Below are 112,427 nucleotides of genomic sequence, written 5' to 3'. Positions count from 1 at the left end.
GTAGCAATGGACTTGTTGGAAAAAATATCATCAATGGGAGCAATCTTGAGTTCAAATGTTGCAAATATGACTACTGAAGAAACTGAAAAATACAGAAAATTTCTTCAAGAAGAACTAAAAAAGATTGATGCAAAAGATGTTGAAAAGAAAGGCAAAGAGATCAAAATCGACTAAATTTTAGAATTCACAATCTATAGCGATCAATTATTTCAAAGAATTATGATACTGAGGTAGAAGAGAATCAAAAATAGCATATGTCGCCATAATGTAAAATTTTTTGATATTAAGAAATTGTAAAAAACTCATGGGTACAAAAGACAATAGTAAATTAGATAGTTGTTTAAAATCATAAATAATTCAGAAAAAAAGTAAATTTATGAAAAATTTACGTAGTATGCTAAAATCTAACAAGCCTTTGATTATTCCTGGAGTTTATGATGCAATTGGTGCAAAAATTGCAGAGAAGGTTGGATTTGATGCAATGTTTCAAACAGGATATGGTACATCAGCTACTCTCTTTGGAATGCCAGATTATGGATTCATAGGTGCAACAGAAACAGTTGACAATGCAAGGAGAATTTGTAGAGCAGTTAAAGTTCCTGTAATAGTAGATTCAGACACAGGTTATGGAAATGCACTAAGTGTGTGGAAGCTTGTAAAAGAATTAGAATCTGCAGGGGCATCAGGAATTTTTCTAGAAGATCAAAGATGGCCAAAAAGATGCGGACACATGCAAGGAAAAGAAGTTGTGTCACAAGAAGAATATACTGAAAAGCTTGGTGCAGCAATTGATGCAAGAGAAAGTAAAGATTTCATAATTGTTGCAAGAACAGATGCAAGAGCAACAGAAGGACTGGATGCAGCAATAGAAAGAGGATTACAAAATAAAAAAACAGGTGCAGATGCAGTATTTGTTGAAGCACCAAGATCAATTGAAGAGATGAAACAGATTGGAAAGTCAATTAAGGCACCACTAGTTGCAAACATGATTGAAGGAGGAGCAACTCCAATAAGTTCAGCACAAGACTTGCACAAAATGGGATTCAAAATAATTTTGTACCCGTTATCAGTATTGTTTGCAAATACTTTTGCCACAATGAACATACTTCAAGAATTAAAGAAAACAGGAACGACTTCCAAATACAAAAACAAAGTAGTTAATTTTGATCAATTCAATGATCTTGTAGAACTTTCAAAATTCAGGAAGATGGAAAAGAAGTACGGATTTTCAAAAAGAGAATAAAATAAAAAATTACAAGTAAAGTCAGTTATGCCTGATTTCTCTTTACTTCAATTTCTATTGTTGAAACGTTTCTTGTTCTACCGTCTTGTGACTCTAAAGATTCGGAGCCGATTTTGATTTCTCCGATAGAGTATCCTGCATTTTCTGTTTTTCTTGCAATGATTTGAGCTACATCCACAGCACGTCCAATGCTGAGTCCTCTAGCTTTGATGTTGACGGATGGTATGTTTGCCAATTGAATTAATGTTGATGTAACATATGCCATCAATGGCTTTTTACCAATGAATATGGTGTCTCTTGCTTCGGTCGACATGGAAAATTTGGTATTTAAGGATAATTTAAAGCTAAAAGTGTTTTTTCTAGTCTAAACAAATTTTTTTGAAAGATTTGAACTAATATTAACTAGAAAACAGGATTTTATTTAGAATTTGGAAAATATTGTAAAAGTTCTAGAATCTGGAAGTAGTGAAGAAAAAATCAAAATTTTAGAAACACTAGATAAAACAGACAGTCCAGAAATTTTAGAAAAAATCATTTCAAAATTAGATGATGATGATATCAAAGTACGAGGAGAAGCATTTAGCTCACTTGTATTAAATAAAAATAAAATTTCAGATTTTTTAATTCAAAATTTGAATTCAACAAGTAAGAATATCAGAGGTTTTGTCGCACTAGCATTAGCTAACAGAAATGAAACTGATGCGATTCCCAACATAACAAAACTTGCGAAAGATGAACGTTCTATGGTAAGATCATGTGCAATTGGTGCACTAAATCATCTAAAAGCTAAAGTAGCAAAAGAAATTTTTCTAGAATCAGTTTTAGATACAAATGTAGAAGTAAGAAAAAGTGCAGTACATGCAATAATTAATCTAAAATTTTCAATTTCTGAAGAAAGAATCAAAGAAATTTCAAAAGATGCAGATTCTGAATTATTGAAAATGCTTTCAAAATTAAAAAAGTAAAAGTGGACCGGAAGGGATTTGAACCCTTGATCCGATGCATGCCATGCACCTATCCTACCAGACTAGACGACCGGCCCATATTCAGAATTCTGAATCACTAACATTTTTCAAATTGGTTATTAACGTTTAGCGGTCAAACACAAAATCGATGTATGAAATTAACACAATATATTTAACCGTCAATATTATGATTGAATCGTTATGGTAGTAGATAACAAAGCAACAATCACATATGTTCAGTTATTAAAAGAAGATCTCGTAATTATTAGATTAGTTCCAAAAGAAGGTCCAGTTCCAGAGTACAAAGCTGGTCAATTTATCACACTTGGATTACCAAATCCTGTTGAAGGCGGAAAAATTGTAAGAAGGGCATACTCAATTGCATCACATCCAGAAAATAGGGAATATGTTGAACTTGTAATCAGATGGGTAAGAAAACCACTTCCAGGAAGACTAACTACACAATTGTTTAATGCAAAAGAAGGAGATGAGATTCTCTGGTTAAAACCAACAGGACGAGCATTGTTAATCAATGAAGAACTTCCAAATGGAGAAAAAGACAACAGAAGAATCATCTGTATTGGTGGCGGAACTGGTCTTGCACCTTTTGTGAGTTTTGCACAGCATCTACATGATTCAGGAGACAAACGAGAGATTGTGGTATTACATGGTGCCAGTTATGTAGATGAATTAAGCTATAAGGATCTGTTAACTGAATTAGAAAATGAGAGTATTAGAAGAGGAAAAGATGAATGGAATTTTAAATACAGAGCAGCAATAAGTAGACCTCAAGAATGGTTCAATAGATCATGGGCAGGTCAAGTAGGCAGAGTTGAAACATTCCTAAGACCAAGAGATAATGGAATGTCACCATTAGAAGAATTGATTGGAGATAAGATTACTAAAGAAAATACAATATTCTATGTATGTGGTTGGCAAGGTACAATTGATGGTGTCATGGACTTCTTAAAACCAAAAGGCTTTGTTACCGAACATGACAAACGTGAAGACGGAAGTTTTGAAGTCAAGTACGAATCATACGGATAGAATTTTTAAAAAAATCAATCATTGAAATATGAGATTTGTTTAGTGAATCTAATTGATTACTGCACTATATCTTGCACATCTCAATCCTGTTACAAAAGCTCATGTAGAAATTATTGAGGAATTAAAAAAAGATGCAGATGTTGTGAAGGTAATGCCGGTAGTTTTCAAAAATAATGAAAAAGAGATTAACAGTAAGAGTTTTCCATTTAGTTTTGAAGTTAGAAAGAAAATGCTAGAATCAGAATTTGGAGATTCTATTGAGATTACTGAAGATTATGCATTTTTTGCCCCATTCAAAAAATACATTCCTCCATTACTATCCCCAAAGTCATGGAAATTAAGAAAACAAGTGTTAAGAGGAGTAAAGGGAGATTATTTTTCCTATACGGGTGACAAAGCAGAAGGATTAATGTTAAAAATTTACAGACTAAATCCAAAGATAGGGGAGAGAAAATCTCTTTCAGCCTCATCTGTAAAAGAAAAATTGTATGATGCAGTATCTGGAAACAATACATCATGGAAAGATGATGTGACTGAAAATGTTGCAAAAATTATTGAAGAGAATTGGAAAACAGTAGAAGAATTTGCAAATGTTGAAGATACAACTAGAAGAGTTGCAGGAATGAAATTTCCTAAAGAAGGATGGTCAACAGATTAATTTGATTGAATTTTTAGATCTAATTTATCTTCTATAATATGAGTTATAGTTGAAACTTCATATGGTTTATGAATTACAGCATTTGGTTGTAATTTTTCTAGAATGGCTTCACTTTCAGATGAAGTATCAGCTGTTACCATTACTACTTTAGCGGATGGATCAATTTTTCTAATATTTTCTAGGGCATACAATCCATCAAAATCAGGCATCATAATATCTAGAAATACAATATCAGGTCTTTGTGATTCAAAAGAGTCTACAGCTTCTTTGCCATTGACAACTTTAGATAATATAGTGACATTATTTAGTTCAAGGATTTCTGAAAATAATTCTAGGTTTGCCTCATCATCTTCTGCAACAATTGCAGTTATTGCCATGAAATGAAAAGAGAATAGTCTTTTTAAAACATTGTTGGTGAGAGAAAGCGAAGTGAAAATTCCAATAATTTTAGCAGTAATAGTGGTTGGAATTATTTCAGTTGCAGCGGTTTTTTCTTTAGAATCAGGTGAAATGACAAATTCTGATGAAATAACAGTTCAAGACGATACCATTTTGCAGGATTTGCCACTTGAATTTGATGAAACAATCACGATTGGAACAATTCATAGAGATTCAGTAAAAATGACAAAAAGATATCAGCCATTAGCAGATTATGTGGCTGAAAAACTAAGTGATGAGAATACCACATACAAGGGAGTTGTGAGAATTATTGGAACCGAAGAAGGGATGATAAACAGTGTAATCAATAAAGAAATGGACATTTTCTTTGATAGTCCTCTAATTGGAATGAAAGTAGCAGAACAAGCTGACATGAATCCATTGTTGTTGTCATGGAAAGAAGGGTATAGAGAATACCACTCTGTATTCATAGTGCCAATAGAATCAGAGATTACTTTTGATGATCTGAATGGAAAAACCATTGTTTTTGAGGATACAGAATCTACATCTGGGTATTTGTTGCCACTAACGCACCTTCAAAATGCAGGTTATGTGGCAGATGCCTCATCAGAAAACATCACACCTGTATTTAGCTTAGATGATGAAAATACTCCAATATGGCTTCTAGAAGGCAGAGGGGATGTTGGTGCCACATCTAATTTAGATTTTGAAGACATACCAACCAACATTAAAGAAAAAGTAAAAGTGATTGAAAAAACTGGTTCCATACCTAGACAGATGGTTTTTGTTGGAAATCATATTGAAGATCAAGAAAATCTGAAAACAATCTTGTTGGAAATGAATGAAACTCCTGAAGCACTTGAGATTCTTGGAAAAATTTCACGCACATCACAATTTTCTGAAATAGATTTGGAAAAAGATCTAGAACAAGTTAGAAAAATATTGGAATCATTGAGATAAAATGAAGTTAACTCAAAGGATTATACTAATAACAATTTTACCATTAATAATTTCTACATCAGTTTCAGCGGCAATCATTTCAGAAATAGCAAGTGATCAGTATTTTGAACTAACAATATCAAAAGTTCAATCATTAAGTAAATTGACTGAAAGTGAAATGCGAAATCCAATGCATCAATTAGATTTTGATGCATTAAATGAGATAGTAGATAACTTGGAGGGAGATGAAAATATTCAGCAAGTTTTAGTCCTGTTTCCTGATGGACGTTTACTAACGGATGGAACTGATAACGATTACAATTATGGGACAACTTTTGAGGATAAATTTATTCAAAATGCAATAACAAGTAATGAAGAGGCAGTAACGATTGATAATAACATAATTCGTGTATCAAATTCAATAGTTCTTAATGAGAAAATTGGGATTTTGGTAATAGATTATTCAACAAATAGTATTGAAAAAAGTATTCAAGAAACAATTACTGAAATTATTGTAGTAGCAGGAATAATTATCGGAATATCTATTTTTGTTGCAGTATATCTTAGTCGTTCAATTAGCAATCCAATTCTAATAATTAAAGAAAAAATAGATAGTATTTCAAAAGGAGATTTACAAAAACAAGAAATTAAATCAAAAATTCCCGAAATCAATGAGCTTTATGATGAAATTATCAACATGGGAGAAAAAATTGAGAAATATCAAAATGAATTAGTAAAAACAGAGAGACTCACCACTATCGGGGAAATGTCTGCAAGAATTACACATGATTTGAGAAATCCGTTAACTACAATAAAAAATGCAGTAGCAGTTATGAAAATGAAAAATCCTGAAAAAATTAAAGAAAATCAACAATATTTTGACATGATACAAGATGGAGTAACTCGAATGAACCATCAAATTGACGAAGTGCTGGCATTTGTTAAAGCAAAAGAACCTGAAAGGAACTTTGTGGAATTTTCTGAAATATCAAATAATGTATTAAATACAATCTCAATACCAGAAAATATCAAAATATCAATTTCAGAAAGTAATGAAAAAATTTGGTGTGATAAAATTCAATTACAAAATGTTTTGATCAATATGATCTCAAATTCAGTTCAAGCTATTGGAAAAAATCAAGGTGAGATAATAATTGATTATAAAATAGAGGGAGAATTCGACAAAATTACAGTAAAAGACAATGGAACTGGAATACCAGAAAATTTACTGGACGCAGTATTTGAGCCACTTTACACTACAAAACAAGACGGCACAGGTCTAGGGCTAGTTAGTTGTAAAAATGCTGTTGAGGCTCATAATGGCAAAATTTACGCTCAAAATTTAGATGAAGGAGGGGCAATTTTTACAATTTTGCTACCTAAAATTAAAGAGACAAAATAAATTGAAAATAGATTAATACGCATCCAGCAAAAAATTTTCTATGAAACTTCCACTTTCAAAATATGTTTGGTTTGATGGAAAATATGTTCTAACAGAAAAAGCACAAGTTCCAATCACAACACATGCAATACATTATGGAACATCTATCTTTGAGGGAATTAGAGCATATTGGAATGGAAAAAATCTTCATGTGTTTAGATTAGATGAACATGTAAAACGATTTAGAAGATCAGGACAGTTTTACAATATTTCATTAAACTTTTCAGACAAAGAAATTACAGAAGCAATAATTGGAATATGCAAAAAAAATAAAATCAAAAAATCATGTTATATTAGACCATTTTATTTTGTAGGAGATTACGGAATAAATCTTCACGTTACTGAAAAAGCTCCAACAAATGTTGCAATGTTTACGTTTCCTTTTGGGGATTTATTTAACAAGAATGGTATCTCTGCAGGAATTGTCTCATGGAGAAAATTCTCAGACATGTCAACTCCGCCTCAAGCAAAGATGGGTGGAAATTATCTAAATTCAATCATTGCAACACAAGAAGCAAAAAGAAACGGAGTAGATGAAGCAATATTACTTGATCATAACGGAAATGTAAGTGAAGCACCTGGTGAGAATATCTTTATTGTTAGAGAGGGTCAGATGGCAACACCATCATTAGCATCAGCTGCACTAGAAGGAATTACTCGCGATGCAGTTATTAAAATTGCAAGAGATCTGGATATTGAAATAGTTGAAAGAGACATTACACGTAGTGAGCTTGCAATGTCTGATGAGGTATTTTTAACAGGAACTGCAGCTGAGATCACACCCATAATTTCACTTGATGGAAAGAAAGTCAGTAATGGCAAACCTGGAGACATTACAAAGAAGATGATGGAAGAATATACAGACATTGTAATGAACAAAAATGACGACTATTCTCATTGGTTAACTGCGGTGTATTAGATGAAAATTGTTCAGATTGGTACCGGAGGATGGGGCAAGAATCATGCTAGAATATTATCAGAATTAGGAGTGCTAAGTGCGATTTGTGATGCAGACACACAACGCAGTAAAGAATTTGGAGAAAAATATTCTGTCAATCACTATGAATCTCTTGAAAATATGATTTCATCTGAAGAATTTGATGGTGCATTTGTCATTACACCAACATCCACACATGCAGAAATTGCAAAAAAATTACTTGAGGCAAAAAAACATGTCTTTGTTGAAAAGCCTCTCACATACAAAACTGAAGAAGGTGAAGAACTTGCAAGACTTGCAGATAAAAACAGAGTAATTCTAACCTGCGGATATATTGAGAGATTTAATCCTGCAGTAGGAATTGTAAAAAATCTTGTTAAAGAAAAAAAATATGGGGATTTGATTATGCTTGAATTTCATAGAGAAAACAGAATGCCACTTCACATTAAAGATGTAGGAATAATCTATGATACTTCAGTACACGATATTGATACTGCAAATTGGTTGTTTGATGAAATGCCAAACGTTGTATTTGCAAGATCAGGACAAATCAAACATGAACATGAAGATTTTGCAACAATCATGCTAGGATACAAAGATAACAAAGTTGCAATTATTACATCAAATTGGATTACTCCAAAAAGAATTAGAAAATTTCATGCAATTTGTAATGATGCAAGAATTTCATCAGATTTTATCACACAAGAAATCAAAGTAGAAAAACAAGAAGAAATAGAAAATATAGAAAATGAAAAACAAGAACCCTTACTATTAGAAATTCAAAGTTTTCTTAATGCTGTTGAAGGCAAAGATGAACATATTGTAAAAGCACAACAAGCAGTAAATGTTTCAAAGATTGCTGAAGCTGCACTTTTATCTAGTCAGAAAGGAGTTCCAATATACTTAGATCTAAAATGAACAAAACTATGACGGACATACTAGCATGTCCAATTGACAAGAATCACCCTTTAGAATTGTTTGAGATAAATGAAAAAAGTGACATTGTTTCAGAAGGGGTTTTGTTTTGTCCAAAATGCACTAGATTTTATCCTATAATTGAAGAAATTCCAATTATGCTTCCTGATGAATTACGTGATAAAAAACAAGAAATGGAATTTTTAGAAAATTTCAAAGATAAATTACCTGAAAAAATTATTACAAAGGCAAAACCATGGCACTTATAGAAAATGGTTACAAATTTTATTTCAGATAAAGCAAAAATTGGACAAAACGTATCAATTTGGCATTTCAGTTATGTTGGAGACAATGTGGAGATTGGAGACAATGTCAAAATCGGATCTCTGGTTCACATAGATTACGATGTAAAGATTGGAGACAATACAAAGATTGAAGGTTCAGCTTACATTCCACCACTCTCAAGAATTGGTAAAAATGCATTCATTGGACCAGCTGCTGTTTTAACAAATGATCCTTATCCAATGTGTGATAAAATGATTGGAGTTACAATAGAAGATGGTGCAATAATTGGAGCACGTGCAGTGTTAAAAGCTGGAGTGACTGTTGGAAAAAACAGTGTTGTTGCAATGGGATCAGTTGTAACCAGAGATGTTCCTGAGAATGTTGTTGTAATGGGTTCACCAGCTACAATTAGAAAAACTAGAGAAGAGTACGATAAAAAACAAAAAGAATGGTTAGAAAGTTAAGATTTTATCTCTTTTCTGAAAATCCAATTCTTCATCTTAGTTAGAATCAAAATCCATGCAATAATCAAAATCATCGCAATTCCAACTTTTATTCCCGATGCAATCATCCAATTGAATTCTCCAAATTGTTGAATTGTGAAGGGACCTAAAACAACTACCATAATTCCACCACCAATTAGAATTAAAATCCACATTGCAAACAAAAATCCATAAATTCCAGCCTTCAAAGAGAAACCCCCATCATGAATGCGGTGATTACAGCCAAAATTCCTGAAAATACAGCCAGTTTAAAGATTGCAAATCCCACTTGCTTTTCAGACATAGGTCCTCCTGCAAGAATTAATCTCACCAAAGTAACAGGGGCTGTTTTATCATCAGTTGCTTTTAATTTGAAACCTTCAGTATGTTCTACAGGTTTTCCTTTGACTTGCCTGTGTTCTACTATTTTCTTTACGCTTGAGAGGAACAAAAATGAGTTAATTACTGCAGGAAGTAATGCAACTGCTGCAATAATTTCTACACCTCCCACAATTGCTATAGAGCCATACATTGCACCCAAAGTTAAAGCCCCAGAGTCACCTGGGAAAATTTTACTTGGTATCTTATGATATTTGTAAAATGCTAATGAAACAAATCCCAGAGGTAAACTAACAATTGCAATTTCATAGTTTTGTATTATGAATAAACAAATAGACAACGAAAAACTTGCTATCACCATAAATCCACTTGCAACTCCATTTAAAACATCAATAGAGTTGATTGTGTTTCCAGTAATTGGAATCATTAGAATAATCAATCCAATATAGAGAACAGGAATTTGTACATCTCCAAATAATGGAAATGCCAAATCAGTTTCATATGCACCAAATACAATTATTGGAATTGCAGCGATAGCAAGCGCTACAGGTTTAAACCACCCTCCCATAACTTTTCTATCATCAACATATCCTATTGCAAATGCAGCACTAGTTGTAATGACAATTGCAATAATTTCATTTAGTTGTAAAAATGCATACAAAACAATTTCTGAAACTATTATTCCCAAAATTATTGATGGTCCACCAGGTCTTACAACCATAACGTTTTCCTTTTTGTTCATATCTTTTACTGCCATGTTTCTTTTTTCTAAAAATCTGATTAGTGGAGGCGTAGTAACAAAAACAACAAAAAATGCAATAATACATGAAACAATTGCTGGAATAACTAAATTAATCAATATCTAACCCTTCGTAACTCTGTCTTGATGTTATCCGCAATGGTTGAACCAATTTTATCTATTTCTGCCAATTTATTCACAGGAATTTTTGCCAGATCATCAAGATTTTTGATTCCATGTTTGAATAGAATTCTTGCTCGCACTCTACCTATTCCTTTGACCCTAACTAGATCAAGTAATTCTTCTCTAATGCCATAAGATATTCGTCTGCGTAAATCGCCTAATTCTTCAAGCAAATCTGCCCGTTCAACATGTTTTGCAATCTCTCTTAGGCAGTAACAAAGCCAATTCCCAGTTTCAGTCATTCTATGCATATCACCAGACTCAATTCCAAGGCTATCAGAGAGGTTTAATTCTGTAGATTCAGTAATCCATGACTGAAGGGCCAAAAGACTTCTAGAGCAATCATACTCTGAAATTGGTTCTAAGAGTTCTGACGAATTGTTTTCTATCATAAGACTTGCTGTTTCATAGTCTTTTTGCCTTAGAGAGAATTTTGGGAAAAATTCTTCACAATTTGAAATTAAATGCAGGAATCCAAATGTGTGTTTTCTTTCTTCAGACACATTTTCAAGTGCATCCCTAAAGTAAGTAGCTGTAAGTGGATCAATGTATAGCATTGAAGTTTTTTTACCAAATTCAGTTGCAGCATATCTTTCACCTTTTTTGACAATCAAATACTGACTAGAAAGAAAGCGTAAGGAAATATCAATTGCAAATTTTACAGTTGCTTTACGAGATTGCATACCACCAAGCGTTTGCAAAAAGAATTCTAGAATATCTTCTTTTTTAATTCCAGGATTTGTTACAATAACACTAAGCAAGTGTGTTCTTAATGATTTGTCATCAGTAATTTTAGATTCAATGGGTTCAGGTTCCCCATGAATGTAATAGTCAATTAAATCATCAGTATTTCCATTACCAACAATAATTGATTCTCCATGATTATCATATTGTGGTCGTCCTGCTCTTCCACAAAGCTGTTTGTATTCTAGAATACTAATTGGTCTATTTGCACCAACCTTTGCATTGTATCTATTTACATTAGAAATTACAACTCTTCTTGCAGGTAAATTAACTCCTGCAGCTAAAGTTGGAGTAGATGATAGCAATTTGATAGTCCCATTTCTAAATTCTGTTTCTATTATTTCTCGACAGTTTTGATTTAATCCGGCATGATGAAATGCAACTCCTTTTTTTACCAGAAGAGCCAATGTTTTTACCAATTCTGTATGTTCATTTTCAGATAGGATTTTTTTTGAAGTTTTTTCTAATTGAGATATTTCTTTTTTCTCCAAGATTTGAGATATTGCATCTGCAGCTTTTGTTGCAAGAGATTTTGAGCGGGTTCTGGTTTCAGCAAAAACTAGTGATTGTCCGCCATCTTTGACCGATTGCACGCCTAAATCAATAGGAGTTCCACGTATACTACGCTCAACTTCAAATACAGTGCCATCAGCCATAGTTACTTCACCTGCATCACATACTCCTTCTGAAAGTGGTACAGGTCTCCAAGAATTTTCTACTAAAACACATTCAAGCCAATCTGCAATTTCATCAGAATTTGTAATGGTTGCACTAAGACCAACGATTTGAGGTTTTGTTTCCAAGAGCTTGAGTTGAGTTAAGATCATCTCCAATGTTGGACCTCTACTTTCATCACCAATTAGATGAACTTCATCTGCAATTACTAAACCAATTTCATCAATCCATTCAGCGCCATGTCGTATTATAGAATCCATTTTTTCATTAGTCAAAATCAAAATGCTATTTTTTTCTAGATTTTTTTCAATATTTTCAAAATCACCAGTAGATATTCCAACTTTGGTTTTATTTCCCAATCCAACTTTTTCTAATTTTTTAAATTCTGAGAATTTTTCAGCAGCCAAAGCTCTCAAAGGACTGAGATAGATCACTTTGCCTTTATTTTTTGAAATGTAACTCATCATTGCAAGCATTGCAATCAAAGTTTTTCCACTTGCAGTTGGAGCAGATACCAGTATATTTTTTCCGTCAAGTAATCCAGATTTTACGCTATCAGCTTGTGGTGGATATAATTTTTCAAATCCTTGTGATTTTAAAAATTCAATTGCAGATTCTGGAAGTTCTAGTTTTTCTATTTTCATACTCGGTTATAATGACCGGGTTTTGATTCATAAATAGATGCTTCTCTGAGCATTCTTCTAATGTAATTTCTTGCTTCTTCCTCAGTGAATTTTTCACTCTTTTCAAGTTCTTTAACAAATGCTTTTTCTTCAACAGGAATCTTGTTGTCACCTTCTAATCCTTTGAGAATATCCATGAATAACTGCATTTTAGAGACTTCGCTTCTAGGTTTTCCTTGTAGAACACCAAGATCGACTTTTCCAGTATTAACATCAACACCAGCATCTTGAAGCATGCTTTGAATCAGGAATATTGCACGCTCAGCGTCCTCTTCTTCTACCTTATCTTTCATGAGTAGTCTTGCTCGAGCAGTTGAAAGTCTGATAATACCCTCAAGTTGTCTAGGAGTAACTGTAATCATTTCCTCAGATTCAACGTTTCTCATTTCTAGATAATAATCAAGAATTTTTTGTTCTGCCTCTTTTGTTAGATCTGGAGTACCTCGTTTAGCATATGAGAGATATTTTGTAAGTAAATCAACATCAACTACAGATTTTTTATCAGTTCCTTGAGGAGTGTGTAATTCTATAATGTGTCTTGCAATTTGTTCATCACGTTCTTTGGTTGGAATGTCCCTAACTACAAAGATCAAATCAAATCTTGTCAAAAGAGGAATTGGTAAATTGACATTTTCAGTGATGTTTTTGAATGGATCATATTTTCCATACATAGGGTTTGCTGCAGCTAAAATAGATGTTCTTGCGTTTAATGTTGCAACGATACCACCTTTTGCAATACTTGCAGACTGTTGTTCCATGACTTCGTGCAATGCACTTCTATCCTCAGGTTTCATCTTATCGAATTCATCTATACTTACAAGACCTTGATCACCAAGTACAACTGCACCAGCTTCTAGCATCATAATTCCTGTTTTGTCTCTTACAACTGCAGCAGTGAGTCCTGCTGCAGTTGAACCTCTACCAGAAGTATACAAACCACGTGGAGCTATTCTAGAACAAAATTTTAGCATCTCACTTTTTGCAGTACCAGGGTCACCAACAAGAAATACGTTAATGTCTCCTCTAATTTTACTGCCATCACCTAATGGTCTTTGATTAGAACCTACAATTAGTAACAAAATGGCTTCTTTGATTAATGATTGTCCTTGGATGTGTGGAGCAAATGAATCAATTAATCTTTGATAAACATCAGGACTAGCAGCTAATGCTTTAATCATTTTTTCTTCTTCAGGAGAAATTTCTTCTCTTTCAATTTTTCTTGAAGTTTTTGAACCACGTCCACCCAAAAATTCAATGTTATTTCCTTCAATTCTCAGTCTATACAGTCCACTATGACCACGAGTGACACCGGTAACAGACTCTTGTTCTACTCTAACTACCCCTGTAAGGACAATTCTGTCTCCAGGCCTAGCATTATCTACTAAATCCTGTCTAACAGTCACATCAATATAGTGAGGGAGTTGTCCAGGAGGCAGATCTTCAGGAAGTTCTTGTAATCTCATTATCTGAAAATCAATGAATTTACTTGCTTCAGGTTTTAAATCAAAATCTCTTTGTTTACAATTTGGATTATCACAAACAACTGGAACCTTTACATCCATTCCTTTAATCTGAATCACTTTAGTCTGATGTTCATCAGGACAAACAAAGATCAACTCTTTTGCAAGAGGTTTTACTTCAGAAGCTCTAACTACCATTCCGGAAACACTTGTAATGGTTCCAATAGTTTCAGCATTAATTTGTCTAAGACTTCGTTCAGAAGGATAATTGACTAACCTAACACGAACTTCATCTTTAATTTTTTCAGCATAATCAGGGAATCTTGTTTGTAACGCTTCTTTTATTGCTCTTGAGAATGCATCAAATATTCTATCAGGATTTTCTGAGAATATAGATATGATTTCAGGTTCAACAATAAGATCATTGTAATCAACGATAATGTATTTTGAATTCTTTGGCATCATCTCATCAATTTCTTGTACATACTTGTATTCACCATTAGCATCTTTGAATCTAGTCAAGAACTCTTTTACTTTGTCAGATAACGCTGAATCAGTAAACGTACTAGTTTGAGCACTACTCATCTTGTTCACCTTTTATTTGATTTTCAAATTCTATACTATTTTCATAGATGGTTTTGTAAAAAACAACTTCTTCAACAGTTAGTTTGTTGTACAAATCTGAATTTAGTTTTATAGAGTCAGCTAACTTTACTAACTTTCCTCTCCTCATTCTAAATAATTCCAACATCATACTTTCGACTTTATCAAAATCATCTCTGTTCAATTCTTTCATAGATTCCTTTAGTTTAATGTAAAAGTGAGAATCAAGTGTAGATATTTGATATTCTCCAACCATTTTTTCTTTTGATAATGCTTGTTTGAGTTCAGTAATCATATCAGGAGAGTCAAGAACTCCCAAATTATTGTCTGCTAAGATTTTGCCTACCCACTGAGGCATGTTGTTTACCTCACCTTGTTTTCCTTCAGCCTTGAGACCAGCCACATTGAATTTGTAGTCTTGGTTAACTGTAACTTTAGCATCCTTTAGGCGGTATCCAATCGAATGTACTTTTTCTACTTTATCTATTTCCATTAGAGATCACTGATCATCTTGAAGATCCTCAAGTTTCGGATCGATCAATTCTTTTTACAATTTGGTGAGATCAATTGATCTAAATTAACTTGAGCCTGATCGCACACAAGTTTACGAATAATTTTGATTTGAATAATGGGGGATGATACAATAACCAATTCGGATTTATTAGTGGGAATTGCTTCCATGTACTCATATGGCTGCAACTGGAATGTGGGTAGAAAAATATCGACCAATGAAACTTTCTGAAGTAGTTAATCAAACAGAAATTATTGGAAGTCTTGAAGCTTTAATCAAAGATCCTACAGATATGCCTCACCTATTATTTTCTGGATCAGCTGGTGTTGGAAAAACAACAACTGCATTATGTATCTCCAGACAGATTTTAGGGGATTATGCTAAGGATTACACCTTAGAACTAAACGCATCTGATGAAAGAGGAATTGGAATGGTCAGAGAAAAGGTGAAAAAGTTTTCAAGATATGCAGGCATGGCAGATGTTCCATTCAAAATTATAATTTTAGATGAAGCTGATGAAATGACTTCTGATGCTCAAACAGCACTTAGAAGAATTATTGAAGATACTGCAAAAATATGTAGATTTATCTTGATTGCAAACAACATCTCAAAAATTATTGATCCTATTCAGAGTAGATGTGCTACTTTCAAATTTACGGCAGTTCCTGAAGAAGATGTCATAAAAAGACTAGAAGAGATTGCCAAAAAAGAAAAGGTAAAGGCAGACAAAAAGGGGTTAAAGGCAATTTATGATTATTCTGAAGGGGATTTGAGACATGCAATAAATCTCATGCAAGCTACTGCAAGTTTAGGTTCAATTTCAGAAGATAACGTAAAAGCATCTGCTGGATTGACAAAAACTACAGATGTAGATGAAGTTCTAAAAATTGCATTATCAGGAAAAGTTCCAGAGGCCAGAGAAAAGATGATTGAATTAATCAAAGTTTATGGAATGTCAGAATCAGATTTTTTGAAATATTTGAATTCCGCAGTCTTCAAATCAAAACATGACAAGTTATCAGATATTTTAGAAATTATTGCAAAATATGATTATAGAATTTTAGTTGGTTCAAATTCTGAAATCCAACTATCTGCAATGCTTGCAGAACTTGCCAAAGTAGAAAATTAAAAACGCAGAGAGAGGGATTTGAACCCCCGTATGCTTGCGCACACAGGCTCTCAAGGCCCGCGCCCTACCGAGCTAGGCGACCTCTGCAAAAAATTATGGATTATAGACATTAAAATTTGTTGAGTCTGTATTGAATTTGTAAAAATAAGAAAAAAGAAAAAATTTCTTTAATCGTGTGCGTGTGGATTTACAGAGCTTGATTCCATTTTTACATAAGAGCCATCAGCTTTTTCGTGATACTCTTGGTAAGATGGTTCAATCAAGATTGCGTGTGTTGGACATGCTTCTTGGCAAGCCATACATTGTGTACAATCGTGTTCTCTGATTGGTTGTGATTTATCTGTATAATCTAGACGTTCATCTTGTTCAGTTAAACCAGTTCCGTCAAAAGTTGCACCATTGACATCTTTTGCTGGGATATCTTTTTCAGTTCTATACCATTGGAAGGTTTGAACAGGACAGACACTCATACAAGAACCTGCTGCAACACAAGAATCCCAGTCAACTGCTACAGTTGTACCGTGAATTCCAAGAGGAACTTGTTCTTCTCCTCTTGCTTCATATGCTGCTTTGACATCATCGTTTGAAAATGCCTCACCATCAGTTCTGCCGCTACCCCAGATGAAGTGTTTATTTTCACCATCTGAGTGCAATGTCTTTCCAGTGACTTCTAGATTTTCAACAAATTTCTCATCTATTGGCATGAAATATTTTATTTTAAAATATTATTTAAAGCTAGATAAAATTAGTCGTGACTAAACTAGAATAGATCGACAAAAATCAACAAAAATAAAAATTCTAAAAATAATTTTAGATTCTACAGGGTTTTTGCAGCACTTTCATGTTTTTCAACATTTGATTGATCTACTTTGATTGCTTGTGGAGGACAAACAGAAACACATGCCATACACCATATACAATCATGTTCTCTAATTGGATCTGCCTTGTCAGTCATGTCTTTTCTTTCATCTTTGACAGAACTTCCAGTTCCCTCAAAAGTTTGACCAACTACATCTTTTGCAGGAATATCTTTTTCAGTTCTATACCACTGAAAAACTTGAACAGGACATGCTTCAATACATGCACCATCTGCAACACAAGAATCCCAATCAACTGCAACCATTGTTCCGCTTACGCCAAGAGGAACTTGTTCTTCTCCTCTTGCTTCATATGCTGCTTTTACATCAGCATCTGAAAATGCTTCAGCATCTGATCTTCCAGGACCCCACATAATGTGAAAGTGTCCTTCTCCATCTGAAATTTTTCCTAATGGTTTTAGTCCTTCAGGGAAATTTTCTGCTATTGGCATGATGTGAGTTTCTCTCAGTTATTATTTAAAGCTAGACTAGTTAAATTCTATAATTCTACTCATGAATAGATCCCTTACGTTCATAACGCTGTACGATCAATTTTGTGGATATGGATATTATCAAATTTGATGTGTATCGTGGTCCAAACATTGGAGTTTACATTAGTGTTAACGATAATACAATTTTACTTCCAATGGGATTTGCAAAAACCAAAGCAGAGAAACTGGCAAAATATCTTGGAGTAAACTATCTTTTCACATCAATTGCAAACACCAGATTAATTGGAGCATTGTGTATAATGAATAACAAAGGGATTTTGTTACCAAAAACGGCATATCAAAATGAATTTGATTTTCTCAAAAAAGAATTGGATTTAGAAGTAGGTGTGTTAGATTCAAAATTAACAGCATTAGGAAATGTAATTTGTGCTAATGATAAAGGAGCTGTGGTATCACCATGGTTGTCAAAAGAAGATTGTCAAACCATATCAGATGTATTAGGTGTTGAAACGATTCAGAAGAAAATTGCGGGTTTCAATCAAACAGGAGTCGTAATGGTAGCAAACAATTCAGGAGCTGCTATCCATCCAGAAGCAGATGAGGAAGATATGAAGACATTTTCCAATTTATTAGGCGTAAAAATAGAACAAAGTTCCATCAATAATGGAATTCCATATGTATCATCAGGCATTCTAGCCAACAATAATTGCATCATAGTGGGGTCATTAACTACAGGTCCAGAGATCATGATGTTAACTAGAGCTTTTCTAAATTAAGAACAGAATTAGGATCTTCGGTTAATTTTTCTAGAGAGATAGTACCTTCTTTTCCATCTTTCATGTCATGCAAGACAACATTTCCATTTTCAAGTTCTTGAGGTCCAACAATTATAGAGTATCTAGCAGTTCCAGCATTATCCATCTGTTTTTTTAGATTACGTCCTGCAAGATCAATATCAGCAGGAATGTTGTTTAACCGCAATAATGATGTGATGGAGTGAGCAACTTTTTGCATCTCTTCATTGATGTAAACAACTGCAACTCTATTTTGTAAAATTTCAGGAATTATTTTTTGTTCTTGCATTGTAAGAATAATTCTCTCAACTCCACCTGCAACACCAGTAGCACCAATATCATCTCTTCCAAATGCTTTTGTTAATGTATCATATCTTCCCCCACCAGCTAATGCACCAAGTTTTGAATTTTTATCAAAAACTTCAAAGACCATTCCAGAATAATAATCCAACCCACGGACTATACCAAAATTAATTCGAACGTTGGAAACTCCTCTATTTTCTAATGAATCAAAAAGTTGTTTTAATTCATCCCATGATTCTAGTTGTGTAGTATCAAAAATTTTTTCAACTTCAGAAATTGTACCCTTTACTTGAGAGAATTCTAGAATTTTTTCAAGTTTGGCAGTGTCGTATCCTTTTTTAGTAAATTCAGTCAAGATTTCATCTTTTGATTTTTTAGCAATTTTGTCTATTGCTCTTAGAATATCTGTTACTTTGTCAGAATCTGTTATGTCAAATATTTTGTTAATGTATGATTCAACAAGATTTCGGTGATTAATGTCAATTACAATATCCTTAAGCAACAAAGAATCAAACAATCGTGAGGTTAATTCAATAATTTCAGCCTCAGATTCTAAAGTTTTCTTGCCATAAACTTCAACATCCCATTGATGAAAATATCGATATCTTCCTTTTTGAGGTTCATCATATCGAAATACTCCTCCAAATGCAGAAATTTTTGCAGGAAGTTTCATTGATTTTTGAGCAGTTGCATATCTTGTCAAACCCATTGTAAAATCAAAACGCAAAGCAACCTCACGATCACCTTTATCTTTGAAATAATAGATTTCGTCTCTTATTGCAGGACCAGATTTGGTTTCAAGTGTAGATAAGGATTCTAAAACAGAGGGTTCCATGAATGAAAAGCCATACAAATTAGATAATTTTTTGAAATGATTTCTTACATGTTCAATGTTTGAATTTTCATTAGCCTCAAAGTCTTTCATACCTCTTGGAAGTTCCATGATGATTATTTGATAAGGTGTTATGATTTAGATATTTCTTTACTGTAAAATCAGATAAATATCTCGAAAATTTATGAAAAGTATGGCAAAAACCATTAGTTGTAAAGATGCAGGCAAAGATTGCGGATGGTCAGCATCAGCAGATACTGAAGAAGAATTGATGACAATAGTTACAGAGCATGTCTTAGCAGAACATAAAGAAATTGAACTTAACGCAGAAAGTATTTCTGGCATAAAGTCACTAATTAAAGAAAGCTAGTTGACATAAATATGCAGAACTAGGCAGTTTTCAATTTTTTTAAAATAATGAACGATTGATTAGTAATTTCTTTTATGTAATTATTCCATTAAAAATCATGTTTACACAAGAAGATACAGAATTTATTGAAAAATTGGCAAAATGGGCCGAATTAATTGGAGTAAATTTAGACAGGGATTTTGAACAAGTCTAAATTTGACTAGTTGCAAGTCCCATTGCCTCTCCAAAATAATATCCAGATAAAATGGTTCCAGTAGACCAAATACAAGAACCTGCAAATGTATACAAAATGAATTTTGGGATTTTCATTTTAAGTAATCCTGCAGGAACTGAAATCATTTCACGCATAACAGGAACCATTCTTCCAAGGAAGACAGCCTTATCACCATATTTTTCAAACCAATCCTCAACACGAACTAATTTTTTTTCAGATATTCTAAAGTGTTTTAGATAACGCAGTAAAACGGCTCTACCAAGTTTTAGGGCTATAAAGTAAATCGAAGAGGTTCCTATCGTAGCACCAGTTGCACCAAGAATTATCATAGGTATTATACCAATAAGAGGAATTCCTTGTTGGGAAGCTAGAAAGCCAGCTGTTGGAAAAACTGCCAAAGTAGGAATTGGAGGAACTATAGTTTCAACTAAAGCTGCCAAAAAAATACCCTCATAGAGATGATTCCCTAAAAATTCTGTAATAAATACAAGAAATGAATCAAATGGTTCCATTTGATTCTGAAAATAAAATCGTATTAAATTACTTTACGAGTAAAAAATAGAATTAGAAATTATTTTATGACTAGAAGTTGGGAGAGAATTATGCCAAGAGTTTCACATTTTGATATTCCATCAGACAATCCAGAAAGAACTCAAAAATTCTACAAAGAAGTTTTTGATTGGAAATTTGAAAAGTGGGACGGACCAATAGATTATTGGGTAATCAACACAGGTTCTGAAGAAAAACCTGGAATTAATGGAGGATTGTCAAAGAGAATTCCGGGGCAAATAGGCATAACAAATACAATTACGGTTCCATCAATTGATGAATTTTCAAAGAAAATTGTTGAGAAAGGTGGACAGATAATTGTTCCAAAAATGGCAATTCCTAAAGTGGGATGGTTTGCACAGTGTACAGATACGGAAATGAATGCATTTGGAATCATCGAGATGGATGATAAAGCAAAGTAACACCAACTAGATTAATAATTAGAAAGAGGTCAAAACATACAATTGAGTTACAAGTTTGTAGACCATGCAACAGATGCAATCATTGAAGTTACAGCAAAAGATCTTCAAGAAGCATTTTCAGTAACAGCTGATGCTGTAATTAATTTAACACTTGATCAAGACAAAGTAGAAGAGAAAGAACAAAGAAAATTTGTTGCAGAAGGAAAAGACTTGAGATATTTGTTATTTAGTTGGTTAGAAGAAATTCCTTTTTTGTTAATTACAGAAGGATTTGCAATTAAAAGAATAGAATTTGATATAACTCAAAACCAAGATTATAAAATAAATGCAACAGCATATGGTGAACCGCTTGATTTTAAAAAACACAATTTCAAAGTGGAAATAAAGGCTCCAACATTTTATGACATGGAAATCAAACAAAATGGAGGGGTGTTTATGAGATTTTTGCTTGATTTGTAATTTTTGTGAAGATTTCTTTGCAAATCTCTAGAAGAAATTATACGTGTTTTTTAAAAGGCTAAAAGACAAAGGAGTTTTGTGAATACAAAATTAGGAATATTTGCAGTATTTTCATTATCTTTACTTATGCTAACGCCTGCTTATGCTAGTGTTACATCATTTTCATTAGATAGGAGTTTTTACACAATAGATGAGACTTTCACTTTCAGTGGAGAGCAAGAAGGAAAAGAAACAGTATACATTATAATTCGCGATTCAAGTGGGAATTTTAAAGGAATGCTATCTGATCCAGCACCTGGTCAGGGTGAATTTTCTGTGATACCAAGGCCAGTAGAAAATTTCTTTTCTAGTCAAGGAATATACAATGCAACAGCATTCACAGATAGTCAAAAAGAAGAAGAAGGTCTCACAATAAAAATTGAATATGATGGAAAGAAAATTTTTGAGATGCCTGATTTTGTTTTGGAATTAAAACCTATTTCGGACAAAGAAATTGATGAATTAAAGACTGTTTCATTTACTGTTAGTATTACAGACAGTTCTGTTGAAGATGAAGTATATAGTTTAGAAAAAAATCCACCTAGTGGAGCAACAATTGATTCAAGTACAGGGAAATTTGTATGGACTCCATCAGGATCTCATGGGAATAATCCAGGAGCAGAATACACTTTTGATATTGTTGTAACAAGAGGCAGTCAAACAGATAGACAAACAGTTACGATTACAGTCAATGAACCTGTTGCAGTAAATCCTGAACCAAAAGAAACAACAGAAACTGTACCTGAGCCAAAAGAAGCTGTACCTGAGCCAAAAGAAGCTGTACCTGAGCCAAAAGAATTAGAGATTCCTGCACCATTTGTAGATGAAACAAAAGATCCTCAAAGTTACGTAGACAGATACAATGATGAAGAAGGTTACAAAAAGTGGTTTGATGACAATTATTCAGAATATTCTTCAATTTATCAGGCTGTAGGACTAGAAGAACCTCTAGAGATTCCTGCACCATTTGTAGATGAAACAAAAGATCCTCAAAGTTACGTAGACAGATACAATGATGAAGAAGGTTACAAAAAGTGGTTTGATGACAATTATTCAGAATATTCTTCAATTTATCAGGCTGTAGGACTAGAAGAACCAAAGGTCTTGGCACCATTTGTTGATCCTAATCTAGATCCACAGTACTATGTAGAGAGATACAATAATGAAATCACATACAAAGATTGGTTTGATAAAACATATCCTGAAATGACAATTTTTGAAGCAGTGGGATTAGGTGAACCGAAAATTGTTGAAAAAGAATTTGGAGAATGTGGTGTAGGAACAAATCTAGTAAATGGAGAATGTACAGTTATTCCAATAGAAAGTAATGATGGGGGCGGTTGCCTAATTGCAACTGCAGCATATGGTTCTGAGATGGCACCACAAGTTCAACTCTTAAGAGAAATTCGTGATAATCAATTAATGAATACTGAGTCAGGAATGTCATTTATGACTGGATTTAACCAAATTTACTATTCATTCTCACCATACATTGCAGATATGCAAAGAGAAAATCCAATGTTCAAAGAAGCAATAAAGATTGGAATTACACCATTATTATCATCATTGTCTGTAATGAAATATGCAGAATCAGAATCACAAGTTCTTGGATATGGAGTTGGAGTGATATTGATGAATATTGGAATTTATTTTGCAGTACCAGCAATGTTGTTTTTTGGAATAAAAAAAGTAAGACGAGTTAGGTTTTAATCATAATACTTTTTGATAATCAACATGGGAAAGTTAAGTAGAAATCTTCGAATTTGTGGAGATTGTGGAATTGCATACACTTCAGTTAGTTTTACAAAATATATCGATCAATGTCCTATTTGCAAATCAAGAAGATATGAAGCAATTCCTGTAAAATCAGCAGATGAATAATCTTTCAATATAGATTTTTTAGTAAAAGAGGTTTGGATAACACATTGTCTGAAGATCCAGAAATTGAAAAAATCAAACAAAGAAAATTAGAAGAAATGTTAAAACAGCAAAACCAGCCTAAAGTTGAGCCTGGAATTATTGATTTGAATGATTCAAATTTTGATCAGACAATTTTGGCTGAAAATCCAACTTTAGTAGATTTTTGGGCAGAGTGGTGTGGACCATGTAAAATGATGCACCCAGTATTTGAGAGTCTATCAAAAAAATATCCCAAAGTAAAATTTGCAAGAGTTAATGTTGACAATAATCAAAATATTGCAATGAAATATGCAGTACAATCCATTCCAACATTTATCATGTTCAAATCAGGACAAATTGTAGATAAGATGATGGGTGCAGTAGGAGCTCCTGGAATCAATATGATTTGTCAGAAACATTCTCAATAAAATTAGTAAGCATAAGCTGCTTCTTTCTTTCTTTGAATTTCTACTATTTCATTTAGTACTTCTTGTTCTTCAGTACTTAGTTTATGCATGAATTTGTTTAGTAATTGTTTTGCTTCATGAGATGGAGGAAATGTGTAAAACACTTCTTCTTCAAAAATTTGTCTTCCAATGGTTACATCTTGAACTGAACATGCAACTTCATCACCTGTTTTAGCTGAAGTTACTGTTTTTTTATCATGTTGAAGTTGGTGGATGTTTCCAATTCTTCGTCCATCAGAATTCATAAATGGAATTTTGTGTTTTAGTGTTCCAACATCTATTCTAATTCCAAAAACTGCAGGATTGTTATTTCTAAACACCATTCCTTTAAGAAAAGTAAACTTGGAAACAGGTGTTAATTCAGAAAATATTGCATCCTCTTGATGTGCGGTATCTTCTTCAACCCAAGCATTATAGTTATCAATTAAACTATAGATTACTTTGTCTTCAAAGATTTTGATGTGACTAATTTCTGATTCTTCTTTTGCATCAGGTAAAACCTTGACATTAAATGCTAAAACAATTCCCAAATGTCTGTCCTTTTCTTTTATTGCTTTAGCTTCAATTACATCACGTCTATTTACAGGACCAATATCGGCTTTAGCTACTGGTACTTGTGATCGTCGTAGCATCTCAACAATAGCTTCAAGTGAACCAATGGTATCACATTTTAGAATAATTCCATTAGTTTCAGTATCTACAAACATGGATTTCATCTCAGATTCTATGAGATTGGTGTATTTTGTAACCTCATCATCATTTCTTGCAACATAGAGAGTACTTCCCGGAAGAACTCCTTCTAGTTCAGGGGATGCAATCTTTAATCCGGCTGCGGCATCTACCTGAGGGGTTGGTTTGAATTTATCACGAGGATCACGCATTTCATCAAGAGCTTTTGGCAACAACAATGCTTTTGGTTTTGTGACAATTACACCATCACGTTTTGCAACAACTATACTGTCTTCTTTTTTGATTGAACCATCAATTAGTATAATATTTGCAGTTTGACCTAATCCAACTTCATCTTTTACTTCTAAAACAATTCCACGGGGATCTTTTTCTTCTTGACTTAGTCTTTTTTGGAGATATTGTTGAGTTAACCCCACTAAAACGCTAAGTAATTCTGGAATTCCAACACCAGAACGTGCAGAGATTGGAACGATTGCAATTTCAGATTTAAAGTCCTTTACACGATAAAATGCTTCAGATTGGTATCCTAATACAGAAAGTGTGCCAACTACATCATAGATTTTTTGATCAAGATCAGCTTGAATAGATGCATCTTGTTCTTTGATTGCTTGTGAAATAAAGGATGTTTCAGATTTTCTCCATCCAGAAATTTGGTCACATTTGTTCAAAGCTACAACAAAAGGAACTTTTCTACTTTGTAAAATTTTCAAACTTTCGTTTGTTTGTGGTTGAAATCCACGATTAACATCAACTACTAAAACTGCAATATCAGCAGCAGAACCTCCACGAGAACGAAGATTTGTAAAGACTTCGTGTCCTGGTGTGTCAATAACTAAAATTCCGGGAACTTTGTTTTCTGATTGTTCTAGTTTCTTGTATAAAGGACCACAGGTTTCTTTGATTGTTTCAGTAGGTAGAAAGCTAGCACCGATATGTTGTGTGATTCCTCCAGCTTCTCTACCTTGAACACCTGTTCCACGAATTCTATCTAAAAGTGATGTTTTGCCAGAGTCTACGTGACCAAGAACTGCCACTATGGGCTGACGAATTTGCAAATCAGATCACTCAAATGCTACCCTCGATTCGTGATCAAAACTTTCTTGTGAATCTGATGCGTGAATAATATTTTCACTAAATCCTAATCCAAAGTCACCTCTAATAGAACCAGGTGCTGCTTCAAAGGATTTTGTTGCTCCAATCATTATTCTAGTAGTTGCAATTGCATTATTGCCTTCAATAATTGCTGCAACTACAGGTCCTGATGTGATAAATGATGTCAGTTCACCAAAAAATGGTTTGTCTTTATGAACACCATAGAAGTTTTCTGCTTGTTCTTGTGTAAATGTAAACATCTTTAATTTCAAAATTTTGAATCCCTTTCTTTCAAATCTAGAGATAACTTCGCCAACTAGATTTCTAGCTACTGCATCTGGCTTTACAATGAATAATGATTTTTCAGTCAATTTTACTTCTTTCTAATTCCGCCTTTGACGTATTTCTTTGTCCACTTGAATTTTCTTGGGTCACGTTTTAGTTCTAGTGCATTCTTTTTGCATTTTGCAGAACAAAACCACAAGACAGTTCCATCATTTTTTGCAAGCATCGTACCAGAACCCTTTGCAACTGGTCTGTTACAGAAATTACATGGTTTAACTAAAAGACTCATTCAATTCACCTATTTGATCTTCTTTGCTTCTCTCTCTGTTTCTCTTAGCATTAGAATTTCTCCCAATCTAACAGAACCTTTGACGTTTCTTGTAAGAATTCTACCTTTATCTTTTCCAGTAAGAACTTTAACTCTAACTTGAATTACTTCACCAGCAATACCAGTTCGTCCAACAATTTGAATAATTTCAGAGTGAACTACTTCATCAGTTGTAGCGCTCATTGATCAGTCTTTCCACCTTTAATTTTAGCAATTGATGAGACAACTTGGTCTACAATATGTTGTGCGTCACCAGCATCCAAAATTGCTGCAGCGGCAGAAGTAATGTCAATACCTAATGATTTGCCTAATTCTTGTTTGCTTGGAACAAATGCAAATGCTGCTCCTTGTTCCTCACACAGAATTGGAAGATGTGCAACTACCTCAGGAGGTTCTACATCTTCAGCAATGACAATTAATTTGCTAGTACCACGTTCGATTGCCTTGGTTGCTTCGTTAGTTCCCTTCTTGACTTTACCGCTAGTAGAAGCTACTCTTACGGCCTCCAAGATTGGATTTACGAGGTCCTCTGGCGTCTCAAATTTAACATAATATGCTTTTCCCATACTTCGTCACCCTAAGGTTCATTCTCCATTCCCTACATCCTTTGGTTTGGTTTTAAAAGTGTTATCTGGAGATGATTGTCTTAACTTTTTGGAGATATTCAGACATTAAATCGTCTAATTTTTCTTGACTTTGAGCTTCTGCATATACTCTAACAATTGGTTCTGTTCCACTAGGTCGGATCATAACCCAATTTCTTGGATCTATGTTGATTTTGATGCCATCAGTAGTATCAGAATTTGGGAATTCATCTTTTAGTGTAGAAATTAGTTTTGGTACATTTTCTGGAGAACATGAAACCTTGTCTTTTGTAGTAAAAGATGGTGGAAGATTGGAGATTTCATCAGATAATGAATTTGAAGATGCAGTTAGTAGATCAAGCATTAATGCCAAAGTCATACAGCCATCTCTTACCTGGTTATGTTTTCCAAACATAAAGCCACCATTTTCTTCAAAACCAATTAGAGCATCAGTTGGGACCATTTTTCTTGAAACTTCAACACTTCCAACTTTTGTACGAATTACTTTGGAATCAAATTCTTCTGCTAAAACTTCAATATTAGAACCAGAATTCAAACAAGTAACAACTAAGGAATTTGGATTATTTGTTAAGATATGTTTTGTTAACAAGAGTGCAGATTTATCACCAGTCAAAATATTTCCTTTGTTGTCACAGAAAATACTTCGATCGCCGTCACCGTCAAATGCTATTCCTAAATCAGCATTGTTTTGAATAACAGTTTTTGATAATTCTGAAAGATTTTGAGGTGTGGGTTCTGAACCACGTCCTGGAAATGCGCCATCAATATTTTCATTTACAAGAAAAGTTTCACAATTGACAAGTTTACAAAAATTAGGTGCTGTAACTGCCTGAGCACCATTTCCAAGATCTAAAACAACCTTGAAATGTTTTGATTCTATGAGTTTAGAATTAACTTGCGATGCAATTCCATTTAGATAAACATCAATTGCACGTTCTTCTGTTTTAGTAATTCCCCAATTTGTAGCACTTTTGATCCAATTTTTTTGAAGGTAAATATCCTCAATAACTATTTCATCTTCACGAGAGATTTCCACTCCATCATTTGCAGCAGGTTTGATTCCATTGTATTGTGGGGGGTTGTGAGATGCAGTAATCATGATGCCTCCAGAGTATCCTAATTTCTTTACTGCAAATTCAAGACAAGGTGTTGGAACAATTCCTGCAACATTACAATCAATGCCTATAGAGTTTAGAGCAGAAGTTACAACTTTACAGATTGTAGGACTAGAATCTCTACCATCATATCCTATCAATATTGGTCCTTTTTTGAAATAAGTTCCAATTGCCAAAGTCATATCATGGATAAATTCCAGTGTAAAATCTTCACCAAAGACACCACGAATTCCATTGGTGCCAAAAAATTTTGCCATGATGTAATTCAATAATAGATAAATTTGTGTTTAATGGCAAGTCCGTTGCGGGAGTCGCCCAGCCTGGTCAAAGGCGTAGGGCTTAGGACCCTATCTCTTAGGAGTTCGTGGGTTCAAATCCCACCTCCCGCACCACAATAATTTCTGTGAATGATTAATAATGAGAAAATCTTCAAAAAACAAAGTCATGAAAAAGACAGTAGTTGGAATAACAGTTGTTGGTAAAGATAGAGAAGGTATTGTAGCTTCATTTACAAATTTTGCATTCTCAAAAGGAGGAAACATTGAGAAAGTAAATCAGAATGTAATCAAGGGCCTTTTTGGAATGTATCTAGAAGTTTCTTTTGCAAAAGCAGTTAATGTAAAAAAATTTGATGCAGAAATTCAAACTTTGGCTAAAAAAGAAAAGATGGATGTAAGTACTCATCATGAAACAAATTCGCAAAAAAATATTGCAGTTTTTGTGACAAAAGAACCATTATGTCTACAAACAATTCTTGCAAAATCAAAATCACTAAAAGGAAAAATCTCAGTAATTATAGGTACTGAAAAGACACTTGAATCATTAGCAAAGAAAGCAAAGATTCCATTTGTTGCAGTTGAAGAGAAGAATCAACAAAAGGCAGAAGAAAAAATTATTCAGATTTGTAAAAAATACAATATTGATTTGATCTCACTTGCAAGATACATGAGAATTCTTAGTCCTAACTTTGTTTGGAGATATCCAAATAGAATTATCAACATACATCCATCATTATTGCCAGCATTTCCTGGTGCACTAGCATATGCACAAGCTTATGAAAGAGGTACAAAGATTGTAGGAGTTACATCCCATTACGTAACTGAAAACTTGGATCAAGGACCAATAATTTTCCAAGATTCTTTCAAAGTAGATCCAAATGATACTTTAGAGAAAATAAAATCAAAGGGGCAAAAATTAGAGGCAGATACATTATTCAAAGCAATGAAAATGCATTTAGAAAACAAACTAGATGTTCGTTGGAGAAAGGTTCACATCAAATCAAAGTGAATCAGATGACAGACATTAAAGCACAATTTGATCCCAATCTTAGAAAATCAATTAAAAGAAAAAGGCAAGTTGCAGTCATTCCAATAGGCTCAATAGAACAACATGGACCACATCTTCCTATTTCAACAGATACAGATATTGTTACAGCAGTATCTGAGAAAATTTGTGAAAAAAATGGATACCTATTACTTCCAACTTTGTCTTATGGAGTATCATTTGAGCACGCTCCATTTTTCAATCTTAGCATCAGAAAAACCACATTAGAGACAGTGTTAACTGACATATGCGTGTCGCTTTTGGAAAACAAGATCAAAACAGTTTTCATAATTAATGGACATCATGGAAATCAAAATTCAATAAAAAATATTGATGTCAAATTGAAGAAAATCTCAAAAAATAGACTCGAGGTATTTCCATTTTCATATTGGCATTATATGGGTAGAGATTTTGATCATGCAGGATTTGTTGAGACATCATTAATGTTAGCAGTTTCAAAAAATGTAAAAATGAAATTAGCAAAAAAAGGCCTCATAACTGAAAAAATGACAAAACAAGAAATTAAAAAAGTTGTAAAATTAGCAACCAAATCATTTCCAAAAGCTACCAAAAATGGGGTATGGGGAGATCCTACAAAAGCTTCAAAAAAAGATGGACAGGAAATATTAGCTGAAATCGTAAGAAATCTTGGAAAAAAGTGTCAAACTTGCCTCACTGGGCATAGCTCATAGTTTCACCAATGAAATTTTAATATAATCCCTCAACATCAAAGCCAATAAGTGAAATAGATGTCCGTTGATATGGCAGTAAAAGTACTGGATGAGAGTATCAATCAAATTGTATTGATAAAACTCAAAGGAAACAAAACCATTAGAGGTAATTTACTCGGTTTTGACCAACACATGAACCTGCTACTTGATTCTTCAGAGGAAATTCCTGCTGAAGGCGAGGCAAAAGGCCTTGGTTCCATTGTAGTTAGAGGAGACAATGTAGTTATGATTTCTCCTCCACCAGCACAAAATTAGGTGATATGGAATGGTAAAAGGTACAACTTCTATGGGTGGTTTTACAAAGAAAAAAGTTCACATCAGATGCAGAAGATGTGGAAAGAACTCACTTCACAAACGTCATCACCAATGTGCAAGTTGTGGATTCCCAGAGGCCAAAAGAAGAAAATATTCCTGGATTAAATGGTATACATAGATGCAAGAAATTGCCCTTATTCTTAGTTCATTAGCCGGTGTAGCTACAGCTGCTGCTGTACGAAAAATGCCAAGAGACAAAAATCAATTACTTAGTCTTGGTGCTAGTTCACACATCAAAAGTCAGATTAACTCATTAAAAATTGAAAAAGATATTCTAACAAAAACAATCTCAAGACTATACCAAGCAGATTCAGAATTTTCAAAAATTCAAAAAGACAAGTTGTTACTAAAGTATCAGCATCAATTAGGAATTGTTCTAGCAAAATTAGAAAAACTTGAACAAGCAAGTAAACATCCAGACTTGGGTCCAGTAGGAGATGGTTTGATCACATTAATGGATCAAAAGTTATCAAAACTAGATGATAGATTGTATGAACTATCATCAAAAATGACAACTACAAAAGTTGAAGCACCAAAAGTAAAGGAACCAGAAGTCAAAAAAGGAACAAAACAATCAACATCAATTAAGAACACATTCAATTTTGAAAAGCCAAAAGAAACAGAACCAGTTACAATTCCTGCAACAAAATCACGACAGTCATTTGAATTAACTACTTTAACAAATATTTCAAGAAAAGAACCAAAATTCCCATTATTTGAAAAAGAAGAAAAACCAATTCAAAAGTCAATGCCGCAACCAAAACCAATTCAAACTGAATTAATCAAGCCAAAAGAGGAAATTGTCAAAGAAATTGTTCAACCAAAACCAAAAGTTGAAGACAAAATTGAGATAATTCAGGAAGTTACATCAATTCCTGAGCCTAAAGTAGAACCAAAACCAGACATTAACAAAGAAGTTGCCAAAATTACAGAACATAAAGCACTTCCAGAACCAGAAGTACAAAAACCAGAACCAACATCAGCAGATGATGTTGATGATGACATGGATGATTTAGATAAAATTAAAGGCGACATCATGAAAGTTCTATCAAAGCTTGATCAAGCAGAGGTAGAGTAATTGTCATACGATGGTGCCATCACGGCATTATCAAATAATGCATTAAAATTTGTAAAAGATGATTATGTTGTTGGTTTAGGTAGTGGAAGAGCAGCTACTGTACTTGTTAAATCACTTGGAAAATTAATCAAACTAAAAAATTACAACATCAAAGGAGTTCCAACATCATTACAAATCAAACTAATTGCAGAAAAAGTTGGAATTCCGTTGATAGAAGCTGATCAAGTAGAACATATTGATGTAGTATTTGATGGTGCAGATCAAATTGATTCTCAAAAATTTGTAATCAAAGGAGGTGGAGGAGCTTTACTTAGAGAGAATATTTTGTTCAGTCTTGCAAAAAAAGTTGTAGTAATGGCAGACAAAACAAAATTTGTAAAAAACTTTACAAGAACTGTTCCAGTAGAAGTACATCCACTTGCAAGAAATTCTGTATCAAAATCTATGAAGAAATTAGGAGGCAAAGCAGAATTGCGTTCACTTGATAGAGGTTATCCATTTTTTACAGAAAATGGAAACATTATCTTAGATTGTGATTTTGGAACAATAAAAAATCCAAAGGCATTGACACAAAAAATCAAAGCAACTACTGGTGTCTTAGAATCAGGAATTTTCCTCAGAAAGCCAGATGTAATCTATAGAGCAAAAACTGGCGAAAAATTCGATATTTTATAGATGAAATTCTTAAATTCAAAAATCACGTATATTATGCGTGGCAACAAGTGAGGATCTCAGAAATGATATTCTAAAGGCTACAGAAGAACAGCAAAGACTAATGGAATTGAGAAAACCATTCCTAGGCTCAAAAAATAATGAAGACCAGATGAATGCATTCAGAATTACCACTCAAATCATGAAATACGAGGATTTCATAAGAGATACAGAAAGACAATTAAGAACTATGAAGTAGTCTACGATACAAACTGAAATCTATCTTCTTTGTATCCTTCCTGCAATTTTCCTTTTATTGGAATTTTATTTCCACAAAACTTGCAACAGTTGTTTTTATCAAGATTCCATTCTCTAATACTAAAGCCATAGCGATTTACAACAACATTATTGCATTCAGAACAATACGTGTGCTCCCATTTGTGTCCAGGAACATTTCCTAAATACACATACTTTAGTCCAACTTCTTTTGCAATTTGATAATGTTTTTCCAATGTTTCTACAGGAGTACTTGGATATTCCATCATTTTGTAATCGGGATGAAATCGTAGAAAATGAATTGGCATCTCTGGTCCAAACTCATCGAGAATAAAGTTTGAAAGTTTTTTTGCATGTTCTAGATCATCACCAACTTTAGGGACAATCAGATCAGTAATTTCGATATGAATATTGGTTTTATCTCGAATTTCTAACAAAGTATCAAAGATAGGTTGAGGATCTGGAACTCCAATAAACTTTCGAGTAAATTCTTTTTCTGCACTTCCTTTGAAATCAACGGTTATCCCATCAAGAAATTGATTCATCATTGAAACTGATTCAGTAGTATCATATCCATTTGAAACAAAGACATTAAACAATCCTTTTTTTCTTGCAGCAACACCACAATCTTTTGCAAATTCAATAAAGATGGAAGGTTCATTGTATGTATATGCAATTCCATGAGCACCATACTTGATTGCAGTATCAACAACTTGATCAGGAGTCATATCAATTCCTTGAATTTCTCGTCTCTGACTGATGTCAGAATTTTGACAATATCTGCAAAGCCAATTACATCCAGTTGTAGCAATTGAATAGACTTTACTTCCAGGATAATAGTGGATTAATGGTTTTTTTTCAATTGGATCAACATGACCAGAAATTACTTTTCCATAGGCATAAAGTTGTAATTTTCCATCTTCATTTCCACGAATTCCACATAAACCAATTTGTCCTTTACCAATTTCGCAATATCGTGCACATGCAGTACACTTGACTTTATCATCTGCAAGTTTTTCGTATAATTCAGCTTCTTTGCCGAGAATTGCAGTCACGCTTTTTATGTCTATTTTACATATTTAACAAGTATGACAAATTTTCAATTTTTAGATTCAGATGGAATAGAATTAGTTAAGATGGCAAGAAAAGTTGTAATTGAATTTTTAAAAAATAATTCTAAAATTATTGATTCAGAATTTGATTCAAAATTTAATTTTAGTTCAGGGGTTTTTGTTACAATAAACAAAGAAAATGATCTAAGAGGGTGTATTGGATATCCAACTCCAGTAAAGAAATTATGTGATGGGTTAGTTGATGCTGCAATTTCAGCTGCTACAAAAGATCCAAGATTTACTCCAGTAACTATTGATGAATTAGACAAGATAACATTTGAAGTAACTGTTCTTACACCTCCTGAAGAAATCAAAGTAGAAGAATATTCAGAGTATCTATCAGAAATCAAAGTTGGTAGAGATGGATTAATTGTGGAAAATAGTTTTTCATCAGGATTGTTATTGCCACAAGTTCCCACAGAATATGGATGGAATGAAAAAGAATTCTTAGAATATACATGTCAAAAAGCAGGATTAAACAAAGATGCATGGAAAGAAAAATCAACAACAATTTTAAAATTTCAAGGAGTTATTTTCAAAGAAGAAAAACCCAATGGGAATATTCTTAGAGAATCACCTAATGGTCTTTTATAAAATAATGTAGATGATAACCTATGATTAGAAAACCAGTTGTTGCCGGTCAATTTTACCCTGGAACAAAAAATGAACTTGAAGAAATGATTAATTCTTGTATTCAGCACAAATTTGGACCTGGCAATCAAATACAAAATAATGAAGGAATTTACGGAGTAATTTCACCTCATGCAGGCTATGTTTATTCGGGACCTACGGCATGTTATTCTTACAAGGCAATTTCGTCTAAAAATCCGGAACTAGTAATCATTCTTGGACCTAATCATTTTGGAGTTGGAAAAGATGTTGCTACAATGGTTAATGCTCAATGGGAAACACCACTAGGATTGGTAGATGTGGATTCAGAGGCTGCAAAAGAGATAGCAAATAATTCAAAATACATAGAGATTGATGAGTTTTCTCATTCAAGAGATCATAGTCTAGAAGTTCAAATTCCTATGTTGCAATCAATCTTTTCTGAAAAATTCAAAATCCTTCCAATAATTTTACGCGATCAAAGTTTAGAAATGGCAAAAGATGTGGGAAATGCAGTAGCACAAATTGCAAAATCAAGAAATACAATGATTGTTGCATCATCTGATTTTACACATTATGAAGAAAATTCTTTTGCACATTCTCAAGATAAAGCATTGATTGAGCCAATATTAGAAATGGATGTTGAAAAATTCTATAGTGTTTTAATGGAAAAAAGAGTAACTGCATGTGGTTATGGAGCTATGGCATCAGTGATGATTGCATGTAAAAATTTAGGTGCGGTTAAAGGAGAATTACTAAGTTACACTACAAGTGGAGATGTTATGGGAGATACATCATCTGTTGTTGGGTATGGTGCGATTAAATTTATTTAAAATTATTTAGGAATTGCTCGTGGAACAAGTTTCCCATGACCAAGTTTTCCAATAACTTCAAAGTCTTCAGCAATTAATTCTCCTCGTACTATTGTTTTAACAGGCCAGCCTTTCAAATTTCTACCTTCATAAACGATGTAATCTGAAAACCCACCAAATAATTCAGATGTTACTTTCTTTTCTTTTTTCAGATCAATCATAGTAACATCAGCATCAGAATTCTTTTCAAGAGTACCTTTTTGAGGATACATTCCAAATATTTGTGCGGCATTTTGGCTTGTAAAGCGCACAAATTGCTCTAAAGTAATTTTATTCTGGTTTACTCCATCATTGAGTACAATAGGAAGTACAGTTCCTATTCCTGGAAATCCAGCTAATGCAGACCATACATCATCTCCACCCAATTTGAGTTTGAGTTGATTTGCAACATGATCAGTGCCTATAGTATCAATTTGATTTGAAGAAAGTGCACCCCATACTGCTTGTCGGTCAGTTTCTGTTCGTATTGGAGGCATTACTTTAGCAAGATAGCCATTTTGTTTTTCATAAGATAATGTCAAATAGTGAGGACATGTTTCGACAAAAATCTTTGTTCCTAGTTTTTTTTCTTCTTGAATTTGTTTTAGAGCTTGTTCTGAACCAATATGAACAAAATAGATAACACAATCATAATCGCGTCCAAACTTTGAAACAGTTTTGATGGCTTTTGCTTCAAATTCAGGGGAACGACTTTCAGACCATGCAGACAATCCATCTTGGTTTTTCTCTCGTGCAGTTTGAATTCCACATCCACAGGATTCATAATCTTCTGCATGAACCAAAACAGGACATCCAAGAGAAGCTGCAGTTTTTACAGTCTGCTCAACAATCTCATCAGTTACATCAACGTTAGCTGCAACAAGTTTAGAAGAATTTGGTGGCATATCCATGTAAACATGACCAATTTCGCCGCCAAGATTCATGTAAATTTTGAATGAGGTAATTCCTTTTTTCACACAGTAATCCATTTCATTAATTTGTTGAGGAGTAAAAACAGATGCATGTATTGCATAGTCAACATAATGATTTTGAGATGCAGCATCTAATTGATCTTGGAGTGAATTAGAAAATGGGTCTCCCAATCTAAGCATCCTCATCATAGTTGTAACACCACCAATTGCAGCAGCATGAGATTCTGTCTTTGCTGCCTCGTTGATTGGAGAATAAACACCATAGTGAACATGTGTATCAATTGGACCAGGAACAGAAATCAGTCCATTTCCATTGATTTTGTTATCACATGCAGGAACATCATTTGTGAGGCTAACTACTTTTCCATCATCAATTACGATGTTTTTATCCACCATTCCTTGCGGGAGTATAACGTGTGAATCAACAATTACAGCATCATAAGTCATTTGAAAATTTTATTGCCTGCAGTCTATTAATGCCTTGAGATAGTCAATCTCTTCAAATATATTTATTCAAAAACCAGATACGATAACAATAGACATGGCAGAAGATGTATGTGATTTTTGTAAAGGAGTTGGCTCTAGTGGTTCAAATGTATGTGTATATTGTAATGGTACAGGAGAATGGAATCAAGCTGCACAAGCATATCTGAAAAATCATATCTGTCAATGCATAGTAATGGATAGAAAATTTTGTCCGGTTTGCAACAAACCATGTCATCATGACACATCACTTAATCCAAAACAAAAAATTGATCCAGGATATGGCGGAATGTCAGAAAAAGAAGTTACAGTGATGACATAAGCATCAAGGATTTATCTTCTCAACAAAATATTTTCCATCAACAGTTCTACATTGTCGTGGATGAGATTCCATTACAAGATTACCTGCAGAAATACAGTCTTCAAAACTATCAATTAAAGAAAATTGTTTTTTAATTGATTCAAAAATAGTGATTTTTGGGATTTCACAAGAAGCAGTAATGCAATTGAAGGTTTCAAATTCATTTACTAACGGAATAAAGAATATCACTACAACAAATACTGAAATAATACAGAGTATAGTTATCACTAGATTTTTGATCACTAATTGCTTTGAATAGCAGAACAAATATCGGTTATGATTAATTTGTAAAAGACAAAGTAGAATATTAAGAAATTACCAAAAAAGATTTAGTAAAAAGTGATTCTTTTTGACTCTGATTTTTTAACAAAGACATGATAGTAGGATATTCATTGAGTCAGAGACATCTCGCGGTGTTAGCTGGGGGCCTAAAAGCTCACATAAACTAGTTAATACAATTACAGAGTCTCCATAGCAAAGGAGACTGCTTTTTTCTCTGGAGATTAATCTTTAGCCAGTTTGGATCCTAAAGTAATTAATATTCCAAAAATCGAAGCAGAGTATGTCATTTGGTGAAGTTGATACACTAAACATGCTCTTTGACAAACTGCAAAGTTTGTTTGATGAATCACAAGGATACTATGAATCATTTCTAGATACCAACAATATGTACAAAAAAGGTCAGATTAGTGACAAAGAATTCTTTCAAAAATTAGGAGATTATACAGTAGCATATTCTGCATTAGAATTTCTAGCAATCAAAGTAATCTTTGAATTAAAAAAATCAATTGGTTCAGGTTCTGGAAATACACAATCACCGGGTTTGATGCCAGGTATGGGACAACCAGGAATGATGGCAGGAGGAATGCCAGGTGGTATGCCATCAAGAGCAGGAACTGCACAAAATCCAGTTGGTGGAGGTCCACCAGGAATTGTATCTGCACAAGAAGCTTTCAATGATGTTGGCACATTACCATCACCAGATCCTGCATTAATGCCAAGACAAACTGCACCTCAAAGTAATGGAAATGGATGTTCATCATGTGGTGCAGAGTTAAGACCAAATGCAAAATTCTGCACAAAGTGCGGAGCTAAAGCATAAAATTAGAAATTAAAAATTAGATTATTCTTGAGTTGTTCCACATTCTGGACAAAACTTTGCGGTTGCTGAAAGACTAGTACCACATTCTGAGCAAAACTTTCCATCAGTTTTTTGTTCAGTGTAAGCATTTCCCATCAAGCCTGAGCTTTTGACTGCACCAGATGGTTCATACTTGTCGTCATCAATCAAAACAGGTTCAAAGTCTTGTTCTGTTAGAAAAGTCATCATTCTTGGAATACCTTTTCCGTCATTGTTTGGATCTGGAACAGAGTCACCTAACCAAAACGCAAATCTCATCAAAGTTAGTTCTGGAGTGGAAAAGGCCAGAGTGTGTTTTGACATGTATTCTTGTGCTGCTTTTTTGCCATCAAATACTTCCATGAAGATAATATTTCGTGTTTATGTATAATAGTTTCTGGAAAAGTGGACCGGGAGGGAATCGAACCCTCGACATCCTCGTTGCGAACGAGGCATTATACCCCTAAACCACCGGCCCCTAAACTACTCTTGGAGTTGTGTTTTTATTCATTTATCAAATTTTGTTTGATTAAACAAAAAATTAGAAATTGTTAGAAAAATACGGAATTAAATGTAAAAATAAGAAAAATATGTTTTTTGAGAATTTATGCCAGGGCTCTGTCAATCATATTTTTGTATGATTCTTTAGAAGCAGCACCTACTTGCTGGCTAACTATCTCACCTTTGTTTAGGAGAATTAAGGTTGGAATACTAAAGACATTGTATTTTGATGCCAATTCATTAGCCTCATCAACATTAACCTTGACAAATTTTACTTTGCCATCATAGTCACTTGCCAGTTCTTCAACTACTGGACCTACCATTCTACATGGACCACACCATTCGGCCCAAAAGTCAACAAATACAGGGAGGTCAGAGTTTATCACATCAACTTCCCAAGACTTTGCATCTGAAATTTGTGTAATTCCCATTGTACTGGTAATTTGTTATTCGTACCTAAAAACGTTCACCAGAATTTACACCATATTTTTTGGTGGAAAATAGATTCTGATATATACTTAAATGACGTTTTGATAAATCCCAGTTATGAGTTCAGAACTTAGAATTAAAAAATTAAGAGGTTCTGGCGGCTATGTAATGGCCCGTGTAACAGATGAACAACAAATGAAAGGTAATCTTGGTGGTCCAGATCTGTTTTTGGCACCAATTGGTAGATTAGATGCTGATAAAATTTCTAAACATTTTTGCAACACTTGTGAAAAAGAGTTTGAAGGAGCTCCAAAAATTGAATTTGAAAATCCAAATGAAGAAGTTGCAGAAAATTTAATTCTTGCAGAAAGAGGACAATACATTTGCAATACATGTGAAGCATCAATTGCAGAATACAGAGAATTCAAAAAACAAGACGAAGCAGGAGATGTTGGAAATGCAAAACCATTAGAACCACAGACAGAAGTTGCTCCACAAGTTGAAACGCCACAAGAACCAACAGTAGAAAGTGTTCCACAACCTGTTGAAGAACCTCAAGTACAATCTACACAAGAAACAGCAACTCAGCCAAGTCCTGCAACATCAGTAAGTTCAATCGAAGGCAGAGCAGTATATGATGAAAATGCCAACAAAATTGGAATTGCAAAACAAGTTGGAATTGATTCAACACAATCAATGGTTCTAGTAATTACTCAAAATGACGGAAGTGAAGGCAGTATCCCATGGAAAAGTATCAAAAAAGTGGGCGAAGTCATCTTATTGGGAAATCCAGAAGAGAGTGCACCTCTAGGAAAATGTTCAAGTTGTGGATTTGTAAATAAAGAGGGTTCAAAATTCTGTGAAGAATGTGGAACACCACTTCAATAGCCAGTAAATTTAATCAAGGGTACTAAAGGCGATTATGTAATTGGGAAAAAAGTCTATTTCAAAAGGAGTTATCAAAGATATTATTATTGTTGCCGTTGGTGTTTTGGTAATTTGGATTGGTCTTCAAATTGCATTTGGAACGCCTAATCCATTTTATGTGGTTGCAAGTGGAAGTATGATTCCAGCTTTAGAAGTTTATGATGTCTTGATGGTTTCAGGACATGAGCCGTTTAATGAGTTAGAAGTGGGAGACATTATCGTGTTTGATCGTCCTTCTGATCATAATAGAGTAATTGTGCATAGAGTTGCGTCAATCTTAGATGAAGATCCTCGAACAATTAGAACAAAAGGAGATGCAAATCCAGCTTCAATTCCAGGTACAGACTTTCCAATTACTGAAGAAGAATACATTGGAAAAGTAGCATATACACTTCCACAAGTAGGATATGTTACACAATTACTAAAACCACCAATCAACTATGTCATAATTGCAATTGTAATTGGAATAATGATATTCAAACAATTTGCAAAAAGAAAAGAGGAAAAAGAATTACCATTTGAAGATCCAATGGATTCAGAAAATCCTGACACAATTGAAGAATTGTCAGACATTGACAAGATTGAGGAGGACACAGAGTATTCAGAATCTACTGAATTAAACAATGTTGAAAAAAATGACGAATCGACTGAGACAAAATCAGACGATCCTACAGAACATAGTGAAGAATCTAAAGAAGAAAAGAAAGAGTAGTTGTTTATTTCAGGCAAACAGGTTCACATTATGCCTAAACAACACAAGATCGTCCTGTTTGCTTGGTAGTATAATTACGTGAAAATTACTAAAAAAGGATCCTAAGTATTGTTAAGTTTCAAAAGAGTAGAATTGTTTATGAATTGGTAAAAAATCAGAGTACAGAATCTTTTGTCTTGAAAACTCGCTTAAAGTATTCAGATGACTCTTTAGGCTCTTCAACATCATTTGTGATTCCTGCTAGATTCTTTGCAAGGTTCTTTTTGTATCCAACTTGCATTTGTCTCTGAATTTGTATTCTTTGGGCCTGTGGAGAACCTGCGCCATGCATGGATTCAGTAAGATATCCAACTGCATTTCTGCCCAAGGTCATGTTTTCAATTAATCTAAGAATTCTCATTCTGTTTTCCACATCAACACCTTTTCGGCCTGCAAGGTATTTTTTGAGTAATGGTCCTGCTTCAGGATGTCTAAAGTCTTTTTCAGATGGTAGAGTAACTACTAATCCTCCTGCAATATCTTGAGCTAATCTGCTAATCTCATATGGGAATCTAGTAACATTATGTTTGCAAACTTGTGCAAGCATATCATCATTAAGATATACACCAGATTTCATCTTTTGTCCTTGATGTGAAGATGCAATACCTGCTGCAAATATTGTTTCATTAAGATGAGTCATCTCAATGATTTTGTCTTTGATATGTGAAACTTTAGGAACTCCGTTATAGTCTGCAATTGTTGCAGCAGCTCCAATTAAAACATCTCCAAGTCCTGTTTTGCAAACATAGCTGCGTCTATGATAACATGTAAAACGTTCTACAAGCATTGATGCAAACTCATATTCACCATGCATGAAGACCTTATCCCATGGGATGAATACTCTATCTAAGATGATTAATGCTTCTTGTCCACCAAATTTTGCATTACCATCATCAATATCACCTTCTTCCATGCTTCGAGTGTCACACGATTGTCTACCGTAAATGTAAGTGACACCTTTTGCATCTGCAGGAATTGCACCAACAATGGCCCAATCCTTGTCAGATTCTGTTAATCTAATGGTTGGCATCAAAATTATCCAGTGAGAGTTTATACAACCAGTTTGATGTGCTTTAGCACCAGAAACGTAGACTCCTTTTTCATCAGTATCAACAATTCTTGTAAACAAGTCAGGGTCATCTTGTTCTGAAGGTCCTTTGCTTCTATCTCCTTTTGGATCAGTCATAGCACCTCCAATTACAAGATTTTCTTGTTGTACCATTTTAACAAATTCTAAGAATCTTTTATGATAATCAGTTCCATGTTTCTCGTCAATTTCAAAAGTTGTAGAATGCAAAGAATTCATTGCATCCATTCCAACACATCTTTGGAAACATGTTCCAGTATTTTGACCTAATTTTCTTTGCATCTTGTTTTGTAAAACAAGGTCTTCAGCACTTTCTGCAATATGTAAAAATCGATTTACCTTTAGTCCAGTAATTGACGAATCAGCAGAAGCTAATGCTTCTTCACGTAATGCAAGATCATAAGTTTCGGCAACGGCATTAATGGAAGGTCTAATCATTGGGTGGTCTACAGGCTCTTTGACTAATTCTCCAAAAAGGTAAACTTTGAGATCACGTCCTCTAAGACTTTCAATATAGTCATCACCACTTCTAATTGTCTTTAGGACATTAGCCATGTAACAATAATCATCTTCATGTTGTATAAATATTCTAAATTTGTACGCGTAGAAATTTACGAATAAACTGCGATCAAAGACCTATTCGGACATCTAAAATTCTGCAACCCTTACCTTTTTCCATGACAAGTACAGGATTCATGTCCAATTCTTTGATCTCTTTAAAGTCAGAAACTAGTTGAGATAATCTCTGAATACACTCAGAGAGTTTTACAATATCAGATGGTTTCTCACCTCGAACTCCTTGTAGTAGTTTTTGAGTTTTAATTGATGCAATCATATCATCAGCTTCCTTATCAGTTACTGGAGCAAGTTTGAATGTTACATCCTTGAGAACCTCTACGTATATTCCACCCATACCAAGCATAATTACTGGACCAAATCCAGGTTCTAATTTGGAGCCTATGATCAATTCTTTTCCACCTTTGACCATCTCGACAATCAAAACACCCTTTATCTCGGCTTTCTTGTTGTACTTTTTAGCATTCTTTACAATAGTTTTGAAAGCATCTTTTACTTCAGCATCATTTGTTAAATTGACTTTAACACCACCTGCATCAGATTTGTGAATAATTTGAGGAGATGCAATTTTCATTACAACTGGATAACCAATCTTTTTTGCAGCCTTTACAGCTTCTGCTTCATTCTTAGCAAGTGTACTTTTAGGAAGTGGCAAACCATATGCTTTGAGAACTTCTTGTCCTTCTTCTTCTAAGAGATTTGGTCTTTTTTCTTTTTTAACTTGATCAAATATTTTTTTGGCCTTTGCTTTGTTTACTTTGAATTTGGTAATTTTACCAGGAGAAGATTTAACCCAATCAGAGAATCTAATCATAGCAGCAAGAGTTCGGATAGCACCTTCTGCATAAGTATAATATGGAACATTTCCGTCAGCTAAGATTTCTCTATTAGTAACTCCTTCATCTAATCCCATTAAACTTGCAAGCATGGTTTTTTTGTATTTTTTTGACATCTCAACAATAACCTCTGCAAGTTTATCATAATTCAGCGTACCAGAAGGTGTACACATTGAGATAACAGAACCAACTTTTGGATGTTTTAAGACACGGTCCAAAACATTATGGAATCTATTAAAATCAGCATCACCAACAATATCAACAGGATTTCTAGAACTCCCCCAAGGAGGAATTACTTCATCAATTTTCTTTCTTATACTTGTAATATCTGCCATTTTGATTTTTGCCTTTGAACATGCATCTGTAGAAATGATTGCAGGTCCACCAGCATTTGATACAATTACTAAATCACCATTAGATGGTAAAGGTTGTTTTGAGAATGCTGTTGCATAATCAAATAGTTCTTCCATAGTATCAACTCGGATTGCACCAGATTGTTTCAGTAATGCATCATAGATTTCATCTGAACCCATTAAGGCTCCAGTATGAGACATTGCGGCTTTTGCACCTTCAGGACTGCGTCCAGATTTAAGAACTAGAACAGGTTTTTTGAGTTTTTTAGTAATATTTTTACAAACTTTGAGGAATTCTTGGCCATCACCCATATCTTCAAGATACATTACAATAACCTCTGTTTGTTTGTGATTTGCAAGAATTTTTAGAACGTCGACTTCACTCATTACAGCTTTGTTTCCAAGACTAACAACAGCTGAGAATCCAATTCCTTGTGCACTAGCATCTTCAACTAGTGCAGCACAAATTGCTCCGCTTTGTGAAACAAGTGCAATTTTTCCAGACTTTGGTGTAACTTTAAGAAAAGTAGAATTCATCATTGTTTTTGAATCAAGATTCATGACACCAAGGCAATTAGGTCCAACAACTTGCATGTTGTATTTTTTTGCAATGTCTATGACTTGTTGTTCTCTTTTCGCTCCTTCTTCATCTACTTCTTTGAAACCAGCTGTTATGATAATTACGCCTTTGATTTTCTTCTTTCCACATTCTTCTAAAACAGGAGTAACAAGTGTATTTTTGATAACAATAACTGCAAGATCAATTGATTTTGGAACATCTAAAACACTCTTGTATGCTTTTTTGTAAAATACAGTGTCTCTTGTAGGACTAATAGGGTATACTGTTCCCTTGAAACCATTCATAATATTTGATGTAATAGTAGCACCAACACTTCCTCTCTTATCAGATGCACCAATTACTGCAATTGATTTTGGTGATAAAATAGGAGAATCAGTCATGGATAAGTTGGATCTAAGGATTTTGTATAATAAAGTTATTCATGGAAATTACTGATCTCTAAAATTTAGCTTCCCAGCATTTTTCCTGCCAGATTTTCTTTTCGAGGTACCCAAACAAGGGATAACTTTGAAAATTTTCCAATTATACTCCAAGCTTCTCTTGCCAGATCACGTAATTGTTCATTATTTATTGCAAATTCATGATTTAGTTGATTTACAGTATTTTTTGAATCACTGTAAATTGTAATTTCATCATCAGAATCAACAAATTTGTTTAATGCAGAAATTATTGCCAGATATTCAGCCTGGTTATTGGTAATTTCAGGTTTTTTTTCATAAAATGATTCCCCTGTTTCTTTTACAAAATAACCATATCCACCGTTTGAACCTCCTGAACCATCAACAAAAATACTAATTCCCATCTTTGTACAACCTCGTTATCTTTACACTTAGATTTACAACTATCATGTAAATGATAGTAGATATTCCTTGAGATATAATTGATGCCAAGTAGGGATCATAATTAATTGTAAGTAGATAATATTGTAATGCCCATCTTGCAATTGTATAGATGATCTCTGCAATTCCCAAGGAAGCAATTAATTTTTTTAAATCATGTTTTAATTTTATAGTATCAGTTTCTCCATTTTCTAAACGGTATTTCTTTCGGTTATCAAGATAGAATAGTCCACTAAAAACAGAAAAGTAAATGGCATAATCAGCAATAGTTGTATAAGTTGTATTCAGATAGTCAGCTTGATCAGATAAAATTTGTGCGATAACTGCAGAAATTGTTATTGATGCAGCAAAAGCAATTAGAATATTCTTGTTAAGTTTTAGATATTCTTGCAGCATGTGTTTTGACAGATTTTGTTACAATTAAACTAAGATTAGTCCAAAGTGATTTTTAAGAATATTATCAATCCTACCAACTCAGCAACACCAACTCCTAACATGTATGGGAATATTTCATTAGAAAATAGATGTTCCATTGAGAAATAAGCCATTGCACCAACAACATTATGCAAAAACAACATAGCTGCAACAACAATCATTCCAAGTGGGAGTTGAGCTCTTGTTTTTCCATACATATTTCCAAATATTGCAATCAAAATTCCCAATATCCCCATATTGATAATTGAGACAATTGACAAAATCAGAGATGTAGGCTCCATTTAGAGAAAAACACCTCTTGAGCTTTTATTTACTTTTATCCAATTTTTCCTCAATTTTATCAAATGTCTCCATATTTACTTCAAGAAAGGTAGAAATGAAAAACATAATTCCATATTTTTCACCTGTTTTTGTAATCAAATTATTTTTCTCAAGAACTTTGATATGATGCTGAATCGCTTTGTAATCTAGACCTAGCTCATTTGCCAATTGGTTAGTGTTTAGTGGGTTTTCTTTTAATTTTGAAATAATTTTTAATCTAGTCAGTCCTCCTCGAGAACCAGCAAAAATGAACCAGAGTAATCGTTTTGCATCAGGATCATTTGCCATAATGAATGCAAAATCTTCTCGCCTACCACTAAAAGGTATTTTGTGTTAAGTTAACCAAAGTATAAAAAACATAATTGTCCAAAAATAGCTGAAATAAAAATGATGTTAAATTATGATGCACCACTATACAGACCTCCTTCAGAAGCAAGGTCATTAATTTTTCAAGTCACGTTAGGTTGTTCATTTAACGAATGTTCATTTTGTGATATGTACAGATCAAAAGAATATTCTGAAAGACCATGGGATGAAGTAAAATCAGAAATTGATATGATGGCAAAATATTTGCCAGATACCAGAAGAGTTTTTCTTGCAGATGGAGATGCATTAAATCTTGACTCTGAATACATGATAAAAATTGTAAAATACATTAGAGAGAAGTTCTCAAAGATTGAAAGAATTTCTTGTTATGCAATGCCCATGAATATTCTAAAGAAAACTTCTGAGGAATTAAAGAAGATGAATGAAGCAGGTCTTGACATGTTTTATTTGGGAATTGAGAGTGGTTCAGATATTGTTTTAAAAAAAGTAACAAAAGGAGCAATTGGAAAAACTATCATTAAATCAGTCAACAAAGCAAAAGATGCAGGTTATGTTATGTCATGTATGGTGATTTTAGGTTTGGGAGGTAGAAAATATTCTAAAGAACATATCAAAGGCACTGCTGAAGTAATTAGTGCTTGTTCACCAAATTATGTAGGTGCATTAACTCTTTATTTAGAAAATGGAATAAAGCAAGAATTTCTTGACAAGTACCAAGGGGAATTTGTGAGAATTAATGATGATGAATCATTAGAAGAATTACAAAGTTTGATTGAACAAATTGATACCACAGATGAGATTGTTTTTAGAGCAAACCATGGCTCAAATGCATATACAATCAAAGGTACATTTCCTCAAGATAAACAAGAAATGTTAGATAAGATAGAATGGATGAAGCAACATCCAGAAATTATGCGTCCTCAAGGATTAAGAGGATTCTAGATAAAATTTTCTTGGTAAATATACACTACTTTGAAGATAGTTACAGAATAGTCCCCATCAAAGATTTTCTTTGTATCACCGTTTTCAGAGTGTAAAACTCTGAATTTGTATTCGTAGGTACCATCTTCTCCTACATCAGTTTGAGCAAAGTGAACAGCATCATTATTTTGGAAAATCTGAATAATAACTGGATATCCCTCAACATGATTTGCAATCTTTCCTTCTACAAATCCCCATGGTAAATCGTTATTTTCAGGGGCATGGAAAACAAGTGTTGATTTTTCTAGTCCCATCATCCCATTAAATGGAATGATTTCTGTTTGGGATGTATGTGTATGATCATTAACCATTATTTGACCAGAATGAGGATGTGCAAAAGCTGAATCTACAGATAATGACAAAAAGATTGCCATAACAAAAATACTAGAAAATAAAATTATTCGATTCATATCAAAAATTAACCAGAGGTCAATTTAAGATTTTTACTTACAAGCTATCAATTACAGGCTTGAGATTGTCTGGTAATTCTGGTAATTCCGTATGGCTTTCATTATTTTGAAGAATTTCAGGACCAATACGTCTGACTCTTTGAGTTCCAATCAGGGTATCTATATTTCGCTGAATGTCTTTTTCAGAAAGTATGCTTTTTAATTTCTCAAGTAAAGTGGCTTCATCCTCATATTTTTTGATTCCATATTGAATCAAGATTATTTTTTCCTCAGAAGAAAATTCGGTCATAATGATTCTAAGTAGTTTAAGGCTAAAAATCTTTGATTATAGAAATATAGTTAAAATATAATGAATCGTAAAATATCTTGTTTGGTAAGCAAGTTACAATTAATTCAAAATGTTTTAGGCATGAAAAGATATGCCACAATTGCAATAATTAGTGGAACAGCACTGGGCTTCATCTATTATTTTTTAACAATGTCAATGCTTCCTTCACATTTTGATGTAGCAGTAGAAATATCTCCATCATACATTGCAACATCAATTACATTAACAGTTGTAATATCAGCGTTAGCTGGTATCAATTTTGCAATGATGGCATTTAAAATGAAAAGAATGAAGATGGTGAATTCAGTAAAGACTAACTCATCAGCAGTTTTAGGAGGAGCATTTGCAGCATTTACTCCAGGATGTCCTGCATGTACAGCACCACTTGCAGTAATTTTAGGTGCAATTGGAGGATTATCATTATTCCCAATGCAAGGATTAGAATTGAAATTTGTTTCAGTAGGAGTATTGATATTTTCTATTTATTGGATTGCAAGAGGATTACAAAGTAAAAGTTGTTGTAAAATAGGATGAATATTATTTATCTTGATTTTCATAATATAATCGAATAACTTCATCAACTACAACATTAGTATCGTCATCTTTTTCAGTACTTACAAGAAGTAGATGATCATCACCAAGATAAAATGAGAATCGTTTAACCTTATCATATTCACCAAGAGTGTAGATAGTTTTTCCAAGCCATTTTGACATATCTTTACGGGCTTTCCAATCTAGTATGGATAAATTTACCAGTTCTTTTTCGGCATGGTCTGAAAGCAAGTTTTTTACACCTTCTCTCATACCACCACCCACATGAACTGCCCATTCATCATACACGGTAGCAAATCGAATTTTAGGATCAGCATCTAAAATCTGAGAGCAGAATTTTTCATAATCCAATAATTTTCTATAAAACAGGAATTATTAAAGTGAAAAATCAAATCAGGCACAGTTTTTTAAAAAAATGTTCAAAATCTACATTTTAAATGAATTTAGAAAATCTTATCATCTAGAATGATTTCTAACAATTATGGAAATTCAGAATGCTGTTGAAAAAATTTTGAAAGTCAGTCCTTCTGTAAGAGTAGTAAGTGTCTGTGATCTCAAAGGCAAATTACTGTACTCAGCACGTTCTAAGAAGGTAAATCTTTTGGTGTCAAAAAAACAAAGTGTGGCATCATTAAAAGCTGCAGCAAAAGATTGGAAGCAACGAAAAAAACTGATGAGAAGTTTGGGACCATGCAAATATGTTGTTGCAGAATATGACAAAGTCAAGAGACTAGTTATTCCTGCTGGAAAAAACCATATTCTGTATATCACTACAACTGCTTCTCTAGATCATAACAAAGTTGTTAGAAAAGTACGTTCTTTCAAGTAGCTTACAATCAAAATTTTTTTAATGAATTTTTTATTTTAAAATCTTGGATAAGATTATCTAAGCAATGTACATTCATTGATTGGTTTGTATCGACTATCAGAGTTTTCTTTTTCCAGTTCCTCTACCTGAACTCACCCACATACCTTTAGTGGATTTTGTTGGTGTGCTTTCAATATCACCGAATTTGATTTTACCAGTTCCTCTACCTACAGTGATATACTTGTCAGAAGCTGCTTTTTTTCTTGCATCTTGAAGTTTTTTGAAATCATTTCCTGCCCAAGCAGAATCGTTGTCATCAACTTCAATTATTCTTGTACCCCGACCAGTTCGAATTCTTCTTTTTGCCAAAATGAACCATATAATGATACCAATTATCATTAATAAGATTTGAAAATATGGGCCCACGGGGATTTGAACCCCGGATCTTCGCCGTGTAAGGGCGACGTCATAACCGACCTGGACTATGGGCCCAGAAACCAACGTTGTTAAAAACCATTTAAACTTTGAGAAAGGTCAGAATCTAAAAATTTGATAAAAAAACAGCAATTTTGTGGTTCTTGTAAATTTTTTTTCTAGTCCAATAGGATTAGGTCATGTAACAAGAGATATTGCAATCAAGAATAATTTCCAAAATATTACAACTAATTTTGTTACAGGTAGTGGTGCTGCTAAAATTCTAAAGAAATTAGAAATTCAGGTTGATGATGTATATCATCCACCATCATTCATTGTTGAGAATGGTACATTGAAAAGTCCTGCAAAATGGCTTTGGAATTACTATCAATACTATAAAGATTGTAAAAACATTTCACGAAATATTTTAGAAAAAAATAGATCTAATATTGTGATTAGTGATGAGGATTTTGCTTCACTAACAGTAGCTCAAGAAATGAAAATTCCAACTATTTTGGTTACTGATATTTTAGAGACACATTTTACAAAAGGTCTAGCATCATTTATCGAAAAAAAGATGAATAAATCAATGCAAGAGATCATAAAAAAATGTGAAATTGTCATATTGCCAGAAATAGGTGATGCACAAGACAACATACAAAGAGTAGGACCCATAGTACGACAAACAGATCACACTAGAGAACAATTACGAGAAAAATTTTCATTTGATAAAAAAACAATTGTTATTTCAATTGGTGGAACTGATGCAGGATTGTTTTTAATTGAAAAAGCACTAGAGGCAATTACAAAAATCAATCAAGATGTTAAAATTGTACTAGTTTCAGGTCCATCAGTTGAAAAAAAATTTGAGAATGTAGAAAATTTGGGATTTGTAGAAAATTTGCATGAAATAATTTTTGCAGCTGATGTGTTAATTTCACTTGCAGGAAAATCAACAATTGATGAGGCTAATGCATATGGTACGCCCGCAATATTCATTCCAATTAAAGGTCATTTTGAACAAGAGGATAATGCGAAAGAACAAGGATTTGTTTTTGAAGATATCAAAAGACTTGACAAGTTAATTCTATCAAAATTAGAAGAAAAGAGAAATAAAGTCAATACCGAAGGTGCAGTAAAAGCTGCAAAAATCATTCAAAGCTTAATAGATAACTATTGATTTTTGTTAAAGTACTATGACAAAGCTGGTAGTAGCAAAATTTGGAGGTAGTGCAATAGGTCCCAATGGAGTATCTATTCCAGAAATCATTCAAAGAATCACTAATCTAAAACAAGACTCCAAAGTTATTGCAGTTTTTTCAGCCCCTTTGACATTAGATAATGGGAAAAAACGTTCTCTAACAGATGTAATGTTAGAACAAGGAAGAAATGCTGAAAATGGCGTAACGCCATCATTAGATATAATCAAATCAACATATGAGAAAATTTTAGAGTTAGTTGATGATGAAAATAAAGGAAAATGTGAAAATGTAATTGAACAGAATCTTGAAAAGGCAAAAAAAGCACTAGATGAGGCATTTGAAAGCAAAGAGTTTGTTGATGAAGTTCGTTCACGCGCACTGGCATTCTCAGGAGAGATTTTGATGTCACATGTAATGAACTACATTCTAAGAAGCAATAAGATCAAAGCAGAAACCGTGGATTTTGAGGATTGGCCTATTATCACAGATAACAACATAGAATCAACAAATTTTCTTACATCAGAATCTCGCACAAAAATGGACAAAACTGCAGAATTGGTAGAACAAAACGAGGTGGTTACAATAGGAGGATTCATTGGAAAAACAGTAGATAATGTTACAACTACATATGAGCGTGGAGGCTCTGATCGTACTGCAGCAGATCTAGGCATTTTATTTCATAAAAGTTATGAAACTAGTATTGATTTTGAAAAAGATAGTGCAGTAGTTTCAGCTGATCCAAAAATTGTTGAATCAGGATTAAGAGAAGTTCATCAATTATCATACAATGAAGCAAGACTTGCAGGAATGTTTGGAATGAAGATACTAGATCCAATAGCAATTAAAGAGATTGTTGAAAATGGTGTCGATATGCCAATTACAGTTACAAATATGAAAAATCCAGATAAAATTACCACAATAAAGAGAATTTTAGACGAACAAAAAGGTCATCCTATCAAAATTGTTACAGGAAAAGAAAATTGTGCAATTTTTAGAATAGAAACAAACTCAATACAAAAATTACTGACATCATTAGACAAAGACAAGCGTTACAGTGAATTTGTGATTTTATCTCCATTTACAAAAGATGGTATAGAATTTTCAAGAATATTATTTTTGGATGGAGATTATGTTAAAAGAAATGAAAAATACTTGTTAGGATTTGATTCTCTTGCAACAATAACATACAACAGAGGAGTCATCACATTAATCGGGGATGAAATGTGGAGAGTTCAACAAGTTGCATCCAGAACAAGTGCAAAGATTGGTGAGGCAGGATTGAATATTTTGAATATGGATGCACAAGAAGAAACTTCAAGAATAATTATTGTTGTAGAAGATACAAAAGACAACATTAGAAAAGCAATCAGTGCAATACACCAAGAGATTTCAGAAATTAATTTTATTTAGTGAAAGTGTGGCGCACGGGTTTTCACACCAGTAGCGCCATCAAGGGTTTGTTCTTGGACCATTATCTAGATTCAGTCCGGCGTTACCCTAAACACGCGATACTATACTTTGCATTTGCTACTATTTAGAGCTGATCTATATAGATCAGATTACATACGCTCAGCAAAATACCATAGAATTATTCCAACACCAAGAATTCCATACCATTTGAAATTTTTCTTATTTGTAAAAATTGTTGGCGAGCCTAGCTGTTCATCTCTGTAAGTAGTTTGACGAATTTTTCTCATTTCAAATGCCTGACCAATTAACCCAATAACAAGTAGTGCAATTGCAATATATCCCAAAGTCCACTCCACATCACAATTTGAGTCTAGTCAGATATGTAGTTTCATACTAGAAATTGCATCAAAAGATAATTCTTTAAATTAGCATAGTTTTTTTCCTCTCCTATGAAAGAAGTTGGAAAAATCTGGATGAATGGAAAATTAGTACCATTCAAGGATGCCAAAGTTCATGTTCTAACTCATGCATTACATTATTCTACATCAATCTTTGAAGGAATCAGATGTTATAATACGCCAAATGGTTCTGCCATTTTCAGACTACCAGAACACGTAGATAGATTCTTCAAATCAGCAAAATTGTATTCCATGAAAATGCAGTTTTCAAAAAAAGAAATTTCTGATGGAATCATCAAAACAGTAAAGGCAAGTGGACTCAAAGAGTGTTACATTAGACCACTAGCATACTATGGATATGGAACAATGGGTTTAACTCCAACACAAAACAAAGTAGATGCTTCTATTTCATGTTGGGAGTGGAAGATGGGTGAATCAAAAGCAGGGAAATTCTCAGGAGCAAAATGTAAAGTATCAAGTTGGATAAAGATTGATTCCAGATCTCAACCAACACAAGCAAAAGCAGCATCAAACTATGCAAATGCAGCATTAGCTAGAATGGAAGCATTAGAGAACGGATATGATGAAGCAATCATGTTGAATTGGCACGGAAAAGTTGCCGAAGGTAGTGCCGAGAACATCTTTGTTGTAAAAGATGACATTATTCAAACACCTCCATTGTCTGCAGGAGGATTAGAAGGAATAACAAGAGATAGTGTCATACAAATCATTGAAGAAAATGGTGGATTTGTTATTGAACGAGATTTGGAAAGAGATGATCTGTATGCTGCAGATGAAATATTCATGACAGGTACTGCTGCTGAAGTAAAATCCGTAACACAGATTGACAAAGTAAAAATCGGTAATGGAAAGATGGGCCATATTACAAAAGCACTACAGAAGTCATTTACGGATGTAGTTATGGGCAAAGATGAAAGATTCTTGCCTTGGTTGACATACATCTAAAATTCCAAGAGGTTTTTTACCCACAAAAATACATAGAGATTATGGATTCATGTGCAACCGGAGACACACAAGAAATTTGTTGGTTTTGCAGAAAAGGTCGTCATGAAGATTGCATGAAGGAAATTCCCACTCAAGGAAAATCAGATGGTCCTCATGACTGTACGTTTGATACAAAACTCATTCCATGCAAATGTAATTGCTAACAATTAGTATCAAATACAGCTATATCTCAAAAAAATCCATGAATTATGATGAAAGTTTTTGGAGAAAATATGCAGATGAGAATGAATCAAGGTATAATGAAGAATTTGCAAAATTTACAAAAGATCTTGCAATATCGTTACGATGTACAAGTGTTTTAGAAATTGGATGTGGGACTGGAATTGATTTAAGATTATTTCCAGATACATTTCAAATTCATGGAGTTGATCTAAATGAATATGCATTAGACATGGCAAAAGAAAAATTCCCAGTTGCTAATTTTAAAAAAGGAAGCATTACAGATTTACCATTTGAAGATTCATCAATAGATTTTGTTTTTACTCATGGGTTATTGAATTATTTAGATGAAGATATACTAGAAAAAGGGATTTCAGAGATGTATAGAGTGGCAGGAAAATATGTCATGAATTGTGAGAAATATAGCAACATAGAAGAAAAAATTGATGAGAATCAAACATCTCGCAATATGGTCAAACGGTGGATGAATTACAAAGTAAGAATTGTGAGTGATGTGGATATGCATGAGGATATTGAACCTGAGAAAAAACGATTTGTGCTACTAAAAAAGATCTAATTAAGTTTCAATTTTATTATCTTGAGACAACAACTTTGGCATTTCTATAGTAAATGTTGTAGGATTATTCTTGACAGAAATAGTTCCTTGATGCAGTTCAACAATATTTTTACAACTTGCCAAACCTAAACCAGTACCCTTCTGCTTAGTGGTAAAAAGAGGTTCAAAGACATTATCAATAATATCTTCTGGAATTCCAGGACCAGAATCAGAGAATTCTAATTTTACTTTGTCATCGGTTTCACTTATGTCTATAGTAATTTTACCACCGTTATCAGACAGTGCTTGAATTGAATTAATTAGGAAATTAATAAAGACAGCATCAATTTTTACAGGATCACAATTGATGTTCACATCCTTTTCAGAGATGATGATTTTTACATTAGATGGAACGTTAATTTTTTCTATAGAAGTTTTTAAAAGTTCATGAACTGAAGAGTTTGCTAATCTTAGAGGAGAATTTCTAACATATCCTAAGACATCATCAACTTGGTGAGAAATTCTAGTTATGCTTTTATCAATTAAGTCAAGGCGTTTTTGTACATCTGCATCAGAAAAAGTTCTATCGGATGGTTGTTTTTTTAACAATTCCACAGACAATTTCATTATAGATAATGGATTTCTAAGATCATGTGCAAGACGTCCAGATAATTCACCGATTGCAGAAAGACGTTCTTGTTTTAGTATTTCCTGTGTTTTTTCTTCAACAAGATTTTCTAAATTACTTTTTTGTTCTTCAAGTTCTTCAGTACGTATATGTACAAGTTTTGTGAGATTTTTATTCAAAATTACTATCATGGCGGTAAAAACACTCAACATGCCAACAATTCCAATTACAATATTGAATAGTGAAATTTGTTCATTAGATTGAATAAAAATTGCCTGAATCATAATGATGAAAATCACCATTGCGATAATTGCCAAGGTTAAAGGAATGCCAAATTTTGTAATGGTTTCAAATTTTACATGTTCAGAAAAAAACATCTCTTGATTTTTTTCAGTTGGTTGATTCGCAAATTTCCAACGAACGAGAAGTGCAAAAATCAATAAAACATAACTATAGACATAGAGTAAATCGACAGGATGACCATCATAATATGAGCCATCTAATTCTGCAAATAGAAAGAATGTGTCGGATATGCTATAAACAATAATTCCAAATAAAAACAATATCCACGAAAAATTTGCAGCCTTTTTACCAAGGTAAAAGAGACCAAGAAGTGCCGGAACCAATTGGACAGAAGACATTGCAGGATATGCAAGTGCAATTGAAACTGCAAACACTTCATCCCCTTGAATATCATCATATGCAACCAAGATAGAAGGTATGAATAAAGAAAAAGACAAAGCTATCGAAAATAACCAAGCATTTTTGCTGATTGATTTAAAAATAGGTTTTAGTAAAATGAATAAAAATAAAGTTATGAGTGGATAGGCTGCAATATAAAAAATATCAGCTTCGGATGGAAATGGATCCCTCATCCAAACTTGTTCGTACATTAACCAAATCAGTTCAGCTATAAACCAAGAAAGAGAACCAATTGCAAACACGAGAAAAGCTTTTGCTTGAAAATTTTGTTGTTTGTATAATCGAATTGCTAAGACAAAAGCATATCCTGAAAGTAATGCAGGAAGAATAGTGTAGGTAGGGATAGTTATCCATGAAAATTGAGAATCATCTAAAAAAGGTCTTAGTTGGTATAGTCCAGTAAAAAATACTAACGTTAAGATTAACATGAGCAAAATATGACTTTGTTTAAAGAACACATTTTCTGTAAGGGTAGAATTTTCATTCATACTTTAACACTTGAACTAAAAGTATTCCAAATGTATAAGAAGATTTTTGTAACTACATTTAGAAAAAATATACTTCTGAAAAAACAACTGATAATAGCGGGTCTAGAGGGATTCGAACCCACGACAGCAGGATTAAGAGTCCTGTGCGCTACCTGGCTGCGCCATAGACCCACCAAAAATGGTATGCCTAGAGTTGTTATTAATCTTAAGTTTGGAAAATAAAGGAAAATTATGTTTTATGCTTTAGCTTCAATTTCATTGTATTTTTCAATGATTGCAGTTAGTGCAGTTGAAACTGGAACATCATTCATCTTTTTCTTTTCGGCAAGAAGTTTTTGGTATGCTTCGAGTGTGATGTATACTGGAATTGAACCATTTCCTTCTAACAAACCTCTAACGTTGTAAAGGGCAGTTTCCATTCCTCTCTCAGCAGATTTTGCAAACTTTGCTTTATCCATAATTGCTCCTAGTGGACCAAATGGCATTTCATAATCTACTGACATTGTAACTCTTGTGAGGTTATTTCCTAATGATTTGAACTCATTAGTGATTTGCCATTTCTTGAATGGACCTTCAATTTGTTTTGCAGTAATTTTCTCATTTCTAACAAATTCGGTTGTCTCACAATCCCACTCTAAACGTTTACCGCTAAAGTCACCGATAATTCTAAAGGTTGTACCTACACCCATTCCTTCCTTAATATCCATAGGAACTACTGTCATACCTACTGCATCAGTTTTGATTTGATCAGAAACATGTTCTGGTCTTGCAAAGTAGGTAAAGACATTCTCAACAGGTGTCTTAATATCGATTGATTTTGTTACGAGGGTCAACGATTCAATGTCTTGCCAATAAGGATTTAAAGGTTTTGAAGATTTCCGAAGGGAATCTAGTTACAATATATTCGTCTAATTCCAATATTATTCCATATGGCAAAAAAGCGATCAGTTTTGATCCTATCTTTTTTGATACTTTTTTCAATTCCAGGACTAGGTGATGCATTTGCCCACTCCATGTTCAATTCTGCAGAGCAGTCTAATGGAGGATACAGAGTCCAAGTCGCAACTGCCCCAGAATTTCCACAGATCGGAGAGCCATCTCAATTTTTGGTAAAAGTGACTGAAGGATTTGATTATGAAGATGTTGATAGATTCACAATGGGAATGAAAATATTCTATAATGGAAAACAAGTGGATGCCATACAACCTACATCAGTAGAGGGATCCCATTGGGACTTTGATTATGTATGGAGAAATTCAGGAAATCATATTGTAGATGTATACTTGTACGATATGCCAAATAATCCCGAACCACTTTCCTTCAAGTTTAACATGGGTACTCAGAGTCCGTTTGGGCAGATTTTCATCATTGCAATTACTATAGGAGCACTATCGATGACAGGAGTATTCTTGTACATCTATATGCCAAAAATTTTCAAAAAATCTAGACTTTGATCTCTTGGGATTCTCGTGAAATTCTAAAGGCAAACAAGGCAGTTAACAATACCATTGAGAATAACAATATTCCAATTCCCAAGTGAATTGCAACTAGAACCGCATGAAGTTTTGTGTCAATTACTAGTGCACCAAGTGTAATTTGGGTAATAACAAATACTGTTGCAAGTGTACTTGTAACTTTAATTTTTGTATCAGCTCTTTTGTTGAGAAAGCTTGCAACCATAGTTGCAATAACCAAAACACCTGTAGTAGCAGCTGCCAATCTATGAATCCATTCAATAAGATATTCTTCAGATGGCATTACACCATTTGGACATAATGGCCATTCAGGACAAGTTAGTCCCAATCCAGCTGCTGAAATATATCCACCTAAGAACATAAGTGAATACAATACAATCATTGTTGCTAGAGCAAGATATTGGATAGCCAAAATTTTTCTATTCTATTGTGATGTTGCCAACCATCCAAGGATGAACTATACAATAGTAAGGATATTCACCTGGTTCATCAAGGGTTACAGAGAATGTTAAACCTCCAGCAAGTATACTACTGTCAAATATTCCATCAGGACCATCTGCAGGAGAACCGCTTGTAACAGTATGAGCAGCAGTGTCATCATTTGACCAAACAATCTCGGTTCCTGCTGGTGCTGTTACATGATATGGGATATAGCATTCATTTGTTTCCTGACATCCAGGAACTCCAGAGCCTTCTGGGAGGGATATTGGACCATCATATGCAACTGGTTCAGTTGAAACAGGAGCCTTTTCTTCGGCTGGTTCAGTTGCCATTGGTTCTGGTACGGCTTCAACAACTTCTTCTGGAACCTCGGCGTCACCTACAATGATTTTTCCAACCATTCCTTGTTCTCTGTGACCAGGAACTGTACAAATGTAATAGAATACGCCTTCTTCACCTGCGATAAATTCTGAAGTTCCACCTTCACCTGATTTTAGAGGATTTGCTGGACTTGCAACTTCACTTCCTGGGAAAATTCCTCCAAAGCCCTCAGTGTCTGCTGTAACACCAAAGGAGTGGAATGATACACCATCATTTACTACGTTAAAGATTACTTTGTCACCAACTTCCATGTTGATTGTTGGGTTGTTACCAGGTTCACCAGGTAATGCATTAAATGCTAAAGTGATAAAGTCAGAAGATTCGATAAATGAAAGATCAGATGTAATGGTTGCACCAGTGTGAACTGCAACTGCAGTTGGTGTAGAATCACCTCCCATCATTGCAACAACTGGGGCAGGTTCTGAAATCCAATAATCCCAAAGTGAAAAGAAGATTGCTCCACCTACAATACAAATACCTAGCATAATTGCCATCATTTTTCCTGTTCTTGCAGGGGTTGTTAGATAGTATTGATTTTCAGTCATTTCATTAATCTCCTAATGTGATGGGTTCTTTGACTCGAACGGATAATAGTATTTGCCTCCAACACCAAATGGATCCTCTGGGTTTGCAGGTTCTCCTTTTCCAGCGCTGTAAACCATGTTAACCAAAAAGACAACCATACTGACACCAATTACCATTGCACCAATTGATGCAATTTGGTTCATTGCAATCCATTCTGGGATTGGTGGATAATCAAATATTCTTCTTGGCATTCCATATAATCCAAGTACGTGTTGAGTAAAGAATACCAAAATTGTTCCTATAAATGATAAGAAGAAGTGAATCTTACCCATGGCTTCATTGTACATTCTGCCTGTAACATATGGGTACATGTAGTAAAGGAATCCGATTGAACCAAATGCAATAGTTCCCATCACAAAGAGATGGAAGTGTCCAACTACCCAGTAAGTATCGTGAGTTGTAAAGTCTAATGGCATTGCAGCATTTGCTACACCACCTGCACCTGCTGAGAAGAATAATGCAATTCCGCCAACAGCCCACATCATTGGAGTTGAGAACTTGATTCTACCATTCCACATTGTTGCAATGAAGTTATAGACGTGCATTGCAGATGCTGGAACTGCTGCAAGAGTTCCTACCATGAATACAGTCTTTTCTGTAAAGGACATTCCAGTTGCATACATGTGGTGAGCCCATGATGAGAAACCAACAATAGATAATAGTACAAAGGCAAAGATACCAGAGTTGAAACTGTAAATTGGTTTTCTTGAGAATCTTGGAATAATTTCATACATCATACCAATAGCTGGAATGACAAGAACGTATACTTCTGGATGGAATGTAAACCAGAACAAGTGTGCATATGCAATTGGATCTCCTCCCATTGCGGGATTAAAGAATCCAGTTACACCGAGTCTGTCAGTTAACAACATCAACAGTGCTGCTGCAAATGTTGGAATTGCAACAAGGATGATTAATGATGATGACAAGAAGGACCAAGCCAATAGCGGTACTTGACCAATTGACATGTCTGGGTGTTTACATTTGAGAATTGTAACGACAAAGTTGATTGCACCAAGAACTGAAGATACACCTAAAATCTTTAGTCCAAAGATCCACATGTCTGCTGCTGGACCTGGAGCACTGATAATAGAATATGGAGGAGTTGCATACCAAGTAAAGTCTGCAAAGCCTAACCAGATGAGTGCTCCTGATGGAGGAATCATCCAAAATGCAATTGCATTGAGTTTTGGATAAGCCATGTCTTTGTATCTGACCATAATTGGAACAAAGTAGTTACCAACAGCAGATGCAAATGGTATGATAAACAAGAAGATAAGAGTAGTTCCGTGAACTGTAAAGATTCTGTTAAAGGTCATTGCATCACCAATGATTTGTGCACCTGGCAAGAATAATTCAGCTCTAATTGCAAGTGCTAACGCACCACCCAAGAACAAGAATCCTAGTGACATGATAAGATAAAGTAAACCAACATCAGTGTGATGTGTTGAGAACATTATTTGCCAAATTGGACGTGGTTTTTGTAATTCCAGAACCATTAGTTAATTCCCTCCAGTGATTCGGATAAAAGCGTTATCAAGAGTGTGGTTCCTCCACAATTAACGTTCCACGCATGTTATAGTGAATTAATCCACAATATTCTCTACATTGAATATCATGTTCTCCAACATCAGTTGGTGCAAACCATACAGTGTTAACTCTACCAGGAATTGCATCCATTAAAACAACATAATCGTGAATGTTAAAAGAGTGATTTACATCAGTTGAATGAATTTCAAATTTGTAGGCTTTGCCTTTTTCAACATGTAATTCACCAATTTCTTTAGTACCATCTTCATGTTCAAAAGTCCAGAACCATTGTTGTCCGGTTACTTTGATAATTTCAGCACCTTCAGGGACATGCTCAACTAGTCTTTCTGCTTCCCAAGCTTCAGCACCAACCCAACACATGATAGCAATTACAACACCAACGTAAATCCATTCAGGCCAGTTAGAATGTCCACCCATTTCTACCAGTCAGTCCCCTCATATGGTGTTGGTTTTGCTTTTGGATGAGATTCTCTAAATCTCCAAACTTGCCAAATCATAGTACCTGATACAACTGCACCTACAACAAATGCAATAGTCATCATTCTAAAGAATAAGTTCCAAATTACTACTCTACGATCAAGATATTCACCAGGTTCATCACCTGCAGCAAATGCGTATTCTACTGCAGGAACTATTACCATAACTGCCAATACTAAGAATAACCCGACTATACCCTTCATAGTGAATGAATGTCGTGACCTTTGATTTCTATTTAAGGGTTTTCAAGATTATTAGCTACCAACCTTGATCGAAACGTGTTGGGTGCATTACGTTAAGTCCGGAAATCGAGAACTTTCGATTGTTCTCCCTGAAGAGATTCAGAGACGCATTTGCTATGATTAACTCAAAGAGGTTAGTAGGCGATAGATCCACTACTGTAGACAACATTGCCTTGATAGGATCCATATGAGTAACCAATACAACATTTTGATTAGGATGATTTTCAATTACATGGTCTACAATTCCTAAAACTCTTTTTTTGACTTCATCAAAAGTTTCTACTCCATTATGAGCAATTTCAAGATCACCTTGATAGAATTTCATAAAGACGTTTCCATGATCATTAAAAATTTCATCATATGCCATGCCAGTAAATTTTCCCATATCAAGTTCAATTAATCGATCATCAATTGTAACATCAATAGAGTTGTGTTTTCCAACGATTTCTGCAGTATGTTTTGCTCTTTGGATAGGACTAGAGTAAATTGCAGAGATGTTCATGTGTTCAAGTAGTTCAGCAGTATGTTGTGCTTGTTGTTCACCAACATCAGTTAAAGGCACACCTTCAGTTCTACCTGCCAATATTCTATCAGTGTTATTTTTTGCCTGACCGTGTCTTAGGAAAATTATTTGGCCCAATCTAATCGAAATTCAAATAGAGATAATAATAACATTATCTGTAGTTAATTCATGAAAGTAGGAATTATTGGCGGTACAGGCGGAATGGGCAAAGGTTTTGCATTAAGATGGTCTCAAAATCATGATGTAATAGTTGGCTCTAGAGATGCTACAAGAGCATCAGAATCAGCTGTAGAATATACAAACTTGGCAAAAGAAGCATTTGGAGAAATTAAAGGAAGTATTTCTGGAAACGACAATGTTTCAGTTGCAAAAGAAAGTGATGTGTTAATTTTATCAATTCCATATGAGAACATTGATTCAGTGTGTTCTGGAATATTGCCAGAAGTAAATGACAATTGTGTTGTAGTATCACCAATTGTTCCAATGACTAAAACAGATGTTGGGTTTGAGTGTGTTTCAATTAAAGACAACAAACCATTCTCATACAAACTTGTATCAAATCATATGAAGAATAAATCAAAACTAGTATCAGCATTTCATGTAATCTCTGAGAAAAAACTTGTCAATCCAACTTTAGAGTTAGATTATGACATTTTTGTTTGTGGAGATGACAAAGAAGCAGTAGGTGTTGTGAATACACTAATTGATGAGATAAGGGGATTAAGATCAATTTACTTGGGACCAATAGAACTATCATACTTGGCAGAAATGTCAACTCCATTGTTACTCAATGCAATGATTCAAAACAAAATAAAAAATCCCGGAATCAAAATTATCTAAGTCTGTTCTTTTATCATGAGCCACGAGTATTATAGGCGAGGCAGAAATTGGTATACTGCCATAGGCGTTTTATTTTCTGTTATGGCAGGAATTGTTTTAATCAGACAATTACTGATATGGGGACCAGAATTTGTTGGAGATTTTTTGTTTAATGGGGAAATTACTAATGAAAAAGTCTCTATGGCAATGTTGGCATTTGGTATTTTTATGATAGCATTAGGATTTAGAAAACATGAACAAAAAAGATGAATTTCTAAAAACACAAAAGATTTTGCGTTTAGCAACTATTGGAAAAAACAAAACTCCACATATTGTTCCTGTGTGGTACAGATATAGTGGAAAAAAATTCCACATAGGAACAAACACCAGAACTCAAAAAGCAAAGAATCTAAAGAAAAACAACAGAGTTTCTTTTTGTGTTGATACAGGAGTTAATGCACCTAACATATACGGTGTCATGGGACAAGGAAAATCAAATCTAATCACAGAAAAAAAGAAAGTAAAAACTATAGCAAAAAAAATTCTTTTACGTTATTTTAAGACAATAGAAAACAAATCAGCTAAAGAATTACTAGAGGATACTGATTGTATTATAGAAATTATTCCTGAAAAGGTTTCTGTGTGGAGTTACTGACTAACAAACTCTTCAATCTTGTTCATTGCAGAATCTAAAATTTCAAGACTAGGAAGATAAACTAGTCTGAAATGACCACTTCCATATTGTTCTCCAAATCCAGAGCCATGTACAGTTAACACTCCTTTTGATTCCAAAAGTTTTGTAACAAATTCTTTGTCTGTTCCAAATCTATTGTCTTCAATTTTTGGAAATGCATAGAAAGAACCTTTTGGATTTGGGCAAGATAATCCTGGCATTTCATTGAGTCGTTTTACAACCAAGTCTCTACGTTTTTTGATTTCAGATACAAAATTAGAGATATAGTCTTGAGGACCTCGTAGTGATTCCAAGGCAGCATGTTGAATAGGCAGGCTTGTTGCAATACGCACCCTAGCTAATTTAGGAAGATTTTCTCTTATTGCATCAAGTTTTGGTGAATTGTTAAATGCAATATAGCCAATTCTCCAACCAGACATCAAGTGGACTTTAGAAAAACCATTTAGAACGATTACGGGAGAATCTCCTGCAACTTTACCAATTCCAACAAATTTTTCATCAAAGACAATCTGATCATAAATCTCATCACAAATTATGTAGAGATTATGTTGATTTGCAATATCTACTAGTTCTCTGAGAGATTTTTCATTAAATACAACACCAGTAGGATTGTTTGGACTAATCAAACAGATGGCAACAGTCTTTGAAGTGATTTTGGATTTTATATCATCAATATCAGGAGTAGAATTATCCAAGTCAACTGCAAATTCTACAGGTACCCCACCATGCAGTCTAACATATGAAGCATAAGGAGGATAATAGGGTCCTGGAAGAAGTACTTCATCTCCTTCTTCTACAATTGAAGAAATCACCATATCTAGTCCTTCAGAGACACCATTTGTAACTAGAATCTCATCAGCAGAAATTGACAATCCTTTGGTATTTTCTTTTTTAGCAATCTCTTGTCGCAAGTCTAAAAGTCCTTCAGAAGTGGAATAGTAATTTTCGCCATTGTTAATTGCATCAATCAAAGCTTGTTTGACATTATCAGGTGGTTGAAAACCAAATTGGACAGGATCACCAATATTGAGATAGTCGACTTGCATTCCTTTTTGTTGCACTTTTCTTGCTGCAAGAACAATATCTCTAATTGCATACTCTACACCTGCTACTTTTTTTGATACCTTCAAAGTATCTAGACAGATATTTAGGCCCGTTAAATTCTTACTTGTTTGGACTCGTTGCACAGCCTGGATAGTGCGGGCGGCTTCGAACCGCCAGGTCGAGGGATCGAAGCCCTCCGAGCCCTTTAGATTATCTTATTAAGCAAATAGTTTGCCACAAAAATGAAGTGAAAATATCGCCATTTAAGATTGGATTGGTTTTGGTAATTGTTGGAATGGTTTGGATTTCAATTATTTTTGCAAATACTGAAAAGAATTATGATGAAACAATCCTAAAACAAACAAGTTCTTTTGAAATAAAGTCACAAGTTACAGGTACGGATATTGGATTTTACAAAATCCACATGCCAGAATTTACAGGAGAAGAAGTATTTGTACAAATTTTAGATATTAGTGACAATGTCATTCAGGAGCAAGTCATTCAAACAAGAATGTCAGTAGGATATTTTGATTTTGTTGGGAATGGAGAGTATACTGTAAAAGTCACAAATTTGGCAAAAAATCAAGTTAGTTTAGAGGTAGAATTTGGAAATACAAATTCAAAAGAGATGATCCCACCAGGAATAATGGTTCTAGTTGGATCTATTTCTATGATAGTAATGTCATATTTGAAAATAAAAAATTACAAAATAGCACAGCCTGATGAGAATATCTCATAGACTGGAATACATTGAATTGTGTGTCCAAAGATTAGAACAAGATTAAATCCTAGCCATATTGTAAAGAACAAAAAGGTAACAATTGAGAAAGGTAACAACAGTTTGAGTTTAGTGTGTTCTCTATTTTTTAAAATTAGCAGACCACCTAGGGAGCCAAGAACAAGTCCTAATTCTAAAGGTTGATGAGACCAAGAGATCAATCCATCAATTCCATAGACTTCATGAGATAGCGAATCACCAAAACCTGAAATTATTTGAATAACAGAGCCAATCATTACTAGTTTAATTCCAGTTTTTAGAGAACGATGAACTGATTTTCGAATTAGTAACATGCCACCTAGTACTGCAGCTACTGCAGTCATTGATACCCCAGTGTATACAATCATGTGAGATGGACTCCAGAAGAATTCAGGTTCTTTTTGAAGATGAGATATTGCATCCCAAAATCCTGCTGAAACTGTAATGACAGGTCCAATTACAGATAGAATACATATGATATGTACAAGATTTCCAGATTTTACAAGTGTAGAGTTTGAAATTCGTTGAATTAATCTCATTTATTCGCACTTGAAAAAAGGAGTATTTGAAATCTTGTAAAAATATCAAGTTGGAAAAATTAACTTTGTGGCTAATTTTTAGAATTAACTATATTAGATAAAACAATCTAGCAATTTTATGAGTCCTGGAATAGGATTAATGAAAAGAAGACTAGAAAAAGAAAAAGATGCAATAGCTCTTGCAGTATCAGGCATTGCAAAAAAATACAATGCAGTTCCAGATACCATTGAAACTCTAGAAACAAAATATCATGAAGATGCAGGTGATTGGTATGTTGCATTAGGATGGGATGAAAAAAAAGCCATAATTAAGATGGATTCTGTTCAAGGAACAATAACTGAGATTAAAGAAATTTAATTATCAAAGAATATTTTGAGTATATTATGACTAGTGCAATTGTTTTAGGGGGTTCTAGAGGCATAGGAAAAGCAATCTCTGAATCACTAAAATCATTAGAAATTGATGTTTTTGCAGCATCAAAAAATGACATTGACACATCAAATTTGGACAGTGTGAGAGAATTTTTAAAAAATCATAATCAAACAGATATTTTGGTTCTAAATACAGGCGGTCCAGAACCAAAACCATTTGCAACAATTACAGAAGATGATTGGAAATTATATCACAACCAATTATTCCTAGGATTTGTAACAATTTTACAAAATATCAAAATCAATAATGGAGGATATATTTTTCTAATTAGTTCAAGTGTCATTAAAGAACCAAATTCAAAATTAATAATTTCATCAGCATATCGTGCAGCATTTGCAGAAATATTCAAAGTATTAAGTAAAGAATATGCTAAAAATCAAATTAGTTGTATTAACATTGCTCCAGGACCAATTAACACAGACAGGACTCAAGAATTAATAGAAAATGTAGAAGAATATCAGAAATCACTACCTATGAAGAGACTTGGAGAGCCTGATGAAATTGGAAATTTTGTAAAGTCAATTGTTCAAAATAAAATAAAATACTTGTCAGGTGTTACAATAAACTTTGATGGTGCAAATTCAAACTATATTTTCTAAAATTATTTTTTAAATTCAACATTTGGAGCATCTGGCTGTCCAGCAATTGCAATTAGTCCACCATCACGTAATTGTTGAAGTAATTGCATGACTTCTTTTTCAACTTGGTTTCTTTGTAGTCCTGTTTGTTGAGCAAAAATTTCAACCAAATCAGTAACCTTACGTTGGCCATTACATGATTTCCAAAAATCAACTATTGCTTGATTTACCATAAATCCTTGATCATGTTCGTTTGCTAATACCATAGAACCATCCTCTTGTTGAACTAGTTTTCCAACACCTTGAGGTAATGCAGTTTCATAATTTATTGGTGCAGGAGTATTCATTCCAGCACCCATGTTTTTGATTTTAATTTTTGCCTCTTCAGACATTTTATCCATTGACCAGGGAGGGTCCCATACGATCTCAATATTGACATTATTTACTCCAGGAACTTTTTTGACAAATCTTGTTGCATCAGAAACTAGAGTTTCATGAAGAGGACAGCCTTGAGTAGTCATTGTCATTTTGATATTAACATCATTATTTTCTGCCACATCAATTCCATAGATTAATCCCATCTCAACAATATTTAGTGGAACTTCAGGATCCATACATTGTTTTAATGAATTTTCAATTGCTTGTGGAGAAACTGTACTCATATTGTTACAAGCAATTTGAAAAACAATAAAAACTTTTTAAAAATTAGCTCAAATTAACAGTTTTTTAAAGATTAGATTCTAAGTTTCCCAATTAATTTCTCACATAATTCGAGGTTTTTCATAGCATCAGATAACGTAGCTGAATAATCATTTTTTTGCCTAGTTTTAATGAGTTTAGCAAAAGCTTTTGCCTGTAAATAAAATCCGGGTTTTAAGAGTACATCCATTTTATCCAAGGTGATAGTTTTTTGTAATTTTGGAACATATTGTCTTATAGGATTTGTTTTAGTCGGCTCTATGATTTTAATTCCATCAAATATGTTAAGTTGTTCAAATGGTTTTAATTCAAATTTTTTAGTATTTTGGTAAAGAGATAATGAAAAGTTGTCAGAAGAATTCCAATTTCCAATAAAATTTATCAAGTCTTGATTTTGATTTGAAAAAGTAGCAACAAAACCCAAGATTTTATTATTTTTTATTAATTTTTTTACAAATTCTAATTTTATTTCACCAAAGATATATCTAAGGATATCTATACTATGGGTAGAATTTGAATAAAAATTTTTTTCTCCAGGAATTTCTGGAACTACCATATTTGCTATAACTGGATTACAATTTTTTAATAAAAGGTTTTTCAAATAATTAATAGGTTTGTAAAATCTTCGATTATAACCAACCATCACCATTCCATGTGATTTTTGAATAATTTTTTTCAATTTTATAGAATTAAAACCAACTGGTTTTTCAACTAAAATAGGAACATTTTTTTTTAAACAGAAATTCAAAATTTCAAAAGTACATTCAATTTTAGTTGCAATTAATATCCCATCATAGTTTTCATTTTTCACCATATCCTTCCAATTTTGAAATGTTTTTGAGATTTTATTTTTTTTAGCAAATTTTTCATATGTTAATGAGTTTGGATTTGATGAAGCAATCGCAATAGGATTCAAACCAGATTTTCTCAAAGCTTGAATATGAAATTCCATTATGGAGGAGGTCCCAATTAAAATAATTTTTGATTTATTCATTTTTTTCTATGTTATTGGACAGTATGAATACTTTTTATCAGAAATTTTGTTCAGATGATTAAGAAAACTCAGTAAAATGGGTTTATGAATCTCCACTGATTCTTTTAGAGTAGTTAGATTACATTTTTCGGTTTCTAGAATTTTCTTTGCAATTTTATGGGTTTTTTCACTTTGGTATGGTATATGAAACGAAAATTTTTCAGGAATCCAATTAGTTTCTTTTCTAGATAAAAAGCCCTCACCTTTAGCTTCGTTAACTCTTAATTTTCTTGTATCAGTAACAATTTCAAATTCTACATTTTCAAATGGAATTTTATTGTTTGATTCAAGTTTTAATTTTGTTCCATTTTTTAAAAATCCATTTAAAATGCCATTAAATTCGATAAAACCATCTCTTTTAGAAGTATAAATTTTATTTTCTATATCTTTATTTTCAATTTGTTCTACTTTACTATCAAAAAGCCATACAGCTAAATCTACAATATGAATAGTATTACAGCACATACTCCAATCAGCATTTCCATAATATAATTTTGAGTTAGAATTATTTTCAAAAAATTTCTTTATATTTATCCAACATTTTTCTTCTCTTCTATAACAATTAACCCAACAATTAATTTTCTTTTGATCAATAATTTTATCCGCTTCATCTAATTCTTCAATAGATTGAAACAAAACTTTTTCAAGAATTAAATTTTTAATAGTAAAATTTGTTATAACATTTTTCAATACTTTTAATCTTACATTAGATGAAGTTGCAATAATACATAAATCAAATTTTAACACATCTTTTGGAAATTCTTTTAAAAAATTAACTTGTTTAATGTTATGATTTTGAGGGATTTCATCAAAAAGTTTTTTAGAATTTTTTAAAGAATTCTCATCAGGATCTACAGCATATAGATTAACAGGTAAATCAATTTTTGCTAAAGATTGTAAATGACGACTTCCTACTCCACCACAACCTACAACCATAATATTTTTCATAATCATTATAGATTTCAAATAGAGGATAAATTTTAATTGTTTTCATCAAATAATTTTTGAATAGATTCTTCATATGGTGAACTGACAACTCCTTTTTCAGTAATTATTCCAGTAATTAGTTCAGGAGGAGTCATATCAAATGCAGGATTAATAACATTAACATCATCAGGTGCAGTTTTTTTATCACCAATACCCGTAACTTCACTTCCTTTTCTCATTTCAATAATAACTTCATCTGCTTTACTTTTCAAATCTATAGTTGAAAGAGGAGCTGCAACATAAAATGGAATTCCATGTTGTTTAGCCATAGTTGCAACTTGATAGGTACCAATTTTATTAAAAACATGTCCAGTCTTTACAATTCTATCTGCACCAACCACTACCTTATTCACCAATCCATTAGCCATAGAATATCCAACTGCAGTATCAGGAATCAAACTTACATCAAATCCATCATGTTGTAATTCAAAAGCTGTTAATCTAGAACCTTGTTGAATAGGTCGTGTTTCGGTAGCTATTACTTTGACTTGCTTTCCACTTTCTTTAGTTGCTCGGATAACTCCTAACGCAGTTCCATATGCCACTGTTGCAAGAGCTCCAGCATTGCAATGAGTCATAATTGTGTCATTATTATCAAATAAAACAGAGCCATTTTTTCCCATAGTTTTATTAATTTCAATATCATCTTCAGCCATTTTTTTGGCTTCAGCAATTACAGATTCTTTGATTTCTTGGATGGAGTTACAGTGTTTTGCAACATCCATTATTTTGTTAAGACCCCATCCTAAATTAATTGCAGTAGGTCTTGTTTCAAATAGAATTTTTCTAGCATTTTCTAGATAAGAAATTAAATCTTGTTTGGTTTCTGCATCACTTTGTAAAACTGCTAAAGCTAAACCAAAAGCACCAGAGACACCAATAGCAGGTGCACCACGAACTACAAGATTTTTTATGGCATCTGCAACTTGATTAAAATCATCAAACTCTACAAACACCAATTCATTTGGAAGTTTGGTTTGATCAATCATTACAACTTTATTATTTTTCCATTCGACAGTTTTTAGTACCATAAAATCAAGTTGTCTATTGATAATTTATTTCCTTCATTAGACTAGAAATTCCATCTTTTAGAGATATTTTAGGCACAAAACTAAGGTCATTTTTGGCCAAATCAATTGAGGCAGAACTATAAAGCAGATCACCTTTTCTAGGAGATTCATATTTTATTTCTAATTTTTTGTCTGAAATTTCTAGCATCAATTTAGCTAATTCTTTAACAGATACAGATTTGCCACTTGCTAAATTGTAAACACTTCCTCTTTTACCTGATATGTTTGAAATTGACTGTTCAATTCCCATTACTAAATCATCAATATGAATAAAATCTCTAGTGTTTTTTCCATCTCCAAATATTCTTAATGGTTTAGTTTGATGAATTTGATTCAGGAATTTTGTTATAACTCCAGCATAAGCATTAGATTGTCCAAGTCCATAAACATTAAAAAATCTTAATGCTATTCCATTAATTCCATAAGCATTACAAAAAGCACGTAAATAGAATTCTAAAGCAATCTTATCAGCACCATATGGTGATACAGGGTTAGGAATTGTAAACTCTGTTACAGGAATTTGTTTTGGATTACCATATACTGCTGCAGAAGAAGCAGCAATAAAATTTTTAACATTATTTTTTACACAAGCTCGAAGAAGATTCAAACTTCCTTCTACATTGATTTTATGTGTTTGATCAGGATGCTCAATTGATTGCAAAATATCAATTTTTGCTGCTAGATGAATTACAAGATCAACATTAGATAAACTAGAATTGATCAAAGAAAAATCAGTTAGATCACCTTTAACTAATTTAGTTTTATCATTTAATAAATAGGAAATATTTTTTTCATCACTATTAGAAAAATTTTCAAAAATTATTAATTCATGTTTTTTATTAATTTTTTTTATTAAGTGCCTTCCAATAAATCCAGCTCCACCAGTTACAAGAATTTTCATACAGATTTCACAATATAGGCACTAATATTTTAAGAAATTAGTTTATTTGGAATAACTAAACATTATATTTCATATAAAATTGATTATCGTAGTTGATTTCATCTAGAGATTTGAAAAAATATGATCCCCAGAAGATGTGTGAAGTATATGATAAATGGCCAGAACTTGCACGTAAAGCATTTTTTCAACCAACGGAAAAAATAGATTTCAAGGACATTAATGAAATAATTTTTTCTGGAATGGGTGGTTCAGGTTCAATTGGAGATGGGTTTTCATCTATTTTTTCTAAAACTAATCTAAATGTTTCAACAATCAAAGGATTCCATCTACCAGAATCTATTAATCCCAAAACTCTTGTAATTCCAATTAGTGTTTCAGGAAATACTATTGAAACACATACTGTTTTAAAACAAGCAAAAAAAAGAGGATGTAAAATAATTGCATTTTCATCAGGAGGTAAAATTGAAAAATTCTGTAATAATAATAAAATTGAATATAGACAAATTCCTATAGTACATTCTCCTAGAGCTTCGTTTGTTAGCTTTTTTTATTCAATTCTAAATACTCTTGAACCAATGATTCCATTAAAACAAAATATTATCTTAAAATCAATTAATGATTTAGAACAACTTTCAAAAAATATTGCATCACACAAATTAGATAAAAAAAATAAATCATTAGAACTTGCAAAATGGATCAATAACATTCCAATAATATATTATCCAAATGGATTCAAAGCAGCTGCAATTAGATTCAAGAATTCATTACAAGAAAATGCAAAACTTCATGCCATGTCTGAAGATATTATAGAAATGTCACATAATGGAATAGTTTCTTGGGAAAAAACTAGTTCAATACAACCAATATTGTTGGAAGGAAAAGATGATTATATAAAAACTAAAAAATTACAAAAAATTGTTAAAGAGTATTTTAAGAAAAACCATATTCAGTATAATGTTATTTCCTCACCAACAGGTTCTATTTTAACAAAATTAGTCTACTTGATATACTTGTTAGACTATTCTTCAATCTATAAAGCAATAATTGAAAAAATAGATCCTTCACCAGTAAAATCTATAGAATTTTTGAAGAAGAAAATTAATTAACTATCCCAGTTAATTGGTTTATTTAAAAAATCACTCAGACGTTTGTTATGAGGTTTAAAATATTCTACAAGTTTTTTGCGAGTATCGATATTCATTTTTGGATTTGAAACAGATGGATTTTTTTTATAATCTGCATTAAATGCTTTATAATTCATTAATTTGTAGCTTGGAAGTTCTAAAAACTTTAACACATCTTGATAAATTTTGTCTGAATCTTTAAAAAATTCCTCACTAAAAACGATTTTAATTTGATCTGAAGGAAACACATCTGTCCAATTTTTAATTTGATCTACATAAATGCCTCCAAATAAATTTGAAAATGTTAAGATATTAGAGGGGTTAAAAAAGAAAAGAGACTTCAGGTATGAAAAACCTTTTAGAGGTTTTGAGTTTTCTATTTCTTCTAAAGTACCTTGAAGTCTTTTTTCTTCTTCATTAATTGCTTCTTCAAAAGACAAAGTCTCAACTCCAGATCTATAATGATGAGTGTATTGCGAAAAAGATCTATCAATCGGATTTCGTAACATAATGATAATTTTTACATCCGGTAACATTTCTTTAACAAGTTTTGGAACATTTGGATAGATCAAATAGGATGTAGAAGCTTCTCCAGTAATTTTTTTAGAATGACCAAATTTTATAGGAAAATTAATTTTATACCATAATGGATTCTTATTATAAAACATGCTAAAGAACATTGGTTCCTTTCTAGAAGAAGACAAAATTTGTGGGTGTTGTATTAGATAATTGTATAGAGATGTGGTGCCACATTTTGGTGCCCCAATAATAATAAAATTAGGGGTCATTCTAAAAAAGCTAGTAGCCAATCGGTATGAATAAAAAAATACATTTCTTATCATTCTTGAAAAAGTAGCAGCTAGCATTTACATCAATTATTTGAGTTTAGATCATTATGTAATTGAAAATTTAACTTTGCAGAAATTCTACTCAATACATACAAAATTGTTGCTACCATTATTAAGAAAAATGCTATAGTCAAAGTGCTCAAAGTAAAAATAGTAAGTCCTACAGGAAGTCTGCCAATTTCATTGTAAAACTCAACAACAAAATAAGAACTAATTCCAGTTATAAAGAAAAAAACAAGAGATGGAATTCCAAATGCAGGTAATGGTTTTGTTTCAATAATTAATTTGATGATTGTTAAAACTACAGTTAAACCGTGTTTTAAGGGGTTCTGAGAAGAAGTTTGAACATTATCAGGATACATTTCTTTTCTAGGAATTTCAATTATTTTTAATTGATTTACAGCAGCTTTCAAAAGAATTTCAGCAGACATTCCCATTCCTTGTGTTTCTAAACTTGGAACAATTTTTTTTAAAGATTCATAGTTATAAGCGCGTAAACCACTTTCGGCATCTCTTATATTATTTTTAGAAAAAGAATTCACTAGTCGTGTTATCAATTTTATTCCAAATTTTCTATAAGGTTTAACATTATCATTATCTTCTAAAAATCTAGAACCAATAACAATATCTGCTTTGTTGGTAAGAATTGGTTGAATAATTTTTGGAAGATCATTTGAATCATGTTGTAAATCAGCATCAAATGTGATAGTTACTTTTGCTCTACGTCTTAAAGCCTCAGATAAACCAGTTTTGATAGAGCCACCATATCCTTTGTTCTGTTTATGTGTAATAATTTCTGCTCCAGCTTTTTTTGCAATTTCTTCAGTTTTATCAGAAGAACCATCATTAATTACTAAAACACTAGTTGCAAATTTTTTACATTGTTTAATGGCTTCCTCAATTGTAGATTCAGCATTATATGAAGGAATACAAACGAAGATTTCATCAGACATAGAATTTTTTTTAGTTTCCATGGTTTCATTCATCATAAGTGTACATTTTGTTTAATTTTAACTATTTAAAATAATGCTGAAATAGAAAATCTCACTAAAACTAAATTTCTGCAAACTTAGGCACGAATGGTTTCAATCTTGATAATATATAATCAATTGATATAGTAATTAAATTCAGATAATTTATGAAAATTGCAAAAAATGTAATGAACTCACCCATTACAATAGACAAAAAAATAAGTATTGGAGAAACTATTTCAAAATTATTAAAAGAAAAAATTAGTAGAGTTTTGATTTCTGAAGACAGCGTTATAACAAGAATCGTTAGTGAAAAAGATATTTGTCATTTTTTACTTGAAAAACAAAATGAATCAATTAACAAAATTCCAATAGAACAAATTTCAAAAAAAATTTTTTCTATTAATGCTGAGGAAGATCTTAAATCATGTACAAAGGAAATGGTTCAGAAAAATATTGGATCTTTAGGAATAAAATCTGAAAAAATTAATGGAATTTTAACAAAAACGGATATTGTTAAAAATATTCAAGCAGAGTTGAAAGAGAAAAAAGCTGTTGAAATAATGTCAAATGATTATTTATGGGAATTCTCAGATCTACCAATCAATCATATTTTTAAAAAAATGATTGATTTCAACATATCCAGATTAATTCTTAAAGAAGAAAATGAGATTTCATCAGGAATTATTACAATTAGAGATTTGTTAAAGTTAGGGTTTAGAAATTTGAATACTAGTTCAATTCAAAGTGAAGAATTAGATACAGGACTTCTTTTTGAGAGATTTTATTCAGATAAGATTAAAGGTCAGGAATTAAGCTCAAAAGAAATTATTTCAGTTCCAATGATGGAGAATCTTTCTAAAGTTTGTTCATTATTACTTAAAGAAGGAATTGACGGAGTAGGCGTATTAAATGACAACAACATTATTTGGGGAGTTCTTACCAAAACGGATCTTCTAAAATCATATATCAATGGGAAAAATTCTAGTTGAATAATTAATGTAACTTTTAAATCCATTTGGGTTAAAACAAACTTATGTTTGTAAGATTTTTAGGACAAGCTTGTACACTAATTGAAACGAATAATTTTAGAATAATTGTTGATCCATGGATTGTTGGTCCTTGCAATGTAAACACATGGTATACACTTAGAAGAGAACCAGCTACAAAGAAAAACATTCCTACTGACGTTGACGCAATTTACATTTCTCATGAACATGAAGATCATTTTCAAGCAGAATCATTATGTCAATTTGATAAAAAAACACAAATCTATATTTGTAATTTTCCAACAAATAGATTTCATAATGCTATCAAAGAATTAGGATTTTCTAACATCACTGTTCTTGACTCTTGGAAACCTGAAAAAATTAATGAGGGTTTAGAAATCACATCTATTAAAAACCCAGATTTGATGTTTGAGGATTCCGCTTTACTTATCAAAAGCAAAGAAGGAACAGTTTTTTGTCAGACTGATTGTAAAATGGATTTTGAATCCCTTAAGAAAGTAAATGCTGCAAAACCAGATATTGGATTTTTCATGTATTCTGTGGCAAACTGGTATCCAGATGCATATAATTATTCAAAAGAGAAACGAGATGAAATTGCTATTAAAAGAAAAGACAATAAAATCAATGGATTTGTAAATTATGTAAATACTATAAAACCAAAATTTGCTATTCCGTATGCTGGAGGCCCATTATTTCCTCATGAATCTCAACTAAAACTAAACTATCCCATCTCAGTTTTTGGATGTCCTGATGAACCAAAAAAGGCGTGGGATAATAGTGGAAATTTAGGAACAGAAGTGGTAGCCATGGCAGCAGATGATGAAATTTCAATTGATGGCACACACACCAAAAATAATAATCCAATTTTTTCATCAGACAAGACAGATGTAGTAAATGAGTTTTCAATCCAAGTTCAAGAAGATCTTAATAGACGATGGAAGGAAGAAGGAGAAGCTTCACAAAAATTATCTAATGAGATATATGATTATTTCAACAAAATAATCTCTGAAAACCCTGTTGCACGAAAACATATCGATATGAAAGTTCAACTGATTGCAGACGGTAAAAATGGAGGAGAGTATATTTTAGATATTTCTAAAGATAAGGAATCAGGTTCTTTTGTAACAGAAGGAAAAACGGATGATTGGAATTATTGGATGAAAATCCCTGCACATTTAGTTCAAAAAGCAGTTAATAATGAACTACTTTGGGAAACATTATTTTTATCAGCTAGGTGGCAAGGGGATAGAAAACCTGATCAATGGAACGAACATTTCATTAATTTGCTATATGATCCAGATCCAACAAGAATTAGCAATATATACAAAATCTATAATAGATTACATTAATTATGAAATTCACTGTAAAAAAACAAGATATTCCTATTGGTAAATTAGTCGAAGTATCAGTCAGTCCAAAAATTATTGTTTTTAATAACGGGGAACAAATTTTTGCAGTTAGTGGAATCTGTCCTCATGCCAAATGGCCATTAGAATTGGGATTTGTTAAAGGACAAACATTAACTTGTGGGGGTCATGGATGGGAATTTGATATTTCTAAAGGAAATTGTGTAACTAATCCAGGTAGAGATTTAAAAAATTATAGAGTCATCGAAAATCAAAATGAAGTTATAATTTTTGATGAGTAAATTATTTTGAAATAATTGTTTTTAACAAGTTATAGATGTCGTCTTTCGATACAGGAATTGGGTTATTATCAAGGTGTTTTTTATCAGGTAAGATTGTTTCTGTAGCATGATCTAATGATTGCTCTAATGTGATGGGTTCAAAACCTAAGAAAGAAACTAGTTTTTCAAATCGTTCAAAATATTTTGATTTGTTAAATTTGTGAGCAGCAGAAGTAGTAAATGCTAAAGCATGACCATGAGAAATTCCCTCATTTGAAAAAACATAGGACAGTGCATGTCCTAAAGTAGTAGAAGAATTTCCAAATCCCAATCCATCAAATAAGGATCCCAATACAATTTTTTCATTATTATTTGTAAGAATTCCTTCTTCTAACAATTCAAAAGCTTGATTACAAAAAAACTTCGTATATGGATTTGATGATTTACTATCATATGCTTCAGTACATTGTGCACATGCATCTATGACAGAATTCTTAAAAATTTTAGGTGTAGAATTTTCAAGAAAAAATGAATCAATTAATGCAGTATCAGAAAAGATTCCATCATCATGAAAACTTTTTTTCTTTCCATTAACCTTCAATACGGAAATACGGGTTACTTCACTACCGCTTCCAAAAGTAGTTGGAATCATGAGTTTTTGTTTATTCATTTTAAAACCACAATATTTGGCAACATCCATTGAGCTGCCCCCTCCAATACCAACAATATGTGTAAAATCAGAATTTTGGAATTCTGAAATAATTTTTTCTGTTGTTTCGATTGAAGGGTTTGGTTCAACATTATTAAAAATCATTTGATCATTTAACCCACAATAATCAAGCCATCCTCTAGATTTTGCTCCTTTAGATGTTACAACTAAACACTTTGTCGGAAAAATAAACTCAGATACACAATTTTTACCAAAAATGATTTTTGGAGGCTGTTTAATGGTCCACATATAAAGAACAAAAAAGATCTATTATAATAGATTAAATTATTTGCTAAGCATAACTGATTGAAATGAATGATGGTGCAAACATACTAAACTCTCAACTTAATCAAAAATCAATTTTGAAAGTTGCTGGTGCATTTGATGCAATGTCGGCAAAATTAGTGGAATTGAGCGGTTTTGATGCAATTTGGGCCGGGAGTTTTGCAATTTCTGCAACTCATGCATTACCAGATGCCAGTATTCTTACAATGACAGAATTTCTTTCTGTAGCATCTAATATGACTGATGCTTGCTCAATTCCAGTTATTGCAGATTGCGATACAGGGTTTGGTGGACCGAGCAATGTGAGTCACATGGTAAAAAAATATGAAAGTGCAGGAGTGGCTGCAGTTAGTATTGAGGATAAGATTTTTCCTAAACAAAACAGTTTATTGGAAAACGGTAATCAACAATTGTTATCAGAAAAAGATTTTGTTGCAAAATTAATTGCAGCTAAAAATGCTAAAGTAAATGAAAATTTTATGATCATTGCCAGAGTGGAGGCATTAATAGCTGGATTAGGGGTAGATGAAGCATTGAAAAGAGCTAATGCATACAAAAAAGCTGGGGCAGATGCGATTTTAATTCATTCAAAGAGTAAAACTCCTGATGAGATTTTTGAATTTTGTGATTTGTGGGACGGAGATATACCCATAATTGCAATTCCAACATCATATCCAAATGTAACTATTGATGAATTAGAAAAACACAAAATAAGAATAGCAATTTATGCAAATCAATCACTTCGAGTAGCACATTTAGCAATGAAAGAACATCTGGAGCAACTATCTAAAGCTAAAAGTCTCAGTCAAATAAAATCAAATATGACTACAATGGAAGAAATTTTTAAACTGCAAGAAATGTATGAAATAAAAAAACAAGAAACAGATATAGAAAAAAATCTTAAAAAATTGGGTTACATAAATTGAATGAAAAAAATCAAAGAAAATTATTTCATTATCTAAAAAAGAAAAAAATTGAAAATTTTATAGGGGTCCCAGATTCTACACTGAAACACTTTATTGACGAATCTATTAAAAATAAAAATTCCATCATTACAACTAGAGAAGAAGAAGCTATTGGAATAGCAACTGGTACTACTATATCAAAAAGTTCATCATTAGTATTCATGCAAAATGCTGGATTTGCCAATTCCATAAGTACAATTACATCATTAGTTCAATTATACGAAATTCCAATAATTTTTTTGATAGGATGGAGAGGGTACTTATCAGATGATGCTCCTGAACATCTAAAAATTGGAAAAATTCAACCTGATTTATTAAAAATTATTGGTTTAAAATCAAAGGTGTTAACTGACTCTAATTGGAAATCTTGTTGTGATTGGGCAATAGAAAATTTGAAAAACAACAAACCTTGTGCCTTAGTAATTCGGAGATTATTTCATGATTAGAAAAGAAGCAGTGGCAACCATAGCTAGAAATATAAAAAATTCTCCAATTGTTTCAGCTAATGGCTTTATGAGTAGAGATTTGTTTGAAGTATGTGATAAGGAATCAAATTTTTACATGATCGGGTCAATGGGATTGGCATCATCAATAGGATTAGGATTAGCAATAAAAAATCCAAAAAAACGAGTTTTTGTGTTTGATGGAGATGGGAATATTTTGATGAATTTAGGTTCAATTGTAACTATTGGTAGTATGAAACCAAAAAATTTGATCCATGTAGTTTTTGATAATAGTAGTCATGAATCAACTGGAGGTCAGCCTACAAATTCTTCAAAAATTCATTTAGAAAAAATTGCAAAAATTGGTAACTACACAACATTTACAGCTAAATCCAAAAATCAATTAGAAAGTATGTTGAAAAAAATTAAGAGACTCAATGGACCGATCTTTTTGTTGGTAAAAATTTCTACAAGTAAAGAAAGAAGCAAAAGAGTAATCTGGAAACCTAAAGATATTAGAGATAGAGTAAAAAAATCATTATAGAATATTCATGAAAGTAATCATAATTGCAGCAGGAAAAGGTCAAAGAATTTCGAAAGAATTTAAAGAAATTCCAAAATCACTAATTCCTGTAAATGGAAAAACTATCTTAGAGAGACAAATTAAAGCATTTGAATCAAATAATATTTCAGAAATCATAGTTATTTCAGGAAAACATAATCAATTTGATAATAAAGGAATGAAAATAGTCAAAGATTTTGAAAATGAAAAGCATGATATTTTAGGAAGTTTGATGGTGGCTAAAAATTTCTTACAAGGAGAAGTAATAATTTTGTATTCGGATATAATTTTTGATGAAAATATTATTCATCAAATACTTAACACAACAAAAGATATTGCTATTGCAATTGATTTAGACTGGAAAAAATCTTATGAAGGGAGAACAGAACATCCATTTTCTGAAGCAGAGAATGTATTGTTAGATAAAAAAAATAACATTGTTGAAATTAAAAAGAATATTCAAAGTACTTCAAATATTGTTGGGGAATTTCTAGGAATTATAAAAATGAGTGAACATGGAACAAAAGTATTTTTAGAAAAAATTGATTACTTACAAAAAAACCATACGGGAAAATTCCATAATGCAGTTTCTTTAGAAAAAGGATATCTAACAGATATGATTCAAGAATTAATTAATAATTCAATTCAAGTTTCACCAATATTCATTTCAGGTAAATGGTGTGAAATTGATACAAAACAGGATCTAAACAGAGCTGAAGAATTATTTAAATAAATTAGTTAGATTGTTGGATTTTGAGTAATTCATTCCAAAGCATGGATTCAATTTCGTTATTTGTTCCAATCAAATTTTTTAATTCTAACGGATCTTCAAGCAAATTGTACATTTCTTTGGAATCATTGTGTAAATTGTATATTAGTTTCCAATTTGAGTTACGAATAGACATAACATTTGGAATTTTTGGAGGTTGTTTTTCTTTTAGAGGATTACCTGTTTCAGAATAGGCAAATTGTTCATCAATTTTTTTGTTATTGATCAAGGGCATCAAAGAAACCCCGTCTAATGGTTCTTTGGTATTATCTAATGGGATCTTTAAAAATTGTAAAATTGTAGGCATGAAATCTATTGTGCGTACTTGCTGTGTAATTCTTTTTGATTGAAATTTTTTTGAAATGAAATGGGTGATTGTTTTTAACGTGTAATCATAACAGAATGCTCCATAAGCTCGTTCACCAAATTTTTCACCTACACTTACACCATGATCAGACATAATTAGAATAAGAGAATTATCATCCAATCCTAGTTTTTTAATTTCTTCTAAAATTGTTTTTAAATAATTTTCAGCAGAAATAAATAATTTTTCATATCTATTTTTGTTTTGATCAGGATTATCAAAGAATTCGTCACTAAAATTATCATATTTTTTTAAGACCTCATTCATTATACCTGTGTGAATTTTACTATAATGTAAATAAAGAAAAGATGGTTGACCCTTTTGATTTTTAGTTTGAATTTTTGATAAGATTTTTTTGTGTCTTAAAGTTAAATCGTCATTAATTTCATCATGTACGATATATTCATCAAATCCTTGTTTAGGAACTACTAACTCATTAATCAGATCTGCAGATGTAAAATATCCATTAGAAGACAAATATTCAGTGAGTGTGACAAAACTTTCTTTTTTAAAATCATATGTAGACCAATAACTGTTTGTTCCTGTTCTAGTTCCATAACATCCACTAAATACTGCATGCATTGCAGCAATTGTATGGGGCCCATAAGTTATAGAATTTGAAAAAAATACTGAAGTTTTTTCTACTTCCTGAAAAACTTTTGAATTTAAACCATAATCAAATCTTCCACCATCAATCATTATGATGATCAAATTTTCTTTTGCCATAAAATGAAATTTAGATAACTATAATTAAAATTAAGAGTTTGAACCTTTTGGATCAAACCATTGCATTGTTTCAGAAATTGCTCGTTGAGTATTTTCCCTTCCTACAAATGATAATTCTCGTTGTGAATCACCAGAAATTTTTCCACCAATTCTCAAAATTAGAATTTTGCCATTTCCACGGAAATTGTGAGGAACAAAAGGTTTGATATAAGCAGAATCGCCAGGATTCAATGATTTCTGATATGTTTTATTCTCATAATTCCAATTAATTGTCAGTGCAGAATCGCCAATATTATACACATATTGATGTAATCCAACTTTCAGATCAAGATTGAGATCTTCTGATGATGAAACATCAATTTCAAATGCTTTGGAGTGAGGCAAAGCGGTGGTTGATGCAAGTTCGTAAAATTCATAATTTCCAGATTCAGGGTATTTCCAATGATCACATTGATCATGAGTTTTTACAATAACTTTAGATTCAGTCAAATCATTAGGCATTAAATCTCTAGAATTTACATTTAGAGCTTTAGCAATAATCTTAAGTTCATCAAAAGTTGGTAATTTCTTTTTTGTAAAGAAATCAGCAAGTGTTTCCATAGAAAAGTTTGTTCGTTTTGCAAATTTTTCTTTAGTCAGATTTGATAATTCAAAATAATATTCTAATAATGATAAACTGGCATTTTCGTGATTAGTAAAATCTAATGCATATTGACTTCCACAATCAAGCGATAATGACGACAATTCTTGCTGAATATCACCAGTAAGTTTACTCCCATAAGTTAATGCTAAAATTAAACCATTTTGAGATGCACCATCTCTTGTAGTAAAGGTGTGAGGAGTAAATGGAGTAATATACATTGAATCACCAGTATTCATAATTGCGACATGTTTTTTTCCTTCAGGATCTTTGTAATAGAAATTTACTTCTCCGATAAAATATGTAAATTGATGCATGAAATGTCCATTATTCCATTGCGCTTTTGGATTTTCAGGGTCATTATTTTCAACTTTGCATAATTCCAAAATCCATTCAGGCCTAAAAGGAGCAGTTTTGCTCATAGCAGTATCTCGATATTCATAATATGGTTTTCCAGCTCTTTCCATAATGCGAGATGATTTGATTGAATCTTGAGAAGTCATAATTAAGATTCCAGAAGAACAATCATCGGAAACAATATAGAAATCTCTTTCATTAACTGGCCAGATATTTACGGCTTTTTCAATTAAAGATGGGGAGATTTTTTGCTTTCCAGAAATTATTGAGTTAATTTCTTCAATAGAAACACCCAATTCATTTGCAGCATCTTCTGGTCTTCGTTTAATATCATTTAAAATTCCCAAAAAATTGTTTCCAGAACGAATCAAATAAGAATCAGGCTTGAAATCAATCTTTTTTTCCATCAACGTAATTTTTTTAATAATTTCTACCTATTATATTCTTGGTATAAATCTCACATATAATAGAAATTAGTACATGAAAAAATTTAGTGTTTAAAGATATCCCAGTTTTTTTAATTCGTCTTCAACTTTCTTTCTTTCATCATTCTGTAAAGAGTCTGGAGAAAAATTATTTTCAGTGATCAGATATTCTTGGAGAATTTTTTCCATTTTTAAAACAATCTCTGGTTTTTGAGAAGAGATATCTTTTTCTTCTAAGGGATCATTTGCCAAATCAAAAAGTTTGTTTTTCTTTTTGTTGTTCTTTTCACGAAAATATTTGAAAGAGTTTGTTCTAATTCCAACAAGAATTAGATTATCATCAGATATTGACGGCATACTTTGAATAAATAATGGTTTTTCATCAATTTTTTCATTTTGAATCAATGGATACAAACTATTACCATCAATTTTTGCATTAATCTTTGGAATTTCAATAAGATCTGTAATAGTGGGAAAGATGTCCAACAAGCCAACTTGTTGGGAAATTAGTTTTGGGTTTTTTATCGGGAATCCTTTGAAAACTAATGGAACTTTTAACACATCATCAAAAACATGAGAACCTGAACTCATTCTAGACATTGATAATACTCTTTTTTCATATTCAGAAAGATCAAGTTCTTCAATTTTCTTTTGACGATTTTTATCTCTAGTTTTTTGTAATATTGAAGATAATTTTCTTTTTGGCCCATAAAGAAAATTGGGAATTTTATTCCCCAACTTCCACAAGGTCTTTTCAGATGAGCTTGATTCAAGATTGATCATTTTTCCATCAATTTGGAGTGAGCGAACATATTCACCATGATCTGCAGTTAAAACTACTAGAGTTTTTGAAAAATCTATTTGTTCAAAAAATTTTCCAATCCAAAAATCTATTGCTGAAAGCATTTTTTCGTAATCTGTTATTCCAAATTTTTCTTCAGAGTATTTTTCAGGTACAATAACGGGTTGATGTAAATCATTAATATGAATATAAAAGAACCAAGGTTCTTTTTTCATAGTACGTAATTTTTCAGTAATTTTTTCCCCCAATCCAGAAAATAGGCTGAAATAATTATTATGAGAAGTCTGTTGAAGAGTCAGATCAAAATCTTCGGTTAATCCCAAAAATGAATTGATCTCTGAAGTAGTTGCAAAAGTTGAATATCCATTTTTTTTAAAATGTTCTATAAAAGTAGAAACATTTGGATTTAATTTTTCATAGGATTCAGGTCCCATTCCAATTTTTATTGGAAACAGTCCAGTGAATATACTTCCCATTGATGGAGATGTTGAAGGTACAGAACTAATTGCCTGAGAAAAATAAACTCCGTTTTCTAAAAGAGAATCAAGGTTCGGAGTAATTGATGTTTTAGATTCTCCATAAAATTTATCCGAACGTAAAGAGTCTACAACTAAAAACAGTATATTTGGTTTCATTTTTTAATTACAATTTTTTTGGACTTTCTATTACTCAATTCTATTGCATCTAAAACTTTTAAAATTCTCAATTCTTCTACAAAAGTATAATTTGGTTTTTTCTTTTGTTTAATCGAATCTAAGAAATTTTTTATTTCTGCAACATAAAGAGATTCTGAAGGAGTATTTCCTTTGTATCCTTTTGCAACTTCACCAGATTCAATTTTTGTAGTTTTCCATTTTGATGATTTTCCAATCTTCAAAATACCTTCATTATGATTACATAGTATAACACCTTTTTCGCCTATGATCTTAGTTTCACTAAAAGCTGGGTCAGAAATTACATCAATCACCAAAATGCATTGAATTCCGTTTGAAAATTCAATAATTGCTTGATAGAGATCATCAATATCTGTTTTTAGAGAGGATACTTTGTGAATACTTCCATAAACAGATTTTATACTTGAAAAAATGTACGATAACCAAACTAATTCAAAGGGAACGATTTCTCTTGCAGCTCCAGTTTGTCGCTTTGAAACATAAAAATCCCTATAATCTTCCCAAGGATGCCAATTAGGCAGATAATGTCCAAAATGATGATAAACGGTTAGTGTTTTACCAATTTGGTTTTTTGATATTAGAGTTTTTAATTTTTTAATCAATGGATGATAGATTAAAGTATTTGAAGGTAATCCCAATATAGACAACCCATTTAGTTTTTTGATAATTTTTTGTACATCATTTGAAGACAAATTAACTTCTGTGAAAAAATGAATTTTATTTTTCATTGCAACTAATGCATATTTGTAATGAAGATCAGGAGGGGTAGAGATGATCATACATTTGGGATTAAGTTTTAAGCCATCATTGATTGTGGGTACTGTTGAAATTTTGTAAAGTTTTTCAGATTCATCTCGTCTATCTTGTCTTGGATCAAATCCAATAATATTTTTTAAACCAAGTTTTTGTAAACAACGAATTCTTCGTTTTCCCATAGAGCCTAGACCCACTACTAAAATTTGCATGACTAAATTCTAATTTTACGAGTGTTAAATATCCCTTTTGAAAAAAAGGTAAAATCACCTTAAAATAGTCAATAATTTTCATTTGGTTAAATGGCAGAGCATGAAAATGATATAGTAATTGGAAAGGACAGGATAAGCACTAAAGAACCTGCATATATCATTGCAGAAATAGGAATCAATCATAACGGCAACATAACAACTGCTAAAAAATTAATTGATGTTGCAGTAGATGCGGGGGCAAATGCAGTAAAGTTTCAGAAAAGATCTCTAAATGATATTTATCGAGAAGATGTTCTAAAAGATCCAAACATTGAAAGTCAAGGATTAGAAATTCTTCTAGATGTTTTAAATGAAGTTGAATTTGATGATGATGCATATAAAGAATTAACCGAGTACTGCAAAGAAAAACACATTACATTTCTTTGCACACCTTGGGATATTCCAAGTGTGGAATTTTTGGAAAAATTTGATCTTCCAGCTTACAAAATAGCATCTGCAGATATGACAAATTTTCCTTTGATATCAAGTCTAATTCAAACAGGTAAACCATTGATTGTATCAACTGGCATGTCAAACATGAATGAAATAGAAAAAACAGTTTCTTTTATGAAAGAAAAAAATGCCAAATTTGCTTTACTTCATTGTAATAGCACATATCCAGCTCCAGTTGAAACATTAAATCTTGAACTAATTTCACTCTTAAAAGAAAAATTTCAAGTTTTGATTGGTTACAGTGGCCATGAACCAGGGATTGTAAGCACGTTAGCTGCAGTTATGTTAGGAGCAATAATTGTTGAAAGGCATATCACATTAGACAAAACCATGGAAGGTTTAGATCAAGCAGCATCATTAGAACCAGATGAGTTTAAAAAACTAGTAAAAGATATCAGGGAAGCTGAAAAAGCAAAAGGAAAGCCCATAAAAAAAATGACCAGGGGAGAAATTTTACAGAAAGAGGTTTTAGGCAAAAGCATTACTGCAAAAAATGATATTAAAAAAGATGAAATATTTTCTGAAAATAATTTAGCAATAAAAGGTCCAGCTAAAGGACTTTCTCCACAATATTATTATGAAATTTTAGGAAAAAAATCAAAAAGAGAAATTAAAAGAAATGACTATCTTCAGGATGATGATTTATGATTTTAGGAATGAAAGTTAGAAAACAAGATTTGGATGATATGTTGGCATTCAATCCAAAAATTTTAGAATTTCATTTTTCTGATAGTGATTTAAATTTAGAATTAGATCAAAAATTTGATCAAAGATTAATTGTTCATTGCTATGAATATTTTGAGCGAAAATTGTTGGATATAGTTAGTTTTGGAGAAACAAACCAAATTCATTCTCAAGAAAAGACTATTGAATTGATTCAAAAGGCAATTGATAAAACAGTGTCATTAAATGAACAATTTCAAGGCAAACCATCTATAATTGTACACCCTGGAGGATATTCATTATCTGAACTTAGCATAGAAGATAAAGAAAAAATGAAAAATGGTATGTTTGATGCAGTGGAAAAATTGGATATTAGTAAAGTGAATTTTTTAATGGAGAATATGCCTCCGTATGCTTGGTTTTTTGGAGGAAGATGGCATTCAAATGTTTTTCTTGACGCAAATGATATGGAAAAATATTGTGAAAAATTGGGTCTAAATGTTTGCTATGATTTATGTCACGCACAACTGTATTGTAATACTAAACAAATTTCTCTAATAGATCAATTAAAGATAATTGAAAAAAGAGTTGATCATTTCCATTTATCAGATGCAGATGATATAGATGGAGAAGGGTTACAATATGGAGAGGGAAATATGGAATTTGATAAAATTATTCCAATGTTAAATAATCATAAAGATAAGGGATTTGCGATAGAAGTATGGAAAGGCCATGAAAATGGTGGAAAAGGTTTTAGGCAGTTTCTAGAGAGTATTACAGAGGCAGGGTTGATAGTAAATTGAAAAATGCGTTGATTTTTGGACTAACGGGTCAAGATGGCACATATCTAGCGGATTTTTTGCTTAAGAAAGGATACAATGTGTTTGGCACGTTTAGAAGAACTAGTCATAGATGTTTTGAAAGATTAGAAGAAATGGAGATTTTTCACAAAGTGACGGACATAAAAGCGGATTTATCAGATTATGGATCAGTTCAAGCTGCAATTAAACAATCAGAACCTGATGAGATATACAATTTAGGAGCTCAATCATTTGTTGGAGCCTCTTTTCAACAACCAGTTTTAACTTCAGATATAACAGGTCTTGGTGTTTTAAGAGTATTAGAAGCAATTAGAGAAAATGTTCCAGATGCAAAATTTTATCAAGCTTCATCTAGTGAAATGTATGGAAATTATCCTGGAATAAAAAATGAAGAATCCCCATTTAGACCACGAAGTCCGTATGGAGCAGCAAAAGTATTTGGTCACCACATGACAAATCATTATAAAGAAGCTTACAATATTTTTGCATGTTGTGGTATTTTATTTAATCATGAATCTCCTTTAAGAGGCCTTGAATTTGTTACAAGAAAAATTACCTATGCATTATCAAAAATCAAATTTAATACATTAGATAAATTACATTTGGGAAATATTAATGCAAAAAGAGATTGGGGTTTTGCAGGAGATTATGTTGAAGCCATGTGGCTTATGTTACAACAAAAAGAGCCAGACAACTATGTCATTGCAACTGGTAAATCCCATTCAATTAAGGAGTTTTTAGATATAGCATCAGAATATGCAGGATTAGGAGATTGGCATGAATTTGTCGAAATTGATGAATCTCTAATGAGACCAACAGACATAGAAGATCTTGTTGGGGATGCATCTAAAGCAAGAAAAAATCTGAATTGGGAGCCAAAAACAAGTTTTAAAGAATTAGTTAAAAAAATGATGGACCATGATATAGAATATCACAAACAACACCCATCAAGTCAATATTAAAATGAACTCAGCTGCAATTGTTTCAGTAAGAAACTCTTCAACTAGATTACCAAATAAAGCAATAATGGAAATTAAAAATAACTTCACTTCAATAGACGTTGTCATTCAAAGAGCAAAAAAAACAGAATTGCCAGTAATTATTGCAACATCAACATCAAAAGAAGATGATATTTTTGAAGATATTGCTAAGAAAAATGATGTGGAAATATTTCGTGGACCATTAATAAATAAAATTAAAAGATGGTATGAGTGTTTTAATAAATTTGGAATTCAATATGCATTATTAGTTGATGGAGATGATCTTTCATATAGTTATGATATTGGAAAAAGAGCAATTTCAGAATTAAAAAATAAATCAGTCGATATGATTACTCACCCAAAAGATATTGTGACAGGGTTTTTTACATCAGCAATAAACGAGAAAGGAATAAAAAAATTATTTTCTGTTGCACCCACTGATGAAATCAATACAGATGTCATAACAAGATATATAGAAAAAGCTAATTTAACTACAGATATTGTTCCATTGAAAGATTTTGAAAAAAATGAAAATGTAAGATTTACTTTAGATTATAAAGAAGATTTAGAATTTTTTAAAAAGCTATATGAAAATTTAGATATCTTATCTTCTGGAAAAGAGATTCTAGATTTTTTGAACAATAATAAACATTTGATACAAATTAATTTTCATAAACAGAAAGAATTTCTTGATAATCAAGCAAAGTTTAATGAAAGTGTGAAATGAAGAAATTATTGATTTTTTTTCTTAGTTGGAGATAATTTCATAGACCAAATTGTTTTGGGTAATTCACCCTCCAAAAATTCCAAATAATTATCATTTTTTACATTTTTTGAAATAAATTCACATACAGTTTCTAATCCGGAAAGAGTTTTTTGAACATCTTCCAGTGAATGAGAATATGAAATAAAGGTGGCTCCCAATACAGACATAAATACACCATTTTTGACCATTTCTTGCAGTAAAAGAGATTTCATAGTAAGTGATTCTTGATGTTTTGAATCAAAGCATTTCAAATGCATTCTAATTGGATATCCAGACATTTTTGCATCTAAATCAAATTTTTCAACAATCTTATTCCATCCTTCAAGTAAGCTCTCTCCAATTTTCCAACAATGTGAAATAGTATTTTTTTCCTGCATTTCAGAAATGACAGCTTTTGTTCCTGCTAATGAGAGAGTTTCACTATTATTTGTAGATGAGACCCACAACTTATCGAAAATTTTCATATATTCTGAAGGTCCGGTAATTGCTGAAATTGGCAAGCCATTTCCCATTCCTTTCCCAAAACACACTAAATCACCTTTAATATCGAAATATTTTTGAGCTCCTGCAAGATCAAATCGAAAGCCTGTAACTATTTCATCTAGAATTAAAAGAGAATTATTTTGGGTTGCAATTTTTCTAACTTTCTTTAAAAAATCATTTTCGGGTTTTTCATACATAGTTGGTTCTAAAACAATAGCAGCAATTTCATTAGGATTGTCATCAAAAATTTGTTCCAAACCATCTGCATCGTTATAATCAAATAATTTTATTAATTCAGAATTGAATTTTGGAACTCCATCATCTCTGCTAACCATAGCGGCTTGCCAATCATGCCAAACACCACCAGAACCACAGTATGCAATTTTTTCATTTTTGGTAAATGCTCTTGCTGCTCGAACAGCTCCAGTAACGGCATTAGAACCAGATTTTTCAAATTTTGTCATCTCAGCGTGGGGAATAATTTCACATACTTTCTCAGATAGTTCTACTTCTATGGGATGAGGGAGTGAAAACAATATTCCATCATTAAGCTGAGAAATAATGGCGCGATTAACTGGTTCGTAGTTATATCCTAATGTAATTGGACCTAGTCCCATAAGATAGTCAATGTATTCATTTTGATCTACATCAGTAAAATGAGAACCATTTCCAGATTGAATATACACTGGGAAAACCCCTTCAACATATGATGGGGCAGCCCTACTAAATGTTCCAGTCAAATGAGGAATGACTTTTCTGGCTCTTTCTTTTAAATTGTTAGAGTTATCCAGAGAATGTAGCACATTTGTCATAATTGATCCCTATTTTTAAGAATTTGTTGTACAGCGTCAGCAGCTCTTTTACTAGATAATCCATCAAAACCAAAAATCAGATTTTTGCGTTCTTTCTCAAAAGTACTGAAATTTTCTAATTTCGAGTCAACAAGTTGTTTAATTTGTTTATTCATGTATTCAAAATTTTGACATTTGATGATATTTCCGCATTCTATTCCTTCTTTAACAAAATAACCAAGTGGAAAATTAAAATTCAGATCCAAAAGTAACATTTTCATTCCTAACAATGCAATTTCAGTATGAATTGTAGATATTCCATAAGAAATAACTATATCAAATTTTTCAATAATTTCCAAAATATTTTCATGTTGGTAAATTTTAGACGAGACATTATTTTTATTTAATAATTTTTCATAAATAATTTTATTTTCAGATGATGGATGAATTTTTAAAGAAAAAGTAAAATTTTGGTTTTTAATTAATTGTTTAATTAGCGCAGTAAAAAAATAAGTCATTTGAGTTCTACTCCAAATTCCATGTTCAACTAAAGCATCTGTAACAATCAAAATCGAGATTTTATCATTTTTATAATATTGTTTAATTATTTTAGATTTATCATACAATTCATCTAGAATTGGATTACCAACAACTGCAAATTTTTTTTCAGGAATTCCTAATGATAATAATTTTTTATTCCATGAATTATCGGGTAAAAGAAAAAGATCAGGAAAAATATTTACATCTATTTCTTTTTTTGTTAAATAACTAAAAAGTTCTTTAAAAACAAAAAAGAAGTTATTAAAATCAGACATGTTAAGAGATGATTTCGTATTTTTTAAAAAATTTAATTTAAATAAAATAAATCTAAATCTTCTTAAAAATCCTTTATGTGATGAATCTGATGGGACTCTACTTGAAAGAATAATTCTCAAATAAGATAAAAGTTGTTTTTTTCTTTCCAACATATTTGAATTTGTTATTTCAAAATTATTATAGAAAAAACTGATTAATGGTACATTAAATTTCTTAGCAGCTAAACTTAAAGAATGTTGAATAGGTTCCAATTCTTGTCCAACCATAATGCAATCAGGGTTTGATTTTTCAACTAAATCTATAGCATTCTTAAAATCATGTATATCTAAAATTTGATTCTCAGACGTATCTTTTTTTAAAATTTTATCTGGTTGATATATAACCCAAATTATTTTTACATCGTTATTTTTTCTCACTGAATCAACAATATTTGAAATGAAATTGAATCTAAGACCTTTTTTTTCAGGTAAAACAGAGGTAGGGACTAGAATTTTCATTAATTTTATAAATTTTTAACATATTAATCATCTTTGTTTTAATTGATGTAGTTTTTGTACCAATTATAAGAAAAAAATTTGAGCAAGGTTATTTTATGACTGGTAATTCATCAAAACAATGTTAGAAAATAAAACAATTCTCATTACAGGAGGAACTGGTTCCTTAGGAACAGCATTAACAAAACGTCTTCTTAAGAGCAAAGTCGGTACAATCAGAATTTTTAGTAGAGATGAATGGAAACAAACCAAAATGTTTGAAGAGTTAGATGATAGCAGGCTACGATTTTTCATTGGAGATATTAGAGATAAGGAAAGACTTTCAAGAGCTGTTGAAGGAGTAGATTATGTTTTTCATGCTGCAGCATTAAAACAAGTTCCTATTGCAGAATACAATCCATTTGAAGCAATCAAAACAAATGTTTATGGTACTCAAAATTTAGTTGATGTATGTTTAGATAATAATGTAAAAAAAGTGGTTGCCATTGGGACAGATAAAGCAGCATCACCTGCAAACACATATGGAGCTACCAAATTATTAATGGAAAAAATAATTATTTCAGCAAATTTTTTCAAAGGAATTCATAAGACATCATTTGTTTGTGTCAGGTACGGGAATGTTTTAGGTAGTAGAGGTTCAGTTTTACCTAGATTTATTGAACAAATTTCCAATAAAGGAGTAATAACTTTGACCGATCCAAAGATGACAAGATTTACAATTACCATGAATGGTGCAATTGACTTGGTTCTAAGAGCATTAAAAAACGGGAATGGTGGTGAGCTTTTTGTTCCACGCCTTAAATCATATACATTAGAAGAACTCAAAAATGCAATTATTGAGTTATCAGGAAAAAAAGTTAAAATTAAAAAAATTTCTTTAAGACCGGGTGAAAAATTTCATGAGACACTAATTTCAGGAGATGAAATTTCTCAAACATATGAATCAAAAGAAGATTACATAATATTTCAACAATCAATTGATAAAATTAGCTCGTTAAAAAAACTTAAGTATAAAAAAACAAAATTGAAATCAGCTTATATCTCTAACAAGAATAATTTTATTTCAAAAAATCAATTGAAAAAAATGATTCGTGAAGAAGGGTATTTTTGAACAGGAATTATGAACAGTAAGATTAAAGAAATACCATTAGAAACTCATCCTACAAAAGATACTAGATCAAATAAAATTAATGGAACATTGTCAGTGATATGGAGAGACTGGGATAAATTCATTGAAAATGATCCGAAGATGGTATATGTTAGTTCAGTACATCCAAGAGGAATTAAAGGTCCACATCTACATAAAAAACGAAATAGTTGTTTTGTATGTATTAAGGGAAAAGTTATTTTTATTGTAAAAGAAAATGGGAAATACACTGAGATATTGGCAGATGAAAATAATCCGAAGATGGTATATATTCCAAAAAATGTCCCATCAGCTCACATCAACTTATCAGAAAATATTTCAAGTATTCTTACTTTAGCTGATATTTCATGGAAACCAAATGATAATGAAATGGAGAATGTAAACTTTGAGGATTATAACTGGGAAAAGTGGACTAAATTTTCCCAGTGATTAATAATGAAGGATCTTTTCTAATTTCACTTTTAACCAACGAGAATAAGCTCTGTGAAGATATAGAATAAATCAGCCCACGACCAAGATTTGTTTTATGAAGCAATCCTAAATCAATTGAAATCTTCTCCAATTTTGTCAAATCTGTGGAATGATTTTCATTTGAAAGGTCTCTTACAAAATGTGAGAATTTTCTTTTAGTTTGTAAACCATCAATTAAGGAATAACCTAAGAAGATTTTATCATATCTATACGGTACATTCAAAAATTTTTCAATATAATGAATAAAAGTTACATAATTTGCAGGAAGATTAAACCTACATAATTTACCATCTACGTTAAGAAATTTTTCCCAAAAAGAGTCAACCCCAAAGGAATCAATTGGAGAAAATTCTGTAAAAAATTTTGCATTTTTACCTATTGCAGCAATAGAAAAATTTGCATCGTCAGAACGAAGAGAAGAAGAATCAGTTCTTATAAATTCAGAGAAAATTCCACATTCAAAACTAGGAGTATATTTTTTATCAAAAACCTCATTCTTGCAAAAAGATAATGAGAAGGTTGGAATAACTAAAGTTCCTTCCTCTCCAATTACATCAAAAATAGCATCTTTAAATACTGTACAATATTCATCTGCAGTTTTTACATTTGGAAGTTTTCCAAAAAGACCTAAGTTACTATGGATAAATATAGAATCATTTTTTTTAATTTGTATTTGTTTTAGTTTTGTTACAATTTCTTCCTTAGTAAAATCATAAGTTTTTTTCAATTCTATCTCCAATGATATTAGCTAAACCATCTAAAGTTGCAAATTTTTCATTTTGTAATTCATCAGTGTTAAAAGAAATTTTATATTTTTCTTCTATTTCAGTGATTAAATTTATAAAAGTAAATGAGTCTATCCATCCTTTAATTAGAAAATCTTCATTTAAAGAACTCAAAATTTCATTTGATTTTAGATCAGAATTATTTTCAAACCATTCAAGCAACCATTCCAATATTGTCAAAAAATCACCTACTTGAAAATAAAAACTCTTGAAGGAGAACCGTCTGAACCATCTATTTTCATTGGAGCAACAACAATACTCCATCCTTCAAGATTTTGTACACAATCTAAATTTGATAAATATTCTAACAGAACAATTTGATTACTTAAAAAGATCTTATGAATTGGAGAGTCTACATCATCTTGTTTACTTTTATCAGGAGAAGGAGTATCATAACCAATCAATTCAACACCTTGTGAAACAAGATAATTTGCAGCATCTTCAGTAAAAAATGGATAATCATTATAAAAATTAGGAGTATTCCAATATTTCTGCCAACCAAATCTAAAAATTAATCGTTTTGAGATTTTTTTATCTTGTAATTCTTCTTTTGTAATTGGGTGATTATTTTTCAAGTTTGTAAAATCCAAAATAGTTACTGTACCTGTAATTTTCTCCAATGGAATACTTTCTATACTATTTCCATCAGGGATAAAATGTAGAGGAGCATCAATATGAGTTCCTGTATGGGTTCCAAGAACCAATTTACGAGTATTTCTTCCAACATCTTCAATTTTACCTAATCGTTCAAGAGAAACTTTTGGATGCCATGGAGAAGGATAAGTAATCATTTTTTCATTTATTGAATAAGTCAAATCGATAATTTCATTCATTCTTTTATCTATTTTTAGTAATATTTCTATTTTTCATGTACAAATTTAGTTTCAAATATAAAATAATTCTGGATAATTAAAATTTAAAAAAAATTTCTAATTTGAATTTTATCAATTTTTCCATTAATGTTTTTAGGAATTTCTATTAGTTCTTTAAATTCATCAATATGATAATCATTGCCTAAGTGTTCAACAATTTTTTTATTTAGTTCTTTTTTGCTATCAGTATCTATTGAATTCTTTAAAATAAAACAAACAATTTTTTCACCCAATATTGGATCAGGAAAACCTAGAATAACACATTCCTTTAAAAATTTTTTATTAAGTATAAAATCTTCAATTTTTTTAGGACTAATATTTATTCCACCTTTGATAATCAAATCTTTTTTCCGTCCAGTAATGATTAAAAGATTATCTTTAGATATTTTTCCAAGATCTCCTGTAGAAAAATAATTATTTTCTAAATTATTTTTTTCGGAATTAAAATATTTTTTAAACATCCATGGAACTTTTACCAAAATTTCATCATTATCAAATTTTACGTTAGTACCAGAAATAAGTTGTCCAGCTGTAAAGGAATTATTATTTGGGGAGTTTGTACTTACAAACAAAAGTTCTGACAATCCATAACTTTCGAATAATTCAATATCATATTTCTTTTCAAAATCGTTCTTTACAGATGTATTTAAAGAAGAAGTGGCCACGCAGCCAATTAGATTTTTGTCAGACAAATCAATTTTGTTTTTTCTATCAAATTTTAAAATCAATCCAATCATTGTAGGAGTAAACCAGAAGGTGTTGACTGAGTATTTTAGTGGAATAGACCAAAAATCAAGTACAGTTTTTACAGTAAATCTTGGAATGATGACTATTTTGCTGTTAGATATAAAGGGTAAAATGATTGAATTTAAGATCCCAGCCATATAAGACATCGGCAAACAATGCAAAAACACATTTTTTGAATTAAAATGAAATTTTTCATTAAATGACAATGAACAATGAATTAAATTTTTTAATGAATGGATAACACCTTTTGATTTACCAGTTGAGCCAGATGTAAAAGTAATAAGAAAATCCTTATCACTATCAATATTTCTAATCTGTTCAAGTTTTTGAGGTTTAGAAAATTGTGTGTCATTTACAATTTTACTAATTTCTATTGAATTTTTAGAAAAAATATTTTTTTGATTGTCAAAAATAATTGTTTGTGGATTAACAGAATCAATAATTTCTTTAATTTCTTCAGATCCTTTTTGTGGATCTATTGGAACCACAGTTAAATTTGAAAAAATACAAGAAAAGATTATTTTAACAAAATTATATGAATTTTCTAGAATTAGACATATAGTACTTCCTTCAGTAATACCATTTTTAGTTAATTTGTCAATACATAATTGAATTTCATTATAAAATTCAGAATATTTTATTTTTTTCTGAGTAATTGTGTCAAAAATAAAATATTCATTCCAATTATTCTTAAAAATGTCATAAAAAATTTGATTAATAGTTTCTGAGTTAATTATCTTGTTCTCTTCCGACATATCTGTTAAATCTGTATTTTGCAGTGTAAATATCCTGTTTTCTCTTTAATTTTTTAGCAATTTGTTCTAATTTTTTTTCATCAATATCAATTTTATTAATTTTAGAATATTCTATAATCAATAATAATGGATCAACTTTAAACTTGGAAGAATATTTCATTATATGATGCATATAACTTGAATGAAAATCAGCATAACCTGAAACAATATCAAGGGGTAATTTATTAGAATTATTGATTAATGGGTAAACACATTCTTGTCCTGCTTCAAAGAGACTATGAAAATCAACATCTATCTTGAATCCTTTTTTCTTCAATGCCATAACTAAAACTTCAGTACAAGCATTTCCAGAACTTCTTCCAATTCCCTGAAGAGAAGAATCTATGTATTCCATACCTAAATCAGCAGCATACAGACTGTTTGAAATTGCCATACCTAAATTATCATGACCATGAAAACCAAGTGGAATTTCAGATACGTTTCTTATTGAATTATAATATTCTAACAAATCTGAAGAAAACATACCTCCAGCAGAATCCACAATATACACCATATCAGTTCCAAATTCTTCAGATTGTTTAACAATTGATGCAAATTTATCAGGTGGCATTACATAAGATTTCATAAAATTTGAGGCCACAAAAAATCCAAGATTTTTTGCTTTTTTGATAAATTTTTCAGATTGATGTACTTTGGTAACATCGGTACCTACTCGAATAAATCCCATACCATGTTTTTTAGCAAGTTCTAAATCAGATAGTTTAGCAATTCCAGGAATACAAAACATTCCATACATTGATTTTGATAAAGACTCTTTTGCAGCAATCATATATTCTTCATCAGATTGTGTAGATTTTCCATAACCAGAGTTAGAAGCATTAAACCCAAGTCCATGACCAACTTCAATTAATTTAATTCCAGATTTTTCCAATTTAGAACAGATTATAGATGTATCAGAACTAGTAAATGAAAAATTCACAGAATAACTGCCATCTCGTAATGTAGTGTCAAGGATTTGAACTTTTTTGGACATATCTTACCTCTTCAAAGAATCTATATTCCATGCAATCATACATGGAACTATTTCAACTACATTATAAACATGAAGATAAATTCATTATTAGATATTAAGAAAATAAAAAGTGAAGAATATTGAGCATTAATCAAATCATCATAATAGATAATTCAATAGAAATTTCCAAAATAAAAAATTTGGAATTGTCTAATTCCAAAATCATTACAGTTGATTACGAAATTCATAAAAAATTGAATGATGAAAAAATCGAACATTTTATCTCAGATGATTTTTTAGATCAAAAATTATTGATAAAAATTCAAAAAGAGTCATATAAAATTGCAAAATGGTACAATACACCAGAAATTTCAGAAAAAATTACATACAATAGTATTAACTTAGGGGGTTTATTCTACATAGAATTTCATGCATTTATGATTCCTTTCTTAAAAAAATTGTTTGAGATATATTACATATGTAAAGAATATAAAAACTATAAAATTTTTACGTCTAAAAATCTTATCAGTATAATTAAAAAACACACAAGTGATTTTGAATGTATAAATCCAGAATCATTAGAAAATTCAGATTTTTTATACGACTCACTGCCCATAACAAAAAAAATATGGAATCAGAATCTAAAAATTAATTTAAGTAGAAAAAATATTAAACAAATCAAAAATTTTTCAGAAAATTTTATGAAAAAGATTTTAGATGTAGATAAAAGGATTTCAAAAAATAATAAGTCAGTACTATTTGTTGAATTTGATTTAAACAAATTTCAAAATTTATTTTTACATCCACAAAAAAAATTTAATTTTATTTTATACAATCGAAGAAGACCAATTTTTATCAATAAAAAATCAATTAATATTTTAAAAGATTCAAAATGCAGTTACATATCAGAAAATAATTTCAAAAAATATAGAAAAAATGATTTTGAAGTTTCACAAATAATTAATTTAATTGAAAATTCAGGTGAATTAAAAAAATTATTTGAAATAGATTCTATAAATTTTTGGGATGAATTAAAACCCAAACTCATCAACTTGAGTAAAAAACGAATTCCTGAAGCAATTACTGAAATTGATTATGCAAAACAAATATTTGAAAAATATCAGTTTTCTTCAATGGTTATTTTATCTGAATCAGGATTTAACGAACAAATTGTAATAGAATTGGCCAAAAAACAAGGAATTCCAATAATTTTGTTACAACACGGAATGGGACCAGAAAGTAGAGAGACATTAAATTTAAAAAAATTTGATGGCGTATGGCCCATTAAATCAGATTACATATGTGTATGGGGTAATATTGTTAGAAAGATTTCATCTGAAAACGGAATTAATGAAAATAAAATTATCGAAGTTGGAAATCCAGTATTTGATAACCTTTCTAAGTGTAAAAATAAGGAATATGTTTTATTAACAACTTCTTGGTTAACTAATAATCAAATTTTTGACTATTCAGCAAAAAAGATATTAAATTATGAAAAAACAATAGAAGAAATTGCAAAAATAATCAAAAAATTAAATTTAGAGTTAGTAGTAAAACTGCATCCTGCTCCGTCAGAAAGAGATGTAGGAAAGAGTATTTCCAAGACTATGCCAAAAGCACGTATTGTAAAAGATGGCAATATTCACGAATTGATTAATAATTGTAGATTAATGATAGTTACAGATTTTTCTACAACTATTTTAGAAGGAACATTATTTGAAAAACCAGTAATTTCAGTTAGAATTAAAGAAGAATATTATGGAACTCCAATTGTTTTTGAAAAAAATGGATGTCATGTTTCAACTATTAATGAATTAGATGAAAGTATTGAAAAAATTCTAAAGGATAAAGATTTTGAAAAAAGTTTACTTGCAAAACAAAAAAAATTTTTAAAACAATATGTTTCACACATAAATAATTCTACAGACAAATTTATTGAATTTATTTCCAAGCTCTAGTTAGAATCTTATTTATTAAAAATTAAAACAAATGCAATAGCATATTGATCAGAATGAGATAAACTAATCGATATATGATAATTTAAAAAATTTTTCAAGTTCACATAAGGAGAATTATCATTTTTATTTAAAATCTCTATTTCATGATAAGAATTAGATTTATAGTTTAAACCATTTAATGCTTTAATAATAGCTTCTTTTCCTGCAAATTTTGCTGCTAAAGTTTCTGCAGGGTGTTTTTTTGAAAAACAGTATTTAATTTCCTCAGGAGAGAAAATTTTTTTTATAAATGAAGATTCAGGTAATAATGATTCAAATCTATTGATTTTTTCTATGTCAACACCTACTGAAATCATTATAAATTATTGAATATAAGAGGCTAAATAGTTTAGAGAACAAAAAAACAAATCAAGATGATAAATTAAATATCATATACATTAGAGAGATGTGTGTATAATTTAATTAATGATCTATATCAAAAACAGAGAAATCTTGTTTCAATAGATTATGATGAATCACTTGAATACATTTCAAAAATACTACCCTTAAAAATTCATAAAATTCCTTCGGGAACAAAATGTTGGACATGGGAAGTTCCCTTAGCATGGGAAGTTAAAGAAGCTTTTATTGAAAATAATGGGGGGAAAATTATTGATGTAAAAGATCATCCACTTCATTTAGCATCATATTCTACTCCAATTGATAAAATAATTTCTAAAGAAGAATTAATGAAACATTTATCATCAAATAAAGAAAGGCCAAATGCCATTCCATTTGATTACAAATATTATCAGAACGATTGGGGTTTTTGTGTACAATTTAACAAATTAAAAGATTTTACTGAAAAAAATTACCATGTAGTTATAAATTCTGAATTTAAAGAAGGAGAATTAAAAATTGGAGAATTATTCGTTAAAGGAGAATTAAAAGAAACCATTGTTCTTGTTGCACATTTATGCCATCCTGCAATGGCAAATGATGATCTTTCAGGCGTTTCTGTTTTAGTAGATATAGGAAAAAATCTTTTAGAAAAAAATAATCTAAAATATAGTTACAGAATTTTATTCCTCCCTGAAACAATAGGTTCAATAGCTTATCTTAGTCAAAATGAAGAATTAATTTCAGACATGAAATTTGGATTATTTTTAGAAATGTTAGGAAATGATAATTTTCATTCATTACAATTTAGTAGGCAAAAAAATACTGAAATTGATAAAATTGCAGAGAATGTAATTAAACATAATCAGAAAGAATTCAAAACAGGAGACTTCCGTGAAATTATAAGTAATGATGAAATGGTTTTCAATGGTCCAGGAGTAAACATACCAATGATTTCAATCAGCAGATGGCCATATCCAGAATACCATACCAGTGATGACAATATTTCAATTATAAAAAAAGAAAATTTAGAAGAATCTAAAAAATTGGTTTTAAAGATTTTGGAGGCATTAGAAAATAACTACACGCCAATTAGAAAATTTAAAGGTCCACCACACCTTTCAAAATACGGATTATGGGTAGACTGGAGAGATGATTTAGAATTAAATAAAATGTTGGAAAAAATTTTTCTTGAATTTGAAGGAGATAATTCAATAGTAGAAATTGCTGAAAAATTAAATTTAGATTTTTTTGTTTTGTTAGATTATGTGAATAAATTCTTACAAGCAAAACTTGTAGAAAAAAAATGAATTTTACATTTTCAGCTAAATCTAAACATTCTAATTTTTATATTTCTAAAATGAGGAATGGTAATGAATGATTTTTCTAAAAAAATCAAAAAATTAACAGTTGTAGTAATTGGGTGTGGATCTATTGGGGAACGCCATATCTATAATCTAAAAAATTTTGGAGTGAATTCATTACATATAGTTGATTTTGATAAAAACAAAGTAAAGAAATTAGAAGCCAAGTATAATGTTAAAGGACATTTTTCAACAGACAAATCACTTTCAGTTAATCCTGACTTATCAATAATATGTACAGATCCTGCATCACACATCACATTAGCTGAAAAGTGTTTGAAAAAATCATCACATATTTTTATCGAAAAGCCGATTTCACATGATCCTAACAAAGTAAAACTCCTCTTAAAAAATGCGGATTCAAAGAAATTGAAAATTTTTGTTGGATATAATTTTAGATATAATTCAGGATTAAATGAATTAAAAAATATTTTGAAAAAACAGAATAAATCTCCGTATCTAATTTCTAGTAATTTTGGTCATCATATCAAATATTGGCATCCAAATAGCAATTTCAAAAACCACTATATTTTGAAAAAAAATAACGGAATTATCCTTGATGATTCACATGAATATGATTTAATCAAATGGTTATTGGAAGATAAAGTAGAATCTGTTTATTGTCAATCAATTAAAACTCCCAAATTAAGTAAATATTCTGAAAGTTTAGCATCAATAGTATTAAAATTCAAAAAAGGTACGATAGCTAATCTTACTTTAGATTTTTTAAGACCAAGCTATCAAAGAAATTGTAAGATATTATTTGAAGATAAAGAATTCAATTGGGATTTCAATATAAAGAAAAAAAATAAAAATTATCAAAATATAGCGAATATTACTATTACATCTCAAAAATTAGATACCCAAAGAAAAATTCAAAAAATTTCAGAAAAAGTTAATGAAATGTATCAAAAAGAAATGTATGATTTTATTTCATCTATAATTAAGGATACAAAACCCACCATTGATGGATGGGATGCATTAGAAACTTTGAAAATTGGTAATGCTGCATTAGAATCTGCTAAAAAAGGAAAGGTTCAATACATTAGATATTAGTTATCATTTAAAAGAGATTTTTCATAACCTTCATTTCTAGATATGTTCTGATTGATTTTGAATAATTCAGGATTTTTGTTTAACAATGAAATTACTGATTTGGTACTAAATTTAATGTTAGGACGAAATTCTTTGTAAATTTTCCGAATTAATTTTAGATCATTTTTATGATCTACAGTCAATCTATAATTTGATAAATTAGTATTATTTTCAAAATTTTTAATTTTAAATTTTTCAGGATGATGTTTTATGAATGTAGTAACATGTTCCCTATTTGATTTTTTTTTAGACATATTCCATGCTTTTTTTAATGCTTTAAAGGAAAAAATTTCTATATCGAGACCATCAGGATATGTTGGATTAATAGTATTACTAACATAATCATATTTTTTATGAGAGAAAAAATCTAAAAATTGATCAATTAGTTTTGGATCTACTAAGGGGCAATCTCCTGTTATTCGTATTATGATATCTAAATTATTTGAAGTTGAACATTGGTAAAATCTATCTAACACGTCATTCTTAGAACCACGAAAATATTCTATCTTATTTTTTTTTGCTAATGAAATTAAAGGATAGTCTTCTTTTAGTGTTGTAGTAGCCAAAATAATTTTATCAATATTTTTGACTTTTTTGCATCTATTGACAATATGCCAAATCATAGGTTTTTTTTCAATAGATGCAAGAACCTTTTTTGGGAATCTATCAGAACCAGTTCTTGCTTGAATAATTATACCAACATTACAGAATTTCATATTAATCAGAATTTTTTTCTTCTAATACATTTATTGCAGATATTGCCAATTGAGGGAAAAATGGTGTTATTTCATCTCTAAGTCTCTGAATATTTTCCTCAAAAGATTTACTTTTATCATAATTCACATCATGTTCTACAGTATCTATGACATTTCCCATGTCAATTTTATTAGCTAAATAATGGGCAGACAGAATAATTTTATTATCATTTTTTAACAATGCTTGTTTTATTGGTTCTGCACCTGCATAATCAGGTAATTTACCTCGATGTATTCCAAATGCGTCTTTTCTAGCTAGTGATAAAATTTTTGTGGGAATTAAATAACGCCATGAAACTTCTATTATATAATCACAGTTTGGGAAAGAAGTAATTTCAGATTCTTTTGAATCAATTGATTCTAAATCTATATTATTTTGTTCACATATTTGTTGAAATAATTTAAAATCAGTTCTAATTGATCTGTTTGGATCTTGGGATTTTGGATTTAAAGAATGTGTGTATAATTTTAATATGTTAAATTTTTTTATTTTAATTAGTTTTTCTAGTACCGCAAATCCATGAGGCCTAGATAAAAAACAAACAATATCAATCACAATATTTGTTAAATTAAAACAAAATAACTTAATTGTTTTTAATTCATTTTATATAATCAATATAAGGAAAAGAAGAAAATGACAATTATTTTAAAATTGGTGGATGAGAAAGATATTCGATTTTTATATCAACTTCTCAAATTAAGAAAACCATTAGAAAATATTTCACATAAGAATATGCCTAGTTATAATGAACATACAAAGTTTGTCAAATCTAAACCTTATCAAAAATGGTATATTATTTTTGAAAATAAAAAAAAGATTGGTTCTACATATATTAGTAAACAAGATGAAATTTCTATGCATTTTTTACCAAAATTTGATTCTAACAAAAATATGAATCATGTATTGGAATTAATTCTAGAGAAACACCCAAAATCTAGGTATCTAGCAAATACAAATTATAAAAATAAAAGTTTGATAACATTCTATAAAAATAATGGATTTAAATTAATTCAATATACTTTTGAACTTGTAAAAGAGAAAAATCTAAAATGAAAAAAAGAATAAAACTTTTTGATCCTATTATTGGAACTAAAGAAGAAATTGCAATAAATAAAGTTCTAAAAAGTGGTTATTGGGCATCGGGTTCAGGTGTTGGGAATGTACAAAAATTTGAGAAAAAATTCAATGAGTACATTGGCTCAAATAGTTGTGTTACTGTTAACAATGGCACATCAGCACTTCAATTAGCTGTATCATTGTTTGATGTAAAAAATAGTGAAATAATTATGCCATCTCTTTCCTTTGTATCAACTGCACATTCAGCATTATATAACAATGCTAAACCAGTTTTTGTTGATGTAGATCCTAAAACATTGTGTATAGATGTAGAAAAAATAAAAAAACACATTACAAGAAAAACCAAAGTAATTATTCCAGTTCATTTTGGAGGATTTCCTGCAGATTTAGATAAAATTAGGAAAATTTGTAAAGAAAATCAAATAAATCTTGTTGAAGATGCTGCTCATGCAGCAGGTGCAAAATACAAAGAGAAAAAGATTGGTACTGTAAGTGAAGCGATTTGCTTTAGTTTTCATCCTGTAAAAAATTTGGCAATGCCGAATGGGGGAGCCATAACACTCAATGGTAAAAAAAATAAAGTAAATTCTAATTTAATAAAAATAAAAAGATGGTGTGGCATATCAAATAGGCACAACTCACAATATGATATTACAGAGTTGGGATGGAATGCTTATCTTAATGAATTTTCAGCTGTGATCGGTTTAGAACAGTTAAAGAAACTCGATAAAATGAATAAAATTAGGAAAAAAATTGCGAAACAATATTCAACAGAAATCAATCTTGAAGAAAAAATGCCATTTTCTCAAGATTGTTCATATCACTTTTTCTGGATTCAGGTTGATAATAGAGAAAAATTTATGAAAAAATTATTTGAGAAAGGAATTGAAATAGGAACTCATTATTCTCCCATACATAAAATGAAATTTTATAAAAATAAAGTAAAATTACCAATAACAGAATCTGTAGCATCAAAAATTGTCACATTACCCATACATCCAAACCTTTCTGAAAATGATGTAGATAAAATAATTCAAAATGTAAATAAGTTTAGTAATTAACATTATTCTACATCAATGATTCCATCACCTTTTTGAACATCTTTTTTGGATTTTTTTCCAGAAATAGTATCTAGATAAAGTGGATCCATTCCTCTTAATCTGTTCCCAGGTCGAAGAATTTCAAAATTTTGTCCTTCAATCAATAAATCACCTTTTTTAATATCTTGAATTGCTTGAATTGAACGTTTGGCAAATTTTCTGAGTTCGTCTTCAACAGGTAAAATTTCTTTTATGCCTGTTCCAAGAGCTTTTTCAGTATTACGGATTGAAGTAATCATTAATTCTAGTTCATCTGGGTTTAATGCAAAAGGGTGATCTGGCCCAGGTAAATTTTTGTCTAAAGTAAAGTGTTTTTCAATAAATTTTGCACCAAGGGAAATTGCAGTGATAGGTCCAATGATGGGATCTAATGAATGATCTGAAAGACCAACAGGAATTTTGTATTTTTGTCCCATCGTTGAAATAGTTTTTAGATTTAATGAATCAATAGGGCAGGGATATTTTGAGGTGCATTGCATTAAAGCAATATTATCATTGCCGTTCTTTCTAATTAGATTTATTGCAAAATCAATTTCTTTGAATGTACTAGCACCCGTTGAAACAATTATGGGTTTTTGAGTTTTAGCCAAAAATTCTAGCAATCGTATGTGGTTTATTTCAAATGAAGCAACTTTATGAATTTCTGTAAATTTATCAACTTCTTTTGCATCTTGAACTGAAAATGGTGTGGACATAAATTGAATATTTTTTTCATCACAATATTTCTTTAATTCAGGAATCATCTCATATGGCATGGATAAGTGTTCAAAAATTTCATTAATGTTTTCTTTTATCCCATATTTTTCTAAATAATCACTGTTACCTGCATCTGAAACATAAATTGTTTCAGGTTTGTAAGTTTGAAATTTTACAGCATCTGCTCCGGCTTTTGCTGCAGTTTCAATTAATTTTTTTGCTTGTTCCAAATCGTCAGAGTAATCACCACATTTCCAATTAGAACCAGCTTCAGCAATTACAAAAACTCGGTCTAATGCAGAAAAAGATTTCATTGTTATCATCTAAAATTCACACATGTTCATTTTTAAGAATTTATTGGTATGTGTGATAAAATCAAAAATTAGATTTAAAAACATGTTTTTATATAGATGACATCATCACAAAATATTGAAAATTTTAGAAGTTAATGTTTTAGATAGGAATAGAGATGAGTGTAAATTAGACAAATCCATTGATGAAATTAAGGAAAATATCCTATCAAAAAATTTAGTAATTATTAAGAATCTGCTTTCTCAAAAAGAAGCACAAGAAATTAGAGAATTTTCACGAGAATTTGCAAAAAATAATCATGATTCTTGTCCTGAAATTGATTTAAACATTCCAAATTTTCACAGAATAGATAACAATCCAGAAAAATCACAAGTTAAAAGAATAAATCATCTTTATTGTTTTTTTTATTGGAATTCAGAAACAAATCCTATTGCAAATTATTTTAAAAGACAATTTAGATTAAGAAATTTAATTTCAGGATTAAAGGAAGATTATGCATTAAATAATTTAGATGATGATTTTATTTCGATTCCGAGTATTCAACAATATCCATGTGGAGGTGGGTACATGCAAGAACACAAAGATCCCGATATAGGTCAGAAACTTGTTATTGATACGATCCTTAGCTCAGCCCCTAAAGATTACAAAAAAGGAGGTTTATTCGTAAGAGATGAAAATAATGAGAAACTTTTTGTAGATAATTTAGTTTCACCGGGTGATGCTATAGCATTTTACCCACAAATATCTCACGGGGTAGATCCAATTGATCCTGATTCAGATATAGATTGGAATAGAGATGATGGAAGATGGATGTGTTTTTCAACTCTTACCACTCTTTCTAGTTGGAAGGGAATTAAAGACAAAGCATCCCCTAAGCCAGTTACTAATTAAAAAATGGCTATTTTTGAATTGTTAATCGCAATAATTTGGAGATCCATCTAATAAATATTTACCAATTTTTTTGAACAAATGATTATTCTTTATTCATTTTAATTTAAAATATTGAATAAAACTAAATATCCAAAAATTACAGCACACTTATGTCACGTTTATCAGTAATTAAAGAGATTTTTCAACTATATGTTAAAAAAAGAAAATTCTATATGTTTCCAATTATTGTATTATTAATTGTACTAATAGGAATTACATCATTAGCCCAATCAGGATTGGTTGCATTCATTTATCCGATTTAATATGCAATCATCCTCCCCCAGATTTAAATCTCTAGCAGTTACTGCTGGAATGTCATTTTGGTTTTTTATTATTACTAGTGGAGTAGGAGTCTTTACAATTGAATACATGGTAATTTTTGTAGGAGTCGTAATTACTATTACACAGATTTTTACAATAAAAATTTCTAAAGGATTAGATATTTTTGCCATTATTAACACAAAAATATTTCTTGGAATTTTATTTTTGTTTGTAATTACAATTTATGGCGTTTTGTTTAGATTATTAAGAATTGATTTACTCAGACTTAAAAAACAACAAAATTCTTACTGGTTGCAAATAGAATCAAATAATGTTAGGAAGATGTTTTAATGTACAATCTTGGAATATCCTGTTATTATCATGATTCGGCTGCAGCATTACTCAAAGACGGTCATGTAGTTGCAGCAGTTGAAGAAGAACGATTCTCTAGAAAAAAATTTGATGATGATTTTCCAAATATGGCAATAGAGTGGTGTCTTAATGAGGCAGACATATCTCCCTCTGAGATTCATTCTGTAGCGTTTTATGACAAACCAATTTTAAAATTTGAAAGATTACTTGATAATTACATTACATTCGCACCAAGAGGTCTCTTTAGTTTTATTAATACTATACCAAAATGGTTACACAAAAGACTGTGGATAAAAAATGACATAAACAAAGCACTCAATGGATTTAAGGGTGAAATTATTTTCCCTGATCACCATATGTCCCATGCATCTCATACATTTTATACATCACAATTTGATGAATCTGCAATATTAACTGTGGATGGAGTAGGTGAATGGAGCACAACATCATTTGGTCATGCCACAGACAATTCTATTACATTGACTCATGATATCCGATGGCCTAATTCATTAGGATTGTTTTATTCAGCATTCACTTACTTTCTAGGTTTTCAGGTAAATGAGGGTGAGTACAAACTCATGGGTCTCGCATCTTATGGAAAACCTAAGTACTATGATACAATTTTAAACAATTTGATTGATGTTAAAGATGATGGTTCAATTCATCTTGATATGAAATATTTTGCATTTACGTATGACAAGGTAATGACAAATCAAAAATTTTCAAAATTATTTGGAATCAATCCTAGAAAGAAAAATGAAAAAACAGAACAAATACACTATGACATTGGTGCTAGTGTACAAAAGGTATTGGAGGATATTTTGTTAAAGATGACACATCACGTGTATGAGAAAACAAATTCAAAAAATTTGTGTCTTGGAGGAGGCGTAGCTCTTAATGGTGTCGCAAATTATCGTATTCTTAGAGAAGGACCGTTTGATAATTTACACATACCCCCATCCCCGGGAGATGCAGGTAGTGCAATTGGCTGTGCGCAGTATCTTTACTACATTCACCACAAAAAAACCAGATTAATTGAAAATGACTCCTCTAAGATAATTTCAGAAAACGCTTATGTTGGACCATCGTATTCAAATGAACAGATAGTAGAATTTTTAGATTCTATGAATATCTCTTATGAGAAATTAGAATGTGATGAATTACTAAAAAAAACAGCTCGGCTTATCTCTGATGGAAAAATTGTTGGTTGGTATCAGGGTAAAATGGAATGGGGTCCAAGAGCTTTGGGATGTAGAAGTATTCTGGCTGATCCTAGAAAATCAGAGATGAAGGATGTTCTAAATGAAAAGATCAAACACAGAGAATCATTTAGACCATTTGCCCCATCAATACTTGAAGAATATACTTCAGAATATTTCGAAATTGACAGAATTAGCCCTTACATGTTGTTTGTTGCTCCTGTTAAGAAACCACAAGATATTCCAGCAGTGACACATGTTGATGGTACTGGTAGATTACAAACTGTAAATCGTGATGCTAATCCACTTTACTATAACTTGATTTTAGAATTTTATAAAATCACTGGGGTTCCAGTAATTATTAATACATCCATGAATGTCATGGGGGAGCCAATTGTCAATACTCCTGAACAGGCTTACAATATGATTACCAAAACAAATATGGATTTTATTGTTTTGGGGAATAATTTGGTGGAAAAGTAAATGTCTGTTCAAGTTTCTAGTGGAAAGCAATTCATATTTTTTCTAATTTTAGGAATAATTTTGTTGATTGGTATTGAAGTATCTCTTCATATTACTTATTTATTTTCAATGGAATGTGATAGTTTGAATAGTTCATTTTTTGATTATTTTTCAGAGTATGATAAGCAGGTTTTATGCAGAGAATATACTTTAGCTAATGACGTTTCCATGTTTGATGCACCTGTAAGATTACATGTTCCTGATCAACATGGAAAATATGTCAACATAAATTCTGATGGTTGGAGAGGTGAAGAAATAAAATTCCTTGATGATGAATATAGGATTTTCTTTTTTGGGGGTTCTACAGCTTTTGGGAATATTTCTACATCTGATGAAACAACAATTCCAGGATATTTAGAAAAAAAATTACGTGATGAAGGATATAATGTTAAAGTAATTAATGTGGGAGTTAGTGGTGCTGCAACCATTGACGAGTTTTATGTGCTAGAAAATCTCATACTAAGATTTGATCCTGATATGGTAATTATGTATGATGGGTGGAATGATGTGGCAGGTTTTAATTTGACAAAATTTAATATCCCTTACCAAGAATTTATTTTAAATGATGCTCTTTTAAACAATATGTCATTTGATAGATTCAACTCTTCTTCAGGTTCAGGCTCTGGACTCATCAAATTTTTTGAACGCATTAATTTCAAAACAGGTATTGGGTTATTCATTTTTTATAAAAATATTGTTAATGAGCAACCTACACTTGAAAACATTGACAATTCCAAATTAGATGTAAAAAAAGGCAAAGTTGATCCAAAAATAGTCGAATTCATTCAAAATTATATGAAAAAATATTGGTCTAAAACATGCGAACTAGGACAAACAAATGATTTTACGGTTGTTAATTTCATACAACCAATTTTGGGAACTAGTGATAGAGTAATTGGTGATGATGAAAAACGGATAATGAACGATACTTCGTTCATAAATGAGTATTCAACATACCTCAGAGAAATTAATTTGAATACTGGTGAAGTAAAATATTGTGATAATATTTTTGATCTCAGGAATTCATTTTCAGAAATGAATGGTATAAACATATATCTTGATGAAGGACATATGAGTGACTTTGGAAATGAAATAATGGCAGATTCAATTTATAATAAAATTTTCCCAATGATTCCACATTAAATATTTTGAATTTTTTATAGACATTGATTTTTTTTTGTAAAAGTATATTCACAAATCTTTTTTTGAGGTCACCCTATTAATCTTCATAAATTTTGTTAACCTGGTTCAACTATTGCACCATTTTCAATTGGTCATATATCTACTACAGTTATTCCTGAAATTGCTAATTCTACAATATGTTGCAGTAAAAAATGAATGAATCTTTTTTCTTACTAGTTTTGTAGTAAGCAGTGTGTTGTATGGGTTTGGACTTGGCTTTCCAGTTCTATCAGTAAGATCTTTGAGAGGAACCACATAATTGAAAACTAATTCTTTAATTTGAGATTGTGATAACTTTGCCAGATTCTCAGTCTTCATGAGTACAATCTAGGAATATTTTAGATAGATTTCATAGGTATTCCTAGTGGCCTTTCTCTAATGGCATCCGAGAACTTCTGATGCTGTAATCATAGAAAATATGTGTAAAAATGATAGTTAAGTTGAGAAGATGACTTTTTTACAATTATCAAAGGAGTATAGAAAAATTTAGATAAAAAGACTGTTAAATAGCAAAAAACTAGTATAATATAGATACGCAATAACCACAGACATAACATGAAAATTTTAGTTACAGGAGGATTAGGATTTATTGGTAGTAATTTTATAATTAATTATTTAAACGAATTCCCTGAACATACCATAATTAATTTAGATAATGAAAATCATGGAGCCAACCATCAAAATTTGATTTCAATACAAAAGAAAAATAATTATGAATTCGTTAAAGGAGATATCACAAATCATAAACTAATGAAAAATTTGATTTCTATATCTGATGCAATAGTAAATTTTGCAGCAGAATCCCATGTTGATCGAAGTATTTCAGATGCAACACCATTCATAAACTCAAATATTTTAGGGGTATTTACAATTCTAGAAATTTTAAAAAAAGAAAAAGAAAAAAGGTTAGTTCAGATATCAACAGATGAAGTTTTTGGAAGTTTAAAAAAAAATAGCGCAAATGAGAATTTCAAATTAAATCCATCCAGCCCATATTCATCATCCAAAGCTTCAGCAGAATTGTTAGTTAATTCTTATTTTGTAACATATGAAATAGATACAGTAATAACACGTTGTACTAATAATTATGGACCTAGACAATTTCCTGAAAAATTAATACCAAAAACTATTCTATTAGCAATGCAAAAGCAAAAAATTCCAATATACGGAAATGGGAAAAATATTAGAGATTGGATTCATGTTGATGATCATTGTAATGCAGTCAAAGAAGTTTTACATAAAGGAAAATCTGGAGAATCATATAACATTTCAGCCCAAAATGAATTGGATAATATTCAAATTGTTACAAATATTTTGGAAAAAATGGGATTGAATGATGATTATTTAGAATTTGTAGAAGATAGACCTGGGCATGATTTTAGATATAGTTTAGATTCATCAAAAATAAGAAATGAATTAAAATGGAAAGAAGAAACAAGCTTTGAAGATGGAATTGAAAAAACAATTGATTGGTATGTTAAAAATCAAGAATGGTGTAACGGTATTAATAAAGAGATTTTAAAAAAAGCCAAATGGAATAACTAATTTTTTATGTAAAAGATAAAATTCTTTAGAATAAGGGAGATTTTGATGAAAGGAATAATTTTACATGGTGGTCAT

General features: G+C 31.5%; 140 protein-coding genes and 7 tRNA genes (2 of these 147 running past the window's edge). 75 read left to right on the top strand and 72 right to left on the bottom strand.

Annotation, left to right across the window (positions count from 1 at the left end):
• Window positions 1-174, top strand: the 3' portion of a protein-coding gene (locus NMAR_RS01360; RefSeq protein WP_012214640.1) for a PadR family transcriptional regulator. The gene continues 336 nt to the left of window position 1, outside the view; only the last 174 of its 510 coding nucleotides appear in the window; its start codon lies off the left edge, out of view; its stop codon occupies window positions 172-174.
• Window positions 175-394: 220 nt separating this feature from the next.
• Window positions 395-1,243, top strand: a complete 849-nt coding sequence (locus NMAR_RS01355; RefSeq protein WP_148680276.1) for an isocitrate lyase/phosphoenolpyruvate mutase family protein — start codon at window positions 395-397, stop codon at window positions 1,241-1,243.
• Window positions 1,244-1,268: 25 nt separating this feature from the next.
• Here NMAR_RS01355 and NMAR_RS01350 read toward each other — a convergent pair whose 3' ends face one another.
• A complete protein-coding gene (locus tag NMAR_RS01350) occupies window positions 1,269-1,556 on the bottom strand; it encodes an AlbA family DNA/RNA-binding protein (protein ID WP_012214638.1) in 288 nt (95 codons plus the stop codon).
• Window positions 1,557-1,671: 115 nt separating this feature from the next.
• Here NMAR_RS01350 and NMAR_RS10055 point away from each other — a divergent pair, with 115 nt between their 5' ends.
• Complete coding sequence (locus NMAR_RS10055; protein WP_012214637.1) at window positions 1,672-2,208, top strand: HEAT repeat domain-containing protein; 537 nt, start codon at window positions 1,672-1,674, stop codon at window positions 2,206-2,208.
• 3 nt (window positions 2,209-2,211) lie between these two features.
• Here NMAR_RS10055 and NMAR_RS01340 read toward each other — a convergent pair.
• A tRNA-Ala gene (locus NMAR_RS01340) sits at window positions 2,212-2,285 on the bottom strand.
• A 124-nt stretch (window positions 2,286-2,409) separates the two neighbouring features.
• Between NMAR_RS01340 and NMAR_RS01335 the strand changes: the two genes are divergently transcribed.
• Together NMAR_RS01335 and NMAR_RS01330 are read left to right on the top strand one after the other, a co-directional pair.
• Complete coding sequence (locus NMAR_RS01335) at window positions 2,410-3,255, top strand: ferredoxin--NADP reductase (RefSeq protein ID WP_012214636.1); 846 nt, start codon at window positions 2,410-2,412, stop codon at window positions 3,253-3,255.
• Window positions 3,256-3,307: 52 nt separating this feature from the next.
• Window positions 3,308-3,913 (top strand): hypothetical protein, encoded by a 606-nt coding sequence (locus NMAR_RS01330; RefSeq protein ID WP_012214635.1) that lies wholly within the window; start codon window positions 3,308-3,310, stop codon window positions 3,911-3,913.
• Here the strand turns inward: NMAR_RS01330 and NMAR_RS01325 are convergent.
• The gene (locus NMAR_RS01325) at window positions 3,910-4,290 is read right to left on the bottom strand and encodes a response regulator (RefSeq protein WP_012214634.1); all 381 of its coding nucleotides are present in this window, start codon (window positions 4,288-4,290) and stop codon (window positions 3,910-3,912) included. The genes NMAR_RS01330 and NMAR_RS01325 overlap by 4 nt on opposite strands.
• Window positions 4,291-4,342: 52 nt before the next feature.
• Between NMAR_RS01325 and NMAR_RS01320 the strand changes: the two genes are divergently transcribed.
• From NMAR_RS01320 to NMAR_RS01295, 6 genes are read left to right on the top strand one after another with little or no spacing between them, the layout of a single operon-like run.
• Window positions 4,343-5,272, top strand: coding sequence for a phosphate/phosphite/phosphonate ABC transporter substrate-binding protein (locus tag NMAR_RS01320; protein WP_012214633.1), 930 nt, complete (start codon window positions 4,343-4,345; stop codon window positions 5,270-5,272).
• Window position 5,273: 1 nt separating this feature from the next.
• Window positions 5,274-6,653 (top strand): sensor histidine kinase, encoded by a 1,380-nt coding sequence (locus tag NMAR_RS01315; protein WP_012214632.1) that lies wholly within the window; start codon window positions 5,274-5,276, stop codon window positions 6,651-6,653.
• Window positions 6,654-6,693: 40 nt separating this feature from the next.
• A complete protein-coding gene (locus NMAR_RS01310) occupies window positions 6,694-7,611 on the top strand; it encodes a branched-chain amino acid transaminase (protein WP_012214631.1) in 918 nt (305 codons plus the stop codon).
• On the top strand, window positions 7,612-8,547 hold the full coding sequence (locus NMAR_RS01305) for a Gfo/Idh/MocA family protein (RefSeq protein ID WP_012214630.1): 936 nt from the start codon (window positions 7,612-7,614) through the stop codon (window positions 8,545-8,547).
• Window positions 8,544-8,813 carry a Trm112 family protein gene (locus NMAR_RS01300; protein WP_012214629.1) on the top strand — a complete coding sequence of 90 codons (270 nt, stop codon included), beginning with the start codon at window positions 8,544-8,546 and terminating at the stop codon, window positions 8,811-8,813. The genes NMAR_RS01305 and NMAR_RS01300 overlap by 4 nt, the downstream gene beginning before the upstream one ends.
• 3 nt (window positions 8,814-8,816) lie before the next feature.
• Window positions 8,817-9,293, top strand: a complete 477-nt coding sequence (locus NMAR_RS01295; protein WP_012214628.1) for an acyltransferase — start codon at window positions 8,817-8,819, stop codon at window positions 9,291-9,293.
• On the opposite strand, the gene NMAR_RS01290 is transcribed toward NMAR_RS01295, so the two are convergent.
• Genes NMAR_RS01290 through gins23 form a run of 5 tightly spaced genes read right to left on the bottom strand, consistent with a single transcriptional unit; the run spans window position 9,290 to window position 15,230 of the window.
• The gene (locus NMAR_RS01290) at window positions 9,290-9,520 is read right to left on the bottom strand and encodes a hypothetical protein (RefSeq protein WP_148680015.1); all 231 of its coding nucleotides are present in this window, start codon (window positions 9,518-9,520) and stop codon (window positions 9,290-9,292) included. The two genes, NMAR_RS01295 and NMAR_RS01290, sit on opposite strands and share 4 nt — an antisense overlap.
• Window positions 9,517-10,509, bottom strand: a complete 993-nt coding sequence (locus tag NMAR_RS01285) for an MraY family glycosyltransferase (protein WP_012214627.1) — start codon at window positions 10,507-10,509, stop codon at window positions 9,517-9,519. Before NMAR_RS01285 ends, NMAR_RS01290 begins: the two co-directional genes overlap by 4 nt.
• The gene (locus NMAR_RS01280) at window positions 10,506-12,635 is read right to left on the bottom strand and encodes a DEAD/DEAH box helicase (RefSeq protein WP_012214626.1); all 2,130 of its coding nucleotides are present in this window, start codon (window positions 12,633-12,635) and stop codon (window positions 10,506-10,508) included. Before NMAR_RS01280 ends, NMAR_RS01285 begins: the two co-directional genes overlap by 4 nt.
• Window positions 12,632-14,719 carry a minichromosome maintenance protein MCM gene (locus NMAR_RS01275; protein WP_012214625.1) on the bottom strand — a complete coding sequence of 696 codons (2,088 nt, stop codon included), beginning with the start codon at window positions 14,717-14,719 and terminating at the stop codon, window positions 12,632-12,634. Before NMAR_RS01275 ends, NMAR_RS01280 begins: the two co-directional genes overlap by 4 nt.
• A complete protein-coding gene (gins23, locus tag NMAR_RS01270) occupies window positions 14,712-15,230 on the bottom strand; it encodes a DNA replication protein Gins23 (protein ID WP_012214624.1) in 519 nt (172 codons plus the stop codon). Before gins23 ends, NMAR_RS01275 begins: the two co-directional genes overlap by 8 nt.
• A gap of 196 nt (window positions 15,231-15,426) precedes the next feature.
• Here gins23 and NMAR_RS01265 point away from each other — a divergent pair, with 196 nt between their 5' ends.
• Window positions 15,427-16,377: a replication factor C small subunit gene (locus NMAR_RS01265; protein ID WP_012214623.1), complete on the top strand. Its 951-nt coding sequence runs from the start codon at window positions 15,427-15,429 to the stop codon at window positions 16,375-16,377.
• 3 nt (window positions 16,378-16,380) lie between these two features.
• Here NMAR_RS01265 and NMAR_RS01260 read toward each other — a convergent pair.
• The 3 genes from NMAR_RS01260 to NMAR_RS01250 form a co-directional block, all read right to left on the bottom strand.
• Window positions 16,381-16,464, bottom strand: a tRNA-Ser gene (locus NMAR_RS01260).
• 80 nt (window positions 16,465-16,544) lie between these two features.
• Window positions 16,545-17,081 carry a 4Fe-4S dicluster domain-containing protein gene (locus tag NMAR_RS01255; protein ID WP_012214622.1) on the bottom strand — a complete coding sequence of 179 codons (537 nt, stop codon included), beginning with the start codon at window positions 17,079-17,081 and terminating at the stop codon, window positions 16,545-16,547.
• Between the two features lie 113 nt (window positions 17,082-17,194).
• Complete coding sequence (locus NMAR_RS01250; protein ID WP_012214621.1) at window positions 17,195-17,686, bottom strand: 4Fe-4S dicluster domain-containing protein; 492 nt, start codon at window positions 17,684-17,686, stop codon at window positions 17,195-17,197.
• Window positions 17,687-17,796: 110 nt separating this feature from the next.
• Between NMAR_RS01250 and NMAR_RS01245 the strand changes: the two genes are divergently transcribed.
• Window positions 17,797-18,462, top strand: a complete 666-nt coding sequence (locus NMAR_RS01245) for a translation initiation factor IF-6 (protein WP_012214620.1) — start codon at window positions 17,797-17,799, stop codon at window positions 18,460-18,462.
• On the opposite strand, the gene hisS is transcribed toward NMAR_RS01245, so the two are convergent.
• On the bottom strand, window positions 18,443-19,726 hold the full coding sequence (gene hisS / locus NMAR_RS01240) for a histidine--tRNA ligase (RefSeq protein ID WP_012214619.1): 1,284 nt from the start codon (window positions 19,724-19,726) through the stop codon (window positions 18,443-18,445). The two genes, NMAR_RS01245 and hisS, sit on opposite strands and share 20 nt — an antisense overlap.
• Window positions 19,727-19,808: 82 nt before the next feature.
• On the opposite strand from hisS, the gene NMAR_RS01235 reads away from it, so the two are divergent.
• Window positions 19,809-19,985 (top strand): DUF1059 domain-containing protein, encoded by a 177-nt coding sequence (locus NMAR_RS01235; protein ID WP_148680014.1) that lies wholly within the window; start codon window positions 19,809-19,811, stop codon window positions 19,983-19,985.
• A 189-nt stretch (window positions 19,986-20,174) separates the two neighbouring features.
• On the opposite strand, the gene NMAR_RS01230 is transcribed toward NMAR_RS01235, so the two are convergent.
• A complete protein-coding gene (locus tag NMAR_RS01230; protein ID WP_238523183.1) occupies window positions 20,175-20,639 on the bottom strand; it encodes a DedA family protein in 465 nt (154 codons plus the stop codon).
• 138 nt (window positions 20,640-20,777) lie between these two features.
• Here NMAR_RS01230 and NMAR_RS01225 point away from each other — a divergent pair, with 138 nt between their 5' ends.
• The 5 genes from NMAR_RS01225 (at window position 20,778) to trxA (NMAR_RS01210) (ending at window position 23,995) form a co-directional block, all read left to right on the top strand.
• On the top strand, window positions 20,778-21,170 hold the full coding sequence (locus NMAR_RS01225) for a VOC family protein (RefSeq protein WP_238523182.1): 393 nt from the start codon (window positions 20,778-20,780) through the stop codon (window positions 21,168-21,170).
• Between the two features lie 42 nt (window positions 21,171-21,212).
• On the top strand, window positions 21,213-21,629 hold the full coding sequence (locus NMAR_RS01220) for an archease (protein WP_012214615.1): 417 nt from the start codon (window positions 21,213-21,215) through the stop codon (window positions 21,627-21,629).
• A 78-nt stretch (window positions 21,630-21,707) separates the two neighbouring features.
• Window positions 21,708-23,378, top strand: coding sequence for a CFI-box-CTERM domain-containing protein (locus tag NMAR_RS01215; RefSeq protein ID WP_012214614.1), 1,671 nt, complete (start codon window positions 21,708-21,710; stop codon window positions 23,376-23,378).
• 24 nt (window positions 23,379-23,402) lie between these two features.
• Window positions 23,403-23,549 carry a hypothetical protein gene (locus NMAR_RS09630; protein WP_187146549.1) on the top strand — a complete coding sequence of 49 codons (147 nt, stop codon included), beginning with the start codon at window positions 23,403-23,405 and terminating at the stop codon, window positions 23,547-23,549.
• A gap of 44 nt (window positions 23,550-23,593) precedes the next feature.
• Window positions 23,594-23,995, top strand: a complete 402-nt coding sequence (gene trxA / locus NMAR_RS01210; RefSeq protein ID WP_012214613.1) for a thioredoxin — start codon at window positions 23,594-23,596, stop codon at window positions 23,993-23,995.
• Between the two features lie 2 nt (window positions 23,996-23,997).
• On the opposite strand, the gene infB is transcribed toward trxA (NMAR_RS01210), so the two are convergent.
• The 6 genes from infB to glmM form a co-directional block, all read right to left on the bottom strand.
• Complete coding sequence (infB, locus tag NMAR_RS01205) at window positions 23,998-25,779, bottom strand: translation initiation factor IF-2 (RefSeq protein ID WP_012214612.1); 1,782 nt, start codon at window positions 25,777-25,779, stop codon at window positions 23,998-24,000.
• A 6-nt stretch (window positions 25,780-25,785) separates the two neighbouring features.
• Complete coding sequence (gene ndk / locus NMAR_RS01200; protein WP_012214611.1) at window positions 25,786-26,187, bottom strand: nucleoside-diphosphate kinase; 402 nt, start codon at window positions 26,185-26,187, stop codon at window positions 25,786-25,788.
• Between the two features lie 2 nt (window positions 26,188-26,189).
• Entirely contained in the window at window positions 26,190-26,390 is a 201-nt protein-coding gene (locus NMAR_RS01195; RefSeq protein ID WP_012214610.1) for a 50S ribosomal protein L24e, read from the bottom strand.
• Window positions 26,391-26,399: 9 nt separating this feature from the next.
• Window positions 26,400-26,612, bottom strand: coding sequence for a 30S ribosomal protein S28e (locus tag NMAR_RS01190; protein WP_012214609.1), 213 nt, complete (start codon window positions 26,610-26,612; stop codon window positions 26,400-26,402).
• Window positions 26,609-26,995, bottom strand: coding sequence for a 50S ribosomal protein L7Ae (gene rpl7ae, locus NMAR_RS01185; RefSeq protein ID WP_012214608.1), 387 nt, complete (start codon window positions 26,993-26,995; stop codon window positions 26,609-26,611). The genes NMAR_RS01190 and rpl7ae overlap by 4 nt, the downstream gene beginning before the upstream one ends.
• A 61-nt stretch (window positions 26,996-27,056) precedes the next feature.
• Window positions 27,057-28,406, bottom strand: coding sequence for a phosphoglucosamine mutase (gene glmM, locus NMAR_RS01180; RefSeq protein WP_012214607.1), 1,350 nt, complete (start codon window positions 28,404-28,406; stop codon window positions 27,057-27,059).
• 47 nt (window positions 28,407-28,453) lie between these two features.
• Here glmM and NMAR_RS01175 point away from each other — a divergent pair.
• From NMAR_RS01175 to NMAR_RS01140, 8 genes are all read left to right on the top strand, one after another.
• A tRNA-Leu gene (locus NMAR_RS01175) sits at window positions 28,454-28,541 on the top strand.
• A gap of 52 nt (window positions 28,542-28,593) precedes the next feature.
• Window positions 28,594-29,436 carry a formyltetrahydrofolate deformylase gene (locus NMAR_RS01170; RefSeq protein WP_148680275.1) on the top strand — a complete coding sequence of 281 codons (843 nt, stop codon included), beginning with the start codon at window positions 28,594-28,596 and terminating at the stop codon, window positions 29,434-29,436.
• Window positions 29,437-29,441: 5 nt separating this feature from the next.
• On the top strand, window positions 29,442-30,164 hold the full coding sequence (locus NMAR_RS01165) for a creatininase family protein (protein WP_012214605.1): 723 nt from the start codon (window positions 29,442-29,444) through the stop codon (window positions 30,162-30,164).
• Between the two features lie 57 nt (window positions 30,165-30,221).
• Entirely contained in the window at window positions 30,222-30,458 is a 237-nt protein-coding gene (locus tag NMAR_RS01160; protein ID WP_012214604.1) for an LSm family protein, read from the top strand.
• A 10-nt stretch (window positions 30,459-30,468) separates the two neighbouring features.
• Window positions 30,469-30,636 carry a 50S ribosomal protein L37e gene (locus NMAR_RS01155; RefSeq protein WP_012214603.1) on the top strand — a complete coding sequence of 56 codons (168 nt, stop codon included), beginning with the start codon at window positions 30,469-30,471 and terminating at the stop codon, window positions 30,634-30,636.
• Window positions 30,637-31,596 (top strand): hypothetical protein, encoded by a 960-nt coding sequence (locus tag NMAR_RS01150; RefSeq protein WP_012214602.1) that lies wholly within the window; start codon window positions 30,637-30,639, stop codon window positions 31,594-31,596.
• Window positions 31,597-32,271 (top strand): ribose-5-phosphate isomerase RpiA, encoded by a 675-nt coding sequence (gene rpiA, locus NMAR_RS01145; protein WP_012214601.1) that lies wholly within the window; start codon window positions 31,597-31,599, stop codon window positions 32,269-32,271.
• Between the two features lie 37 nt (window positions 32,272-32,308).
• A complete protein-coding gene (locus tag NMAR_RS01140) occupies window positions 32,309-32,506 on the top strand; it encodes a hypothetical protein (RefSeq protein WP_148680013.1) in 198 nt (65 codons plus the stop codon).
• A 1-nt stretch (window position 32,507) separates the two neighbouring features.
• Here the strand turns inward: NMAR_RS01140 and amrS are convergent, their stop codons facing one another.
• On the bottom strand, window positions 32,508-33,578 hold the full coding sequence (gene amrS / locus NMAR_RS01135) for an AmmeMemoRadiSam system radical SAM enzyme (RefSeq protein WP_012214600.1): 1,071 nt from the start codon (window positions 33,576-33,578) through the stop codon (window positions 32,508-32,510).
• Between the two features lie 33 nt (window positions 33,579-33,611).
• On the opposite strand from amrS, the gene NMAR_RS01130 reads away from it, so the two are divergent.
• A complete protein-coding gene (locus tag NMAR_RS01130) occupies window positions 33,612-34,229 on the top strand; it encodes a TIGR00296 family protein (protein WP_012214599.1) in 618 nt (205 codons plus the stop codon).
• Between the two features lie 20 nt (window positions 34,230-34,249).
• Entirely contained in the window at window positions 34,250-35,077 is an 828-nt protein-coding gene (gene amrB, locus NMAR_RS01125; RefSeq protein WP_012214598.1) for an AmmeMemoRadiSam system protein B, read from the top strand.
• A gap of 2 nt (window positions 35,078-35,079) precedes the next feature.
• Here amrB and NMAR_RS01120 read toward each other — a convergent pair whose 3' ends face one another.
• Window positions 35,080-36,474: a dihydroorotase gene (locus tag NMAR_RS01120; RefSeq protein ID WP_012214597.1), complete on the bottom strand. Its 1,395-nt coding sequence runs from the start codon at window positions 36,472-36,474 to the stop codon at window positions 35,080-35,082.
• Between the two features lie 94 nt (window positions 36,475-36,568).
• On the opposite strand from NMAR_RS01120, the gene NMAR_RS01115 reads away from it, so the two are divergent.
• Window positions 36,569-36,832, top strand: a complete 264-nt coding sequence (locus NMAR_RS01115) for a hypothetical protein (RefSeq protein ID WP_012214596.1) — start codon at window positions 36,569-36,571, stop codon at window positions 36,830-36,832.
• A 3-nt stretch (window positions 36,833-36,835) separates the two neighbouring features.
• Here the strand turns inward: NMAR_RS01115 and NMAR_RS01110 are convergent, their stop codons facing one another.
• Entirely contained in the window at window positions 36,836-37,114 is a 279-nt protein-coding gene (locus NMAR_RS01110) for a hypothetical protein (RefSeq protein WP_238523181.1), read from the bottom strand.
• A 319-nt stretch (window positions 37,115-37,433) separates the two neighbouring features.
• Between NMAR_RS01110 and NMAR_RS01105 the strand changes: the two genes are divergently transcribed.
• Window positions 37,434-37,973 (top strand): zinc ribbon domain-containing protein, encoded by a 540-nt coding sequence (locus tag NMAR_RS01105; protein ID WP_012214595.1) that lies wholly within the window; start codon window positions 37,434-37,436, stop codon window positions 37,971-37,973.
• 21 nt (window positions 37,974-37,994) lie between these two features.
• On the opposite strand, the gene NMAR_RS01100 is transcribed toward NMAR_RS01105, so the two are convergent.
• The 3 genes from NMAR_RS01100 to trxA (NMAR_RS01090) form a co-directional block, all read right to left on the bottom strand.
• Window positions 37,995-38,354, bottom strand: coding sequence for a zinc ribbon domain-containing protein (locus NMAR_RS01100; protein ID WP_012214594.1), 360 nt, complete (start codon window positions 38,352-38,354; stop codon window positions 37,995-37,997).
• A gap of 43 nt (window positions 38,355-38,397) precedes the next feature.
• A tRNA-Ala gene (locus tag NMAR_RS01095) sits at window positions 38,398-38,469 on the bottom strand.
• Window positions 38,470-38,596: 127 nt separating this feature from the next.
• Entirely contained in the window at window positions 38,597-38,923 is a 327-nt protein-coding gene (gene trxA / locus NMAR_RS01090; protein ID WP_012214593.1) for a thioredoxin, read from the bottom strand.
• 115 nt (window positions 38,924-39,038) lie between these two features.
• Between trxA (NMAR_RS01090) and NMAR_RS01085 the strand changes: the two genes are divergently transcribed.
• A complete protein-coding gene (locus NMAR_RS01085; RefSeq protein WP_012214592.1) occupies window positions 39,039-39,809 on the top strand; it encodes a zinc-ribbon domain-containing protein in 771 nt (256 codons plus the stop codon).
• 40 nt (window positions 39,810-39,849) lie between these two features.
• Window positions 39,850-40,560 (top strand): signal peptidase I, encoded by a 711-nt coding sequence (locus NMAR_RS01080; RefSeq protein WP_012214591.1) that lies wholly within the window; start codon window positions 39,850-39,852, stop codon window positions 40,558-40,560.
• 154 nt (window positions 40,561-40,714) lie between these two features.
• Here the strand turns inward: NMAR_RS01080 and NMAR_RS01075 are convergent, their stop codons facing one another.
• From NMAR_RS01075 to NMAR_RS01050, 6 genes are all read right to left on the bottom strand, one after another.
• Window positions 40,715-42,241 carry a 4-hydroxyphenylacetate 3-hydroxylase family protein gene (locus NMAR_RS01075; protein ID WP_012214590.1) on the bottom strand — a complete coding sequence of 509 codons (1,527 nt, stop codon included), beginning with the start codon at window positions 42,239-42,241 and terminating at the stop codon, window positions 40,715-40,717.
• A gap of 73 nt (window positions 42,242-42,314) precedes the next feature.
• Window positions 42,315-44,411 (bottom strand): 4-hydroxybutyrate--CoA ligase, encoded by a 2,097-nt coding sequence (locus NMAR_RS01070; RefSeq protein ID WP_012214589.1) that lies wholly within the window; start codon window positions 44,409-44,411, stop codon window positions 42,315-42,317.
• Between the two features lie 65 nt (window positions 44,412-44,476).
• The gene (locus tag NMAR_RS01065; RefSeq protein WP_012214588.1) at window positions 44,477-44,833 is read right to left on the bottom strand and encodes a reverse transcriptase-like protein; all 357 of its coding nucleotides are present in this window, start codon (window positions 44,831-44,833) and stop codon (window positions 44,477-44,479) included.
• A complete protein-coding gene (locus tag NMAR_RS01060) occupies window positions 44,823-45,266 on the bottom strand; it encodes a hypothetical protein (RefSeq protein WP_012214587.1) in 444 nt (147 codons plus the stop codon). Before NMAR_RS01060 ends, NMAR_RS01065 begins: the two co-directional genes overlap by 11 nt.
• Window positions 45,267-45,301: 35 nt before the next feature.
• On the bottom strand, window positions 45,302-45,586 hold the full coding sequence (locus NMAR_RS01055; protein ID WP_012214586.1) for a DUF8036 family membrane protein: 285 nt from the start codon (window positions 45,584-45,586) through the stop codon (window positions 45,302-45,304).
• 25 nt (window positions 45,587-45,611) lie between these two features.
• The gene (locus NMAR_RS01050; RefSeq protein ID WP_012214585.1) at window positions 45,612-45,914 is read right to left on the bottom strand and encodes an ArsR/SmtB family transcription factor; all 303 of its coding nucleotides are present in this window, start codon (window positions 45,912-45,914) and stop codon (window positions 45,612-45,614) included.
• A 99-nt stretch (window positions 45,915-46,013) separates the two neighbouring features.
• Between NMAR_RS01050 and NMAR_RS01045 the strand changes: the two genes are divergently transcribed.
• Entirely contained in the window at window positions 46,014-46,895 is an 882-nt protein-coding gene (locus NMAR_RS01045) for a radical SAM protein (protein ID WP_012214584.1), read from the top strand.
• Here NMAR_RS01045 and NMAR_RS01040 read toward each other — a convergent pair.
• Window positions 46,892-47,344, bottom strand: coding sequence for a hypothetical protein (locus tag NMAR_RS01040; RefSeq protein WP_012214583.1), 453 nt, complete (start codon window positions 47,342-47,344; stop codon window positions 46,892-46,894). The genes NMAR_RS01045 and NMAR_RS01040 overlap by 4 nt on opposite strands.
• A gap of 37 nt (window positions 47,345-47,381) precedes the next feature.
• The gene (locus NMAR_RS01035; RefSeq protein WP_012214582.1) at window positions 47,382-47,633 is read right to left on the bottom strand and encodes a hypothetical protein; all 252 of its coding nucleotides are present in this window, start codon (window positions 47,631-47,633) and stop codon (window positions 47,382-47,384) included.
• A 60-nt stretch (window positions 47,634-47,693) separates the two neighbouring features.
• Between NMAR_RS01035 and NMAR_RS01030 the strand changes: the two genes are divergently transcribed.
• The gene (locus NMAR_RS01030) at window positions 47,694-48,206 is read left to right on the top strand and encodes a hypothetical protein (RefSeq protein WP_012214581.1); all 513 of its coding nucleotides are present in this window, start codon (window positions 47,694-47,696) and stop codon (window positions 48,204-48,206) included.
• A gap of 3 nt (window positions 48,207-48,209) precedes the next feature.
• Here NMAR_RS01030 and NMAR_RS01025 read toward each other — a convergent pair whose 3' ends face one another.
• Window positions 48,210-48,575: a hypothetical protein gene (locus NMAR_RS01025; protein WP_012214580.1), complete on the bottom strand. Its 366-nt coding sequence runs from the start codon at window positions 48,573-48,575 to the stop codon at window positions 48,210-48,212.
• 130 nt (window positions 48,576-48,705) lie between these two features.
• Here NMAR_RS01025 and NMAR_RS01020 point away from each other — a divergent pair, with 130 nt between their 5' ends.
• Window positions 48,706-49,053, top strand: coding sequence for a hypothetical protein (locus NMAR_RS01020; protein ID WP_012214579.1), 348 nt, complete (start codon window positions 48,706-48,708; stop codon window positions 49,051-49,053).
• Window positions 49,054-49,149: 96 nt separating this feature from the next.
• Here NMAR_RS01020 and NMAR_RS01015 read toward each other — a convergent pair whose 3' ends face one another.
• Both NMAR_RS01015 and NMAR_RS01010 read right to left on the bottom strand, forming a co-directional pair.
• On the bottom strand, window positions 49,150-49,431 hold the full coding sequence (locus tag NMAR_RS01015) for a hypothetical protein (protein ID WP_012214578.1): 282 nt from the start codon (window positions 49,429-49,431) through the stop codon (window positions 49,150-49,152).
• 18 nt (window positions 49,432-49,449) lie between these two features.
• A tRNA-Val gene (locus NMAR_RS01010) sits at window positions 49,450-49,524 on the bottom strand.
• A 79-nt stretch (window positions 49,525-49,603) separates the two neighbouring features.
• Here NMAR_RS01010 and NMAR_RS01005 point away from each other — a divergent pair.
• Complete coding sequence (locus tag NMAR_RS01005) at window positions 49,604-50,626, top strand: glycosyltransferase (protein WP_012214577.1); 1,023 nt, start codon at window positions 49,604-49,606, stop codon at window positions 50,624-50,626.
• Between the two features lie 16 nt (window positions 50,627-50,642).
• Complete coding sequence (locus NMAR_RS01000; protein WP_012214576.1) at window positions 50,643-52,058, top strand: amino acid kinase family protein; 1,416 nt, start codon at window positions 50,643-50,645, stop codon at window positions 52,056-52,058.
• Window positions 52,059-52,207: 149 nt separating this feature from the next.
• Here NMAR_RS01000 and NMAR_RS00995 read toward each other — a convergent pair whose 3' ends face one another.
• Complete coding sequence (locus NMAR_RS00995; protein WP_148680012.1) at window positions 52,208-52,414, bottom strand: hypothetical protein; 207 nt, start codon at window positions 52,412-52,414, stop codon at window positions 52,208-52,210.
• Window positions 52,415-52,507: 93 nt separating this feature from the next.
• Here NMAR_RS00995 and NMAR_RS00990 point away from each other — a divergent pair, with 93 nt between their 5' ends.
• From NMAR_RS00990 to NMAR_RS00985, 3 genes are read left to right on the top strand one after another with little or no spacing between them, the layout of a single operon-like run.
• Window positions 52,508-53,422: a branched-chain amino acid transaminase gene (locus tag NMAR_RS00990; protein WP_012214575.1), complete on the top strand. Its 915-nt coding sequence runs from the start codon at window positions 52,508-52,510 to the stop codon at window positions 53,420-53,422.
• Window positions 53,423-53,463: 41 nt separating this feature from the next.
• Window positions 53,464-53,625, top strand: coding sequence for a hypothetical protein (locus NMAR_RS09625; RefSeq protein WP_012214574.1), 162 nt, complete (start codon window positions 53,464-53,466; stop codon window positions 53,623-53,625).
• A gap of 38 nt (window positions 53,626-53,663) precedes the next feature.
• Window positions 53,664-54,218 (top strand): class I SAM-dependent methyltransferase, encoded by a 555-nt coding sequence (locus NMAR_RS00985; protein WP_012214573.1) that lies wholly within the window; start codon window positions 53,664-53,666, stop codon window positions 54,216-54,218.
• Here NMAR_RS00985 and NMAR_RS00980 read toward each other — a convergent pair whose 3' ends face one another.
• The 3 genes from NMAR_RS00980 to NMAR_RS00970 form a co-directional block, all read right to left on the bottom strand.
• Complete coding sequence (locus NMAR_RS00980) at window positions 54,219-56,015, bottom strand: sensor histidine kinase (protein ID WP_012214572.1); 1,797 nt, start codon at window positions 56,013-56,015, stop codon at window positions 54,219-54,221.
• A 97-nt stretch (window positions 56,016-56,112) separates the two neighbouring features.
• A tRNA-Lys gene (locus tag NMAR_RS00975) sits at window positions 56,113-56,186 on the bottom strand.
• 65 nt (window positions 56,187-56,251) lie between these two features.
• Window positions 56,252-56,848, bottom strand: coding sequence for an SRPBCC family protein (locus NMAR_RS00970; protein WP_012214571.1), 597 nt, complete (start codon window positions 56,846-56,848; stop codon window positions 56,252-56,254).
• A gap of 96 nt (window positions 56,849-56,944) precedes the next feature.
• Here NMAR_RS00970 and NMAR_RS00965 point away from each other — a divergent pair, with 96 nt between their 5' ends.
• The gene (locus NMAR_RS00965; protein ID WP_012214570.1) at window positions 56,945-57,469 is read left to right on the top strand and encodes a hypothetical protein; all 525 of its coding nucleotides are present in this window, start codon (window positions 56,945-56,947) and stop codon (window positions 57,467-57,469) included.
• Here the strand turns inward: NMAR_RS00965 and NMAR_RS00960 are convergent.
• From NMAR_RS00960 to NMAR_RS00935, 6 genes are read right to left on the bottom strand one after another with little or no spacing between them, the layout of a single operon-like run.
• Complete coding sequence (locus NMAR_RS00960; protein ID WP_148680011.1) at window positions 57,459-57,902, bottom strand: COX15/CtaA family protein; 444 nt, start codon at window positions 57,900-57,902, stop codon at window positions 57,459-57,461. The two genes, NMAR_RS00965 and NMAR_RS00960, sit on opposite strands and share 11 nt — an antisense overlap.
• 7 nt (window positions 57,903-57,909) lie before the next feature.
• The gene (locus NMAR_RS09620) at window positions 57,910-58,857 is read right to left on the bottom strand and encodes a plastocyanin/azurin family copper-binding protein (protein WP_012214568.1); all 948 of its coding nucleotides are present in this window, start codon (window positions 58,855-58,857) and stop codon (window positions 57,910-57,912) included.
• A gap of 12 nt (window positions 58,858-58,869) precedes the next feature.
• Window positions 58,870-60,396 (bottom strand): cytochrome c oxidase subunit I, encoded by a 1,527-nt coding sequence (locus tag NMAR_RS00950; RefSeq protein ID WP_012214567.1) that lies wholly within the window; start codon window positions 60,394-60,396, stop codon window positions 58,870-58,872.
• A gap of 37 nt (window positions 60,397-60,433) precedes the next feature.
• Window positions 60,434-60,865 (bottom strand): cupredoxin domain-containing protein, encoded by a 432-nt coding sequence (locus NMAR_RS00945; protein WP_012214566.1) that lies wholly within the window; start codon window positions 60,863-60,865, stop codon window positions 60,434-60,436.
• Between the two features lie 2 nt (window positions 60,866-60,867).
• The gene (locus tag NMAR_RS00940; protein ID WP_012214565.1) at window positions 60,868-61,128 is read right to left on the bottom strand and encodes a cytochrome c oxidase subunit II; all 261 of its coding nucleotides are present in this window, start codon (window positions 61,126-61,128) and stop codon (window positions 60,868-60,870) included.
• Window positions 61,129-61,183: 55 nt separating this feature from the next.
• Window positions 61,184-61,807, bottom strand: coding sequence for a histidine phosphatase family protein (locus tag NMAR_RS00935; RefSeq protein WP_012214564.1), 624 nt, complete (start codon window positions 61,805-61,807; stop codon window positions 61,184-61,186).
• A gap of 51 nt (window positions 61,808-61,858) precedes the next feature.
• Between NMAR_RS00935 and npdG the strand changes: the two genes are divergently transcribed.
• The 3 genes from npdG to NMAR_RS00920 are packed head-to-tail and all read left to right on the top strand — an operon-like array spanning window position 61,859 to window position 63,164.
• On the top strand, window positions 61,859-62,530 hold the full coding sequence (gene npdG / locus NMAR_RS00930) for an NADPH-dependent F420 reductase (protein ID WP_012214563.1): 672 nt from the start codon (window positions 61,859-61,861) through the stop codon (window positions 62,528-62,530).
• 15 nt (window positions 62,531-62,545) lie between these two features.
• A complete protein-coding gene (locus NMAR_RS00925) occupies window positions 62,546-62,779 on the top strand; it encodes a hypothetical protein (protein WP_012214562.1) in 234 nt (77 codons plus the stop codon).
• Window positions 62,763-63,164, top strand: a complete 402-nt coding sequence (locus NMAR_RS00920) for a pyridoxamine 5'-phosphate oxidase family protein (RefSeq protein ID WP_012214561.1) — start codon at window positions 62,763-62,765, stop codon at window positions 63,162-63,164. The genes NMAR_RS00925 and NMAR_RS00920 overlap by 17 nt, the downstream gene beginning before the upstream one ends.
• Here the strand turns inward: NMAR_RS00920 and NMAR_RS00915 are convergent.
• A complete protein-coding gene (locus tag NMAR_RS00915; protein ID WP_012214560.1) occupies window positions 63,158-64,333 on the bottom strand; it encodes a pyridoxal phosphate-dependent aminotransferase in 1,176 nt (391 codons plus the stop codon). The genes NMAR_RS00920 and NMAR_RS00915 overlap by 7 nt on opposite strands.
• 44 nt (window positions 64,334-64,377) lie before the next feature.
• Between NMAR_RS00915 and NMAR_RS00910 the strand changes: the two genes are divergently transcribed.
• A tRNA-Arg gene (locus NMAR_RS00910) sits at window positions 64,378-64,452 on the top strand.
• Between the two features lie 42 nt (window positions 64,453-64,494).
• Window positions 64,495-64,986, top strand: coding sequence for a hypothetical protein (locus NMAR_RS00905; RefSeq protein WP_012214559.1), 492 nt, complete (start codon window positions 64,495-64,497; stop codon window positions 64,984-64,986).
• Here the strand turns inward: NMAR_RS00905 and NMAR_RS00900 are convergent.
• Window positions 64,950-65,543 (bottom strand): hypothetical protein, encoded by a 594-nt coding sequence (locus tag NMAR_RS00900; protein ID WP_012214558.1) that lies wholly within the window; start codon window positions 65,541-65,543, stop codon window positions 64,950-64,952. The genes NMAR_RS00905 and NMAR_RS00900 overlap by 37 nt on opposite strands.
• A 118-nt stretch (window positions 65,544-65,661) precedes the next feature.
• On the opposite strand from NMAR_RS00900, the gene NMAR_RS00895 reads away from it, so the two are divergent.
• Complete coding sequence (locus NMAR_RS00895; protein WP_012214557.1) at window positions 65,662-65,901, top strand: hypothetical protein; 240 nt, start codon at window positions 65,662-65,664, stop codon at window positions 65,899-65,901.
• Between the two features lie 26 nt (window positions 65,902-65,927).
• Window positions 65,928-66,575, top strand: a complete 648-nt coding sequence (locus NMAR_RS00890; protein ID WP_012214556.1) for an SDR family oxidoreductase — start codon at window positions 65,928-65,930, stop codon at window positions 66,573-66,575.
• Window positions 66,576-66,577: 2 nt separating this feature from the next.
• Here NMAR_RS00890 and NMAR_RS00885 read toward each other — a convergent pair whose 3' ends face one another.
• The 5 genes from NMAR_RS00885 to NMAR_RS00865 all read right to left on the bottom strand — a co-directional run bounded on the left by NMAR_RS00885 (window position 66,578) and on the right by NMAR_RS00865 (window position 71,244).
• The gene (locus NMAR_RS00885) at window positions 66,578-67,216 is read right to left on the bottom strand and encodes a PqqD family peptide modification chaperone (protein ID WP_012214555.1); all 639 of its coding nucleotides are present in this window, start codon (window positions 67,214-67,216) and stop codon (window positions 66,578-66,580) included.
• A 71-nt stretch (window positions 67,217-67,287) separates the two neighbouring features.
• Entirely contained in the window at window positions 67,288-68,247 is a 960-nt protein-coding gene (locus NMAR_RS00880) for a Gfo/Idh/MocA family protein (protein WP_148680010.1), read from the bottom strand.
• A 6-nt stretch (window positions 68,248-68,253) separates the two neighbouring features.
• On the bottom strand, window positions 68,254-69,240 hold the full coding sequence (locus NMAR_RS00875; RefSeq protein ID WP_012214553.1) for a Gfo/Idh/MocA family oxidoreductase: 987 nt from the start codon (window positions 69,238-69,240) through the stop codon (window positions 68,254-68,256).
• A 26-nt stretch (window positions 69,241-69,266) separates the two neighbouring features.
• Window positions 69,267-70,304 carry an S-methyl-5-thioribose-1-phosphate isomerase gene (gene mtnA / locus NMAR_RS00870; protein ID WP_012214552.1) on the bottom strand — a complete coding sequence of 346 codons (1,038 nt, stop codon included), beginning with the start codon at window positions 70,302-70,304 and terminating at the stop codon, window positions 69,267-69,269.
• A gap of 13 nt (window positions 70,305-70,317) precedes the next feature.
• Window positions 70,318-71,244: an NAD-dependent epimerase/dehydratase family protein gene (locus tag NMAR_RS00865; protein WP_012214551.1), complete on the bottom strand. Its 927-nt coding sequence runs from the start codon at window positions 71,242-71,244 to the stop codon at window positions 70,318-70,320.
• 92 nt (window positions 71,245-71,336) lie between these two features.
• Here NMAR_RS00865 and NMAR_RS00860 point away from each other — a divergent pair, with 92 nt between their 5' ends.
• On the top strand, window positions 71,337-72,350 hold the full coding sequence (locus NMAR_RS00860) for an SIS domain-containing protein (protein ID WP_238523179.1): 1,014 nt from the start codon (window positions 71,337-71,339) through the stop codon (window positions 72,348-72,350).
• Here the strand turns inward: NMAR_RS00860 and NMAR_RS00855 are convergent.
• Together NMAR_RS00855 and NMAR_RS00850 are read right to left on the bottom strand one after the other, a co-directional pair.
• Window positions 72,347-73,234, bottom strand: a complete 888-nt coding sequence (locus NMAR_RS00855) for a sulfotransferase domain-containing protein (protein ID WP_012214549.1) — start codon at window positions 73,232-73,234, stop codon at window positions 72,347-72,349. The two genes, NMAR_RS00860 and NMAR_RS00855, sit on opposite strands and share 4 nt — an antisense overlap.
• Window positions 73,235-73,239: 5 nt before the next feature.
• Window positions 73,240-74,190 (bottom strand): glycosyltransferase family 2 protein, encoded by a 951-nt coding sequence (locus NMAR_RS00850; protein ID WP_187146548.1) that lies wholly within the window; start codon window positions 74,188-74,190, stop codon window positions 73,240-73,242.
• Between the two features lie 164 nt (window positions 74,191-74,354).
• On the opposite strand from NMAR_RS00850, the gene NMAR_RS00845 reads away from it, so the two are divergent.
• Genes NMAR_RS00845 through NMAR_RS00835 form a run of 3 tightly spaced genes read left to right on the top strand, consistent with a single transcriptional unit; the run spans window position 74,355 to window position 76,845 of the window.
• On the top strand, window positions 74,355-75,179 hold the full coding sequence (locus tag NMAR_RS00845; RefSeq protein WP_012214547.1) for a CBS domain-containing protein: 825 nt from the start codon (window positions 74,355-74,357) through the stop codon (window positions 75,177-75,179).
• A 44-nt stretch (window positions 75,180-75,223) separates the two neighbouring features.
• Window positions 75,224-76,546: an MBL fold metallo-hydrolase gene (locus NMAR_RS00840; protein WP_012214546.1), complete on the top strand. Its 1,323-nt coding sequence runs from the start codon at window positions 75,224-75,226 to the stop codon at window positions 76,544-76,546.
• A gap of 2 nt (window positions 76,547-76,548) precedes the next feature.
• Entirely contained in the window at window positions 76,549-76,845 is a 297-nt protein-coding gene (locus tag NMAR_RS00835) for a Rieske (2Fe-2S) protein (RefSeq protein WP_012214545.1), read from the top strand.
• 1 nt (window position 76,846) lies between these two features.
• Here NMAR_RS00835 and NMAR_RS00830 read toward each other — a convergent pair whose 3' ends face one another.
• Window positions 76,847-77,782, bottom strand: coding sequence for an iron-containing alcohol dehydrogenase (locus NMAR_RS00830; protein ID WP_012214544.1), 936 nt, complete (start codon window positions 77,780-77,782; stop codon window positions 76,847-76,849).
• 62 nt (window positions 77,783-77,844) lie between these two features.
• On the opposite strand from NMAR_RS00830, the gene NMAR_RS00825 reads away from it, so the two are divergent.
• Genes NMAR_RS00825 through NMAR_RS00810 form a run of 4 tightly spaced genes read left to right on the top strand, consistent with a single transcriptional unit; the run spans window position 77,845 to window position 80,521 of the window.
• The gene (locus tag NMAR_RS00825) at window positions 77,845-78,744 is read left to right on the top strand and encodes an isocitrate lyase/phosphoenolpyruvate mutase family protein (protein ID WP_012214543.1); all 900 of its coding nucleotides are present in this window, start codon (window positions 77,845-77,847) and stop codon (window positions 78,742-78,744) included.
• Window positions 78,741-79,229: a thiamine pyrophosphate-binding protein gene (locus NMAR_RS00820; RefSeq protein WP_187146547.1), complete on the top strand. Its 489-nt coding sequence runs from the start codon at window positions 78,741-78,743 to the stop codon at window positions 79,227-79,229. The genes NMAR_RS00825 and NMAR_RS00820 overlap by 4 nt, the downstream gene beginning before the upstream one ends.
• Window positions 79,222-79,770: a thiamine pyrophosphate-dependent enzyme gene (locus NMAR_RS00815; protein ID WP_148680008.1), complete on the top strand. Its 549-nt coding sequence runs from the start codon at window positions 79,222-79,224 to the stop codon at window positions 79,768-79,770. Before NMAR_RS00820 ends, NMAR_RS00815 begins: the two co-directional genes overlap by 8 nt.
• Window positions 79,771-79,777: 7 nt before the next feature.
• The gene (locus tag NMAR_RS00810) at window positions 79,778-80,521 is read left to right on the top strand and encodes a phosphocholine cytidylyltransferase family protein (RefSeq protein WP_012214542.1); all 744 of its coding nucleotides are present in this window, start codon (window positions 79,778-79,780) and stop codon (window positions 80,519-80,521) included.
• Window position 80,522: 1 nt separating this feature from the next.
• Here the strand turns inward: NMAR_RS00810 and NMAR_RS00805 are convergent, their stop codons facing one another.
• The 4 genes from NMAR_RS00805 to NMAR_RS00790 form a co-directional block, all read right to left on the bottom strand.
• Entirely contained in the window at window positions 80,523-81,647 is a 1,125-nt protein-coding gene (locus NMAR_RS00805) for a sulfatase family protein (protein WP_012214541.1), read from the bottom strand.
• A 30-nt stretch (window positions 81,648-81,677) separates the two neighbouring features.
• Window positions 81,678-83,051 carry a methylphosphonate synthase gene (mpnS, locus tag NMAR_RS00800; protein WP_012214540.1) on the bottom strand — a complete coding sequence of 458 codons (1,374 nt, stop codon included), beginning with the start codon at window positions 83,049-83,051 and terminating at the stop codon, window positions 81,678-81,680.
• Between the two features lie 90 nt (window positions 83,052-83,141).
• Window positions 83,142-84,506: a sulfatase family protein gene (locus NMAR_RS00795; protein WP_012214539.1), complete on the bottom strand. Its 1,365-nt coding sequence runs from the start codon at window positions 84,504-84,506 to the stop codon at window positions 83,142-83,144.
• On the bottom strand, window positions 84,503-85,510 hold the full coding sequence (locus tag NMAR_RS00790) for a Gfo/Idh/MocA family protein (RefSeq protein ID WP_012214538.1): 1,008 nt from the start codon (window positions 85,508-85,510) through the stop codon (window positions 84,503-84,505). Before NMAR_RS00790 ends, NMAR_RS00795 begins: the two co-directional genes overlap by 4 nt.
• A gap of 90 nt (window positions 85,511-85,600) precedes the next feature.
• On the opposite strand from NMAR_RS00790, the gene NMAR_RS00785 reads away from it, so the two are divergent.
• Genes NMAR_RS00785 through NMAR_RS00770 form a run of 4 tightly spaced genes read left to right on the top strand, consistent with a single transcriptional unit; the run spans window position 85,601 to window position 89,193 of the window.
• Window positions 85,601-86,650 (top strand): N-acetylneuraminate synthase family protein, encoded by a 1,050-nt coding sequence (locus NMAR_RS00785; RefSeq protein WP_148680007.1) that lies wholly within the window; start codon window positions 85,601-85,603, stop codon window positions 86,648-86,650.
• A gap of 8 nt (window positions 86,651-86,658) precedes the next feature.
• A complete protein-coding gene (locus tag NMAR_RS00780) occupies window positions 86,659-87,468 on the top strand; it encodes a TIM barrel protein (protein ID WP_187146546.1) in 810 nt (269 codons plus the stop codon).
• Window positions 87,465-88,448, top strand: a complete 984-nt coding sequence (locus NMAR_RS00775) for a GDP-mannose 4,6-dehydratase (protein WP_012214537.1) — start codon at window positions 87,465-87,467, stop codon at window positions 88,446-88,448. Before NMAR_RS00780 ends, NMAR_RS00775 begins: the two co-directional genes overlap by 4 nt.
• A 1-nt stretch (window position 88,449) precedes the next feature.
• Entirely contained in the window at window positions 88,450-89,193 is a 744-nt protein-coding gene (locus tag NMAR_RS00770; RefSeq protein WP_012214536.1) for a cytidylyltransferase domain-containing protein, read from the top strand.
• 5 nt (window positions 89,194-89,198) lie between these two features.
• On the opposite strand, the gene NMAR_RS00765 is transcribed toward NMAR_RS00770, so the two are convergent.
• Together NMAR_RS00765 and NMAR_RS00760 are read right to left on the bottom strand one after the other, a co-directional pair.
• On the bottom strand, window positions 89,199-90,527 hold the full coding sequence (locus NMAR_RS00765) for an aminotransferase class III-fold pyridoxal phosphate-dependent enzyme (protein WP_012214535.1): 1,329 nt from the start codon (window positions 90,525-90,527) through the stop codon (window positions 89,199-89,201).
• Window positions 90,524-91,819, bottom strand: coding sequence for a hypothetical protein (locus NMAR_RS00760; RefSeq protein ID WP_012214534.1), 1,296 nt, complete (start codon window positions 91,817-91,819; stop codon window positions 90,524-90,526). The genes NMAR_RS00765 and NMAR_RS00760 overlap by 4 nt, the downstream gene beginning before the upstream one ends.
• A 118-nt stretch (window positions 91,820-91,937) precedes the next feature.
• Between NMAR_RS00760 and NMAR_RS00755 the strand changes: the two genes are divergently transcribed.
• Complete coding sequence (locus NMAR_RS00755) at window positions 91,938-92,927, top strand: SDR family NAD(P)-dependent oxidoreductase (RefSeq protein WP_012214533.1); 990 nt, start codon at window positions 91,938-91,940, stop codon at window positions 92,925-92,927.
• A 9-nt stretch (window positions 92,928-92,936) separates the two neighbouring features.
• Window positions 92,937-93,392 carry a sugar 3,4-ketoisomerase gene (locus NMAR_RS00750; protein ID WP_012214532.1) on the top strand — a complete coding sequence of 152 codons (456 nt, stop codon included), beginning with the start codon at window positions 92,937-92,939 and terminating at the stop codon, window positions 93,390-93,392.
• Here the strand turns inward: NMAR_RS00750 and NMAR_RS00745 are convergent.
• From NMAR_RS00745 to NMAR_RS00725, 5 genes are all read right to left on the bottom strand, one after another.
• On the bottom strand, window positions 93,376-94,161 hold the full coding sequence (locus NMAR_RS00745; RefSeq protein WP_012214531.1) for an AAC(3) family N-acetyltransferase: 786 nt from the start codon (window positions 94,159-94,161) through the stop codon (window positions 93,376-93,378). The two genes, NMAR_RS00750 and NMAR_RS00745, sit on opposite strands and share 17 nt — an antisense overlap.
• Window positions 94,145-94,399 carry an acyl carrier protein gene (locus NMAR_RS00740; RefSeq protein WP_187146545.1) on the bottom strand — a complete coding sequence of 85 codons (255 nt, stop codon included), beginning with the start codon at window positions 94,397-94,399 and terminating at the stop codon, window positions 94,145-94,147. The genes NMAR_RS00745 and NMAR_RS00740 overlap by 17 nt, the downstream gene beginning before the upstream one ends.
• A gap of 8 nt (window positions 94,400-94,407) precedes the next feature.
• Window positions 94,408-95,052 carry a cyclase family protein gene (locus NMAR_RS00735; RefSeq protein WP_012214529.1) on the bottom strand — a complete coding sequence of 215 codons (645 nt, stop codon included), beginning with the start codon at window positions 95,050-95,052 and terminating at the stop codon, window positions 94,408-94,410.
• An 83-nt stretch (window positions 95,053-95,135) separates the two neighbouring features.
• Window positions 95,136-96,593, bottom strand: a complete 1,458-nt coding sequence (locus tag NMAR_RS00730) for a class I adenylate-forming enzyme family protein (protein ID WP_012214528.1) — start codon at window positions 96,591-96,593, stop codon at window positions 95,136-95,138.
• Window positions 96,568-97,626 (bottom strand): 4-hydroxy-2-oxovalerate aldolase, encoded by a 1,059-nt coding sequence (locus NMAR_RS00725; RefSeq protein WP_012214527.1) that lies wholly within the window; start codon window positions 97,624-97,626, stop codon window positions 96,568-96,570. The genes NMAR_RS00730 and NMAR_RS00725 overlap by 26 nt, the downstream gene beginning before the upstream one ends.
• Window positions 97,627-97,745: 119 nt before the next feature.
• Between NMAR_RS00725 and NMAR_RS00720 the strand changes: the two genes are divergently transcribed.
• Window positions 97,746-99,563: a UDP-N-acetylglucosamine 2-epimerase gene (locus tag NMAR_RS00720; protein ID WP_012214526.1), complete on the top strand. Its 1,818-nt coding sequence runs from the start codon at window positions 97,746-97,748 to the stop codon at window positions 99,561-99,563.
• An 8-nt stretch (window positions 99,564-99,571) separates the two neighbouring features.
• Here NMAR_RS00720 and acpS read toward each other — a convergent pair whose 3' ends face one another.
• Window positions 99,572-99,919, bottom strand: a complete 348-nt coding sequence (acpS, locus tag NMAR_RS00715) for a holo-ACP synthase (RefSeq protein WP_012214525.1) — start codon at window positions 99,917-99,919, stop codon at window positions 99,572-99,574.
• A 93-nt stretch (window positions 99,920-100,012) separates the two neighbouring features.
• On the opposite strand from acpS, the gene NMAR_RS00710 reads away from it, so the two are divergent.
• Both NMAR_RS00710 and NMAR_RS00705 read left to right on the top strand, forming a co-directional pair.
• Window positions 100,013-101,251, top strand: a complete 1,239-nt coding sequence (locus NMAR_RS00710; RefSeq protein ID WP_012214524.1) for a DUF4910 domain-containing protein — start codon at window positions 100,013-100,015, stop codon at window positions 101,249-101,251.
• 63 nt (window positions 101,252-101,314) lie between these two features.
• A complete protein-coding gene (locus tag NMAR_RS00705) occupies window positions 101,315-102,361 on the top strand; it encodes a Gfo/Idh/MocA family protein (RefSeq protein WP_012214523.1) in 1,047 nt (348 codons plus the stop codon).
• On the opposite strand, the gene NMAR_RS00700 is transcribed toward NMAR_RS00705, so the two are convergent.
• Together NMAR_RS00700 and NMAR_RS00695 are read right to left on the bottom strand one after the other, a co-directional pair.
• Window positions 102,358-103,116, bottom strand: a complete 759-nt coding sequence (locus NMAR_RS00700) for a cytidylyltransferase domain-containing protein (RefSeq protein ID WP_012214522.1) — start codon at window positions 103,114-103,116, stop codon at window positions 102,358-102,360. The two genes, NMAR_RS00705 and NMAR_RS00700, sit on opposite strands and share 4 nt — an antisense overlap.
• 1 nt (window position 103,117) lies before the next feature.
• Complete coding sequence (locus NMAR_RS00695; protein WP_012214521.1) at window positions 103,118-103,711, bottom strand: formyltransferase family protein; 594 nt, start codon at window positions 103,709-103,711, stop codon at window positions 103,118-103,120.
• Between the two features lie 78 nt (window positions 103,712-103,789).
• Between NMAR_RS00695 and NMAR_RS00690 the strand changes: the two genes are divergently transcribed.
• The gene (locus tag NMAR_RS00690) at window positions 103,790-104,209 is read left to right on the top strand and encodes an N-acetyltransferase (RefSeq protein ID WP_148680001.1); all 420 of its coding nucleotides are present in this window, start codon (window positions 103,790-103,792) and stop codon (window positions 104,207-104,209) included.
• Window positions 104,206-105,294, top strand: coding sequence for a DegT/DnrJ/EryC1/StrS family aminotransferase (locus tag NMAR_RS00685; RefSeq protein WP_012214519.1), 1,089 nt, complete (start codon window positions 104,206-104,208; stop codon window positions 105,292-105,294). Before NMAR_RS00690 ends, NMAR_RS00685 begins: the two co-directional genes overlap by 4 nt.
• 2 nt (window positions 105,295-105,296) lie before the next feature.
• Here the strand turns inward: NMAR_RS00685 and NMAR_RS00680 are convergent, their stop codons facing one another.
• On the bottom strand, window positions 105,297-106,352 hold the full coding sequence (locus NMAR_RS00680) for an N-acetylneuraminate synthase family protein (protein WP_012214518.1): 1,056 nt from the start codon (window positions 106,350-106,352) through the stop codon (window positions 105,297-105,299).
• Between the two features lie 106 nt (window positions 106,353-106,458).
• Here NMAR_RS00680 and NMAR_RS00675 point away from each other — a divergent pair, with 106 nt between their 5' ends.
• The 5 genes from NMAR_RS00675 (at window position 106,459) to NMAR_RS00660 (ending at window position 110,768) form a co-directional block, all read left to right on the top strand.
• The gene (locus NMAR_RS00675; RefSeq protein ID WP_012214517.1) at window positions 106,459-107,232 is read left to right on the top strand and encodes a hypothetical protein; all 774 of its coding nucleotides are present in this window, start codon (window positions 106,459-106,461) and stop codon (window positions 107,230-107,232) included.
• Between the two features lie 149 nt (window positions 107,233-107,381).
• Entirely contained in the window at window positions 107,382-107,534 is a 153-nt protein-coding gene (locus NMAR_RS10075; protein WP_012214516.1) for a DUF5989 family protein, read from the top strand.
• A gap of 1 nt (window position 107,535) precedes the next feature.
• Complete coding sequence (locus tag NMAR_RS00670) at window positions 107,536-107,883, top strand: hypothetical protein (RefSeq protein ID WP_012214515.1); 348 nt, start codon at window positions 107,536-107,538, stop codon at window positions 107,881-107,883.
• Entirely contained in the window at window positions 107,883-109,586 is a 1,704-nt protein-coding gene (locus tag NMAR_RS00665) for a carbamoyltransferase family protein (protein ID WP_012214514.1), read from the top strand. Before NMAR_RS00670 ends, NMAR_RS00665 begins: the two co-directional genes overlap by 1 nt.
• Complete coding sequence (locus tag NMAR_RS00660) at window positions 109,587-110,768, top strand: SGNH/GDSL hydrolase family protein (protein ID WP_012214513.1); 1,182 nt, start codon at window positions 109,587-109,589, stop codon at window positions 110,766-110,768. It begins immediately after the preceding gene.
• 123 nt (window positions 110,769-110,891) lie between these two features.
• Here NMAR_RS00660 and NMAR_RS00655 read toward each other — a convergent pair whose 3' ends face one another.
• Window positions 110,892-111,125, bottom strand: a complete 234-nt coding sequence (locus tag NMAR_RS00655; protein ID WP_148679999.1) for a hypothetical protein — start codon at window positions 111,123-111,125, stop codon at window positions 110,892-110,894.
• Between the two features lie 237 nt (window positions 111,126-111,362).
• Between NMAR_RS00655 and rfbB the strand changes: the two genes are divergently transcribed.
• Complete coding sequence (rfbB, locus tag NMAR_RS00650) at window positions 111,363-112,352, top strand: dTDP-glucose 4,6-dehydratase (protein ID WP_012214512.1); 990 nt, start codon at window positions 111,363-111,365, stop codon at window positions 112,350-112,352.
• Between the two features lie 45 nt (window positions 112,353-112,397).
• Window positions 112,398-112,427, top strand: the 5' end (the start) of a protein-coding gene (locus NMAR_RS00645; protein ID WP_012214511.1) for a glucose-1-phosphate thymidylyltransferase. It continues 1,026 nt past the right edge of the window; the window shows 30 of its 1,056 coding nt (coding positions 1-30); the start codon lies at window positions 112,398-112,400; its stop codon lies off the right edge, out of view.

The sequence above is a fragment of the Nitrosopumilus maritimus SCM1 genome (genome assembly GCF_000018465.1).
In the GTDB taxonomy this organism is placed as follows: Archaea; Thermoproteota; Nitrososphaeria; order Nitrososphaerales; family Nitrosopumilaceae; genus Nitrosopumilus; species Nitrosopumilus maritimus.
The sequence above is the reverse complement of the archived record's forward strand: the minus strand, read 5'-3'. Positions and strand labels throughout refer to the sequence as shown.

Bases quoted from the DNA above. Each gene is read 5' to 3' on its own strand.
- NMAR_RS01355 (WP_148680276.1), top strand. From the start codon at position 395: ATGCTAAAATCTAACAAGCCTTTGATTATTCCTGGAGTTTATGATGCA.
- NMAR_RS01350 (WP_012214638.1), bottom strand. From the start codon at position 1,556: ATGTCGACCGAAGCAAGAGACACCATATTCATTGGTAAAAAGCCATTG.
- NMAR_RS01335 (WP_012214636.1), top strand. From the start codon at position 2,410: ATGGTAGTAGATAACAAAGCAACAATCACATATGTTCAGTTATTAAAA.
- NMAR_RS01325 (WP_012214634.1), bottom strand. From the start codon at position 4,290: ATGGCAATAACTGCAATTGTTGCAGAAGATGATGAGGCAAACCTAGAA.
- NMAR_RS01315 (WP_012214632.1), top strand. From the start codon at position 5,274: ATGAAGTTAACTCAAAGGATTATACTAATAACAATTTTACCATTAATA.
- NMAR_RS01310 (WP_012214631.1), top strand. From the start codon at position 6,694: ATGAAACTTCCACTTTCAAAATATGTTTGGTTTGATGGAAAATATGTT.
- NMAR_RS01305 (WP_012214630.1), top strand. From the start codon at position 7,612: ATGAAAATTGTTCAGATTGGTACCGGAGGATGGGGCAAGAATCATGCT.
- NMAR_RS01300 (WP_012214629.1), top strand. From the start codon at position 8,544: ATGAACAAAACTATGACGGACATACTAGCATGTCCAATTGACAAGAAT.
- NMAR_RS01295 (WP_012214628.1), top strand. From the start codon at position 8,817: ATGGTTACAAATTTTATTTCAGATAAAGCAAAAATTGGACAAAACGTA.
- NMAR_RS01280 (WP_012214626.1), bottom strand. From the start codon at position 12,635: ATGAAAATAGAAAAACTAGAACTTCCAGAATCTGCAATTGAATTTTTA.
- NMAR_RS01275 (WP_012214625.1), bottom strand. From the start codon at position 14,719: ATGAGTAGTGCTCAAACTAGTACGTTTACTGATTCAGCGTTATCTGAC.
- gins23 (WP_012214624.1), bottom strand. From the start codon at position 15,230: ATGGAAATAGATAAAGTAGAAAAAGTACATTCGATTGGATACCGCCTA.
- NMAR_RS01265 (WP_012214623.1), top strand. From the start codon at position 15,427: ATGGCTGCAACTGGAATGTGGGTAGAAAAATATCGACCAATGAAACTT.
- NMAR_RS01255 (WP_012214622.1), bottom strand. From the start codon at position 17,081: ATGCCAATAGATGAGAAATTTGTTGAAAATCTAGAAGTCACTGGAAAG.
- NMAR_RS01250 (WP_012214621.1), bottom strand. From the start codon at position 17,686: ATGCCAATAGCAGAAAATTTCCCTGAAGGACTAAAACCATTAGGAAAA.
- NMAR_RS01245 (WP_012214620.1), top strand. From the start codon at position 17,797: ATGGATATTATCAAATTTGATGTGTATCGTGGTCCAAACATTGGAGTT.
- hisS (WP_012214619.1), bottom strand. From the start codon at position 19,726: ATGGAACTTCCAAGAGGTATGAAAGACTTTGAGGCTAATGAAAATTCA.
- NMAR_RS01235 (WP_148680014.1), top strand. From the start codon at position 19,809: ATGGCAAAAACCATTAGTTGTAAAGATGCAGGCAAAGATTGCGGATGG.
- NMAR_RS01225 (WP_238523182.1), top strand. From the start codon at position 20,778: ATGACTAGAAGTTGGGAGAGAATTATGCCAAGAGTTTCACATTTTGAT.
- NMAR_RS09630 (WP_187146549.1), top strand. From the start codon at position 23,403: ATGGGAAAGTTAAGTAGAAATCTTCGAATTTGTGGAGATTGTGGAATT.
- NMAR_RS01195 (WP_012214610.1), bottom strand. From the start codon at position 26,390: ATGAGTCTTTTAGTTAAACCATGTAATTTCTGTAACAGACCAGTTGCA.
- NMAR_RS01190 (WP_012214609.1), bottom strand. From the start codon at position 26,612: ATGAGCGCTACAACTGATGAAGTAGTTCACTCTGAAATTATTCAAATT.
- rpl7ae (WP_012214608.1), bottom strand. From the start codon at position 26,995: ATGGGAAAAGCATATTATGTTAAATTTGAGACGCCAGAGGACCTCGTA.
- glmM (WP_012214607.1), bottom strand. From the start codon at position 28,406: ATGGCAAAATTTTTTGGCACCAATGGAATTCGTGGTGTCTTTGGTGAA.
- NMAR_RS01170 (WP_148680275.1), top strand. From the start codon at position 28,594: ATGAAAAAGACAGTAGTTGGAATAACAGTTGTTGGTAAAGATAGAGAA.
- NMAR_RS01165 (WP_012214605.1), top strand. From the start codon at position 29,442: ATGACAGACATTAAAGCACAATTTGATCCCAATCTTAGAAAATCAATT.
- NMAR_RS01160 (WP_012214604.1), top strand. From the start codon at position 30,222: ATGTCCGTTGATATGGCAGTAAAAGTACTGGATGAGAGTATCAATCAA.
- NMAR_RS01155 (WP_012214603.1), top strand. From the start codon at position 30,469: ATGGTAAAAGGTACAACTTCTATGGGTGGTTTTACAAAGAAAAAAGTT.
- NMAR_RS01150 (WP_012214602.1), top strand. From the start codon at position 30,637: ATGCAAGAAATTGCCCTTATTCTTAGTTCATTAGCCGGTGTAGCTACA.
- NMAR_RS01130 (WP_012214599.1), top strand. From the start codon at position 33,612: ATGACAAATTTTCAATTTTTAGATTCAGATGGAATAGAATTAGTTAAG.
- amrB (WP_012214598.1), top strand. From the start codon at position 34,250: ATGATTAGAAAACCAGTTGTTGCCGGTCAATTTTACCCTGGAACAAAA.
- NMAR_RS01120 (WP_012214597.1), bottom strand. From the start codon at position 36,474: ATGACTTATGATGCTGTAATTGTTGATTCACACGTTATACTCCCGCAA.
- NMAR_RS01115 (WP_012214596.1), top strand. From the start codon at position 36,569: ATGGCAGAAGATGTATGTGATTTTTGTAAAGGAGTTGGCTCTAGTGGT.
- NMAR_RS01105 (WP_012214595.1), top strand. From the start codon at position 37,434: ATGTCATTTGGTGAAGTTGATACACTAAACATGCTCTTTGACAAACTG.
- NMAR_RS01100 (WP_012214594.1), bottom strand. From the start codon at position 38,354: ATGGAAGTATTTGATGGCAAAAAAGCAGCACAAGAATACATGTCAAAA.
- trxA (WP_012214593.1), bottom strand. From the start codon at position 38,923: ATGGGAATTACACAAATTTCAGATGCAAAGTCTTGGGAAGTTGATGTG.
- NMAR_RS01085 (WP_012214592.1), top strand. From the start codon at position 39,039: ATGAGTTCAGAACTTAGAATTAAAAAATTAAGAGGTTCTGGCGGCTAT.
- NMAR_RS01075 (WP_012214590.1), bottom strand. From the start codon at position 42,241: ATGGCTAATGTCCTAAAGACAATTAGAAGTGGTGATGACTATATTGAA.
- NMAR_RS01070 (WP_012214589.1), bottom strand. From the start codon at position 44,411: ATGACTGATTCTCCTATTTTATCACCAAAATCAATTGCAGTAATTGGT.
- NMAR_RS01065 (WP_012214588.1), bottom strand. From the start codon at position 44,833: ATGGGAATTAGTATTTTTGTTGATGGTTCAGGAGGTTCAAACGGTGGA.
- NMAR_RS01060 (WP_012214587.1), bottom strand. From the start codon at position 45,266: ATGCTGCAAGAATATCTAAAACTTAACAAGAATATTCTAATTGCTTTT.
- NMAR_RS01055 (WP_012214586.1), bottom strand. From the start codon at position 45,586: ATGGAGCCTACATCTCTGATTTTGTCAATTGTCTCAATTATCAATATG.
- NMAR_RS01050 (WP_012214585.1), bottom strand. From the start codon at position 45,914: ATGGCAAATGATCCTGATGCAAAACGATTACTCTGGTTCATTTTTGCT.
- NMAR_RS01045 (WP_012214584.1), top strand. From the start codon at position 46,014: ATGATGTTAAATTATGATGCACCACTATACAGACCTCCTTCAGAAGCA.
- NMAR_RS01040 (WP_012214583.1), bottom strand. From the start codon at position 47,344: ATGAATCGAATAATTTTATTTTCTAGTATTTTTGTTATGGCAATCTTT.
- NMAR_RS01035 (WP_012214582.1), bottom strand. From the start codon at position 47,633: ATGACCGAATTTTCTTCTGAGGAAAAAATAATCTTGATTCAATATGGA.
- NMAR_RS01030 (WP_012214581.1), top strand. From the start codon at position 47,694: ATGAATCGTAAAATATCTTGTTTGGTAAGCAAGTTACAATTAATTCAA.
- NMAR_RS01020 (WP_012214579.1), top strand. From the start codon at position 48,706: ATGGAAATTCAGAATGCTGTTGAAAAAATTTTGAAAGTCAGTCCTTCT.
- NMAR_RS01015 (WP_012214578.1), bottom strand. From the start codon at position 49,431: ATGATAATTGGTATCATTATATGGTTCATTTTGGCAAAAAGAAGAATT.
- NMAR_RS01000 (WP_012214576.1), top strand. From the start codon at position 50,643: ATGACAAAGCTGGTAGTAGCAAAATTTGGAGGTAGTGCAATAGGTCCC.
- NMAR_RS00990 (WP_012214575.1), top strand. From the start codon at position 52,508: ATGAAAGAAGTTGGAAAAATCTGGATGAATGGAAAATTAGTACCATTC.
- NMAR_RS09625 (WP_012214574.1), top strand. From the start codon at position 53,464: ATGGATTCATGTGCAACCGGAGACACACAAGAAATTTGTTGGTTTTGC.
- NMAR_RS00985 (WP_012214573.1), top strand. From the start codon at position 53,664: ATGAATTATGATGAAAGTTTTTGGAGAAAATATGCAGATGAGAATGAA.
- NMAR_RS00980 (WP_012214572.1), bottom strand. From the start codon at position 56,015: ATGAATGAAAATTCTACCCTTACAGAAAATGTGTTCTTTAAACAAAGT.
- NMAR_RS00965 (WP_012214570.1), top strand. From the start codon at position 56,945: ATGGCAAAAAAGCGATCAGTTTTGATCCTATCTTTTTTGATACTTTTT.
- NMAR_RS09620 (WP_012214568.1), bottom strand. From the start codon at position 58,857: ATGACTGAAAATCAATACTATCTAACAACCCCTGCAAGAACAGGAAAA.
- NMAR_RS00950 (WP_012214567.1), bottom strand. From the start codon at position 60,396: ATGGTTCTGGAATTACAAAAACCACGTCCAATTTGGCAAATAATGTTC.
- NMAR_RS00945 (WP_012214566.1), bottom strand. From the start codon at position 60,865: ATGGGTGGACATTCTAACTGGCCTGAATGGATTTACGTTGGTGTTGTA.
- NMAR_RS00940 (WP_012214565.1), bottom strand. From the start codon at position 61,128: ATGAAGGGTATAGTCGGGTTATTCTTAGTATTGGCAGTTATGGTAATA.
- npdG (WP_012214563.1), top strand. From the start codon at position 61,859: ATGAAAGTAGGAATTATTGGCGGTACAGGCGGAATGGGCAAAGGTTTT.
- NMAR_RS00925 (WP_012214562.1), top strand. From the start codon at position 62,546: ATGAGCCACGAGTATTATAGGCGAGGCAGAAATTGGTATACTGCCATA.
- NMAR_RS00920 (WP_012214561.1), top strand. From the start codon at position 62,763: ATGAACAAAAAAGATGAATTTCTAAAAACACAAAAGATTTTGCGTTTA.
- NMAR_RS00900 (WP_012214558.1), bottom strand. From the start codon at position 65,543: ATGAGATTAATTCAACGAATTTCAAACTCTACACTTGTAAAATCTGGA.
- NMAR_RS00895 (WP_012214557.1), top strand. From the start codon at position 65,662: ATGAGTCCTGGAATAGGATTAATGAAAAGAAGACTAGAAAAAGAAAAA.
- NMAR_RS00890 (WP_012214556.1), top strand. From the start codon at position 65,928: ATGACTAGTGCAATTGTTTTAGGGGGTTCTAGAGGCATAGGAAAAGCA.
- NMAR_RS00885 (WP_012214555.1), bottom strand. From the start codon at position 67,216: ATGAGTACAGTTTCTCCACAAGCAATTGAAAATTCATTAAAACAATGT.
- NMAR_RS00880 (WP_148680010.1), bottom strand. From the start codon at position 68,247: ATGAATAAATCAAAAATTATTTTAATTGGGACCTCCTCCATAATGGAA.
- NMAR_RS00875 (WP_012214553.1), bottom strand. From the start codon at position 69,240: ATGATTATGAAAAATATTATGGTTGTAGGTTGTGGTGGAGTAGGAAGT.
- mtnA (WP_012214552.1), bottom strand. From the start codon at position 70,304: ATGGTACTAAAAACTGTCGAATGGAAAAATAATAAAGTTGTAATGATT.
- NMAR_RS00865 (WP_012214551.1), bottom strand. From the start codon at position 71,244: ATGAAAATTCTTGTAACTGGTGGAGCTGGATTTATTGGAAGGCACTTA.
- NMAR_RS00855 (WP_012214549.1), bottom strand. From the start codon at position 73,234: ATGCTAGCTGCTACTTTTTCAAGAATGATAAGAAATGTATTTTTTTAT.
- NMAR_RS00850 (WP_187146548.1), bottom strand. From the start codon at position 74,190: ATGGAAACTAAAAAAAATTCTATGTCTGATGAAATCTTCGTTTGTATT.
- NMAR_RS00845 (WP_012214547.1), top strand. From the start codon at position 74,355: ATGAAAATTGCAAAAAATGTAATGAACTCACCCATTACAATAGACAAA.
- NMAR_RS00840 (WP_012214546.1), top strand. From the start codon at position 75,224: ATGTTTGTAAGATTTTTAGGACAAGCTTGTACACTAATTGAAACGAAT.
- NMAR_RS00835 (WP_012214545.1), top strand. From the start codon at position 76,549: ATGAAATTCACTGTAAAAAAACAAGATATTCCTATTGGTAAATTAGTC.
- NMAR_RS00830 (WP_012214544.1), bottom strand. From the start codon at position 77,782: ATGTGGACCATTAAACAGCCTCCAAAAATCATTTTTGGTAAAAATTGT.
- NMAR_RS00825 (WP_012214543.1), top strand. From the start codon at position 77,845: ATGAATGATGGTGCAAACATACTAAACTCTCAACTTAATCAAAAATCA.
- NMAR_RS00815 (WP_148680008.1), top strand. From the start codon at position 79,222: ATGATTAGAAAAGAAGCAGTGGCAACCATAGCTAGAAATATAAAAAAT.
- NMAR_RS00810 (WP_012214542.1), top strand. From the start codon at position 79,778: ATGAAAGTAATCATAATTGCAGCAGGAAAAGGTCAAAGAATTTCGAAA.
- NMAR_RS00805 (WP_012214541.1), bottom strand. From the start codon at position 81,647: ATGGCAAAAGAAAATTTGATCATCATAATGATTGATGGTGGAAGATTT.
- mpnS (WP_012214540.1), bottom strand. From the start codon at position 83,051: ATGGAAAAAAAGATTGATTTCAAGCCTGATTCTTATTTGATTCGTTCT.
- NMAR_RS00795 (WP_012214539.1), bottom strand. From the start codon at position 84,506: ATGAAACCAAATATACTGTTTTTAGTTGTAGACTCTTTACGTTCGGAT.
- NMAR_RS00790 (WP_012214538.1), bottom strand. From the start codon at position 85,510: ATGCAAATTTTAGTAGTGGGTCTAGGCTCTATGGGAAAACGAAGAATT.
- NMAR_RS00785 (WP_148680007.1), top strand. From the start codon at position 85,601: ATGGCAGAGCATGAAAATGATATAGTAATTGGAAAGGACAGGATAAGC.
- NMAR_RS00780 (WP_187146546.1), top strand. From the start codon at position 86,659: ATGAAAGTTAGAAAACAAGATTTGGATGATATGTTGGCATTCAATCCA.
- NMAR_RS00770 (WP_012214536.1), top strand. From the start codon at position 88,450: ATGAACTCAGCTGCAATTGTTTCAGTAAGAAACTCTTCAACTAGATTA.
- NMAR_RS00765 (WP_012214535.1), bottom strand. From the start codon at position 90,527: ATGACAAATGTGCTACATTCTCTGGATAACTCTAACAATTTAAAAGAA.
- NMAR_RS00760 (WP_012214534.1), bottom strand. From the start codon at position 91,819: ATGAAAATTCTAGTCCCTACCTCTGTTTTACCTGAAAAAAAAGGTCTT.
- NMAR_RS00755 (WP_012214533.1), top strand. From the start codon at position 91,938: ATGTTAGAAAATAAAACAATTCTCATTACAGGAGGAACTGGTTCCTTA.
- NMAR_RS00750 (WP_012214532.1), top strand. From the start codon at position 92,937: ATGAACAGTAAGATTAAAGAAATACCATTAGAAACTCATCCTACAAAA.
- NMAR_RS00735 (WP_012214529.1), bottom strand. From the start codon at position 95,052: ATGAATGAAATTATCGATTTGACTTATTCAATAAATGAAAAAATGATT.
- NMAR_RS00730 (WP_012214528.1), bottom strand. From the start codon at position 96,593: ATGTCGGAAGAGAACAAGATAATTAACTCAGAAACTATTAATCAAATT.
- NMAR_RS00725 (WP_012214527.1), bottom strand. From the start codon at position 97,626: ATGTCCAAAAAAGTTCAAATCCTTGACACTACATTACGAGATGGCAGT.
- acpS (WP_012214525.1), bottom strand. From the start codon at position 99,919: ATGATTTCAGTAGGTGTTGACATAGAAAAAATCAATAGATTTGAATCA.
- NMAR_RS00705 (WP_012214523.1), top strand. From the start codon at position 101,315: ATGAATGATTTTTCTAAAAAAATCAAAAAATTAACAGTTGTAGTAATT.
- NMAR_RS00700 (WP_012214522.1), bottom strand. From the start codon at position 103,116: ATGAAATTCTGTAATGTTGGTATAATTATTCAAGCAAGAACTGGTTCT.
- NMAR_RS00690 (WP_148680001.1), top strand. From the start codon at position 103,790: ATGACAATTATTTTAAAATTGGTGGATGAGAAAGATATTCGATTTTTA.
- NMAR_RS00685 (WP_012214519.1), top strand. From the start codon at position 104,206: ATGAAAAAAAGAATAAAACTTTTTGATCCTATTATTGGAACTAAAGAA.
- NMAR_RS00680 (WP_012214518.1), bottom strand. From the start codon at position 106,352: ATGATAACAATGAAATCTTTTTCTGCATTAGACCGAGTTTTTGTAATT.
- NMAR_RS10075 (WP_012214516.1), top strand. From the start codon at position 107,382: ATGTCACGTTTATCAGTAATTAAAGAGATTTTTCAACTATATGTTAAA.
- NMAR_RS00670 (WP_012214515.1), top strand. From the start codon at position 107,536: ATGCAATCATCCTCCCCCAGATTTAAATCTCTAGCAGTTACTGCTGGA.
- NMAR_RS00665 (WP_012214514.1), top strand. From the start codon at position 107,883: ATGTACAATCTTGGAATATCCTGTTATTATCATGATTCGGCTGCAGCA.
- NMAR_RS00660 (WP_012214513.1), top strand. From the start codon at position 109,587: ATGTCTGTTCAAGTTTCTAGTGGAAAGCAATTCATATTTTTTCTAATT.
- NMAR_RS00655 (WP_148679999.1), bottom strand. From the start codon at position 111,125: ATGAAGACTGAGAATCTGGCAAAGTTATCACAATCTCAAATTAAAGAA.
- rfbB (WP_012214512.1), top strand. From the start codon at position 111,363: ATGAAAATTTTAGTTACAGGAGGATTAGGATTTATTGGTAGTAATTTT.